Source organism: Dietzia lutea (genome assembly GCF_003096075.1).
In the GTDB taxonomy this organism is placed as follows: domain Bacteria; phylum Actinomycetota; class Actinomycetes; order Mycobacteriales; family Mycobacteriaceae; genus Dietzia; species Dietzia lutea.
In genome coordinates this window covers 1,717,528-1,832,870 of sequence record NZ_CP015449.1, presented here as the reverse complement: position 1 = coordinate 1,832,870, position 115,343 = coordinate 1,717,528, and the positions used below count along the sequence as shown (strand labels likewise).

Genomic DNA, 115,343 nt, shown 5'->3' with positions numbered 1-115,343 from the left:
TCGTCTCGGTCGCGAACCGGGACAAGCGCTCGATGGTGTTCCCCGCGCAGCGCCTCGCCGCTCTCGGGTTCACCGTGCTGGCCACCGAGGGGACGGCGCTGATGCTGCGGCGCTACGGGATCGCGTGCGAGACCGTGGCGAAGCTCTCCGAGTCGGGCACGGGTCCCGTGGACGCCGAGGGCAACGCGGTGCGGACGATCGTCGACCGCATCAACGCCGACGAGGTGGACCTCATCCTCAACATCGCCTCCTCGACGGGCGGGACCCGGGCGGACGGGCACGAGATCCGCTCCGCCGCCATCTCGCGTCGCGTCCCGTGCGTCACCACCGTCCAGGGCGCCACGGCCGCCGTCCACGGCATCGAGGCGACCCGCCGCGGCGACGTCGCCGTGAGCCCGCTGCAGGACCTGCACTCGGGGTTCGCCTCCTGATGAACGTCTCCGCCCCCCGGGCCCCCTTCGGCGAGCGGTTGCGCTCAGCGGTCTCCGTCCGCGGCAACCTCTGCGTGGGGATCGATCCGCACCCCGCACTGCTCGAGGCGTGGGGGCTCGGGGCGGACCCCGACGGGCTCGCCGAGTTCGCACACCGGTCGCTCGAGGCGTTCGCGGACCTCGTGCCGGCGGTCAAGCCGCAGGTCGCGTTCTTCGAGGAGCACGGCTCGGCCGGTATCGGCGTTCTCGAACAGGTCCTCGCCCGGATCGGCGAGGCCGGTGCGCTGTCCGTCGCGGACGCCAAACGCGGCGACATCGGCTCGACCATGGCCGGGTACGCCCGGGCGTGGCTGCGCGATTCCTCTCCGCTCGCGTGTGATGCGCTCACCGTCTCCCCGTACCTCGGGGTCGGATCGCTGGACGCCGCGTTCGAGGCGGCCTCGGAGACCGGGCGGGGGCTGTTCGTCCTCGCCCGTACCTCCAATCCCGAAGCGGGTCCGTTGCAGCGCTCGCTCGGGTCCTCGGGGTCGGTCGCGCAGGCGGTGGTCGACGAGGTGGGCCGCCGCAACGGCCCGGCCGACCCGGGGGTGCCCGGCCCCTTCGGTGTGGTCGTGGGGGCCACGGTCGCCGATCCGCCACGGTTGGACGCGCTGCACGGGCCAGTCCTCATGCCGGGCGTGGGGGAGCAGGGCGGCACCCTCGAGGACGTCAGGAGGATCGCCGGGCCGGCGCTGCCGCTCACCCTGGTCAACGTCTCGCGCCACGTCCTCCGAGCTGGCCCGGACGTCGACGCGATGCGGACCGTCGTGTGCGACCTGGCGGCACAGTACAGGTTCGGCGGCGGCTCCTGAGTCACCGCCGTCCTCTCCGGTGCACCCGCGTCACATGGCGACACGTCACCGGCGTCCCCGACGGGAGCCGGATCGGCGGCATTCGGGTGGTTCGACTCGCGGCGGCCGAGGCGCGCCGCTAGTCTTCTGTACAACCTCACCACGCCAATGCGCAGTTCAGACGGGGTACCGCTACGGGGCCCTGCGCTGGTACGGGGTCCCTCGGCCGCGTACTGTTGCTGAGGTCATCAGGCCCGGAACAGTGGACATCCCCTCGGGGGAGTCGGAACCGCCCGGGTACGGTGAGCACGAGGGAGCGCCCGCTCCCGGAGGCGATCCGCAGCCCGCGGACGCGCCGGGGACGGTCACCGCACACCAGGCGGGGGTGTCCTACGGTGGACACCCGCGTGAGTCATGAGACACACACGAACGAGACGGAGGAATTGTGGCCCTTCCCCAGTTGACCGATGAGCAGCGCGCTGCTGCTCTGGAGAAGGCGGCTGCCGCCCGTCGCGCCCGGGCTGAGCTCAAGGAGCGCCTGAAGCGCGGCGGCACCGACCTCAAGCAGGTGCTCAAGGATGCCGAGAGCGACGAGATCCTCGGCAAGATGAAGGTCTCGGCGCTGCTCGAGGCCCTGCCGAAGGTCGGCAAGGTCAAGGCTCAGGAGATCATGACCGAGCTGGAGATCGCGCCGACGCGCCGTCTGCGTGGTCTCGGTGACCGCCAGCGTCGCGCACTGCTCGAGCGGTTCGACTTCACGGTCGACTGATCGGCGAATGAACACACCGTCGTCCGGGGTTGCCCCGGAGGCGACGGCGAAGAGGGGCCGGCTGATCGTCTTGGCCGGCCCCTCCGCTGTCGGCAAGTCAACCGTCGTCGCCCGCCTGCGCGAGCGCCTGTCCGATCTCTACTTCAGCGTCTCCATGACCACCCGCGACCCCCGCCCCGGCGAGGTCGACGGTCGCGACTACTACTTCGTCACCACCGAGGAGTTCCGCGACGCGGTCGCGGGGGGCCGCATGCTGGAGTGGGCCGAGATCCACCGGGGACTCCAGCTCTCCGGCACCCCCGCCGAGCCGGTCCGCCGCGCCCTGGACGAGGGCCGGCCCGTCCTCATCGAGGTCGATCTGGCCGGGGTCCGTCAGATCCGCGAGTCCCTGCCCGAGGGCACGACCGTCTTCCTGGCACCTCCGTCATGGGAAGAGCTTGAGGTCCGCCTGCGGGGTAGGGGCACCGAACCCCACGACGTGGTCGCCCGCCGACTCGAGACCGCGAAGGTCGAGATGGAGGCCCGCGACGAGTTCGACGTGGTCGTCGTCAACGACGAACTCGAGGCCGCCGTCGACGAGTTGGTATCATTGCTGGTCGGCCGCGACTAGCGCCGGTCCCAGCGTCACCCGGGTGTCACCAGACACCGCCCGCAGTACCCAGAGGAGATCCCATAGTGGCCACCACCGAAGCCGCAGCGGCCACCCCGCTGTACGACACCCCGATCGGCATCACCAACCCCCCGATCGACGAGCTGCTCGAGCGGGCGTCCTCCAAGTACGCGCTCGTGATCTTCGCCGCCAAGCGCGCGCGGCAGATCAACTCGTACTACAACCAGATCGAGGAGGGCATCCTCGAGTACGTGGGCCCGCTGGTCGACCCGGGTCTGCACGAGAAGCCGCTGACCATCGCGCTGCGCGAGCTGCACTCCGACCTGCTCGACTGCGCCGAGGGCGAGTGAGCCCCTCCGGGGACGACATGCGCGGTAAACGGGTCGTCGTCGGCGTGGGCGGCGGGATCGCCGCGTACAAGGCCTGCGGCCTGATCCGGCTCCTCACCGAGTCCGGGTGCCACGTCGACGTCGTCCCCACCGAGGCGGCCCTGCACTTCGTCGGGTCCGCCACCTTCGAGGCCCTCTCCGGCAACCCGGTGTCGACCGGGGTGTTCTCGGACGTGCCGTCAGTCCGCCACGTCGCCCTCGGGCAGCGGGCGGACCTCGTCGTCGTCGCCCCCGCCACCGCCGACCTGCTCGCCCGCGCGGCGAGCGGCCGGGCGGACGACCTCCTCACCTCCACGCTGCTCACCGCGCGCTGTCCGGTCCTGCTCGCCCCGGCCATGCACACCGAGATGTGGGAGCACCCCGCCACCCGGCGGAACGTCGACACCCTCCGCGAGGACGGCGTGCGCGTCATGCCCCCGGCCTCCGGCCGCCTCACCGGCGCCGACACCGGCGCCGGGCGCCTGCCCGAACCGTCGGACATCGCCCGGCTGGCGTGGCTCCTCCTCGACGGCGGAACCCTGCCGTGGGATCTGGCGGGCCGGCACGTCGTGGTGACCTCCGGCGGTACCCGTGAGGAGATCGATCCGGTCCGGTTCCTCGGCAACCGGAGCTCCGGCAAGCAGGGTCACGCGATCGCCGCGGTGGCCGCGGCACGTGGCGCCCGGGTCACGTTGGTGACGTCCTCGGACCTCCCGGTCCCCGCGGCCGTCGAGGCCGTGCACATCGAGTCCGCACTGGAGTTGCGGGAGGAGACCCTGCGCGCCGCCGCCCACGCCGATGTCGTCGTCAAGGCCGCGGCCGTCGCCGACTTCCGGCCGGCGGACGTCTCCGAATCCAAACTCAAGAAGGGCAGCGAGTCGGAGCCGGCCGAGATCAGACTGCAGCGCAACCCGGACATCCTCGCCGACCTCGTCGCGGCCCGCTCCGCCGGCGACGTCCCCGCCCCGTGTGTGCTGGTCGGTTTCGCGGCCGAGACCGGGGACTCCTCCGGATCGGTCCTCGAGCACGGCCGGGCGAAGCTCTCCCGGAAGGGGTGCGACCTCCTCGTCGTCAACGAGGTCGGGCGGGACACCACCTTCGGCCAGGACGACAACGGGGGCTGGATACTCGGCGCCGACGGCGCCGAGACCACGCTGGACCGGGCGAGCAAGGACCTCCTGGCGGACCGGCTGCTCGACGCCGTCACGGCGCTCAGCCTCCGCCGGACCCGCCGGAGTGACGCGGACCGCACCGACTAGTCTGTTCCCACGCGATCGGCACCGATCACACGCGATCCCACCATGGAAGAGAGAAGCACTGTGACGCAGGCACGTCGGCTGTTCACCAGCGAGTCCGTGACCGAGGGGCATCCGGACAAGATCTGTGACGCCATCTCAGATTCGATTCTGGACGCGATGCTGGAACAGGACCCGGCGGCCCGCGTGGCCGTGGAGACCATGGTCACCACCGGTCAGGTTCACGTGGCCGGCGAGGTCAAGACCACCGGGTACGTGGAGATCCCGCAGCTCATCCGCGACAAGATCGTCGAGATCGGCTACGACTCCTCCGACAAGGGCTTCGACGGGGTCTCCTGTGGCGTGTCGATTTCCATCGGCCAGCAGTCCCCGGAGATCGCCCAGGGCGTGGACACCTCCCACGAGGCGCGCACCTCCACCGAGTCGGTCGAGGACGCCATCGCCCGCCAGGGCGCCGGCGACCAGGGCCTGATGTTCGGCTACGCCTGCTCGGACACCCCCGAGCTCATGCCGCTGCCGATCGCGCTGGCCCACCGCCTGTCCCGGCGGCTGACCGAGGTGCGCAAGGACGGCACCCTGGACTACCTGCGCCCGGACGGCAAGACCCAGGTCACCATCGAGTACGACGGTGACCGCGCGGTCCGTCTGGACACCATCGTCATCTCCACCCAGCACTCCGACGGCATCGACCTCGAGACCACGCTGCGCGACGACCTGACCGCTCACGTGATCGACCCGGTACTGGCCGATGCGGCCGGCGACATCGACACCTCCGACTTCCGCCTGCTGGTCAACCCGACCGGCCGGTTCGTGCTCGGCGGCCCGATGGGCGACGCGGGGCTGACCGGACGCAAGATCATCGTCGACACCTACGGCGGCATGGCCCGCCACGGCGGCGGCGCCTTCTCGGGCAAGGACCCGTCCAAGGTCGACCGCTCCGCCGCGTACGCCATGCGCTGGGTCGCCAAGAACATCGTCGCCGCCGGGCTGGCCGAGCGCGTCGAGGTCCAGGTCGCCTACGCCATCGGCAAGGCCGCCCCCGTCGGCCTCTTCGTCGAGGCCTTCGGCACCGAGAAGGTCGACATCGACCGTCTCCAGCAGGCCGTGACCGAGGTTTTCGACCTGCGTCCGGGCGCCATCATCCGCGACCTGGACCTCAAGCGGCCCATCTACGCCCCCACCGCGGCCTACGGCCACTTCGGACGCACCGACGTCGACCTGCCCTGGGAGCGCGCCGACCGCGTCGAGGACCTCAAGAAGGCCGCCGGACTGTAGAGCCGACGCACCCGGGTGTCGTAGCGGGGTGCGAGGATTCCCGACGTGACGACAACGCGCCCGGCGACCCGGGTCGCGGCGGCCGAGCGCCCCGTGGCCCGGGTCCTGCCGTTGCTCGGGGTACCTCACCTCGACCGCGAATTCGACTACCGGGTGCCCGAGTCGATGTCGGCCGAGGCTCTCCCCGGCGTACGCGTGCGGGTGCGCTTCGCCGGCCGACTGGTCGACGGCTTCCTCGTCGAACGCACGGCCCACACCGACCACCAGGGCGAGCTCGCCTGGCTCGAGCGCGTGGTCTCCCCGGAGCCCGTGCTCACCTCGTCGCTGCTGCGCCTGGTCGACCTCGTCGCGCGCCGGTGGGTGGGCACGCGGTCCGACGTGCTCCGACTGGCCATCCCGCCCCGGCACGCGGCGGCGGAGAAGTCCGTGCCCGAGCCCGGCGCGCCCGCGGGGGTGTCGATCGGTCCGGTCGAACTACCGACGGGCTGGGAGGACCACCCGATGGTCGCCAGGTTCCTCGAGGCGGTCACCGGCGGTGTGCCGGCCCGGGGGGTGTGGACGGTGCCCCCGGGCCGGGACTGGGCGCGGTCGTTGGCCGCCCTGGCCGACTCCGTCCGTCGACGGGGTCTGCAGGTGCTGCTCATCGTCCCGGACCAGCGCGACGTCGACCGCCTCGCCGCGGCGTGCCGCGAGGTGGTCGGGGGCGGCGCGGACGGCCGGGACCTCGTCGCGGATCTGTCCGCGGGAGTGGGTCCCTCCGCCAGGTACCGGCGCTGGCTGCGCGCGGTCCGCGGTCACGCACGGATCGTCGTGGGCACACGCAGCTCCGTGTTCGCTCCACTCCCCGAACCGGGGCTCATCGTGCTGCATGACGACGGTGACGACTCCTTCGTCGAACCCCGCGCCCCGTATCCGCACACGCGCGACGTCGCCGCTCAGCGTTCCGCGCTCGAGGGCACCCCACTGCTGCTGACGTCGGTGGACCGGACGCCCGAGGTCGCGGAGTACGTGAGGACCGGATGGGCGCACGAGATCCGGCCCCGGGCCGGCCTGATCCGTGAGCTGGCCCCACGGGTGGTGGCCGTGACGGACGCCGACCCGGTCCAGGCACGCGACGTGGCGGGCGGCCGTACGCGCCTCCCGGCCGTCGCGTTGACGATGGCCCGCGAGTCGATCGACGTGGACGCGCCGGTTCTGGTCCAGGTACCCCGGAAGGGGTTCATCCCCACTCTGCTGTGCGGTTCCTGCCGGACGCCCGCCCGGTGTCGACGCTGCAACGGCCCCCTGCGCGCCGGCCGCATGGACGAGGTCTACGGGCCGGTCGAGCTGGCGTGTGGGTGGTGCGGGGCGCCCGAGCCGGGATTCCGGTGTGTGGCCTGCGGATCGCGTGCGTTGCGCGCCGGGGTCGTCGGCGCGGGACGCACGGCCGAGGAGCTGGGCCGGATGTTCCCCGGGGTGCGGATCCGCACGAGCGGGGGAGGAGAGATCCTCGACTCCGTGCCCGCGAGTCCCGCGATCATCGTGTCCACCCCCGGGGCCGAGCCCGTCGCCGAAGGCGGATACGGTGCCGCGCTGCTGCTGGACTCGTGGGCCCTGCTCGGGCGGCCCGACCTGAGGGCCGTGCAGAACGCACTCCGGCTGTGGATAGGCGCCGCCGGGCTCGTCCGACCGGCCGACGAGGGCGGCAGGGTGTTCCTGTCAGCGGACTCCGAATCCGCGGTCGCGCAGGCGCTGGTGCGGTGGGACCCGCAAGGCTGGGCGGAGCGCGAGCTCGCCGACCGCGCAGAGGTCGGGTTCCCCCCGGCGGTCCACATGATGGCGGTCGACGGCCCCGCGGCGGCGCTGGCGGAGTTCCTCGAGGACTTCCGGTTCGCCGACAGCGTCGAGGTGCTCGGCCCCGTGGACCTCCCCCCTGGCGAGGAGCTGCCGGGCCATGACGAGGTGGAGGATCCGGAGCGGGTGCTCCTCCGCGTCCCCCCGGCGATGCTGAACGACGTCGCCGCTGAGCTGCGCGCCCTCATCGTCCGGCGGGCGGGCAGACGTTCCACCCATCCGCTGCGTGTCCGCCTGGATCCCGTGAACATCGGATGACCGACACAGCGCCTAGAATGGCTGTTCATCACCGACGCCCCGAGGAGACCCGATACGCATGACCGTCCACCCCGTCCGGCTCTTCGGCGATCCCGTCCTGAGGACCGCCGCCGATCCCGTCACCTCCTTCGACGACCGGCTGGCGCGGACGGTGACGGACCTCATGGACACGGTCGCCCACGAGGAGGGGGCCGGCCTCGCCGCCCCGCAGATCGGCCTGTCCACCCGCGTGTTCGTCTACACCTGTGGGGGTCGACGGGGCCACCTGGTCAATCCGGAATGGGAAGCCATCGGGGACGAGACCACCGAGGTCAACGAGGGCTGTCTGTCCATCCCGGGGGTATCGATGCCCACGGAGCGGTTCGCCAGGGTCCGCGCACGCGGGTTCGACATGAAGGGTGACCCCGTCAGCTTCGAGGCGGACGGCATCCTCGCCCGCGCGGTCCAGCACGAGATCGACCACCTCGACGGGGTGCTGTTCCTCCAGCGGCTCACCCCGGAGCGTCGCCGCGCCGCGATGGCCGAGATCCGCTCGTCCTCGTGGTTCGGGAGCGCCGCCGTCAGCGCCGGGGTCGTCTACGACCAGCTCTCCGACGCCATGGCGGTGAGGTGACCGATGCGCCTCGTCTTCGCCGGCACCCCCGACGTCGCCGTCCCGTCCCTGCGGGCCCTTCTCGACAGTGACCGCCACGAGGTGGTGGCCGTGGTCTCCCGCCCCGACGCCCGCACCGGACGGGGCCGCGGGCTGTCCCGCAGTCCCGTCGCGGCCGCCGCGGACGCGGCCGGGATCGAGGTCCTCACCCCGCCGAACGCCCGCGATGCCGGGTTCGCCGAGCGGCTGCGCGAGCTGGCACCCGACGCCGTCCCCGTGGTCGCCTACGGTCACCTCGTGCCGCGGCCCGTGCTGGAGATCCCGACCCACGGCTGGATCAACCTGCATTTCTCCCTCCTGCCCGCGTGGCGGGGGGCCGCCCCCGTCAACGCCGCCATCGCCGCCGGCGACGAGGTCACCGGGGCCACGACGTTCCGGCTCGACGAGGGGATGGACACCGGCCCCGTGCTGGGGACGATGACCGAGACGGTCCGGCCGCGCGACACGGCCGGCGACCTCCTCGGGCGACTGTCCGAGTCCGGGGCCGGCTTGCTGGTCGCGACCCTCGACGGCCTCGAGGCGGGGGACCTGCGTCCGGTGCCACAACCGACCGACGGTGTCTCCCACGCGGGGAAGCTCACCGTCGACGACGCGCGGGTGCGGTGGTCAGACCCCGCCCTGGCGGTGGACCGGCATATCCGGTCGGTCACGCCGGCGCCCGGTGCGTGGACGAAGCTCGGCGGCGAGCGGGTGAAAATCGGCTCGGCCCGCCCGGCCGAAGAGACCGCCCCCGACCTCGAGCCCGGCCGTATCGCGTGGGACAGGAAAATCGTGCACGTGGGCACGGCCTCGGCTCCGATGGTGCTCGAGACCATCCAGCCCCCGGGTAAGAGGATGATGGACGCGCTCAACTGGGTCCGCGGTGCACGCCTCGACGCCGAGGCGGCCTTCGAGTGAGCGCCGACGGCGGGCGGGGCCGCGGCGCCGGGAGCGGCGGCGGCAGGGGCGGCGACGGTGCCGGCCCGAAGCGTGGAGACGGCAGAGGCCGCCCCCGCGACGCCGGCGGAGACCGCCCGCGGTCGGGCGGCCACCATCGGACAGGGAGCCAGCAACGGTCAGGGGGCCAGCGTTCGGGCGGCCAGCAACGATCAGGTGACCGGCAGCGCTCGAGGGACCAGCAGCGACCGCAGCGACGGCCCGACGCGAGGTCGGTGGCCCTGACGGTCATGGCGGCGGTCCGGGAGCGCTCTGCCTACGCCAACCTCACGCTGCCGGCGGAGCTGCGCCGGGCGAAGCTCGACGCCCGCGACGCCGCCCTTGCGACCGAGCTGACCTACGGCACCCTCCGCGCGCAGGGCCTGCTCGACCGCATCATCACCCTCGCGTCATCGCGCCCCGTCGAGGAGATCGATCCGCCGGTGCTCGACCTGATCCGCCTGGGCGCCTACCAGCTGCTGTTCACGCGCATCGGCGCGCACGCGGCCGTCGACACCAGCGTGGAGGCGGCCCGCACCGCGGGGCTCGGCCGCGCAGGAGCGTTCGTCAACGCGGTCCTGCGCAAGATCTCGGCGCGCGACGCGGCCGCGTGGGTCGAGGCGCTGCGCGACGGCGTGACCGACCCGGTCGCGAGAATGGCCATCGGCACCGCCCACCCGGAGTGGATCGCCCGCGCGTTCGCCGACTCGCTCGGTGCGGCCGCCGGGGAGCTGCCCGAGCTGCTCGCCGCGGACGACGCGCGGCCCAGGGTCCACCTGGCCGCCCGCCCGGGCGCGATCTCCGCCGAGGAGCTGGCGTTGGTCACGGGGGGCCGCGAGGGCGAGCTGTCGCCGTACGCGGTGCACCTCGACTCCGGCGACCCGGGCACACTCGACGCCGTGCGGGAGGGGATGGCCGCGGTCCAGGACGAGGGCAGCCAGCTGGTCGCGTTGGCCGCCGCACGCGCGCCGTTGGACGGCCCGGACGGCGGACGCTGGCTCGATCTCGCCGCCGGACCCGGCGGGAAGGCGGTCATGCTGGGCGCACTCGCGGAGATCGAGGGCGGGACCCTCACCGGCGTCGAGGTGTCACCGCATCGCGCCGACCTGGTCCGCGAGGCAACTCGGGACCTGCCGGTGACGGTGCACACCGCCGACGGCCGCGACCCCGGCCTCGAGCCCGGTTTCGACCGTGTCCTCCTCGACGCGCCGTGCTCGGGCCTGGGCGCGCTGCGTCGACGCCCCGAGGCGCGGTGGCGCAAGACGACCGCGGACATCCCCGAGCTGGTCTCGCTGCAGCGCGAGCTGCTGGACTCGGCGATGCGGCTGGTGCGACCGGGGGGTGTGGTGCTGTACGCCACGTGCTCGCCGCACCTGTCGGAGACGGTGTCGGTGGTCCGCGAGGCAGCGCGCCGGGATGACGTGGAGACGCTCGACGTGCGCGAGATCCTCGCGGACATCGGCGGCGCGGTCGGCGGCCGGCCCGACGGGCTGGGGGAGGGGCCGTGGGTGCAGCTGTGGCCGCACCGGCACGGCACCGACGCGATGTTCATGGCGGCGCTGCGGCGGACCCGCTGACGCGGCCCGCCTAGACTGGGCGGCATGTCGTACCAGCCGCTCATCGCGCCGTCGATCCTGTCCGCCGACTTCGCCCGCCTGGATCGCGAGATCGAGCGCATCCCGTCCGCCGACTGGATCCACGTGGACGTCATGGACGGCCACTTCGTGCCCAACCTGTCGTTCGGCGCGCCGGTCGCCGCGGCAGTGGGCCGGGTGACCGACAAGCCGATGGACTGCCACCTCATGATCGAGGACCCGCTGCGCTGGGTCGGGGACTACGTCGAGGCGGGCGCCGCGAACGTGACCTTCCACCTCGAGGCCGCCGACGACCCGGTGGCGGTGGCCGACCTGCTGCACGTCAAGGGCAGCCGGGCCGGGGTCTCGATCAAGCCGGGCACGCCCGCCGAGATGTGCTTCGAGGTGCTCGACCACGTGGATCTGGTCCTCGTGATGAGCGTCGAACCGGGCTTTGGCGGTCAGAAGTTCATGCCCGGGTCGCTCGACAAGGTCCGCGCCCTGCGCGCCGAGATCGACCGTCGGGGCCTGGACGTCCTCATCCAGATCGACGGCGGGGTCGACGCCGACACGATCGGGGACTGCGCGGCCGCCGGCTGTGACGTCTTCGTGGCCGGTTCGGCCGTCTACGGCGCGCCGGACCCCGACGCGATGATCGGAACCCTGCGCGACCGGGCGCTCGCCGCGCGGGCGTGATCGTGCCCGACGAGACCGGCCCCGAGGCGGTCGCCTCCGCGACGACGCCGGCGCGCCGCCGGGAGCGCGCCGCTCTCGCCGAGGCCATCGCCCTCTCGCGGACCGCTCTCGGCGTGAGCACCCCCAACCCGCCGGTCGGCGCGGTGGTGCTCGACGCCGCCGGTGCGGTCGTCGGGCGCGGTGCCACCGAGGCGCCGGGCGGGCGGCACGCCGAGGTGGTGGCCCTCGACGAGGCCGGTGACCGGGCGAGGGGCGGCACGCTCGTGGTGACGTTGGAGCCGTGCGACCACCACGGCCGCACGGGCCCCTGTACCGCGCGGGCCCTGGCCGCCGGCGTCGCGCGCGTGGTGTACGCCGTGTCGGATCCCAACCCCGTGGCGGCCGGCGGAGCCGACACCCTGCGGCGTGCTGGGGTCGACGTGGCCGGGGGCGACGACGACGAGGTCCGCGCCGCCGGGGACGGCCCGCTCCGGGCGTGGCTCCACCGACAGGCCCACGGCCGACCGTTCGTCACCTGGAAGTACGCGGCCAGCCTGGACGGCAGGGTGGCCGCGTCCGACGGATCGAGCAAGTGGATCACCGGGCCCGTCTCGCGACACCACGCACACGCGAGGCGGCAGGAGATCGACGCCCTCGTCGTCGGCACCGGGACCCTCACCGCCGACGACCCCGCACTGACCGCCCGCCTCGAGGACGGACGCCCCGCCGCACGCCAGCCCCTCCGGGCGGTCATGGGCCTGTCCGCCGTGCCCACCGGCGCGGCCGTCCGAGGGGACGACGGCCGGTTCCGGCACCTCGCCACCCGGGACCCCTCCGAGGCGCTCGCGATGCTCGGTGACGTGTGTCACGTCCTCGTCGAGGGCGGCCCGCGGCTGGCCGGGGCGTTCCTGGCCGCCGGGCTCGTCGACGAGGTCGACGCCTACATCGCCCCGCTCGTGCTCGGCGGCGGATGGTCGGCCGTCGAGGGGGCCGGCGTCGCCACGCTCGCCGACGCGCACGGCTTCACCGTCCGCGAGACCACCGTCCTCGGCACCGACGTCCACGTGCGCATGACGGCGTCGACCACCCGACCCGCGCCCGCGGCCCCCGACCCGCAGGCGCCCGCGACCCCACCGACGAGAGGACCCCGCTGATGTTCACCGGAATCGTTGAGGAGCTCGGCACACTCGAATCGATCGACCGGCGCGGCGACTCGGCGCGGCTGCGGATCCGCGGCCCGCTGGTCACCTCCGACGCCGGCCACGGCGACTCGATCGCCGTCAACGGCGTCTGCCTCACCGTCACCGAGTGGGAGACCGGTGCCCACTTCGACGTGGACGTCATGGCCGAGACGCTCGACCGCACCGCGCTCGCCGCCCTCGCGCCCGGTGACCCCGTCAACCTGGAGCGCGCCATGCGCGCCGACGCCCGCTTCGGCGGCCACATCGTCCAGGGGCACGTCGACGGCACCGGCCGGGTCGTCAGCCGCGTCGAGCACGAGCACTGGCACGTCCTGCGGATCTCCCTGCCCGGCGACCTCGCCCGCTACGTCGTGGAGAAGGGCTCCATCACCGTCTCCGGCACCTCGCTCACCGTCTCGGCGGTCAGCGGGCCCGGCGAGGCCGACGCCTGGTTCGAGGTGTCGCTCATCCCCACCACCCTCGAGGCCACGATCCTCGGTGGCCTGGCCCACGGGGACCCTGTCAACCTCGAGGTGGACGTGCTGGCCAAGTACGTCGAGCGGCTGCTGGACGGACGCGGTGGCGGGTCCCGCTGACCGGATGCGCCATACTTGAGCCCGGACCCGCGGCCGACGCCCGGGCTCGTCAGACACTAGGAGACCCCGCAGCAGTGACCACCTTCGACGGCATCGAGCGAGCCATCGCCGACATCGCGGCGGGACGGGCCGTGGTGGTGGTGGACAGCGAGGACCGCGAGAACGAGGGCGACCTGATCTTCGCCGCCGAACTCGCCACCCCCGAACTCATGGGCTTCCTCGTGCGGTACTCCTCCGGATACGTGTGCGTCGCACTCGAGCCCGAGGACTGCCTCCGCCTGGACCTGCCGCCGATGCGGGCCATCAACGAGGACCGCCACGACACCGCCTACACCGTGACCGTGGACGCCCGCACCGGCGTGACCACCGGCATCTCCGCCGCCGACCGCGCCCGCACCGCGCGGCTGCTCGCCGCCGACGACACCGTGCCCGGCGACTTCACCCGCCCCGGCCACGTGGTGCCCCTGCGCGCCCGGCCCGGCGGCGTCCTCACCCGGCCCGGCCACACCGAGGCCGCGGTCGACCTGGCCCGCCTGGCCGGACTGCGTCCCGCCGGCGTGATCTGCGAGATCGTCTCCGAGGACGACCCCACGACCATGGCCCGCACCCCCGAGCTGCGGCGCTTCGCCGATGAGCACGGCCTGGCGATGGTGACCATCGAGGCCCTCCAGGCCTGGCGACGTGCGCACGAGGTGCAGGTGGTCCACGAGGCCGCGGCCCGCGTGCCCACCCCCGCCGGCACCCTCACCGCCCACGGCTACCGCGACACCCTCCAGGGCGTCGAGCACGTCGCCATGGTCGCCGGGGACGTCTCCGGTGAGGAGCCGGTCTCGGTCCGCATCCACTCCGAGTGCCTCACCGGCGACGTCTTCCACTCCCTGCGCTGTGACTGCGGCCCGCAGCTCGACGCCGCGGTCGCCGCCGTGTGCGAGGAGGGACGCGGGATCGTCCTCTACATGCGTGGCCACGAGGGCCGGGGCATCGGCCTGGTCCAGAAGCTCCGCGCCTACCAGCTCCAGGACTCGGGCCGCGACACCGTCGACGCCAACCTCGACCTGGGTCTGCCCGCCGACGCCCGCGACTTCAGCCTCGCCGCGCAGATGCTGCGCGACCTGGGGGTGACGCGCGTGCGGCTCATGACCAACAACCCCGCCAAGGCCGACGCCCTGCGCGCCGGTGGGGTAGAGGTGGTGGCCAGGGTGCCCATGCCCACCGCGGTGACCCCCGAGAACCTGAGGTACCTGCGCACGAAACGGGACCGTATGGGCCACCTGCTCGAAGGGCTCGACGAGGGGCCCGCCGGACCGGCCGGCGCCGACGTGGACGGAGAGGATCAGCGATGAGCGGCAGCGGAAGGCCTGAACTGGTCGTCCCCGACGCCCGCGGGCTGCGGCTCGGCGTGGTGGTCTCGACGTGGCACCAGGAGATCTGCACCCAGCTCGTCGACCGGGCACTGGCCGTCGCCGAGGCCTCCGGAGCGGCCGTCACCCTCGCCCGCGTCACCGGGGCCGTGGAGCTGCCCGTCGTGGCCCAGGAGCTCGCTCGCACCCACGACGCCGTGGTCGCGCTCGGCGTCGTCATCCGGGGCGGCACGCCCCACTTCGACTACGTCTGCCGCTCCGTGACCGACGGCCTCACCCGAGTCGCCCTCGACGAGGCCACCCCCGTCGCCCAGGGCGTGCTCACCACCGAGGACGAGGAGCAGGCCCGCGACCGCGACGGCCACGAGGGCGCCGCGGAGGACAAAGGCGGGGAGGCGGTCGCCGCCGCCCTCGGCGCCGCCATCGCGCTGCGCGAGCTGAGGACCATCCGATGAACGACACCTGGGAGTTCGAGCACACCCCGCGCCGGATGCGCACGACCGTCATCGCGCTGGCTGTGCTCATCGTCGTCATCCACGTCGTGTGGGCCGTCATCCTCGTCCGCGGGGACACCGGCGTGACCATCGGCGTCGCCGACCAGCTGGCCTTCGTCGTCACCGGCCTCATCTTCGCCGGCGTCCTGCTCACCCTCCTGCGCATCCGCGTCCGCGCCGGCGAGCAGGGCGTCGAGCTGCGCGGCCCCCTGCGGACCCGGGGCTGGGGCTGGGAGGACATCGTGGGCGTGACCTTCCCCCGCTCGAGCTACTGGCCCCGGCTGGAACTGCCGGCGTACGAGCACGCGGGCATCTGGGCCATCCAGTCCGTCGACGGCCGGCAGGGCGTCGAGGCCATGTCGCGGCTGCGCGAGGTCATCCGTGCCCACAAGCCCTCGGCCGCCGACCCCGAGACCGTCGCCGACCGCTGATCCGCCGTGGCCGACCCGCGTTCCTACCGTCCGGTCCCCGGCTCGATACCCACCGAGCCGGGGGTGTACCGCTTCCGCGACGAGCACGGACGCGTCATCTACGTGGGCAAGGCCAAGAACCTCCGCAGTCGGCTGAGCTCGTACTTCGCCGACCTGTCACTGCTGCACCCGCGCACCCGGCAGATGGTCACCTCCGCTGCCGGTGTGCAGTGGACCGTCGTCTCGACCGAGGTCGAGGCGCTGCAGCTCGAGTACACGTGGATCAAGAAGTACGACCCGCGGTTCAACGTCCGCTACCGCGACGACAAGACCTACCCGATGCTCGCCGTCACCGTCGGCGAGGAGGTGCCGCGCGCGTTCGTCTACCGCGGTCCCCGCCGACCCGGCACCCGCTACTTCGGCCCCTACTCCCACGCGTGGGCCATCCGCGACACCCTCGACACCCTGCAGCGGGTGTTCCCCGTGCGCTCGTGCTCGGCCGGCGTGTACAAGCGTCAGGCCCAGCTCGGGCGGCCCTGTCTGCTCGGCTACATCGACAAGTGTGCGGCCCCGTGCATCGGCCGGGTCACCCCGGACGAGCACCGGTTGATCGTCAACGAACTCATCGACTTCCTCGCCGGCCGGACCGACGCGATCATGCGGCGCATCGAGAAGCGGATGCTCGAGGCCTCCGCCGACCTGGACTTCGAGCGCGCCGCGCGACTGCGCGACGATCTCGGCGCGATGCGCCGGGCCATGGAGAAGCAGGCGGTCGTCCTGGGTGACGGGACCGACGCCGACGTGGTGGGCGTCGAGGTCGACGAGCTCCAGGTCTCGGTCCAGGTCTTCCACGTCCGCGGCGGGCGTATCCGTGGCCAGCGCGGCTGGGTGGTCGAGCACGCCCACGGGATCGGCGAGGACGGCGAGTTCGACGCGGCCCGGGCGATCCCGGGCGTGGTCTCCGATTACCTCGCGCAGTTCTACGGCGGGGAGGCCGACCTGGCCGAGGCGGCCGAGTCCGGCGACATCGCCTCCGCCGTCCCCCGTGAAGTGCTGGTGCCGGCCCTGCCCGAGGACTCCGAGGAGCTCGCCGACTGGCTCTCGGGCCTGCGCGGCTCCCGGGTCTCCCTGCGGGTGCCCCAGCGTGGGGACAAGCGGGCCCTGGCCGAGACGGTCCACCGCAACGCCGTCGAGGCCCTGACCCAGCACAAGCTGCGCCGCAGCGGCGACCTCACCGCGCGCTCCGCCGCCCTGCAGGAGATCCAGGAGAACCTCGAGCTCGATTCCGCGCCGCTGCGCATCGAGTGCGTGGACATCTCCCACACCCAGGGCACCGACGTCATGGCGTCCCTCGTGGCGTTCGAGGACGGCATCCCCCGCAAGAGCGACTACCGCCTGTACCGCATCCGCGACGCCGCGGGGGACGGCCACTCCGACGACGTGGCCAGCATCGCCGAGGTCACCCGCCGACGTTTCCGTCGTCATCACGAGGACCCGGCGCTCACCCCGGACGAGACGGACGGACCGGTCGACGACGAGGCGGGCGACTCCGAGGCGGCCCCGCCCGCCCGCCGGTTCGCCTACCCGCCGCAGCTGTTCGTCGTCGACGGCGGGCGACCGCAGGTCGAGGCGGCCGCCGAGGTGCTGTCCGAGCTCGGCGTGACCGACGTCCCGGTGATCGGCATCGCCAAGCGACTCGAGGAGATCTGGCTGCCGGGCGAGGAGTATCCCGTGATCTTCCCGCGTCACGGCGAGGGTCTGTTCCTCCTCCAGCGCCTGCGCGACGAGGCCCACCGGTTCGCCATCCGAGCGCACCGGGGCGCGCGCTCCAAGCGGATGACCGCCTCCGTACTCGACGACGTCCCAGGCCTCGGCCCCGCCCGCCGCGCGGCGCTGGTCGAGAAGTTCCCCACCGTCTCCGCGCTGCGCGCCGCTGCCGTCGAGGACCTGTGCACGGTCCCCGGCATCGGACCGGGCGTCGCGGCGTCGATCCTCGCGACGCTCGGCTCCGGTGGGACGGCCGATACCGGGCCCGGCGACGCGGCCGGGGCGGCGGGGGAGCCCGCGACCGACACCGGTTCCGGGGCCGGGGACGCGGACGGTACGGACGTGAAAGACTCGGCGGGGCGGCCCGGGCCGGGCGAGACGAACGACGCGAGGTGACACGATGGACGACGACGGCGACGACCGGGGGCGTGAGCTCCTGCTGATCAGCGGGATGTCGGGAGCCGGCAAGGGGACCGCATCGAAGGTCCTCGAGGAGTTCGGGTGGTACGTCGTGGACAACCTCCCGCTGCCCTTCGTGGGGGAGTTCCTCGGCCGCTTCGACGACTCCGACGACGAACCCCGCCGGCTCGCGATCGTCGCCGACACGCGCAGCCTCGGCTTCGACGAACACCTGGGCGAGCTGCTCGAGCTGTTCGCCGGCCGAACGCGGTCCCGCATCCTGTTCCTCGACGCCTCCGACGAGGCGCTGGTGAACCGGTTCAACAACGTGCGCCGCTCCCACCCCCTGCAGTCCGGCGGCGGGCTCATCGACGGCATCACCCGCGAACGCAGGACACTCGAGAGCCTGCGCGGACGCGCCGACGTCGTCGTGGACACCACCGCGCTCAGCGTCCACGATCTGCGCCACCGGCTGGAGACCCCGTTCGGCGACCTCGGGTTCGACTTCCACCTCACCGTCGAGTCGTTCGGCTTCAAGTACGGCGTCCCGGTGGACGTCGACATGCTCCTCGACATGCGCTTCCTGCCCAACCCGCACTGGATCCCCGAACTCCAGCCCCACACCGGGCGCGACAAGCCCGTGCAGGACTACGTCCTGGCGGACGAGTCGATCGAGGAGTATCTGCGCGCCGCCGTGACGATGATCCGGCTCGCGATGACCGGCTACCGACGCGAGGGCAAGCGGTACATGACCATCGCCGTGGGGTGCACCGGCGGCAAGCACCGCAGCGTGGCCATCTCCGAGTCCCTCGCGGGCCGGCTGACCGGCCTGGACGCGGTCGACGTACACGTCCGCCACCGCGACCTCGGACGGGAGTGACCCGGCGATGACGGACCCCACGAAGCGGATCCCCTCCCTCGTCGCACTCGGCGGCGGCCACGGCCTGTCTGCGACCCTGAAGGCCGGTCGGCTCGTCGCCGACCACGTCACCGCGGTGGTCACCGTCGCCGACGACGGGGGCTCCTCGGGACGCCTGCGCCGCGAGCTCGGCATCCTCCCGCCCGGCGACCTGCGCATGGCGCTGTGCGCCCTCGCCGGTGAGGACGACGAGCACGCCCGTCTCACGAGGCTCTTCCAGCACCGCTACGGCGGGAACGGGGCCCTGGCGGGCCACGCCGTCGGCAACCTCGTCTTCGCCGGACTGTGGGAACTGCTCGGCGACCCGATCGAGGCCCTCGACGCGGTCGGCTCGATCCTCGGCGTCACGGGGCGGGTCCTGCCCATGTCCCCGGTGGCCCTGGACATCGCCGCCGAGGTCGTCGGTCTCGAGGCCGATCCCAGGGTCGTGCGCACCATCATCGGCCAGGTGGCCGTGGCGACGACACCGGGCAGCGTCCGGCGCGTGCGCCTGATCCCCGACGCCCCGCCCGCCGCGGACGGGGTGGTCGGCGCGATCGAGCAGGCCGACCTCGTCGTGCTCGGCCCCGGCTCGTGGTTCACCAGCGTCATCCCGAACGTCCTCGTGCCGGAGATCGCGGAGGCCCTCACGCGGACCGCAGCCACGAAGGCCCTCGTGCTCAACCTCGCCCCGCAGCCGGGGGAGACGGCGGGCTTCTCCGCAGAGCAGCACCTGCACGTCCTGCGCCAGCACGCGCCACGGGTCGATGTCGACGTGTTGCTCGTGGACCCGCGGATGCCGCTCAGCGCGACCGAACGCGAGCACCTCGAGCGCGCGGCGGCCGGACTGGGCGCCCGCGTGGTGACCGCGGAGATAGCGAAGACCGGCTCGGATGGGACCATGAGGGCTGTCCACGACCCCGCCTCGCTGGCGACGGCACTCGCCGCCTCGCTGCCGGGGGGCGCGGGGTGACGACCGGAGAACGAAGGAGCAGGGCGTGTCGCTGACCGCACAGGTCAAGTCCGAACTGGTGAGGGTCCCCGTCGGGAACACCGAGACCAGGAGGGCCGAGGTCGCCGCGCTGTTGAGGTTCGCCGGGACGCTCCAGGTCCTTTCCGGCCGGCTCGTCATCGAGGCGGAGGTCGACTCCGGCGAGATCGCCGACCGGCTCGCCGCCGAGCTCGACGCCCTTTTCTCCGTGACCTGCCAGGTCCACCCGATCGGGGGCTCGGGCGGCCGCCCCGCCCGCAAGTTCGTCCTCCGGGTCATCGACCGCGGCGCCGACCTCGCCCGCCAGCTGGGGCTCGTCGACAACGCCGGGCGGGCCGTCCGCGGGCTCCCCGCGGCCGTGGTCGGCGGGTCCGTCGCGGCGGCCGAGGCCGCATGGCGGGGGGCGTTCCTCGCGCACGGGTCGCTCACCAAGCCCGGTCGCTCGTCGGCACTCGAGGTGACCGCGCCCGGCCCGGAGGCGGCGATGGCGCTCGTGGGTATCGCGCGCCGACTCGGCGTCACCGCCAAGGCCCGCGAGGTGCGAGGAGGGGACCGCGTCGTCATCCGCGACGCGGAGGCGATCGGCGTCCTGCTGGCCCGCCTCGGGGCCACGTCGACCAGGGACATCTGGGAGGAGCGTCGTTCGCGTGGCGAGGTCCGCGCCACCGCTAACCGGTTGGCCAACTTCGACGACGCCAACCTCCGCCGTTCCGCCCGCGCGGCCGTCGCGGCCGCCGCCCGCGTCCAGCGGGCGCTGGAGATCCTCGCCGAGGACGTGCCGGACCACCTGCTCGCGGCCGGCGAGCTCCGGGTCCAGCACCGCCAGTCCTCGTTGGAGGAACTCGGACAGCTCGCCGACCCGCCCATGACCAAGGACGCCGTCGCCGGACGCATCCGGCGGCTGCTGTCGATGGCGGACCGCAAGGCCGCCGAGCTCGGCATCCCGGACACCGAGTCCGTGGTGACCGAGGACATGCTCGACGACGCCTGATCGGCCCCCAGAACACCCTGCACGTGGCCGGGCACCGGCGGGTAGTCTGGGTCACGTCCCCGGGCCCCACCCGGCCCCGGTGACGTCCAGCGTTCTCGCACCACCAATAAGGAGACATCACGTGACCGTGCGCGTAGGCATCAACGGATTCGGACGTATCGGCCGCAACTTCTACCGCGCGGTGGAGGCTCTCAAGGCCGAGGGCAAGACGGACATGGAGATCGTGGCCGTCAACGACCTGACCACGAACGACATGCTCGCTCACCTGCTCAAGTACGACTCGATCCTCGGTCGCCTCGGCAAGGACGTCACCTACGACGACAACTCGATCACGGTCGGCGGGACCAAGATCGGCGCACTCGCCATCAAGGAGGGCCCCGCCTCCGTGCCGTGGGGTGACTACGGTGTCGACGTCGTCGTCGAGTCCACCGGCATCTTCACCTCGGCCGAGAAGGCCCGCGGCCACCTCGAGGGCGGCGCCAAGAAGGTCATCATCTCGGCCCCCGCGTCCGACGAGGACATCACCATCGTGATGGGCGTCAACGACGACAAGTACGACGGCTCGCAGACCATCATCTCGAACGCCTCCTGCACCACCAACTGCCTCGCGCCCGTGGCCAAGGTCCTCTCCGACGAGTTCGGCATCGTCAAGGGCCTCATGACCACGATCCACGCGTACACCCAGGACCAGAACCTGCAGGACGGGCCCCACAAGGACCCGCGTCGTGCCCGCGCCGCCGCGCTGAACATGGTCCCGACCTCCACCGGTGCCGCCAAGGCCGTCTCCCTCGTGCTGCCCGAACTCAAGGGCAAGTTCGACGGTTACGCCGTGCGCGTCCCGCTGCCCACCGGCTCCCTGACCGACCTCACCGTCGAGCTCGAGAAGAAGGCCTCGGTCGACGAGGTCAACGCCGCGGTCAAGGCCGCCGCCGAGGGCCCGATGAAGGGCATCCTCAAGTACACCGAGGACCCGATCGTCTCCTCCGACATCGTCACCGATCCGCACTCGTCGATCTTCGACGCGCCGCTGACCAAGGCGATCGACGGCCAGATCAAGATCGCCTCCTGGTACGACAACGAGTGGGGCTACTCCAACCGCCTGGCCGACCTCGTCGACCTGGTCGGCAAGTCGCTCTGAGAGCCTTTCGGGCCTGACGACCCGTACCACCACCGGGCCCGGTCCGGGGACGCCGCGAGCGTCCCGGCCGGGCCCGGAGCACATCGACCGGCTCCGCACGGTCAGCCCACCCACCCGGTGACCCACCCACAGTTCTTCCGACAGGAGTTCCACCACATGGCCGTGAGCACGCTCTCCGACCTGCTCGACGCCGGCGTAGAGGGCCGCAAGATCCTCGTCCGCTGCGACCTCAACGTCCCGCTCGACGGGACGACCATCACCGACGCCGGTCGCATCACCGCCTCGCTGCCCACGCTCAACGCGTTGCTCGACGCGGGCGCGGCACTCGTGATCACCGCCCATCTCGGCCGCCCCAAGGGCGAGGCCGACCCCGAGTTCTCCCTGGCGCCCGTGGCGGAGAAGCTGGGCGACGAGCTGGGGCGGTACGTCCAGCTCGCCGGTGACGTGGTGGGGCCGGACGCGCGTGAGCGGGCCAACGGCCTGACCGACGGCGACGTCCTGCTGGTGGAGAACGTCCGCTTCGATCCCCGAGAGACGAGCAAGGACGAGTCCGAGCGGGCCGCGTTCGCCGCGGAACTCGCGAGCCTGGTGGGCGAGGACGGCGCGTTCGTCTCCAACGGCTTCGGCGTGGTCCACCGCGCCCAGGCCTCGGTCTACGACGTCGCCAAGCTCCTGCCTGCCTACGCCGGCGACCTCGTGCAGAGCGAGGTCGACGTGCTCGCCGACCTCACCGGTGACCCGAAGCGCCCGTACGCCGTGGTCCTCGGAGGGTCCAAGGTCTCGGACAAGCTCGCCGTGATCGAGGCGCTGGCGCCGAAGGTCGACACCCTCGTCATCGGCGGCGGCATGTGCTTCACCTTCCTCGCCGCGCAGGGCCACGGCGTGGGCTCCTCACTGCTGCAGGAGGAGATGATCGACACCTGCAAGGATCTGCTGGCCAAGTACGGCGACGTCATCACGCTCCCGGTGGACGTCGTCGCCGCCGACGGCTTCGCCGCCGACGCCCCGCACACCACGGTCGCGTCCGACGCGATCCCCGAGGGCAAGATGGGCCTGGACATCGGCCCCGACTCGGTCGCCGCCTTCGCCGAGAAGCTCACCTCGGCCAAGACCGTGTTCTGGAACGGGCCGATGGGCGTGTTCGAGTTCGAGGCCTTCTCCGCCGGCACCCGCGGGGTCGCCGAGGCGATCATCACCGCGACCGGGGAAGGCGCGTTCTCCGTCGTCGGTGGTGGCGACTCGGCGGCCGCCGTGCGCACCCTGGGGCTCGGCGAGGAGAACTTCTCCCACATCTCCACCGGCGGCGGCGCCTCGCTGGAGTACCTGGAGGGCAAGGAACTGCCCGGCGTCACCGCCCTCGAGCGCGGAAACTGACCCGGACACCCAGGAACTAAAAGGAGAGAACATGGCACGCACCCCGCTCATCGCCGGCAACTGGAAGATGAACCTCAACCATCTCGAGGCGATCGCGCTCGTGCAGAAGGTCGCCTTCTCCCTCCCGGAGAAGTACCTCGAGAAGGTCGACGTGGCGTTCATCCCGCCGTTCACCGACATCCGCGGCGTCCAGATCGTCATCGAGGGCGACAAGCTGGGCTTCGCCTACGGTGCCCAGGACGTCTCGGTGCACGAGTCCGGCGCCTACACCGGTGAGATCTCGGCCTCCATGCTCGCGAAGCTCGGCTGCACCTACGTCGTCGTGGGCCACTCCGAGCGCCGCGACTACCACGCCGAGACCGACGAACTGGTGGCGGCCAAGGCCGCGGCCGGCCACCGTCACGGTCTGACCCCGATCGTGTGCGTGGGGGAGAAGCTCGAGGTTCGCGAGGCCGGCGACCACGTGGACTTCGTGGTGAACCAGCTCAAGGGCTCGCTGGCGGGCCTGACGACCGCACAGCTGGCCTCGACGGTCATCGCGTACGAGCCGGTGTGGGCCATCGGGACCGGCAAGACCGCCTCCGCCGCCGACGCGCAGGAGGTGTGTGCCGCCATCCGTTCCGCGCTGGCCGAGCTCGCCGACGCCGAGACGGCAGAGACGATGCGCGTGCTGTACGGCGGCAGCGTCAACGCGTCGAACGTCGGCGAGCTGCTCGAGCAGACCGACGTCGACGGCGGTCTGGTGGGCGGGGCGTCACTCAAGCCCGACGAGTTCGCCCAGCTGTGCGCGATCGCCGCCGGCGGCCCGCTGCCCTGATCCGATCCCGCCCTCGGCGCATCGGGCCCTCGTCGGCCAGGCACGCCGGGGTCAACCGAGGACGCCCGACCGGGTAGTCTGTAGCGGTCGCATCCGACCGCCCGACCTGACGTGAGGCACGATCCGTACATGAAGCTCGCCCTGGACATCTTCCTCATCATCACCAGCCTGCTGCTGATGCTGTTCATCCTGCTGCACCGCGGCAAGGGTGGCGGCCTGTCCTCGCTGTTCGGTGGCGGTGTCCAGTCGAGCCTGTCCGGCTCCAGCGTCGTCGAGCGCAACCTGGACCGGGTCACCGTGGTCGTCGCGGTCCTCTGGGTGATCGCGATCATCGCCGTCGGCCTGCTCGTCCGCTTCGGCTGATCCCACACGGTGCCCACACGCGCGAAACGGGGTGCGCGCTCTCCCGCGAGGGAGGACGCGCACCCCGTGTCGTCGTGCCGGGTGACCCGGGGCGGTGACGCCGGGCCGGCGCGGTGACGCCGGGCCGACGTGGTGGCGCAGGGCCGACGTGGTGGGGCTGGGCCGACGTGGTGGGGCTGGGCCCGTGTCAGCTCAGCATCGACGCGGCGGGCCCGTCGAGGTGGTAGGTCGTGGACTCGGTGCCGACGGCCCCGGCGACCGGCCAGTCCGCCGGATCGGCGCCACCCAGACCCTTCGCGACCGCCTCGGCCTTCCCGTCTCCGGTGGCCACGACGATGACGTGCCGCGACCGGCGCACCGCGGGCAGCGTGAAGGTGAGTCGCTCCGGCGGCGGCTTGGGGCAGTCGCGGACGCCGACCGCCAGCCGGTCGGTCTCGGCGACCGCCGGGGTGTGCGGGAAGAGGGAGTCGATGTGTCCCTCCGGCCCCATCCCGAGGAGCGTCACGTCGAACAGCGGCTCGTCGCCACCGGGCAGGTCAACCTCGGCGAGGAACGCCTCCGCAGCGGCGTCGACGTCGTCGAACTCGTCGCCGCGCGCCGGCCAGCGGTGGACGGTCGCCCGGTCACCGACGGCATCGAGCAGGACTTCGGCGAGCTGCCCGTCGTTGCGCTCGGGGTGATCGGCCGGGACGAAGCGCTCGTCCCCGAGGAAGATCGTGACCCTACTCCAGTCGACGTCGGTTCCGGCGAGGGCGACGGCCGTCTTCACGCCCACCGAACCACCGGTCAGGGACAGCGTCGCCCGGCCGGCTGTGGCGACGCGTTCGTTGAGATGGCCGGCCGCGGCGAGGGCGGCGGCCTCCGCGAGGGACTCCGCGTCCTCGTGGACGAGATGACGGCTGACTGACATCGACGCTCCTGTCGTGATGGTGGGGTGGGAACGGACGCGGGTGCCGACCTTCCGGACCCGGCTCAGCGAACCGACGCCGAGGTGTAGATGACGCGATCGTGGTTGGCCAACGCGTCCGCGTACACACCATCAGTGTCCATGCGGCGCAACTCCTCCGCCAGACAGTCGGCCACGCTCCGTCCCACGAGAGCGACCCGCGTGGGGGCCTGTCCGGTGACGCGCAGCTCGGCGGAGGTCGCGCTGACCTGCTCGATGACGATGGACCCGGAGGCCCGCTCCAGCACGACCATCCTCGGCCCGACCGCGCGCAGGACGTCGATCCCGAGACGGGACGCGAGCCACCCACCGGCGAGGTCGACCGACGCCGCACGCTCCGGCCCGCACACGGTGGCGCCGGTGATCGGCTCGTACGGGGGCCGGTCGAGGGTCGCGGCCAGCAGCGAACGCCAGTGGGTGATGCGCGCCCACGCCAGATCCGTGTCACCCGGGGAGTACCCGGCCGCACGCTTGGCGAGGGCGTCCGTCGGATGCCCCTCGGCGTCCGAGTCGACGATGCGGCGCCGGGCGAGCCGCCCCACGCGGTCTTCGGACAGCAGCGTCGGGGAGTGGCGGGGCCACCACACCGCGAGCGGGGTGTCGGGCAGCAGCAGCGGCGTCACGAGGGACGCCGACTGCGACGCCATCGCGCCGGACGTGCGCAACACGACCACCTCGGCCGCACCGGCGTCGCCACCGACGCGGATCTGGCCGTCCAGCCGATCGGCGTCGGCGCGCCGCCCGCGGATGACCACGATGACGCGGCACGGATGCTCCCGGCTGGCCTCGTTGGCCGCGTCGATCGCCGACTCGCTGCCACGGACGTGGTCGGTGATGACGATGAGCGTGAGGACGCGGCCGATCGTGCTCAGGCCCGCCTCCTCGCGGATCTGCACGAGCTTCTTGGCGATCGCGCGGGTCGAGGTGTCGGGTAGGTCGATGATCACGGTCGCCTCCATGCGCGGCCGCTGCGGGCCAGGATCTCGTCGGCGCCCCGGGGCCCCCAGGTGCCCGCCTGGTACTGCTCCGGCTGGCCCTCGGACTCCCAGTCGCGCAGGACGGGATCGAGAAGTTGCCAGCTCAGCTCCACCTCACGCGAGACGGGGAAGAGGGACGGCTCACCCAGCAGCACGTCGAGGATGAGCCGCTCGTACGCCTCGGGGGAGGATTCGGTGAACGCCTCGCCGTAGGCGAAGTCCATGTTGACGTCCCGGACCTCCATCGCGGTACCTGGCACCTTCGAGCCGAACCGCAGGGTGACCCCCTCGTCCGGCTGGACGCGGATCACCAGGGCGTTCTGCCCCAGCTCCTGCGTCATCGTGGCGTCGAACGGCAGGTGCGGGGCGCGCCGGAAGACGACCGCGATCTCGGTGACGCGGCGCCCCAGGCGCTTACCGGTCCGCAGGTAGAACGGGACGCCCGCCCACCGCCGGTTGTGGACCTCGAGGGTGATGGCCGCGTAGGTCTCGGTGGTCGAGGACGGGTCGTAGCCCTCCTCGTCCTTCAATCCCACGACCTGCTCGGAGCCCTGCCATCCGCCGGCGTACTGACCGCGGGCGGCGGTCTCGGAGATCGGCAACGCCAGCGAGGTGGACTCGAGGACCTTGGTCTTCTCCGCCCGCAGCGCCGCGGCGGAGAAATCGGTCGGCTCCTCCATCGCCACCAGCGCCATCAACTGGATGAGGTGGTTCTGGATGACATCGCGCGCGGCACCGATGCCGTCGTAGTACCCGGCCCGTCCGCCGAGACCGATGTCCTCGGCCATCGTGATCTGGACGTGGTCGACGTGGTTGGCGTTCCACACCGGCTCGAAGAGCTGGTTGGCGAAGCGCAGCGCCAGGATGTTCTGGACCGTCTCCTTGCCGAGGTAGTGGTCGATACGGAACACCGAGTCCTCGGGGAACACCGCGCCCACTACCGCGTTGAGCTCGCGAGCACTGGCCAGGTCATGACCGAAGGGCTTCTCGATGACCACCCGGCGCCAGGATCCCTCGGGACCCCGCGTGCACCCGGTGCGGTCGAGGTGCCGGCACACGGTCGGGAAGTCGTCCGGGGGGATCGACAGGTAGAACGCGTAGTTGCCGGCCGTGCCCCGCTCCGCCTCGAGCGCGACCAGCTGGTCCGCCAGTCGGTCGAAGCCCTCGTCGTCGTCGAAGGTTCCGGTCACGAACCTCAGCCCCGCGGCGAGCTGCTCCCACACGTCCTCACGGAACGGGGTCCGGCACCGCTCGCGGGCCTGTTCGCGGGCGAACGCCGCGAACTCCTCGTGCGCCCACCTGCGGCGACCGAACCCGATGAGGGAGAACCCGGGCGGGAGCAGACCCCGGTTGGCGAGGTCGTAGATCGCCGGGATGAGCTTCTTCTTGGACAGGTCTCCGGTGACGCCGAAGATCACGAGGCCGGACGGGCCCGCGATCCGCGGCAGCCGCCGGTCACGGGGGTCCCGGAGCGGGTTGACCCATCCCTCGGGGGCCCCGGTCGAGGTGTCGGCGCCGGACGTGTCCAGACGGTCGAGATCGGTCACGAATCCGACGGGATCTCGTCGATCCGCGCCCTCACCGTGTCCAGCAGGTCGTCCCAGGCGGTCACGAACTTCTCCACGCCCTGACGCTCGAGCAGCGCGAAGACCTCGTCCAGGTCGATGCCCTCGGCACGCAGCGCGTCGAGGGTGGCACGGGAGGCCTCGGCGGTGCCCCGCACCGTGTCGCCCTCGACCACGCCGTGGTCGGCGAACGCCTGCATCGTGGCGAAGGGCATCGTGTTGACGGTCCCGTGCGTCACCAGGCCGGTCACGTACAGCGTGTCGGGGTACGCCGGGTCCTTGACGCCCGTGGAGGCCCAGAGCAGTCGCTGCGGCCGGGCGCCGCGGTCCGCCAGCTCGCCGAAGCGGCCGGCCGGGTCGAAGACCTCCTCGTAGACCTCCTGGCACAAGCGGGCGTTGGCGAGCCCGGCCCGGCCGCGCAGCTCCGACGACTCCGGTAGGCGCGAGTCGATCTCGGTGTCCAGACGGGAGACGAACACCGACGCCACGGAGTGGATCGACGAGAGGTCGTGCCCGGCGGCCACGGCCTGCTCGAGGCCGGTGAGGTACGCCTCCGCGACCTCGCGGTACTGGTCCGCCGAGAAGATCAGGGTGACGTTGACGTCGATGCCCTTGCCGATGACGTCGGTGATCGCCGGCAGTCCCGCCGAGGTGGCGGGGATCTTGATCATGACGTTGGGCCGGTCGACCGCAGCGGACAGCTCGACCGCCTGCTGGACGGTCTCCGCCGTGTCGTGTGCCAGCCCCGGGTCCACCTCGAGCGAGACGCGGCCGTCCACGCCGTCGGTCGCCCGATAGGTCGGCGCCAGCAGGTCACAGGCGTCCCGGACGTCCGCGGTGGTGAGCGTCCGGATCACGGAGGCGAGATCGCGGTCGGCACGGACCGCCTCGGTGAGCGCGCCCTCGTACGCCGACGAGTCCGCGAGCGCCGACTGGAAGATCGCCGGGTTGGTGGTCACCCCCACGATCGAGTACTCCGCCATCCGCTTCTCGAGCTCACCGGAGGCGAGGAGCTGACGGGACAGGTCGTCGAGCCACACGGAGACTCCGGCGGCACTGAGAGCGGCGAGATTGGCGTTGGTCATCATGCCTCCCCGGCAACGGCCGCGAGCGACTCGCGGGCGGCGGAGACCACCGCGTCGGCGGTGATCCCGAATTCGGTGAACAGGGTCTCGTAGTGCGCGGAGGCGCCGAAGTGCTCGAGCGAGACGGCCCGGCCGGTGTCTCCGAGGAACCGATACCACGGCATGGCGATGCCGGCCTCGACCGAGACCCGGGCGCGCACGGCACGGGGGAGGACCGACTCGCGGTACTCGGCGTCCTGCTGGTCGAAGAACTCGACGCAGGGCATGGAGACCACCCGCGTGGGCACACCCTCGGCCTCGAGGGTCTCCCTCGCTGCCATGGCCAGCTGGACCTCGGATCCGGTGCCGATGAGGATCACCTCCGGGGTGCCCGTCGACGCCTCGGCGAGGACGTAACCGCCCCGCTCGACGCCCTCGCGGGCGAGCTGCGCGGTGCCCTCGAGCACGGGCACGTTCTGCCGGGTCAGGCACAGCCCCTTGGGTCCGTCGAGCGCTTCCAGCATCGCCCGCCAGGCAGCGGCGGTCTCGTTGGCGTCGGCCGGACGGAGGATCGCCAGTCCCGGGATGGCCCGCAGCGCCGCGAGCTGCTCGACCGGCTGGTGGGTCGGGCCGTCCTCGCCCAGTCCGATCGAGTCGTGGGTCCACACGTAGTAGGCGTTGCTGCCCTGGAGCGCGGCCAGCCGGACGGCCGGACGCATGTACTCGCTGAAGATGAGGAACGTTCCGCCGTACGGGCGGGTGGGGCCGTGCAGTGCGATGCCGTTGAGGATCGCGCCCATCGCGTGCTCGCGGACACCGAAGTGCAGGTTCCGCCCGTAGGGGGAGGCGGTCCACGTGTCGGTGGTGATCGTCGTGGGGCCGAACGAGTCCGCGCCCTTGATGGGAGTGTTGTTGGAGCCGGCGAGGTCGGCGGAACCGCCCCACAGCTCCGGAAGCGTGGCCGCGAGGGCCTGGATGGCCTCGGCGGAGGCCTTACGGGTGGCGACTCCCTTGGGATCGGCCTCCCAGGTGGGCAGGTGCGCGTCCCACCCCTCGGGGAGCTGGCCCGAGTACAGACGATCGAACAGCGCCTTGCGCTCCGGGTTCGCTTCCGCCCAGGCGTGGAACATGTCGCTCCACTGAGCGTGGACTCGGGCTCCGCGGTCGCGGGCCGCACGGGTGTGGGCGATCACCTCGTCCTCGACGGTGAACGGCTCGGTGCCGGCCATGCCGAGCGCCTCCTTGACGGCGTCGACCTCGTCCTGGCCGAGCGCGGCACCGTGCGCGGCGCCCGTGTTCATCGCGTTGGGCGCCGGGTAGGCGATGATCGTGCGCAGGACGATGATCGAGGGCTTATCCGTGACGGCGCGGGCGTCGGCGATGGCCTCCTCGATGGCGGCCACGTCCTCGCCGCCGTTCACCGTCTGGACGTGCCACCCGTAAGCCTCGTAGCGGGCCGCGACGTCCTCGTTGAACGCGATCTTGGTGTCGTCCTCGATCGAGATCTCGTTGTCGTCATAGATGGCGATGAGGTTGCCGAGTTGCTGCGTGCCCGCGAGTGAGGCGGCCTCGGCCGTCACACCCTCCTGGACGTCACCGTCGGAGGCGATCACGTAGATGAAGTGATCGAAAGGGCTCTTGCCCGCGGGGGTGTCCGGGTCGAACAGCCCGCGCTCGTAGCGCGCCGCCATCGCCATACCGACCGCGGAGGCCAGGCCCTGACCCAGCGGACCGGTGGTGATCTCCACCCCGTCGGTGTGCCGCCACTCGGGGTGGCCAGGGGTCTTGGAGCCCCAGGTACGCAGGGCCTTGAGATCGTCGAGCTCGAGGCCGAACCCGGCGAGGTACAGCTGGATGTACTGGGTGAGCGAGGTGTGCCCGCAGGACAGGATGAAACGGTCCCGTCCCACCCACGTCGGATCGGACGGGTCGTGCCGCATGATGCGCTGGTAGAGCGTGTACGCCAGCGGGGCGAGGCTCATCGCGGTGCCCGGGTGACCACTGCCGCACTTCTGCACGGCCTCGGCGGCGAGGACGCGCGCGGTGTCCACTGCGCGGGTGTCCAGTTCGGTCCAGTCGGATGGGTGGCGGGCGGTGGTGAGCTCGGTGATCTCCGACGCGCTGGTCACTTGTGGTTCTCCCGGGTCTGAGGGTGCGGCGCGGATCCGCGCGTATGTCGTGAACCACCTTAGTGGTCGTGGCCACGGCGGGGCGTACCGTCCCCGCCCCCGCTCTTTCGCGGACCGCGCAGGGGGGACGTAGTATCGGCTCAGTAGTGCGTTGACGTCTGCTGCGAGGAGTTCCGGTGCACGATTCCACCCCGACCCGGAGTGGGGGGCCAGCAGTCTCCCCTCCAGAGTCCACGGGGCGGCCGGCTCCGGCGAGCGGGCGAGCCCGCGTTGTCGACGTCGTGATGGCGTACATCGCCCTCACCAAGCCGCGCGTCATCGAGCTGCTCCTCGTCGCCGCGATCCCCGCCCTGCTGCAAGCGGATCGCGGGAACATCCACCTCTCCCTGGTCCTGCTCACCCTCGTCGGTGGCTGGATGGGCGCGGCGAGCGCGAACTCGCTCAACATGGTCGTCGACTACGACATCGACCAGGTGATGAAGCGCACCGAGCGCCGCCCGCTCGCGCGCCACGCGATCAGCCCGCGGGCCGCGCTGATCTTCGGCCTGGCGCTCGGCGTGGCCAGCATCCTCTGGCTGGGGCTCCTGGCAAACAGCTGGCTCGCGGCCTTCTTCATCCTCATCACGATCCTGTTCTACGTGATCGTGTACTCGATGATCCTCAAGCGCCGGACCGCTCAGAACGTCGTCTGGGGTGGGGCCGCGGGCTGCATGCCGGTCTTCGTCTCGTGGGCGGTCATCACCGACAACCTGCCGGACGGTCAGCCCCATAACTGGTGGCAGGCGGTCGTGCTGTTCCTCATCATCTTCTTCTGGACGCCACCGCATACGTGGGCCCTCGCCATGCGTTACAAGGAGGACTACAAGGCCGCCGGCGTGCCGATGCTGCCCGTGGTCATGGGCCCCGAGGGCGTGACCCGCCGCATCACCATCTACACGTGGGTCACCGTGCTGTGCACGTTCGCGCTCATCCCCGCGGCGGGCTGGGTCTACGCGGCCGGCGCGATCGGCTTCGGCGTGTGGTTCATCGTCATGGCGCACCGCCTCGAGGCGGGCGTGCGCCGCGGCGTCGAGGTCAAGCCGCTCAAGCTGTTCATCCTGTCGAACAACTACCTCGCCGGGGTTTTCGTGGCCCTGTCCATCGACGCGGTGCTCGGACTGCAGACCGTGGCGGAACTCCTGCCGCTGGTGTGACCGGGCCCGGCGAGTCCCGCTCAGCGCTCGGGGTCGAGCGTCACCGAACCGGTCGTCCGCCGCCCCTGCAGCGCCCGGTGCGCTTCCGCGGCCTCCGACAGGCCGAAGGTCGCCCCCACCGACAGCCGCAGCGTGCCGTCGACGACCCCCTCGAGTACCTCTCCGGCCCGGCCGCGGAACTCCTCCGTCGTCGCGATGTAATCGGCGAGGGTCGGGCGGGTGAGGAACACCGAACCGGCCGCGTTGAGTCGCTGCGGATCCACCGGCGGGACCGGACCGCTGGCCGCGCCGAACAGCACGAGCGTGCCACGCCGCGCGAGGGCCGCCAGACTGTCATCGAACGTGTCCCGGCCCACGCCGTCGAAGACGGCGGCGACGCCACCCTCGGCCAGCTCGCGCACCCTCTCCGGTGTGGCCTCCGGATAGAGCAGCACGTGGTGCGCCCCGAGTTCGCGGCAGAGGTCTGCCTTCTCCTCTGTGGAGGTCGTCGTGATCACCCGGAACCCGTGGGCCACCGCCAACTGGATGAGGAGCTGTCCGACGCCGCCCGCGCCGGCGGTGATCAGCACGTGCTCGCCGGCCGAGGCACGGTGGGTGTCGGTGATCAGGTAGTGCGCGGTGAGCCCCTGCAGCAACATCGAGGCCGCCACGTCGTCGTCGATCCCCTCCGGTACGGTGACCACCGACTCCGCGGGGGCGACGACGTACTGGGCGTAGGAACCGGGGACCTGGCACCAGGCCACCCGGTCGCCGGCGACCAGGTCGGGCGTGCCCTCGCCGACCGCCTCGATCACCCCCGAGCCCTCACTACCCGGGATGAACGGCAACTCCCGCTCGTAGACGCCCTCTCGGAAGTAGGTGTCGATGTAGTTGACGCCGACGGCGCGGGTACGGACGAGCACCTCGCCCGGGCCGGGCGACGGCACGTCGACCTCCACCGGTGTGAGCACCTCGGGTCCGCCGTGTCGGGAGATCTGAATGGCACGCATGGCGCCCAGTATCCGGGAGGGCGCGGCCCGCCGCAGCCGGAGCGCCGTCACCGGTTCGGGGCAACGCGGGAGTGCCGCCTGATCCGCGGCGGGGGAGGCGATAGGCTACGCCCCATGAGCCTGCAGATCCTTTCCCAGTACGCCGGGGGGCCGCGAGTCCGGGCGACCGGCCGGTCCGAGATCACCACGACGGGATCCGATACGGCGTCCGAACCCATCGCGTCGTCGACGACCGCTGAGGAGACGACGGCGGCTTCCGCGGCCGCGCAGACCGAGCCGTCCGGGGCCGGCGCGGACGAGCAGGCCGCCACCGCCCGGGAAGCCCCGGAGGCCGAGGAGCCGGCCGCCGAGGCCGGGACGCCGGACGAGCGGACCCCGGCTACCGCCCCAGCCGCAGGCGGCGCGGGCGGCGGAATCTCGCTCGGCCGTCGCGCCCCGCGCGCCCCGGGTGGCGGTGCGTCGACCCTGCACGGCTCGCGGATCACGGAGGTCGGTGGCGGCTCCGCCCCGGCGCCCTCAGCGTCCGAGCCCGCTCCAGCCGAGTCGGCACCGGCGGCGTCGGCCCCCACGCCCCCCGAGGCGGACGCTGCTCCATCGGCGCCCGACGCCGCGCCTCAGGGCGACGCCGCGCCTCAGGGCGACGCCGCGCCCGAGGCGGAGGACGCGGCACCGGCCTCGCCGAAGCCGACGACCGGCGCTCCCGCGTCCGGTGGCGGCCTCACGCTCGGCGGCGGCTCCAAGGCCAAGGCCCCCGGCGGCGGTTCGGCCGCCACGCTCGTGCTCGGGGGCGGCGCCGGCGCCGCCGCCGCGGCGGGAGCCGCCGGCGCCCAGGAGAAGGCCACCGCGGCTCCGGAGGCGGAGTCCGCCCCGGCCCCGGCGTCCGCGCCGGCCGAGGCGAAGGACGAGAACGCCTCGTCCGACGCGCCCGTCGCAGAGGAGAAGGCCGCCGACACCGCTGCGCCGACCGAGAAGAAGTCCGGCGGTCTCACCCTGGGCGGCGGCGCGTCCGGCGCCAAGGCGCCGGGCGGCGGCACGTCCGGCGGTCTGACCCTCGGCGGCGGGTCCAAGGCGAAGGCTCCCGGCGGCGGCAAGTCCGGTGGCCTCACGCTCGGTGGCGGTGCGGCCGCCGCGAAGCAGACCGCGGAGCCCGCCTCCGACACCGCGAAGACCGACGCACCGTCGGCCGCCGATCGCCCGGCGGACGCCCCCGCCGCGTCGCAGCCAGCTGCGGTGCCCCCGGCGGACGAACCCGCCGCGAAGCAGGACGCGCCCGCAGCAGCATCGGACAAGCCCGCCGACAAGGCCGAGAAGGCCCCGGCCGAGAAGATCGAGGCCGCGCCGGTTCCCGCGGGCCCGACGCCTCCGGCAAAGGCCGCGAAGTTCGTGGAGAAGTTCCTCGCCCGCCACGGCGGGTCGGCTGACGTCGTCCTCCAGCCGGTCGGTCGCAGCGGCGTCCGTATCACCCTCGTGGGCGCCGACGGCGTCCTCGGGGACACGATGGTGGACTCGCTGTCCGAGGCCGAGGCGGTCCGCGACGGGATCCCCGGCCTCACCGGGTCGGACTGGACCCGCGAGCTCGTATCGCGCACCGATGTCCCGGCCGGGCACTGGAAGCGCATGGCGGGATCGGGCGCCCTGGTCTGACCACCTCGGCGCCGGACCCGCTCCCGGGTCCGGCGCCCGGAACGCGGGAATCCGCTACTCCACCCACGGATTCGCTACTCGCACAGGGGTAGCGGATCCGGGATCGGAGTAGCGGATTCCCGCTTCCGAGGGGTTTCGAGGGGTTTCAGGACGCTGGCGCGCGCGCCGACCGACGCCCACTCTCGGTCAGCGTGCGGCGGCCGCCGGGATCCGGTCGCGGATGACCCCTGCGGCCCACAGAGCACCGGTCACGGCGGTGATCGCGCCGGCCAGGGTCACGTGCGCCACCACGAGGATCTCCGGGACGCCGAGCTGGTACTGGGTGATGCCGACGACCGCCTGCGCGGCGATGAGCCCGATGAGGATTGCACACCTCCGGATCGCCGGGCCCTCGGTACGCAGCGCGATGAGCCCGGCGAGCAGGCCGATGAGCAGGCAGACGTAGCCGACCATGAGCTCGGCGTGGAAGTGTACGAGCCACTGGATGGGCAGCTGCAGGCGATCGGCGGCCTCGATCCGGGCGTCCCCGGCGTGGGGTCCGGCGCCGGTCACCATGGTGCCGGTGGTGAGGACGCCGGCGAGGAGCACCGCGGACAGCACCGTGAGCCAGGCGAGCGGCCGGGGCACCACGCGCTTCGGCGGGGCGGTGTCGTCCTCGCCGATGCGCACGAACAGGACGGCGGCGAGCCACGCGAGGATCATCGACGGCAGCAGGTGGAGCGCGACGGTCCACCACACGAGGCCGGCGAGCACGGTGATGCCGCCGATGACGGCCTGGGCCAGGATACCCGCGGGCATCGCCCAGGCGAGCGCCTTGAGGCCGCGGCGCCGATCGGCGCGGTACACGGCGAGCAGCAGGGCCGCGGCGACCGCCACCAGGACGAACGTGAGGAGCCGGTTGCCGAACTCGATCGCCTGGTGGATGGCGGGCCCGGCGCCGGGGACGGGGACGAAGCTGTCCTGGTTGCAGCGCGGCCAGGTCTCGCACCCGAGTCCGGAGGCGGTCACGCGGACGGTCACGCCGGTGGTCATGATGCCGATCTGGGCGATCACGTTGGCCAGGGCGATGCCCTTCTGGGCCCGCAGGGACGGCATCGGCAGCCGGGAGAGCGGCCCGCCGGATCCCTTCGACGCGGGCGCGGCCGGGGCTCCGGAGGTCGGGGCGTGCGATGTCGAGGTCACGGCCCCGATTCTAGGCCGCGCGGCGCCGGCCTCTGCTATCAGGTGAACGAGAAGTGACGCACGGCAAAGCCGCCACAGACGGCGGTCCACAGGGCCAGGGACAGCGCGGCCAGTGCGGGGACGCCGCCGCCGGTCGCGGTGACCAGTGCGGTGGTCAACGCGTAGGAGGGGACGACGACGAGGAGGTCGTGAACCGCGGCGGGGAGATCGACCACCCCGATCGCGAGTCCGGCCCCGCCGATGAGGACGAACCAGATGAGGTTGGCCAACGCGAGGACGATCTCCGCGCGCAGGGTGCCCCCGAGGAGCAGCCCCATCGAGGAGAACGCCACCGAGCCGAGAGCGACCGCCACGGCACCGAGCGCGAGCCCGGGAAGGTCGGGACGCCATCCGAGTACGGCCGCGATGGCTCCGAGGATGACGGCCTGCCCGGCCACCAGCACCAGCGTGGCGAGCATCTTGCCCGCGATGATGACGGCCGGCGGCAGTGGGGTGCCCCCGAGGCGTTTGAGGGCGCCGTAGCGCCGGTCGAAGCCGACGGCGATCGCCTGCCCGGTGAACGCGGTCCCCATGACGGAGATGGTGAGCACCGCGGTGATCGCGTGGTCGATCCGCGGCTCGGGCACGGCGCCGAACTCGACGGCGGTGAGGGCGAACAGGATCGCGACCGGGATGACGAGCGCGACCAGCAGTTGCTCGCCGTTGCGCAGGAACAGCGCCAGTTCCATGCGGGTCTGTGCCGCGGTCATCCGGGCGACTGCCGCCGGGGCGGACGGCCGGGCGAAGGTGCCGGGGGGGAAGCGGTTTCCGTCTTCGGGGGCGTGGGTCATCGCAGTTCCCGTCCGGTCAGGTCGAGGAAGACCTCCTCGAGGCTCCTGGTGCGGGTGGCCAGGGAGGTGAGCTGCACGCCGGCCCGCTCGAGCGCGGCGCACATCGCTGTCATGAGGGCGGGGGAGACGGGGCCGTGGACCTCCAGGACGCCGGCCGCCGTCCCCGCGGCGACGGTGTGCTCGTCGCCGAGGACGTCCGCGAGCAGGGACGGGGACACCTCGCCGTCGACGACGAGGGTGACCCCCTCGGCGGTGCCGGCACGTTCGAGCTCCGCCGGGCTACCCGAGGCGACGCGCCGTCCGTGGTCGACGATCACCACCTCGTCGGCGAGCGACGCGGCCTCGTCCATGAGGTGGGTGGTGAGCAGGACGGCCGCGCCGTCGCGACGCAGCGCGTGGACGAGGTCCCACACGGCCCGCCGTGACTGGGCGTCGAGGCCGGCGGTGGGTTCGTCGAGGAACACCAGCTCCGGCCGTCCGATCACCGCGATCGCCAGCGACAGTCGCTGCTGTTGTCCGCCGGACAGGCGGCGGTAGGGGGTCCTCACGTGGTCGCTGAGGCCGAGCTCGCCCAGGAGCCAGTCCGGGTCGAGGGGGTCGGCGTAGTAGGAGGCCACCAGGTGGAGCATCTCGCCGACCCGCACGGCCGGGTAGGCGCCGCCGCCCTGCAGCATCATGCCGATGCGGCTGCGTACCCGCTGGCGGTCGGTCAGCGGGTCGAGGCCGAGGACGCGGACCGTTCCGGCATCGGGGCGCACGAAGCCCTCGCAGATCTCGACCGTGGTGGTCTTGCCGGCGCCGTTCGGTCCGAGCAGCGCCATGACCTGACCGCGGTCGAGCCGCAGGTCCAGACCCGCGACCGCGGTGGTGGCGCCGAACCTCTTGACGAGTCCCTCGACGTGCAGTGCGGGGGAGTCCGTCGATGAGGTCACGGGTGCCGATTGTAGGCCCGCCCGGCTAGCGGTACCGCAACAGCCCCGGCCACCGGAAGAGGGCGATCAGCAGCGCCGCGACGATCACCACCGTCGCCGCCCACGCCTGGACGGTGACGAACGGCGGCAGCCCCGCGCCGGGCGGCAGGGTGAAGCAGGCGAGGACGGCGCTGACCGCGACCACGGGGACGCGGAACTCCCACCGCGACGCCCACGCCGCGAGGGGGACGAGCGCCCACAGGATGTACCAGGGATGGACCACGGGGAAGCACAGCACGATCGCCGCCATCGAGACCCCGAGCCCGCCCACCGGATCGATCCGGCCGGCCTGGACCGCGAACAGCATGCGGACGGTGAATGCGCCGGCGATCACCAGGGCCGCGGTCTGGACCATCACGAGGATCTGCGCGGTGTGGTCGCCCAGCCCGAGGTACTGACCGATCCCGCCGACCAGCACGCCGAGGGCGGTCGGTGGGGAGAGCCAGCTCCGCAGCGACGTGGCGGCCCCGAGCTTGGTGACCCAGCCGAGGCCCGACCAAGTGGCGGCCATGGCCACACCGGTGGTGACGCCGGAGATCAGGACCATCACTGCCGCCGCCCGCACCGTGGCCCGCCAGTCGCCACCCCATCGGCGGGCGAGCGCCATGCCGACGAAGCCGAGGGCGACGATGGTCGGCAGCTTGACCAGGGCCGACCCGGTGATCAGGACGGTGCCCAGGACGAAGAGCGGGATCGCGCCGCGCCCGGGGCCCGTGTGGTCGACGGCCCGCAGGGCCAGCACCAGGCCGACGGCCAGGAGCCCCATCATCAGGGACTCGGAGTGGATCCCGGAGACCAGGTGGAAGAGCACGAGCGGGTTGGCGACCGCCAACCACAGCGCCGCCACGTCCGACACACCGCAGTACTCGGCCAGTCGCGGCACCGCCCAGCCCAGCATGAGGATCCCGATCACGGCCACGACGCGGTGCAGGACGGTCCCCGTCACCACGTCGTCGCCGGTGAGCGCGTGGACGGCCTTCTGCACGCCCAGGAAGAGCGGGCCGTACTGGTTGGGCGTGTCGCGCCAGATGTCGGGGACGTTGATCGTGAGCGCGTGGCCGGTCCCGAGCGCCGAGACCGGACCGCGCTCGTAGGGATCGTCCAGTGCGTTCCCGATGGCGCCCTGGGCGAGATAGCTGTAGACGTCCTTGCTGAACATCGGGGGGGCGAGGGCCAGCGGGAGCGCCCACGACGCGATCACCCTGTCGAGCGTCGCCCGGTCGATGCGCCCGCTCAGCCGGCCGCGGCGATCGCGCCCCAGCACGTAGGGGGCCAGGAGCAGCCAGCAGAGCGTCACCACGACCATCCCGGCCATGACCACCGTCATCGACGACTGCTGGAGGCGGAGCCAGAGCCCGAACAGGCGCTCACCGGCGATCGGGTTCTGCAGCACCGGCAGCGCGCCCGCGCCGAGGGCTCCGACCGCCATCGCGACGGACGCCGTGGTGCCGATACGCCGGATGCGCCACAGTCGCGCCATCTCCGCGGACGGCGGGGAGCCGGTGGACCGCTCGCGCGCGTGGAGCCGCGAGGTGACCGAGCCCGCGCCGCGTGTCGGGACGTCGCGTTCCATCGTCTCGTCCCTCCTCCACGGGGAGCTGTCGGGCATGTCGGCACCCCGTGGGGCGCGCCCGGGGGTGGGGGAATAATTCCGAAACGAAAGTGTTGCGTAATATCAGGAGGTGCGCCCCGCCCGGGCGCACAGAGCATATCCGGAAGGGAGTGGCGCATGAGCGTGCAGCACGCGATGGACAGCGGCACGCGCCCCGACACCCGCTCGACGATCCGGGAACTCCTGCTGGAACGCGGAGCGCTGACCGCGGCCGAGATCGGACAGGAACTGGGGCTCACCGCCGCAGGCGTCCGACGCCACCTGGACCACCTGGTCGAGGCCGGCGAGGTCGAGGCCGCGCGCACCCGTCCGGCGGGGACCCGCGGTCGCCCGGCCAGGGCGTTCCAGGTGACGGCCACGGGCCGGAGCACCGCACGGCACGGGTACGATCACCTGGCGGTCGAGGCCATGACGGCACTGCGGCGCATCGGCGGCGCGGAGGCGGTCTCGGAGTTCGCCCGCGAGCGGGTGCGCTCGGTCATCGGACACGTCCGACCGGCCGAGGGGGCCCATGACGTCGAGCGCGCCGCGACCGACATCGCCGTGGCCCTGTCGAAGGCGGGTTACGCGTCCTCCGTGGAGGACGCCGGGACGGGGCTGCAGATCTGTCAGCACCACTGCCCGGTGTGGAACGTCGCCTCCCGGTTCCCCGAACTCTGCGAGGCCGAGCAGGAGGTGGTGTCCGAGATAGTGGGCACCCACGTCCAGCGTCTCGCGACCATCGCGGGCGGTAACTGCGCCTGCACCACGAACATCCCGACCGGGACCGTGACCGCGGAAGATCTCGCGGCCACGATCCCCGCACCGGCCGGCGCATCCGCGTCGGCACCGACCGCCGAAAGGACAGTGCGATGACCATCACCCCCGATCAGGTGACGGCCGACGTCACCGAGCCGACCACCGATGAGGAGCGGATCGCCTCCATCGGCCAGTACAACTACGGCTGGCACGACTCGGACGATGCCGGTGCCGCCGCGCAGCGAGGCCTGTCCGAGGCGGTCGTGCGTGACATCTCCGCCAAGAAGAACGAGTCCGAGTGGATGCTCGACAAGCGACTCAAGGCTCTGAAGATCTTCGACAAGAAGCCGATGCCCAAGTGGGGCTCGGACCTGTCCGGGATCGACTTCGACAACATCAAGTACTTCGTGCGCTCCACGGAGAAGCAGGCCACCAGCTGGGAGGACCTGCCCGAGGACATCAAGAACACCTACGACAAGCTCGGCATCCCCGAGGCCGAGAAGCAGCGGCTCGTGGCCGGCGTGGCCGCGCAGTACGAGTCCGAGGTGGTCTACCACCAGATCCGCGAGGACCTGGAGAGCCAGGGTGTCATCTTCATGGACACCGACACCGCGCTCAAGGAGCACCCGGAGATCTTCGAGGAGTACTTCGGCTCGGTCATCCCCTCCGGGGACAACAAGTTCTCCGCCCTGAACACGGCGGTCTGGTCCGGCGGCTCGTTCATCTACGTCCCCAAGGGCGTCCACGTGGACATCCCGCTGCAGGCCTACTTCCGCATCAACACGGAGAACATGGGCCAGTTCGAGCGGACGCTGATCATCGTCGACGAGGACGCCTACGTCCACTACGTCGAGGGCTGCACGGCGCCGATCTACAAGTCGGACTCCCTCCACTCCGCGGTGGTCGAGATCATCGTCAAGAAGGGCGGCCGCTGCCGCTACACGACCATTCAGAACTGGTCGAACAACGTGTACAACCTCGTGACCAAGCGCGCCCGCGCCGAAGAGGGCGCGACCATGGAATGGATCGACGGTAACATCGGCTCCAAGGTCACCATGAAGTACCCGGCCGTGTGGCTGACCGGCGAGCACGCCAAGGGCGAGGTGCTCTCGGTGGCGTTCGCCGGCGAGGGCCAGCACCAGGACACCGGCTCCAAGATGCTGCACCTGGCGCCCAACACCTCGTCGAACATCGTCTCCAAGTCGGTGGCGCGTGGTGGCGGACGCTCGGCGTACCGCGGGCTGATCCAGATCAACCCCGGCGCCAAGGGCTCCAAGTCCAACGTCGAGTGCGACGCCCTGCTGGTGGACAACATCAGCCGGTCCGACACCTACCCCTACATCGACATCCGCGAGGACGACGTCACGCTGGGGCACGAGGCCACGGTCTCCAAGGTGAGCCAGGACCAGCTCTTCTACCTCATGAGCCGCGGCCTGGCCGAGGAGGAGGCGATGGCCATGATCGTGCGTGGCTTCGTCGAGCCGATCGCCAAGGAGCTCCCCATGGAGTACGCGCTCGAGCTCAACCGCCTGATCGAACTCCAGATGGAAGGATCGGTGGGCTGACCCCATGACCGACACGACCACCCCCGAGACCGGGTCCGCCCCGGCCCCCCTCACGGACCGCTACGGCGTCCCCGTCGACGCGACGAAGGGTGACCAGTTCACCTCGTACGACGTGGCCGCGTTCGAGGTCCCCAGCCACAAGGACGAGATCTGGCGGTTCACCCCGCTGCGTCGTCTGCGCGGTCTCCACGACGGCTCCAACGTGACCGCGACCGGTCGCCTGACGGCGTCCGTCGGCGAGCGCGAGGGCCTCACCGTCGAGACCGTCGCGATGGACGACAAGCGCGTCGGCGAGGCCGGGGCCCCCCGCGACCGTGTGGCCGCGCAGGCGTTCAGCTCGGCCACCGCGGCCTCGGTCATCACCGTGGCCAAGGAGGTCGTGCTCGACGAGCCCGTGTACGTCACCGTCGACGGGCCGGGCGCGGGCGAGCTGGCCTACGGCCACACCCAGGTCCGCCTCGAGCCGTTCGCCAACGCGACCTTCGTCGTGGACCAGCGCGGTGGCGGCACGATCGCCGAGAACGTCGAGTTCATCGTGGGCGACTCCGCCCACCTCGAGGTCGTCCTCATCCAGGACTGGGACGACGACGCCCTGCACCTGGCCGGACATCACCTGCAGGTCGGCCGCGACGCGACGCTGACCTACACCACGGTGACGTTCGGTGGCGAGGTCGTGCGCGTCTCCCCGTTCGCGCGGTTTACCGCGCCCGGCGGCACGGTGACGCTCAACGGCCTGTACTACGCCGACGACGGCCAGCACCTCGAGCACCGCCTGCTGGTCGACCACTCGGTGCCCAACTGCACCTCGCGCATCCTGTACAAGGGCGCGCTACAGGGCGACGCCTCGTCGGACCTCCCGGACGCGCACACCGTCTGGATCGGCGACGTCCTCATCCGGGCGGCGGCGCTGGGCACCGACACGTACGAGATGAACCGCAACCTCGTGCTCACCGACGGCGCCCGCGCCGACTCGGTGCCGAACCTCGAGATCGAGACCGGCGAGATCGCCGGCGCCGGCCACGCCAGCGCCGTCGGCCGGTTCGACGAGGAGCACCTGTTCTACCTCATGTCGCGGGGCCTCCCCGAGGACGTCGCCCGGCGCCTCGTCGTCCGCGGGTTTTTCGGCGAGGTGATCAACCGCATCGGCGTGCCCGAGGTGCGCGAGCGGGTCACCGAGGCCGTCGAGCTGGAGCTGCAGTCCTCCGGCATCTGACCGAGCCCGCAGGCCCCCGATCATCCCCCGAAGACTTCTCACACAGATTGCGAGCACACCAATGACCACTCTCGAGATCAAGGGCCTGACGGCCCGCGTCGCCGCGACCGAGGACTCACCCGAGACCGTCGAGATCCTCAAGGGCGTCGACCTGACGATCGAGTCCGGGCAGACCCACGCCATCATGGGCCCGAACGGCTCCGGCAAGTCGACCCTGGCCTACGTCATCGCCGGCCACCCCAAGTACGAGGTCACCGGCGGCACCGTGACGCTGGACGGCGAGGACGTCCTGTCCATGGAGGTCGACGAGCGGGCCCGCGCCGGCCTGTTCCTGGCCATGCAGTACCCCACCGAGATCCCCGGCGTCTCCACCGCCAACTTCCTGCGCACCGCGGCCACGGCCGTCCGTGGCGAGGCCCCCAAGCTCCGCCACTGGGTCAAGGAGGTCAAGGAGGCGATGTCCGACCTCGACTTCGACCCCGCGTTCTCCGAGCGCAGCGTCAACGAGGGCTTCTCGGGCGGCGAGAAGAAGCGCCACGAGATCCTCCAGCTCGACCTGCTCAAGCCGAAGATCGCCGTGCTCGACGAGACCGACTCCGGCCTCGACGTGGACGCGCTGCGCGTGGTCTCCGAGGGTGTCAACCGCTACAAGGCGGAGGAGAACGGCGGCATCCTCCTCATCACGCACTACACCCGGATCCTTCGGTACATCAAGCCCGACAACGTCCATGTGTTCGTCGACGGCCGCATCGCCGCCTCCGGTGGCGCCGAGCTGGCCGACGAGCTCGAGGCGAACGGGTACGAGAAGTACCTGACGCCCGCCACCGCCTGATCGGAACAGCTGGGAGAACATGACCTCGACCCTCGACCTGACAGCAGTCCGCGCGGATTTCCCGATCCTGTCGCGGACGGTCCGTGACGGAAAGCCCCTGGTCTACCTCGACTCCGGGGCGACGTCGCAACGCCCGATCCCGGTGCTCGACGCCGAGCGGGACTTCCTCCTGCACTCCAACGCCGCGGTCCACCGTGGCGCGCACCAACTCGCGGAGGAGGCCACGGACGCCTACGAGGGCGCCCGCGCCGACATCGCGCGGTTCGTCGGGGCCGACGTGGACGAGCTGGTCTTCACCAAGAACGCGACCGAGGGGCTCAACCTCGTGGCGTTCGCCCTGGGGGACCAGCGGTTCGGCGATCACGCCGTCGGCCCCGGCGACGAGGTCGTCATCAGCGAGCTCGAGCACCACGCGAACCTGGTGCCGTGGCAGGAGCTGTGCCGTCGCACCGGCGCGACCCTGCGCTGGTACGGCGTGACCGACGACGGACGCGTCGACCTCGACTCGCTCGAGCTCACTGACGCCGTCAAGGTCGTCGCCGTGACGCACCAGTCCAACGTGACCGGAGCGGTCACCGACGTGGCCCGCGTGGTCGAGGCCGCCCGGAAGGTCGGCGCGCTGGTCGTGCTGGACGCCTGCCAGTCCGTCCCGCACATGACCGTGGACTTCCACGATCTGGGCGTCGACTTCGCGGCCTTCTCCGGCCACAAGATGCTCGGCCCCACCGGCATCGGCGTCCTCTACGGTCGTCGCGAGCTGCTCCACGCGATGCCACCGGTGCTCACCGGGGGGTCGATGATCTCCACCGTCATGATGGAGGAGTCCACGTTCGCCGAGCCGCCACAGCGGTTCGAGGCCGGCGTCCCGATGGTGTCGCAGGCCGTCGGCCTGGCCGCGGCCGTGCGCTACCTCGAATCGGTGGGGATGGAGACCATCGCCCGCCACGAGGAGGCGCTCACCGTTGCCGCGCTCGAGGCGCTGCAGCAGATCCCGGGCGTCCGCATCGTCGGACCGACGGACATGGTCTCCCGCGGCGGCGCGGTCTCCTTCGTCGTCGACGGTATCCACGCCCATGACGTGAGCCAGGTGCTCGACGACGACGGCGTCGCCGTCCGGGTCGGCCACCACTGCGCGTGGCCGTTGCACCGGCGTCTCGGCGTCCAGTCCACGGTGCGGGCGTCGTTCGCCCTGTACAACACTCGCGACGAGGTCGAGACGTTGGCGCGGTCCCTGCGCCGTGCCCAGGAGTTCTTCGGAGTCGACGGGGGTGGTCTGTCGTGAAACTCGAGCAGATGTACCAGGAGGTCATCCTCGACCATTACCGCCACCCGCACCACAGCGGGCTGCGGGAGCCCTTCGGCGCCGAGGTGCACCACGTCAACCCGACGTGCGGTGACGAGCTGACCCTGCGGTTGCGCTTGTCCGAGGATCTGGCCACCGTGGAGGATGTGTCCTACGACGCACAGGGGTGCTCGATCAGCCAGGCGTCGACCTCGATGATGGCCGACCTCCTGGTGGGCCGACGGGTCGAGGAGTCACTGGAGGTCGTCGACGCCTTCCAGGCGATGATCTCCTCCCGCGGTCAGGACGAGGGCGACGAGGAGGTCCTCGATGACGCGGTGGCCCTGGCCGGGGTGTCGCGGTACCCCGCGCGCGTCAAGTGCGCCCTGCTGGGCTGGATGGCGTTCAAGGACGCCCTCGGCCGACAGACCGAACACCATCAGGAGTGATGTGACATGACCGAGCAGATGACACCTGCCAACGATCCGACGGTCGACGATCCGATGTCGGCCGACGAGAACGACACGCCCGCGGGCACCGCCTACAACGGCGAGTTCCGCCCGGACCCGAACCGGCCCGAGCAGTCGGAGGAGGACCTCGCGCTGGTCGCCGACATCGAGGAGGCCATGCGTGACGTGGTCGACCCCGAGCTCGGCATCAACGTCGTGGACCTGGGTCTGGTCTACGACATCTGGGTCCGCCCCGGCGAGACGGAGGGCTCCACGATCGCGCGCATCGACATGACGCTGACGTCGGCGGCCTGCCCGCTCACCGACGTGATCGAGGACCAGGCGCGCTCCGCGACCATCGGTTCCGACCTGGTCAACGAGCTCGAGCTCAACTGGGTCTGGATGCCGCCGTGGGGCCCCCAGATGATCACCGACGAGGGCCGCGAGCAGCTGAGGGCGATCGGCTTCACCGTGTAGTCCCGCCTCGCGGCGACCACCGCCGCACCGCCGCGAGCCGACGAGCGCCCGTTCCGGTCCCACGGGGCGGGCGTTCGTCGTCTCCGGCCACGCGACCGCGGATCGGGGGCGACCGATTGGCTGTCGTCCATGCCACCGGCCTACGCTGCGGACATGTCACCTTCCGCTGACCACCCGGCCGCGGGCCGACCGGACGACGGCGACGGGGCCGGCGGTCCCGCGACCGGGACGCGACTCACGCGGGCCGTCGCCTCAGCGGTCCTCCCGCCGTCGATCCTGCTCGCGCCGCTGTCAGGCTTCCTGCTGTACATGGTGCACCTCACGGGCAGCGATCAGCCCTGGCACGTGTGGAACCTTCTGTGGACCGCGTTCGACATCGGCGCCGAGGGCAACGCGGCGGTGTGGTTCGCCTCGACGGTCTGGCTCCTCGTGGGCGTCTTCGCGGCCCTCGCCGCCGTCACCGCCGACCGCTTCCGCGCATCGTGGTGGCTCTTCTCCGCGGTCGCCGTGACCGCCTCCGCCGATGAGGCGGGCGCACTCCACGAGCGGCTCTTCGTGGTGGGGGACCGGTTGGCCCCCTATCTGCCGTTCGACACCTTCTACAACTGGGTGATCCCCGGCGCCGTGATCGCGCTGATCGTCGGCGGTCTGCTCATCCGGCTCGTGCTCGCCCTCGAGCGCCGGGTCGCCATCTCGTTGATCGCGGCTGCCGCGATCTTCCTCACCGGCGCGCTGGTGATCGAGAGCCTGACCGGGCTCGTCCACCGCGAGACCGGCGCGACGTCGACTCTTTACCTCGTCCTGATGTACGTCGAGGAGACGTTCGAGCTCGTGGGCGTGGCGGGCGCGGCGGTCGCACTGTCGTCGATGTTCCGCGTCGCGCGCCGCCCGGGCGGGCTGTCACTGACCTTCGACGGATTCCGACCGCGCGCCGCCTGACGCCGCCGCGTGACCGCGGGAAGAGCGCCGTAGTACCGCGGCCACCATCCCGGCCTTGTCGCGCGCGGGCATGCTCACCCACATCCCCCACATCGCGGCGGCCACCTGGTACGACGGGCTCGCCGCGTCGAGGAACCACCGCTGGCGGCGACCGTCGAGGCGACCGAACGCCGCGAACAGCGCCCGGAGGGTCCGGTCGTCCGCACGGAGCAGAGCCCGCAGGCCCACCCCGTGGAGGGTCGTGCTCAGGGGTGAGCGGGGCTCGGGGAGCGGGTAACCGGCGCCGAGCGCGAGCACGGCCGCCGGGACGGCCGCGAGCATGGCCGCCACCGAATACCCCGTCGCCGCGTGTCCGTGCCCGCCCGCGGTGCCGAACGCCTCGACCAGCGGTGCGCCGGATCCGCCCGGCCTCGGCAGCAGCGGGATGCGCACCCGCTCGACCGACAGCGGGTCGTCGATCGCCGTGCGCGACACCCCCCGGCCCGCCAGGCGCGAGCGCAGCCTGCTCGCCAGGACGGCGGGATCCGGGGCGGGTAGTCCCGCCAGACACGTCTCTTCGAGAAGGACCCGGTCCGAGGACAGCGGGATGGCGTACAGGAAGCTGGGGCCGATCTCGTCGTCGTCGTCCCGGTCTCGCGCATAGTCGGTGCGCCAGTCCATGAACAGCGCTGCCTCGCCGCCCAGGGCCGGTGCCGCGTCCGCGGCGTCCACCACGATGCCGTAGGCCGTCTGCAGCGGACCCTGGTTGCGCCCGCCCCCGGCGCCACGACAGTCCACCACGCGGTGCGCCCGGGCGGTCAGGCCACGCAGGGCCGCGTCGTCGACCGACTCCCGCTCCACGGTGACCCCCGCACCGAGCGGCAGGGCGCGCCGCAAGGCGTCGTTGTCCAGCACCGCGTACTCACGGTGGAACACCGCGCGGCCGGGCGCGTACAGGGCTGGGGAGGAGACCCGGTGCGCCAACACGTCGATCCCGCACGCCTCCGGGCGCAGCCACGGCGGCACCTGGTCGGCCCACACCGACAGGGTTTGGCGCCATGGCGCGTCGGGCTGCGGGTCGAGTGCCAGGACCGTGAGACCGGCTGCGGCGCAGCGGGAGGCGAGCGCGCGGCCGGCGGGGCCGAGCCCGACGACGGCGACGTCGAACAACCCGCCACCCATAGCCTTCATACGGACCGACACTACCGTCGGGCGAGAGGAACCCATGTCCGACGCGTTCTACCAGCAGACGGGCCACGGAAGCTTCGAGTCGACGGCGCTCACCGCGGGCGGCTCGCAGCGCACCCGGGGTTCAGTGATCCCTCACCCAGCGCGTCCGGGGTTTAGTGAGCATGCACGCACGCACCCGGGGCTTAGTGAGCATGCACGCAGCGCACCCAGGGCTTAGTGAGCACTCACGCAGCGCACCCGCCCGCAGATCCGCTGCCTCTTCGCCCCGCGCTGGGAAAATGCACGCCCAAGAGGGGGTTGCGCTGGGAGAATGAACCATCACGGCAGCACAAGACGAAGTGGCAGCGCATCCCAGCGGAGTCACGCTGCCTGTCTGCCGGTCTCGCCGCACCAGTCGCAGCAGCGGCGTGAGCCGGCCGCCGGCCGGGCACTCCGACATGGCGGGCGTTGCCGGGCGGGCCGCCGAACACCGCAACGGACGCACGAGCCCGATCCGTCGAGCGCGCGGAGACCCACGTCACCGGACTCGTCGGCTCACTCGCGCCGCAGGTAGAGTGGCAGGTCGGCCCGATCCCGCCAGCGGGCGGGCCGCCGACTCTCCCCCGAAAGCTACAGCGAGGTACCCGCGCACGTGATCACCATCGACGACCTGGAGGTGCGCGCCGGCGTGCGCACCCTGCTCCACATGGACGGGTCCTCGTTGCGGGTCCAGCCCGGCGACCGGATCGGCCTGGTGGGGCGGAACGGCGCGGGTAAGACGACGACGATGAGGATCCTCGCCGGCGAGGGTGAGCCGTACGCCGGGAAAGTCACGCGCAGCGGGGAGCTGGGGTATCTGCCGCAGGACCCGCGCGAGGGCAACATGGACCAGCTGGCCCGGTCCCGCGTCCTCTCGGCCCGCGGGCTCGACGTCCTCATGGCCGATATGACCGCGGCCCAGCAGCAGATGGTCGACGCCCCGGACGACGCCGCGATGGACAAGGCCGTGCGCCGCTACGGCCGGCTCGAGGACGAGTTCTCCGCCCGCGGTGGGTACGAGGCCGAGAGCGAGGCCGCGCGCATCTGCAGCAGCCTGGGCCTCGAGGACCGGATCCTCACGCAGAACCTCGGCACGCTCTCGGGCGGTCAGCGCCGCCGCGTGGAGCTGGCCCGGATCCTCTTCGCCGCCTCCGACGGCGCCGGCAAGTCGCAGACCATGCTGCTGCTCGACGAGCCCACCAACCACCTCGACGCCGACTCCATCACGTGGCTGCGCCAGTTCCTGGAGAAGCACGAGGGCGGGCTGATCATTATCTCCCACGACGTCGAGCTGCTCGAGGCCGTGGTGAACAAGGTGTGGTTCCTCGACGCCGTCCGCGGCGAGATCGACGCCTACAACATGGGCTGGAAGAAGTACCTCGACGCCCGCGCCACCGACGAGGCGCGCCGCCGCCGCGAGCGCGCGAACGCCGAGAAGAAGGCCTCCGCGCTCAAGCAGCAGGCCGCCAAGCTCGGCGCCAAGGCCACCAAGGCCGCCGCCGCCAAGCAGATGATCCGGCGCGCCGAGACCATGATGAACGAGCTCGACGAGGTGCGCGTGGCCGACAAGGTCGCGCACATCAAGTTCCCCACGCCCGCCGCGTGCGGCAAGACACCGCTGTTCGCCAAGGGCCTGACCAAGATGTACGGCTCGCTCGAGGTGTTCGCCGGGGTCGACCTGGCGATCGACAAGGGCAGCCGCGTGGTGGTGCTGGGCTACAACGGCGCCGGCAAGACCACCCTGCTCAAGCTACTCGCCGGCGTGGAGCGCACCGACGGCGAGGGTGGCGTGGTCACCGGGCACGGGCTCAAGATCGGCTACTTCGCCCAGGAACACGACACCCTGGACATGGACGCGACCGTGTGGGAGAACATCCGCCACGCCGCGCCGGACGCGGGGGAGCAGGATCTGCGCGGCCTGCTGGGCGCCTTCATGTTCTCGGGACCGCAGCTCGAGCAGCCCACCGGCACGCTGTCCGGTGGTGAGCGGACCCGTCTCGCGCTGGCCGGGCTGGTGTCGTCGGCGGCCAACGTGCTGCTGCTGGACGAGCCCACCAACAACCTCGACCCCATCTCGCGCGAACAGGTCCTCGACGCCCTGCGCACGTACGAAGGCGCGGTCGTGCTGGTCACCCACGATCCGGGCGCCGTGGAGGCGCTGGAGCCGGAGCGGGTCATCATCCTGCCGGACGGCACGGAGGATCTGTGGAGCCAGGAGTACATGGAGATCGTCGAACTCGCGTGAGCGTGCGAACGCGATGTTCGCGCATGCGACCGTCGAACTCGCGTGAGCGTGCGAACGCAATGTTCGCGCATGCGACCGTCGAACTCGCGTGAGCGTGCGAACGCGATGTTCGCGCATGCGACCGTCGAACTCGCGCAACTGCGCACCGCCCGGGCATCCCGACTACGGTGGGAGGTGTCGTCGGTGCACGACATGTCCAGCGCCGTCGACGGTCTCGTCCAAGGAGGAGCGCTCATGGACACAGGACCAGTCGTCGTCGGGGTCGACGGGGGCCCGGATTCCCGGCGGGCTCTGACCTGGGCGGCCGACTACGCCCGCACGGTCGATGCGCCGCTGATCGCGCTGACCGCGTTCGACGTCGCACCGGTGTTCGGCCCGTACGCGATGTCCGGGTCGGAGTCGCCCAAGAAACTCGAGGAGCAGGCCCGGAAGGTTCTGGCCGACACCGTGCGTGACACGCTCGGGCCGGAGGCGGACGTGCAGCAATACGTCATACGCGGCCACCCGGCCGAGTCGATCGTCGCGGCGTCGAACGATGCTCGTCTCGTGGTCGTGGGCTGCCGCGGGCGCGGCGGCTTCGCGGGGATGCTGCTGGGGTCGGTGAGCCAGCACGTCGTTCCGCACGCGCATTGTCCGGTGGTGGTTCTGCCGCGGCAAGAGAACGCCTGACCCGGGACCACACCCGGCCGGCGCGGCCGAACGTCCGCCGACCCGAGGCGCGCCGACCCGAGGCGCGCCCGCCGAGTCGCCGGTCACATAGGCCACCCTTACCAGGCGTTATGTCCTCGCGGCCTGAGAGAATCGCCGCATGGACATCGTCTTCAACATCGTGCTCATCCTGCACTTCATCGGCCTGGCGGGCATCATCGGCGGCTGGCTGGCGACCATCAAGGCGCCCCACGTCAACAAGGCGATCCTGCACGGCGCCATCCTGCAGGTGGTCACCGGCCTGCTGCTGGTGGGTCTGCGGGAGATGGACGACGTGGACGTCAACCACATGAAGATCGGCATCAAGCTGGTCATCGCGATCGTCATCCTGGTGGTGGCCATCCTCGGCGTCCGCAAGGAGGCCCGCGCGCAGGGCAGCACCGCGACGCTGGCCCACGTCGCCGGCGTGCTCGGGATCGTCAACGTCGCGATCGCTGTCTTCGTCTGACGCACCCCGCACCACGCGCCGCCCCTCGACCTCGAGTCGGGGGGCGGCTCTCGTCGGGGCATAGTGGGTCGGGAGACGCACGACGCGGGATGAGGAGGCCGTTATGGACGAGGCGGGTTCCGATGTCCCGATTCCGGGCCCGACGCCGGGCGCACCCGGGTCCGAGGACAAGGCCGACGTTCTCGCGGACGTCGTCGCCGCGCTGGAAGCGGACGGGCTCAGCGAGGGGCGCCGTATCCTGCGCGAGCGGTACCCGTTCACCCCGGTCGATAAGGCATCGCGAAGCTACACCGAGCGCGCCTCGCTCCGGTTGTTCTACCGGGACGGTTTCACCGACCGGTACAGCGGAACCCGCCTCGTCAACCCGGGAGCGCTCCGGTTGCTGTCCGTGCTCCTGCCGGAGGATTTCCCCGCCGATCCGAACTGGGCGATGTCCAGGTCGCACTTCGCGTTCTGGGAACTGTTCCCGACAATTGACCACGTCCGACCGGTGTCGCGCGGCGGGCAGGACGCCGAGGAGAACTGGGTGACGACGTCCATGCTCCGCAACTCGGCCAAGGCCCATTGGGAGTTGAGCGAACTCGGCTGGGACCTCCACCCGCCGGGAGATCACACCGAGTGGGACGGCCTGACCGGGTGGTTCGTCCGCTACCTGAGTGCTGAGCCGGCGCCGTTGGCTGTCCCGTATGTGGGTCGGTGGTTCCGCGCGTCGGCGGAGATCCGCACCGAGTTCACCGGTCTCACTCCATGACGGCCGCGAGGTAGGCGCGGACGAGCCGGGCCCCGACGTCGGCGGGGAGGCGTTCGATCGCCGCCATGAGCGGGGCCATACCGCCGCCCGCTCCGTCGTCGGGCGCGTCCGAGAGGACTCCCGAGACCATGGCGTGCACGTCGTCCTCGGGCAGCGCGAGCAGATCGCCGGGGGAGAGGGCGCCGGAGTCCAGCGCGGCGAGGACGTCGCCGAACGCGGCCGGAGGCGTCGGCGCGCCCTGACCGCGTACCTCGTCGGCGGCCTCGCGCGCCACCAGGAGGATGTCGTCGACCAGCCGTTCGGTCACCGGCGTGACGGTGAGGTGGGACGACGACGACAAGGTGCCCCGCCCCTGGCGGTGGGCCGGCTGCGCCTGGACGGAGATGCCCCTCCGACCGCAGGCGTCGGCCCAGAGGTGGGGGTGAACGCGTCGGCCATCATCGACGGTGTCGTCCATGGCCACGGCGAGAAGGGGGCCGGGGTCGCGGTCGAGAACGCGCAGTCCCTCGATAGTGGACAGTCCCTCGACCAGGCGATCGGTGGCGCGGGCGGTGCGGGCGACGAGTTCCCGCTGCCCGTCGTCGCCCAGGGCCTCGAGGACCGTCCACGCGGCGGCGGCGGGTTCGAGGGGCTTCGACCCGGCGAGCGTGGGGTTGACCACGGGGTAGCCCGGCCAGTCGACGGTGGCGAACCACGCGGCGCGGTGGCGTTCCCGGCCGCGGCTGAGCAGAACCGAGCTGCCTTTGGGAGCGAAGCCGTACTTGTGCAGGTCCGCCGAGATACTCGTAACCCGCGGGACGCGCAGGGCCCACAGCGCCGCCGCCTCCGACCCGCCCGGCTCGGTCGGCCCGGTCGGTTCGGCCGACGGCCAGAACGGCAACACCAGGCCGCCGAGGCAGGCGTCGACGTGCAGCCCGATCCGCGGGTCGTGGCGTGCCTCGAGCCCGGCGGCGACCTCGGCCACGGGGTCGATCACCCCGGTGGGGTAGGCGGGCGCCGAACACACGACCAGCACGGTGCGCTCGTCGACCGCGGCGAGTAGCTCCTCCGCGGTGACCCGCCCCGTCGCCGGGTCCACCTCCACGCCCACGAAGCGCAGTCCCAGCAGGTGCGCGGCCTTGCGGAAGGCGGCGTGCGCGGTGACGGGCGCGACGATCGTCCCACCGCTGCCGGGCTCTCGGCCGGAGACCTCGCGGGCGGCGAGACAGGCCAGGATGCAGCTCTCGGTTCCACCGGAGGTGACGCTGCCGTAGACCTCAGCGCCGCCGGGTACAACGCCGCCGGCCGCATCGCCACCGGGCGCACCGGCATCGGTCACGCCCCCGAGGATCGTGCGGACGCGGTCGACGATCCCGCCGTGGATCTCGGCGACCGAGGCGAACACCGTGGGGTCGAGACCGTTGACCCCGTGCGCCAACCGGGCGGCGCGGGTCGCCAGCTCGTCGAGCTCCTCCAGCCCCGAGTCGTACACGTACGACAGGATCCTGCCGCCGGTCGTCGGCGGATCCAGCGACCGGAGCGCGGCCAACCGGGCCAGGGCGTGCTCCCCGCGATCGGCGATCTCGAGGGCCAGGGGATCGGGGGTCATGCGCGCTCCGTCCATCGGGGATAGGACCTGCCGAGGGCCCGGATCAGCAGCAGGCTCGCCGCCGCGAGAACGGCGGGGACCAGAGAGAACGCCAAGACGATCGCCCAGTGCGCCGACCCGGGCTGATCGGCCACCCCGCCGGACCGGAATCCACCGACCGCCAGCAGGGCGAGGACGACCACCGGCCCCAACGCCATCGCGCCCGTCTCGGAGGCCGTCCACAGGCCGCTCATGGCGCCACTTCGTCGTCGTCCCCCCAAGGTGCGGTCCAGGTCGGTGCAGTCGGGCAGCATCGACATCGGCAGCGCCTGCATCCCCGCGTACGCGACGCCCGCCAACGCCACCGGCACGTGCACCCACCCACCGGGCGCGACGCCGGCCGGGACGAGCAGGAGGGTGGCCACCGTGAACAGGGCCGTCGCCGCGGCGAGCGCCGGCACCTTGCCCCGCGCGTGCGCGAGCCGCGCCCACAGCGGCATCACCAGCAGCGCCGGACCCACCAGGGCCAGGAACAGGCCAGTCAGTGCGGTCTCGTCGCCCAGCACGTACGTCGCCACGTACTGACCGCCCGCGAGCATCACCGCCGTGGCCACCGCCTGTAGGCAGAACACCACCACCAGCAGCCGGAACGGCCGCGTGGTCCGCAGCGCGTCGAGGCCGTCGCGGTACTCGTGGGCGAGGCCGCCTGCGGGCGCGTCAGCGCGCATGATCGTGCGGCGACCGGCCACGAACGTGGACCACAACATCCCCATCAGCATGAGCGCCGCGACGCCCGCGGCCATCACCACGTACCCGGTCGCCCCGCCGCCGGCCGCGTCCCGCAGTGCCGGGCCGCCACCGCCGGTGAGCAGAATCGCCGCGGCGAGCACCGCCACCCGCCACGCCAACACCGTCACGCGGGCGGCGGCGTCCTCGGTGAGCTCGGCCGGCAGCGCGAGGTACGGCACCTGGAAGCACGAGTACGCGAGCGAGGCCAGCAGGAAGAAGCCCATCACCCACACGCCCGCCGCGCCGGTGCTCCAGCCCGTCGGCGCGGCGAACGTCGCCACGAACAGCACCGGCAGCGCCAGGGCGCCGGACAGCATCAGCCCCGTGCGGTAGCCGGTGCGGTGCGACGCGCGGTCGGAGATCGCCCCGATGAGCGGATAGGCGAGCACGTCGACGACCTTGGGCACCAACACGAGCACCGTCGCCACCGCCGCGGCGACCCCGATCGAGTCGGTGAGGTAGTACGCCAACACCAGGCCGGGCAGCGTGCCGAACGCGCCCGTGCCCAGGCTGCCCGCCGCGTACGAGGCCAGGACCGGAGCCGTGGTGGCGCGGTCGCGCTCCGCCCGGTCGGGCACATCGGTGGTGGTCATGGACCGACTCTAGGACCCGCCGCCCCCGTCCCGCCGACGAAAAGAGCGTTCCGCACACCCACCTCTCGGGATGGGTGTGCGGAACCGACTTCTCGATGGTGTGCGGGCTGACCTCCGCGCGGGATTCCCCGGCGGATCCGATGTGAGTTCAGCCGCGCCAGTCGAAGACGTCCGGGTCCGGGCCGGAACGCGTGCCGTTGTGCAGCGCCGAGACCGAGGCCATCTGCTCGTCGGTCAGCTCAAAGTCGAACAGCGCGAGGTTCTCCTGCATCCGCGCGGGGCTGGAGGACTTGGGGAACACGATGTCGCCGCGCTGCAGGACCCACCGCAGCACCACCTGGGAGACGGTGCGCCCGACCTGCTCGGCCAGCGCCGTGAGCTGCGGATCACCGAAGACCGAGCCCTGCGCGAGCGGGCTCCAGGCCTCGACCGCGATGCCGCGCTCGACACACGCGGCGCGGAGCTCGTCGTTGACGAAGTACGGGTTCGACTCGATCTGGTTGACCGTCGGGGTGCTCAGCCCGGCTTCGGCGAGACGGGCGAGGTTCGCCTCCGTGAAGTTGGAGACGCCGATCGAGTCGACGGCTAGGTCGGAGCGGACCTCCTCCATGGCCTCCCACACCCGCGCGACGTCGTCGTGCATGGCCAGCGGCCAGTGGACGAGGTACAGGTCGATCCGACCGCCGAGCGCCTCGAGCGACCGCTCGGTGGCCTCACGGGCGGCCGTGCGCTCGTGGAAGGTGTTGTTGAGCTTGGTCGTGATCCAGAACTCCTCGCGCGGGATCCCGGAGGCGGCCACCGCCCGGCCCACGCCCTCCTCGTTGCCGTACATCTGCGCGGTGTCGAGGTGCCGGTACCCGGCTTCGATGGCGTCGGAGACCACCTTCTCGGTGTCCGCGGGCGGGACCTGGAACGTGCCGAACCCGAGTTGCGGGATCGACCGCCCGTCGTTCAGTTCGATCGTCGGGATGTACGTCTGGGGTGTGCTCATGCGCTACAACGTACGCCGCGACGCCGAGAAGAGGATTTCGCGCACGTCCACTCGGCCGATACGCGCACTTTCCTCTGCTCGGCGGCGGGACTGTTCACCCCTGACCGGTGCGCAGGGACGCCTCCACGAGGTCCAGCATCTCGCTGACGTGCTCGGTGCCGCGGCCGGTGGCCAGGTGCGTGATGAGTCCGTCGAGGATGATGTCGAGGTAGACCCGCAGCACGTGGTCGGGCACATCGGTGCGCATCCTGCCCGAGGACTTCTGCTCGCGCAGGCGCGCGAGCACGGCGGCGTCGACCTCGTCCTGGCGGTCCGTCCACCGCTCGCGGAACGCGGGATCCGTGCGGATCCGCCGGGCGATCTCCAGGCGGGTACCGAACCAGGAGAACTCCTCGGGGTCCGCGAGGATCTCCCTCATCACCTGGACGAGGCCCTGCTCGGCGACGGTCGCGGCCATCGCCTCGGCGTCGTCGTGGGCCAGCGCGAGGAAGAGGGCGTCCTTGTCGTCGAAGTGGTGGAAGATGGCGCCGCGGCTCATGCCGGTGGCCTCCTCCAGCCGGCGCACGGTGGCCCCCTCGAACCCGTACTCGGCAAAGCACTCACGGGCGCCGGACAGGATCTGCCGGCGGCGGGCGTCCATGTGGTCCTGGCTGACCCTGGGCATCTCACAACCTTTCTCGCGGATACACCGCGGCGGTGCGCAGTTCCTCGCCCGATTCGGGGAGTACCGCGCACCGCCGACGATGTGTGAGGGGATCAGCCCTTGATCATGTTGCGCAGCACGTACTGCAGGATGCCGCCGTTGCGGTAGTAGTCCGCCTCACCGGGGGTGTCGATGCGCACGGTGGCGTCGAACTCGACGGTGGAGCCGTCCTCCTTGGTCGCGGTGACCTTGACCGTCTTGGGCGTGGTGCCGTTGTTCAGCTCCTCGATGCCCGAGATGTCGAAGGTCTCCGTGCCGTCCAGGCCGAGGGTCTCGTGGGACTCGCCCTCGGGGAACTGCAGCGGGATGACACCCATGCCGATGAGGTTGGAGCGGTGGATGCGCTCGAACGACTCGGTGATCACGGCGCGGACGCCGAGCAGGCGGGTGCCCTTGGCGGCCCAGTCACGCGAAGACCCGGTGCCGTACTCCTTGCCGCCGAGCACGACGAGCGGGATGTCCTGCTCGGCGTAGTTCTGCGCGGCGTCGTAGATGAACGCCTGCGGCGCACCCTCCTGGGTGAAGTCGCGGGTGTAGCCGCCCGTCACGCCGTCCAGCAGCTGGTTCTGCAGACGGATGTTGGCGAAGGTGCCGCGGATCATGACCTCGTGGTTACCGCGGCGGGAGCCGAAGGAGTTGTAGTCCTTGCGCTCCACACCGTTGGCGTCGAGGTACTGCGCCGCCGGGGTGCCCGGCTTGATGGTCGAGGCCGGCGAGATGTGGTCGGTGGTGACCGAGTCGCCGAGCTTGGCCAGGACGCGGGCGCCCTTGATGTCCTTGACGGGCTCCGGCTCCATCTCCATGCCGTCGAAGTACGGGGCCTTACGGACGTAGGTCGACTTCTCGTCCCACTCGAAGGTCTTGCCGGCGGGCGTGTCGAGGCCGCGCCAGCGCTCGTCACCGGCGAACACGTCGGCGTACTTGGACTTGTACTCGTTCGACGAGATGGAGGCCTTGATGGTCTCCTCGATCTCCTCGGAGGTGGGCCAGATGTCGGCGAGGAACACGTCGTTGCCGTCGTTGTCCTTGCCCAGGGAGTCGTTCTCGAAGTCGAAGTCCATCGAGCCCGCGATCGCGTACGCGATGACCAGCGGCGGGGACGCCAGGTAGTTCATCTTGACGTCCTGGTTGATCCGGCCCTCGAAGTTGCGGTTGCCGGACAGGACGGCGGTCGCGGTGAGGTCGTTCTCCTGGATCGCGTTGGAGATCTCCTCCGGCAGCGGACCGGAGTTACCGATGCAGGTGGTGCAGCCGTAGCCCACGAGGTGGAAGCCGAGGGCCTCCAGGTCCGGCCACAGGCCGGCGCGCTCGTAGTACTCGGTGACGACCTGCGAACCCGGCGCCATGGAGGTCTTGACCCACGGCTTGGCGGTCAGGCCCTTCTCGTGGGCCTTGCGCGCGAGCAGGCCCGCGCCGATCATGACCGACGGGTTGGAGGTGTTGGTGCACGAGGTGATCGACGCGATCGAGACGATGCCGTGGTCGAGCACCATCTCCTTGCCCTCGACGGTGACCTCGACCGGCTTGGAGGGCCGGCCCTCGGCCCCGGCGGAGGCGTCGGCGCGGACGGAGCCCTCCTCGGCGTGGACGAGCGTGGCACCCTCGGCCGGGGCGTCGCCGTACTGGGTGGAGCCCCTCTGGGTGTCCTCGAGCGTCGTGGCGTCGTCGCCGACGTAGTTGTGGATGTCCTTGCGGAACGCGCTCTTGGAGTCGGACAGCTCGATGCGGTCCTGCGGGCGCTTGGGGCCGGCGATCGACGGGACGACGTCGCCGAGGTCCAGCTCGAGGTACTCCGAGAAGACGGGCTCGGGGGCCTCGGGGTCGAGCCACATGCCCTGCTCCTTGGCGTAGGCCTCGACCAGAGCGAGCTGCTCATCGTCGCGACCCGTGAGGCGCAGGTAGTCGATGGTCTCACCGTCGATCGGGAACATGGCACAGGTGGAGCCGAACTCCGGGCTCATATTGCCGATCGTGGCGCGGTTGGCCAGCGGCACGGCGCCGACACCGGCACCATAGAACTCGACGAACTTGCCCACGACACCGTGCTTGCGCAGCATCTCGGTGATCGTCAGCACGACGTCGGTGGCGGTCACGCCCGGCTTGATCGAGCCGGTGAGCTTGAAGCCCACGACGCGGGGGATGAGCATGGAGATCGGCTGGCCGAGCATGGCCGCCTCGGCCTCGATGCCGCCGACGCCCCAGCCGAGGACGCCGAGGCCGTTCTCCATGGTCGTGTGGGAGTCGGTGCCCACGCAGGTGTCGGGGTAGGCGACGCCGTCGCGGACCATGACCGAGCGGGCCAGGTACTCGATGTTGACCTGGTGGACGATGCCGGTGCCCGGGGGGACGACCTTGAAATCGTCGAACGCGCCCTGGCCCCAGCGCAGGAACTGGTAGCGCTCCTCGTTGCGCTGGTACTCGATCTCGACGTTCTTGTCGAACGAGCTGTGGTCGCCGAAGGACTCGATGATCACGGAGTGGTCGATGACCATCTCGGCGGGGGCGAGGGGGTTGACCTTGTCCGGGTCGCCGCCGAGCTTCTCGACGGCCTCGCGCATCGTGGCGAGGTCGACGATGCAGGGCACGCCGGTGAAGTCCTGCATGATCACGCGGGCGGGCGTGAACTGGATCTCGGTGTCCGGGTCGGCGTTGGGATCCCAGTTCGCGAGGGCGTCGATGTGCGCCTTGGTGACGTTCTTGCCGTCCTCGGTGCGCAGGAGGTTCTCGGTGAGGACCTTGAGGGAGTAAGGGAGCTTCTCCGCTCCCGGGACCGCCGACAGGCGGTAGATGTCGTAGGCCTCGTCGCCGACCTCAAGGGTCCCCTTGGCGCCGAAGCTGTCAATGCTTGCTGTCACGTCAGCTCCACTCGTGGTGTCTATGTCGATTCGTCATCCCTCCCGGAGCCGTCACCTCGTGTGTGTCGGGCGGCGGCGCCGGGACGGACACACGGTCCATTGTGGACCCTGCCATCCGTCTGCGGCCCCCAATTTACCAGTACGGACGTTCTGTATAAACCCGGCACGCCCGAACGTGGGAACGGCACTGCGGTTATCGCGCCGTCGGCGCGTGGGTTCGGTGCGACGACGACGAGATGGCACCATATCGGGCGTGGACACCCCCGACGATGACGTGATGACGCTCGCCCGCGAGGCCGGGCCGATTACGTCGTTGGGCGAGGACGAGGTCCCGCAGTGGCTGGACTTCCCGGCGGTCGTGGCGGATCTCGCCGACGACGGGGTCTCGGCCCCGGAGCCCTTCGTCGAGGGCCTGCGGACGGTGGTCGAGGAGGCGGCGGATCGCGGTCTCGACCTCAAGGTGGTCTACACAGAGGCCCCGGCGGCGGTCTACACGGACGCACGCGACGTGGCGACGTTTCTCAACGAGGAGTACGAGGGCACGATCCTCGTCCGCACGCCCGCCTTCATCGGCAGCTCCAGCGACACGATCCCGCGGCACCGGCTCGAGGCGGGCCAGGACGACGCGTGGGAGGAGTTCGACCCCGTCGCCTCCGCCGCGGTCTTCGCGCACAAGGTCACGGCGCCGACCCCGCCATGGGGGGCCGTGACGGCGGTGACCCTTGTGTTGGCCGTGGTGGCAATCGTCGCCTTCGCGGTGGCGCTGCGCCGCCGCACTCGCTGATCGGCCACCGGGCGCGGAGCTGCCCGGCGACACGCCGCGTGCCAGTGCTGTGAAAATAGTTACAGCAGTGTATTTTGCCGCCCGATGTTTCACATGTGTTCGCTGTGACTTACGGTGCTTAAGGAACCATCGGTTCTTCCGAGGCGGTATCGAACTCCAGTGGCGCAGGGGAAGGCATCACCGGAGCCCGCGCCGCCCCGGTCACGCGTCCCGTCGTGCGGGGCGCGCGGTCAGCCGCACCCCGGTGCGGTCAGCGGAAGGTGAAACGTGGAGCCTGAGCATTCGTCCCGCCGTGCCCCGGTGGCACGGCCACCGAAGAGCCCGTCGAGGGCGGCAGGTCGAGCGGCCCTGGCCGCGGCGCTCGTGTTGGGAACGGCCTCCGGGCTGCTGCACCCCCCGGCCGCGGGTGCGCAGGGGGTCTCCGCCGTCGCCCCGGGCGACATCTCCGGTCTTATCCGGGCCGTCGCCGACGCCACGGCGAGGCTGGACGGCACCCGCGAGTCGATCGCGGTCAAGCGCGAGGGCGTGAACAAGACCCTCGTCGATCTCCAGATGGCCCGGATCGACCTCGATCGCGCGATCGTCGAGGCCGACCGCACGTCCGTCGAGCGCGCGCAGGCCGACTCCGGGGTCGAGTCCGCCCGCAGCACACTCGACGACTACTCGCGGCTGCTGCACCGCCAGGGCACGGCGCCCGGCACCGCGTCGGCGATCCTCGACCCGGGCGGGCCCGGCGAGGCCGGCCTGCGCCAGGAGTACCTCCGTCGCGCGGCGGCCGACCAGCGTCACGTGGTCGGCGAGATGGTCGCCGCCGCCGACGAGGCAGCCCGCCGGGAGGCCGAGGCGGTCACCGCCCGCGACGCGGCACAGCAGCGGTACTCCGACGCCGCCGCCCGTCGCGACGCCGCCGAGTCGGAGGTGTCCCGGGTCGCCGCCGAGGTCGCCGGACTCGAGGAGCGGATCGCGGAGCTGACCCGCGAATTCGAGAACCACCGCGCCGCACTCGCGGAGTCCGGGGCCACGCCGGCGGGGCCCCCGTCGGACCCCACCTCCGGGATCGACGCCGAGGCCGAGGCGATGCGCGCCGAGGCCCTGCAGGTCCTCGCCGTCGAGCCGGAGGCGGGCGAGCAAGCCGCCGACATCGCGTCCGCCCTACCTGCACACCTCGACCTGGGCGCCGTGCGCCAGTTCGCCGGCGGCTCGTCGGACCAGGCCACCCGCGCACTCGGCGGGGCGATGGGGGGCGCGGTCGACGCGGGCAGCGTGGGTGCCGCCGTCGACGCGGGCATCCGCGGCGACACGGAGGCGATCGTGCAGCAGGTCGCCGACGCGATCGGCCGCGCCGACCTCGGGTCGATCGCCCAGGCGCCCGCGTCCCCGGGCACCGGCCACGGCGGGGACCCGGGCACGCCCTCGGGCAACGCGAGGGTGGAGACCGTCGTCAACCGCGCGCTCTCCCAGCTCGGCGTCCCGTATGCCTGGGGTGGGGGAGACGCGAACGGGCCCACGCGCGGCATCCGCGACGGCGGCGTCGCCGACAGCCACGGCGACTACAACAAGATCGGGTTCGACTGCTCCGGCCTGATGATCTACGCGTTCGCGGGCATCGGGAAGGCCCTGCCCCACTACACGGGCTACCAGTACACCGCCGGCCCGCAGTACCCGGTGGCCACCCGCCAGCGCGGCGACATGCTGTTCTGGCCCGGCCACGTGGCGCTGTACCTCGGCGACGGCAAGATGGTCGAGGCCCCGCAGTCGGGGGACGTCGTGAAGATCTCGCCCGTCCGCATGGCCGGCATCTCCCCCATGGTGGTCCGGCTGGTCTGAGCCGCGCAGCGGTACTGTCGTCCCCAGCCCGTTCGGACGGCCCGGGCGGGGCGCCCGGAACACCCGACCACGCGAAGGAGCCCTCCGCGGTGAGCGATCCCCACCCCGACCATCCGACCCCGGCCGCCGCGCCCCCCGCCGTGAGCGCCTCGACCGCCGCCGAGGACGCCCGGCTCCTCGAGCGCGCGGTCTACGAGGTCAAGAAGGTCGTGGTGGGCCAGGACCGCCTGATCGAGATGATTCTGGTCGGCCTGCTCTCTCGCGGCCACATCCTGCTCGAGGGCGTACCGGGCGTCGCCAAGACGCTGACGGTCGAGACCTTCGCCGCCGTGGTGGGCGGGAGCTTCCGCCGTCTGCAGTTCACCCCGGACCTCGTCCCGGCGGACATCGTGGGCACCCGCATCTACCGCCAGGGCCGCGAGGAGTTCGAGGTCGAGCTCGGCCCGATCCTGGCGAACTTCGTCCTGGCGGACGAGATCAACCGCGCCCCGGCGAAGGTCCAGTCGGCTCTGCTCGAGGTGATGGCGGAGGGACATGTCTCCATCGGCGGGCAGACCTTCCCCATGCCGAGCCCGTTCCTCGTGATGGCCACGCAGAACCCCATCGAGAGCGAGGGCGTCTACCAGCTGCCGGAGGCCCAGCGAGACCGCTTCCTGTTCAAGCTCGTGGTGGACTACCCGAGCCCCGAGGAGGAGCGCGAGGTCGTCTACCGGATGGGTTCCACCCCGCCGACGCCCACGCAGGTCCTCGGCGTGGACGCGCTCGTGCGGCTGCAGAACGCGGTCCGCGAGGTGTTCGTCCACCACGCGCTGGTCGACTACGTCGTCCGCGTCACCGTCGCCACCCGCGAGCCCGCCAGGCACGGACTCGAGGACGTCGCCCGGTGGCTGTCCTATGGCGCCTCACCGCGCGCCACGCTCGGTGCCGTCACCGCCGCCCGCGCCCTCGCCCTGGTGCGGGGCCGCGACTATGTCGTCCCCCAGGACGTCGTGGACGTCCTGCCGGCCGTCCTGCGCCACCGACTCGTGCTCACCTACGACGCGCTGGCCGACGAGGTCTCCGCCGACACCGTCGTCCGCCGCGTGCTCGAGGCGGTTCCCCTCCCGCAGATCAGCGCGGTCCCCGCCCAGGCCGGCCCGCCGCCGTCACGGTGACCACCGCGGACGAGGGCAGGCGCGACGACCCGGTCGACGCGTCCTCCCGCGCGGCCCTGACCCAGCTCGAGCTGCTCGTCACCCGCCGCCTCGACGGCGTCCTCAACGGCGACCACCGGGGGCTGCTGCCGGGGCCGGGCACCGAACCGGGGGAGGCTCGCGCCTACGAACCGGGCGACGACGTCCGCACGATGGACTGGTCGGTCACCGCCAGGACCACCGTTCCCCACATCAGGCAGACCATCGCGGACCGCGAGCTCGAGACCTGGCTCGTCGTCGACCTCACGCCGAGTCTCGACGTGCAGGGCCGCCACGGCGTGAAGAGGCGCCTGGTCGAGGCGGCGGTCGCGACCGTCGGGTTCCTCTCCGCCGGCGGCGGCAGCCGCGTGGGGATGGTCCTCACCGGGGACGGGAGGCCGCGGGTCCTCCCGGCCGCCGGAGGGCGCGACCACGTCCGGCGGCTCCTCGAGGAGGTCTCGCGCTCCGCGACCCGGATCTCTCCCGGGGGCGCGCTCGACGACTGCCTCCACGCGGTCCGCAACGCGTCCCGTCGCCACGGTCTCGTGGTGTTGATGTCCGACTTCCTGTCCGAGGTGGACTGGGAGCGTTCCCTGCGCGTGCTCGGTACCCGCCACGAGTTCCTCGCGGTCCACGTGGCCGACCCACTCGACATCGCCCTGCCGGCCGTCGGTGCGGCCCTCCTCCAGGATCCCGCCACTGGCGAGGTCCTGGAACTGGACGTCGACGACGCCCTCGCGGCCGACTACCGCCGCGCGGCCGGCGAACACCGCGAGCGCGTCCATTCCGCCCTGCGACGGTGCGGTGCGCCGGTCCTCGCGCTGCGCACCGACCGCGACTGGATCCGCGACGTCATCGACTTCGTGGGCATCCGGCGCCGGGGAGGGCTGCCGACCGGCGACAGCGTGACCAGGGACCTGCCCGACGACCACCGCCCGGCGGGGGAGGTGACGAGTCGATGAGCCTGTCCGAGTTCCAGCACCCGCTGTGGCTGATCCTGCTGATCGTCCCGGTCGCCCTCGCCATCGGCTACGTCATAGCGCTGCGCTCCAAGAAACGACGCACCGTCCGCTTCGGCAACTTCGGCACCCTGCGTACCGTCGACCGCCGCGGTCGCCGCTGGTTCACGCACGTCCCGGCGGTGCTCCTCGTGCTCTCCCTGCTGGCGCTCGTCGTGGCACTGGCCGGCCCACAGAGGGAACAGAAGGTCCCACGGAACCGGGCCACGGTCATGCTCGTCGTCGACGTCTCCCTGTCCATGGAGTCCACCGACGTCTCACCCTCGCGCCTCGAGGCCGCGCAGCAGGCCGCCACGACCTTCGCCAACAACCTCACCCCGGGCGTCAACCTGGGCCTCGTCTCCTACGCCGGCACCGCCTCGATGCTCGTGGCCCCCACCACCGACCGGGGTCCGGTCGTCCGCGCCGTCGACCGGCTCAGCCTCGACGAGCGCACCGCCACCGGCGAGGCCATCTACACCGCAACCCAGGCGATCACCACCTTCACCGAGAGCCTCGGCGGCCCCGACCAGGCCCCGCCCGCCCGGATCGTCCTCCTCTCCGATGGCAAGGAGACCGTCCCCGCCGACCCCACCGAGGAGCGCGGCGCGTTCACCGCCGCCGAGCGCGCGGCCGAGGCCGGGATCCCCGTCTCCACGATCTCGTTCGGCACCCTGTACGGCACCGTCGACATCCAGGGCCGACCCCAGCCGGTCCCCGTCGACGACGCCTCCCTGCGCAACATCGCCGACCTGTCCGGCGGCGACTTCTTCACGGCGTCGACCCTCGAGGAACTGGACTCGGTGTACCGCACCCTCGAGGAGCAGATCGGCTACGAGTGGAAGAAGGCCGACGCCTCGCGGCCCTGGCTCATCATCGGCTCACTACTCGCCATGACGGCGGCGGCGGGATCGCTGACCGCACACCGCCGGATCCCGTGAGGTCCGGCGGGCCGGCGGAACGCACCAGCGCCGGACCCGCCGGCCCGGCTCGCTAGGGTGGGGGCATGGTTTCCGAGAGCACGCACGGCACCACCCCGCGGACAGTCCTCGTGACCGGGGGCAACCGCGGGATCGGGCGCGCCGTCGCCACCAGGCTCCACGCCGACGGCCACAGGGTGGCCGTCACCCACCGGGGCTCCGGCGCCCCCGACGGACTGTTCGGGGTGCAGTGCGACGTCACCGACCCCGACTCGGTCGACGCCGCGTTCACCGCGGTCGAGGCCGAGTACGGGCCCGTCGAGGTGGTCGTGGCCAACGCGGGCACCACCGAGGACACCCTGCTCATGCGCATGAAGGACGAGCAGTTCACCCGCGTGCTCGACGCCAACCTCGCGGGGGCGTTCCGCGTGGCCAAGCGCGCCTCGCGCGGGATGCTGCGCGCCCGGTTCGGTCGACTGATCTTCATCGGCTCCGTCGTGGGCCAGTCCGGCACCGCCGGCCAGGTCAACTACGCCTCGTCCAAGGCCGGGCTCATCGGTATGGCCCGTTCGCTCACCCGCGAGCTGGGCTCGCGGAACATCACGGCCAACGTCGTCGCGCCGGGCTTCATCGACACCGACATGACCGCGGGGCTGGACGACAAGACGCAGGAGATGGCCGTCGCGGCCATCCCGCTCGGACGCAAGGGCTCGGCCGACGACGTGGCCGGGATCGTGAGCTTTCTCGCCGGCGACGACGCCGGCTACATCTCCGGGGCCGTGATCCCGGTCGACGGCGGAATGGGAATGGGGCACTGACATGAGCCAGACCGAGACGGACGCCACGGTCGCCTCCGGCGAGACGACCACGACCGGCGGCGGGCTGCTGGCCGGCCGGACGATTCTCGTCACGGGCGTCATCACCGACGCCTCGATCGCCTTCCACATCGCCAAGCACTGCCAGCTGCACGGCGCGAAGGTCATCCTCACCGCGTACGGTCGGCCCTCCCTCGTCAAGGCGATCGCCAAGCGCCTGCCCGAGCGCCCGCCGGTGATCGAACTGGACGTGCAGAGCGAGGACGACCTCGCGGCGCTGGCCGACCGGGTCCGCGAACACGCCGATTCGCTCGACGGCGTCGTCCACTCGATCGGGTTCGCGCCGCCCAGCTGCCTCGGGGACCCGTTCCTCGACGCACCCTGGAAGGACGTGGCCGTCGCGCTCGAGGTCTCGGCCTACTCGTACTCCGTCCTGGCCAAGGCTACCCGGCCACTGCTCAACCGGGGCGCGTCGATCATCGGCCTCGACTTCGACCCGCGGTTCTCCATGCCCTTCTACAACTGGATGTCGGTCGCCAAGAACGCGCTCGAGGCCGTCAACAGGTACGTCGCCCGCGAACTCGGCCCCGACGGCGTGCGGTCCAACCTCATCGCCGCCGGCCCCGTCAAGACCCTCGCGGCCAAGGCGATCGCCGGCGAGGCCCTCGGCCCCGGCGGCGAGCTGGACAGGATGCAGGACGAGTGGGACCGGCGGGCGCCGCTCGGCTGGGACGTGGACGACCCCACCTCGGTGGCGACGACGGCCGTCGCCCTGCTCTCCGACCTCATGGCCGCCACGACCGGCACCGTCATCTACGCCGACGGCGGCGCCGGGACCGTTTCCTTCAGCGGACAGGAGTGATCTGAATGACCGCATCGACCGACGCCCCCTCCACCCCGGACGCCACCTCGGGGCAGGTGGACGCCCTGCTGGTGCTCTCGTTCGGCGGCCCCGAGGGCCAGGACGACGTCATCCCGTTCCTCGAGAACGTCACTCGCGGCCGTGGGATCCCGCGCGAGCGCCTCGAGGAGGTGGCCACGCACTACCGGCACCTTGGCGGTCGCAGCCCCATCAACGACCTCAACCGCGAGATCATCGCCAACGTCGAGGCCGAACTGGCGGACCGCGGCCGCGACCTGCCCGTGTACTTCGGCAACCGCAACTGGACGCCGATGGCCGAGGACACCGTCCGACAGATGGTCGCGGACGGGGTCCGCAAGTCCGCCGTCTTCGCCACCTCCGCGTGGGGCGGGTACTCCGGCTGCGCGCAGTACCAGGAGGACATCGCCCGCGCCCGCGAGCAGGTCGAGGGCGCGCCCACGATGGTGCGGCTCCGTCAGTTCTACGATCACCCGCTGTTCATCGAGCGGTTCGCCTCCGACCTGCGGGAGGCGATCGCCTCCGCCGCCCCGGGGGCCCGGGTGATCTTCACCGCCCACTCCGTGCCCACGTCCGCGGACGAGGCGGCCGGGCCGCCGTCCCTCGGGGGCCACCTCTACAGCCGTCAGGTCGCCGAGGCGTCGCGCCTCGTCGCCGAGGCGGCGGGCGTCGCCGACTACGACCTGGTCTGGCAGTCCCGCTCCGGCCCGCCGAGCGTGCCGTGGCTCGAGCCGGACGTCGTGGACCACGTGAGCGAGCTGGCCACCTCGCAGGGCGTCACCGACGTGGTGATCGTCCCGATCGGATTCATCTCCGATCACGTCGAGGTCGTCTGGGACCTGGACACCGAGCTCATCGACGAAGTCCGCGAGCTGGGGGTCACGGTCACGCGGTGCGCCACGCCGGGGCCGAGCCGTGAGTTCGCCCGGATGGTGCTCGAGCTCCTCGACGAGGTCGAGACGGGCTCCGCTCAGGACCGCCCCGGTTCCGTTCCCGCCCTCGGACGGAACCGCGACGGCGCCCGCTGCGCCCTCGGCTGCTGCGGGGGCTGACGGCCGCCGCACCCCGCCCTGCGGGGGCGCGCCCGGGTGCCGGCCCCCGCGGGGCTGACCGACTAGCGCGCCCGGAGGGCGGCGTCACCGGCCGCGGCCACTGCGGACCGTCGCGCCGCGTCCTTGACCGCGATCAGACGTCGCAGCACCGGCTCGCGCGCGGCCGGGTCAGCGCCGACGTCCGGCTGGGACAGGGCGACGGCGATGATGGCCTCGACCCGGTCGATCCGGTCGACCAGCTCCACCACCCGCGAGGGGAGCCCGGCGGGCAGCCGGGTGACGTGGCTATGGATGTCCACGCGCGCGCTCGGGCCGGTCCGCACCGCGGTCCGTTCGATGAGTTCGGCGGCGTCCATGACAGCGCTGCCGAGCTCGGCCAGCGCCTCGGACGGGCCCGCCGGCTGGGGTACCACCGGACAGTCGAGCACCCCGCGCGCCCGCCAGCGCAGCACGTCCGGATGGGGTTGCGCACAGGTCAGGCACACCGCCTCGCGTGAGGCGGGGTCGCGGACGAGCACGCCCCAGCCGGCGTCGGCCACATCCGCCCGGACCGAGGGGATCGGAGGCAGGCTCGACGAGTCGCCGGGCGCGGTCGTGAGCAGGGACAGGACCTCGGGCGCCGGGTGCTCACAGCCGGCGCGCCGCAGTGTGGTGACCAGGTCCGGCAGCAGACCCGTGGGTCCGCCGGCGGGGGAGAGCCCGTCCAGCATCCGCACCGACTCGCCGACGATGTCGAGCAGATGGGACCCGGCGAGGCCGGACACGTACCCGGTCAGGTCGTCAAAGGGTTGATCCGCCCACGCGGTCCGGAGCAGGTGGAGGGGCAGCGGCCACGCCGGGGACAGCACGGAGTCACGGGTGAGGGGTCGGGACATGACGATCGATCTTACCGACGGTGCGCCGCCGATACCCCCGGCGCGACTGCGGCTACGGTGTCTGGCCATGGCAGACATGTACGGCTCCGACATCCTGTCCGGGACGGCGCGGCGGCGCCGCCCGGAGGTCCCCGTCGTCGACGCCGAGCGGGACCTGGTGGTGGAGGACGCCGAGTCCGGGTTCTGCGGTGCGGTGGTGGGTTTCGACCGGAGTTACGACGGCGAGTTCGTCAAACTCGAGGACCGGCACGGTCGGGTCCGCCTCTTCGCGATGACGCCCTCGGCGTTTCTCATCGACGGCTCGCCGGTGACTCTGCGCAAGCCGGCTCCGGCCGCCCGGCGGGGGCCCGCGGTCACGGCCTCGGGGTCGCGGAAGGTCGAGGGCCTGCGCGCCCGCACGGCCCGGGCGGGCCGCATCTGGGTGGAGGGCATCCACGACGCCGCTCTGGTCGAAAAGATCTGGGGCCACGACCTGCGCGTCGAGGGCGTGGTCGTGGAGCCGCTCCACGGCATCGACGATCTGGCCGCGCTGGTCGCCGAGTTCGGACCCACGCCTTCGGCGCGCCTCGGTGTGCTCGTGGATCACCTGGTCGAGGGCAGCAAGGAGTCGAGGATCGTCGCCGGTCTGGGGCAGAACGTCCTGGTCACCGGCCACCCGTACGTCGACATCTGGCAGGCGGTGAAGCCGTCCGCGGTGGGTATCCGCGAGTGGCCCGTGGTGCCACGCGGCGAGGACTGGAAGACGGGGATCTGCCGGCGACTGGGCTGGGGCGAGCCCGCCGACGGGTTCCGTCGGGTGCTGGCGTCGGTGAGCTCCTACCGTGACATCGAGCCGGCGCTGCTCGGCGCGGTGGAGCGGCTGGTGGATTTCGTCACCGAGCCGACCTGACCGGCAACCGGGCGTCGAGGACCATCCCCACGAGTCCGACGGCGGCGAACCCGACCGTCGCCCACAGCGCGGCCGCACCGTCGCCGGACGTGAGCGAGTCGCCCAGCAGGATCGCGGCGACGGTCCCCGGGGCGCTGCCGATCACCGTGGCCGCGATGAACTGCGGGTAGGGGATCGAGGTGAGGGCGGCGGCATAGTTCACCACGGAGAACGGCGCGGCGGGCACCAGTCGCAGGCTCCCCACGGACAGCCATCCGCGTCGACGGAGTCGGGCGTCCACGGCGGCCACGCGGGGGTGCGCCCGAAGCGTGGCCGTCCGTTCGTGACCGAGCCGCCGTACCGCGACGAACGCCAGTGTCGCCGCGACGCCGGTGGCGACCAGGGACCACGGGATCGCCACGGCGGGCGCGAACAGCACGGCCGCCGAGTAGGTGAACGTCGAGCGGGGGATCGGCGCGACGGTGACGACGGCATAGGCGGCGAAGAACGCCACGGGGAACCACGGCCCGAGCTGCCCGGACCAGTCACGCAGCTGCTCCAGGCCCGGCGTCGGCACGAAGGTCGCGACCAGTACGACGAGTGCTACGGCCCCCACCCACCCGATCACCCGTCCCCGCACGCGGATGACTGTAGTCCCCGCGCACCGGCCGGCCCGTCCGGCGTGTAGACGTACCTCTTCACCTGCGTGCGGGCCTGCGGGTATGGCCGTATTCCCTCTGCGAACGGGGCTCGACTAGAGTCCGACGGTGACCCCCTTCACTCCACACGAGAACGAGGTACCGGTGACCAGTCCGACCACAGGTCCTGACCTTCACTCCTGGTACGCCTCTGTGGGAGCCGTCCTCGCGAAGGCCGCCCGCAAGGATCCCGCCGACATGCCGGAGGACGCGTGGCGCGCCCTCGTGGCCACCACCCGGGACGGCATCGAGATCAACCCGCTCTACACCCGGGTCGACGAGATCGCCGAGCGCCCCGCACCGGGGCAGTTCCCGTTCGTCCGCGGCGGGGACCGGTCGGGCCTGCCCGAGAGCGGCTGGCACGTCAGCGCCCGCGTCGAGGCGACGAGCGAGGCCTCCGAGGTCAACACCGAGGTCCTGGACCTGCTGAACCAGGGCGTCTCGGCACTCTGGCTGTCCGTGCCCGCCGCGGACCTCGCAGGGGTCCTCAAGGACGTCTACCTGGACCTGGCCCCGGTCACCTTCGACTCGGAAGCCGACCTCGAGGAGGTCGCCGGCGCGTTCCTGGGCCTGCTCGACCAGCGCCGTTCGGCCGGTGACGGGGTCGCCGACCGAGCCGCGGTCATCGCCGACCTGGGCGCCGCCCCGGTCACCGCCGGCTACGCCGGTACCGACTCGATCGGGCTCGAGGCCGCGGTCACGCTCGCCGCCCGGATGTCCGAGCGTGAGGAGACCATCCGGACCTTCGTTGCCGACGGCACGGTCTTCCACGACGACGGTGCCGGGGACGCCCAGGAGCTGGCCTACGCGGTGGCCGCGGGGCTCGAGTACGTGCGCGCGCTCGTCTCGGCGGGTGTGCCCACCGCGGCCGCGCTGCGCCAGGTCTCCTTCCGGCTGGCCGCGACCGACGACCAGTTCGCCTCGATCGCCAAGTTCCGCGCCGGCCGCCTCATGTGGGCCCGGGTCGCCGAGCTGCTGGACGCCCCGGAGGCCGGCGGCGCACCGCAGCACGCCGTGACCTCCGCCGCCATGATGTCGCGCCGCGACCCGTGGGTGAACATGCTGCGCACGACCCTCGCCGCGTTCGGCGCCGGCGTGGGCGGGGCTACCTCCGTGACGGTCCTGCCCTTCGACGCCTCCGTTCCCGGCGGGCTCGAGAGCACCTCCCGCTCGTTCGCCGGGCGCATGGCCCGCAACACCCAGCTTCTGCTCCTCGAGGAGTCCCACCTGGGCCACGTCGTCGACCCGGCGGGCGGCTCCTGGTACGTCGAGTCGCTCACCGACTCCCTCGCGGACGCCGCGTGGTCCGCCCTGCAGACCATCGAGGCCGAGGGCGGCCTGGTCGCGGCGATCGAGTCGGGGACCGTCCGCGAGGCGATCGCGCGGGTCCGCGAGGCCCGCGACAACGACATCGCGCACCGCACGGCGCCCGTCACGGGCGTGTCCGAGTTCCCGAACCTCGCGGAGCAGCCGCTCGACGCCTCCCGGCGAGGAGGCGACGCCTACCGGTACGGCCGCGCGTTCGAGGACCTGCGTGACCGCTCCGACGCGCACCTGGAGGCGACCGGGTCCCGGCCGACCGTCCTGCTGGCGGGTCTGGGCCCGCAGGCCGAGACGACGCCGCGCGTGACGTTCGTGGCCAACCTGCTCGCCGCCGGTGGTATCGAGGCCCGCAACCCGGGTGTCACCGAGGCCGGCCAGTACGCCGACGCCCGCGAGGGTGAGGACATCGCCGTGTTGTGCGGCGCCGACAAGCGCTACGCCACCGAGGGGGAGGCGCCGTGCGCGCACTCCGCGACGCGGGCGTGTCGACCGTCTACCTCGCCGGCGCGGAGAAGGGCTTCCCGGTGGACGCCACCGACCGCCCGGACGGCTACCTGGCGCTCGGCATCGACGCCGTCGCAGCCCTGACCACCCTCCTCGACCAGCTGGGAGTGAAGTGACATGACGACCTTCCCCGATTTCAGCACCGCCTCCCTCCGCGACACCGACGGCCCGGACGTCGAGGCGGCCGCCGTGGCGGTCGAGGACGGCATCGCCGCCGACGCGCACTGGGAGACGCCCGAGGGTATCGACGTCAAGCGCGTCTACACCAAGGCCGACCGTGACGCCGTCGAGGCCGGCACCGCCCCGACCGACGACGGCGAGGAGGTCACGCCCTTCCCGTTGGACACCGTGCCCGGTGCGGCTCCGTTCCTCCGCGGGCCGTACCCGTCGATGTACGTGAACCAGCCGTGGACCATCCGCCAGTACGCGGGCTTCTCCACCGCCGCCGAGTCCAACGCCTTCTACCGGCGCAACCTCGCCGCCGGGCAGAAGGGCCTGTCCGTGGCGTTCGACCTCGCCACCCACCGCGGTTACGACTCCGACCATCCGCGCGTGGCCGGTGACGTGGGCATGGCCGGCGTGGCGATCGACTCGATCCTCGACATGCGGGAGCTGTTCGACGGCATCGACCTCTCGTCGGTGTCGGTGTCGATGACCATGAACGGCGCGGTCCTGCCGATCCTGGCGTTCTACGTGGTCGCGGCCGAGGAGCAGGGGGTGACGCCGGAGCAGCTCGCGGGGACCATCCAGAACGACATCCTCAAGGAGTTCATGGTCCGCAACACCTACATCTATCCGCCCAAGCCGTCCATGCGGATCATCTCGGACATCTTCGCCTACACCTCGCAGAAGATGCCGCGATTCAACTCCATCTCGATCTCCGGGTACCACATCCAGGAGGCCGGTGCGACGGCCGATCTCGAGCTGGCGTACACGCTGGCCGACGGCGTCGAGTACCTGCGCGCCGGGCTGGACGCGGGCCTCGACATCGACAAGTTCGCCCCCCGGTTGTCGTTCTTCTGGGCTATCGGCATGAACTTCTCCATGGAGATCGCCAAGCTGCGCGCCGGTCGTCTGCTGTGGAGCGAGCTGGTCGAGAAGTTCGGGCCGAAGAACCCCAAGTCCAAGTCCCTGCGTACGCACTCGCAGACGTCGGGCTGGTCCCTGACGGCCCAGGACGTGTTCAACAACGTCGCCCGCACGTGCATCGAGGCCATGGCCTCCACGCAGGGCCACACGCAGTCGCTGCACACCAACGCCCTCGACGAGGCGCTCGCCCTGCCGACCGACTTCTCCGCGCGCATCGCCCGCAACACCCAGCTGCTGCTGCAGCAGGAGTCGGGCACGACCCGCCCGATCGACCCGTGGGCCGGCTCGTACTACATCGAGTGGCTCACGGCGCAGCTCGCCGACAAGGCCCGTCTCCACCTGCTGGAGATCGAGGAGGCCGGCGGCATGGCTCAGGCCATCGGCGAGGGCATCCCCAAGCTGCGCATCGAGGAGGCCGCGGCCCGCACGCAGGCGCGCATCGACTCCGGGCGCCAGCCGGTCATCGGCGTGAACAAGTACGTCGTCACCGAGGACCAGGAGATCGAGGTCCTCAAGGTCGACAACTCGCGCGTGCGCACCGAGCAGCTCGCCAAGCTGGAGAAGCTGCGGGCCGAGCGTGACGAGGACGCCTGCCAGGCCGCCCTCGCGCGGCTGACGGAGGCCGCCTCCGGTGGCCCCAGCAGCGACCCGGAGAACAACCTCCTCGCGCTGGCGATCGACGCCGCCCGGGCCCACGCCAGCATCGGCGAGATCTCCGACGCGCTGGAGAAGGTCTACGGTCGTCACAAGGCCGAGATCAAGACCCTGTCCGGTGTGTACCGGCAGGAGGTCACCAAGGAGGGCGCCGTGGACAACGTCACCCGGGCCATGCGGATGGCCGACGCGTTCGCCGAGCAGGACGGGCGCCGCCCGCGCATCCTGCTGGCCAAGATGGGCCAGGACGGCCACGACCGCGGCCAGAAGGTCGTCGGCACCGCGTTCGCCGACCTCGGCTTCGACGTGGACATGGGCCCGCTGTTCCAGACGCCGGAGGAGGTGGCCCAGCAGGCCGCCGACGCCGACGTCCACGTGGTGGGCGTGTCCTCGCTCGCGGCCGGGCACCTCACGCTCGTGCCGGCGCTGCGCTCGGCTCTGGCCGAGGTCGGCCGCGAGGACATCATGGTCACCGTCGGCGGCGTCATCCCGCCCGGTGACTTCCAGGAGCTCTACGACGCCGGCGCCGCCGCGATCTACCCGCCCGGCACGGTCATCGCCGAGGCCGCCATCGGGTTGCTCGAGACCCTCGCCGGTGAGCTCGGCTACGACCTCCCGTCGGCGGCCGCCGACGCCGCGGAGGCCTGATCGGACGTGGCGGGGCTCGGCTCAGGACCCGACCCCGCGGGGTCGGGCAATCTCTCGGGCAGTCTGTCGACGACGGCGGGCACCGGATCGGTACGCGGTCCGGTGCCCTCTGCGGCCGGTCCGCGCCCGCGTCGGGAGATCGACGTCGACGCGCTGCTCGAGGGGGTTCTGAAGGATCGCCGGCCCGTCCTCGCCCGGGCGATCACGCTGCTGGAGTCCACCAATCCGGCTCACCGTGAGAAGGCCCAGCAGCTGCTCCTGGGGGCCCTGCCGCACGCCGGCGGCGCCCTGAGGATCGGCATCACGGGCGTTCCCGGGGTCGGCAAGTCGACGTTCATCGAGTCCTTCGGCCTGTACCTGGTGGAGCAGGGTCACAAGGTGGCGGTCCTCGCCGTCGACCCGTCCTCCACCCGCACCGGGGGCTCGATCCTCGGCGACAAGACCCGCATGGCCACCCTCTCCACCGAGCCGCGGGCCTACATCCGGCCCTCTCCGACCTCCGGCACGCTCGGCGGCGTCGCGAAGGCGACGCGGGAGACGATGGTCCTGCTCGAGGCCGCCGGTTTCGACGTCATCCTCGTCGAGACGGTCGGCGTGGGCCAGTCCGAGGTGACCGTGTCCGGCATGGTCGACTGCTTCACCTTCCTCACGCTCGCGCGGACGGGTGACCAGCTGCAGGGCATCAAGAAGGGTGTCCTCGAACTCGCGGACGTGGTGGCCGTCAACAAGGCCGACGGGCCGCACGTCAAGGACGCCCAGCGGGCCGCACGCGAGCTGGGCGCCGCGCTGCGCCTGGTCAGGCCCGCTGATGCGGTGTGGAAGGTCCCCGTCCTGACGATGTCCGGCCTCGAGGGCGAGGGCCTCGACGGCTTCTGGGACACGGTCCGGAAGCACCAGGAGACGATGGCCGAGATCGGCGAGGTCGAGGCGCGCCGCGCTCGCCAGCAGGTCGACTGGACCTGGTCGATGGTGCACGAGACCCTCATGGCACGCCTGGCCGCCGACCCCGACGTCAAGAGGGTGGCGCCCGAGGTCGAGCAGCAGGTCCGCGACGGCACGCTCACGGCGGCGCTCGCCGCACAGGCGATCATCGACGCCTTCGACTCCTGACCGATCGCGGCGAGCCCGCGCCACGCGGCGTCGAACGGCGCGGTCAGACGTCCCACCACCGCTTCTCTAGATACCCGCGCTCGGCGTCGTTGAGGGCGAGCTCGTGGGCTCGTGACCACGCCTCGCGAGCCTCCTCGGACCTGCCGAGCATCTCGAGCGTGACCGCGCGGGCCTCGTGGAACGGGTGATGCCGCCGGAGCGCGGGGTCGGAGGACAGGGCGTCGAGTTCGGCGATCCCGACCGCCGGCCCGTCGCGGCGTCCGCGGGCCACCGCCCTGCCCAGACTAACAGTCGGACCTGGCGCGATGCCGGCCAGGACGTCGTACAACACGGCGATCTGGGCCCAGTCGGTGGTGTCGAAGGTCGTGGCCTCGGCATGCACGGCCGCGATGGCCGCCTGGACGGCGTACGGCCCCGGCCCGCCGGATGCGGCCTCGCGGGCCAGCGTCAGCCCCTCGGCGAGGAGGAGCGGGTCCCAGGTCGCACGATCCTGCTCTCCCAGCGGGACGGGCATCCCGCCGGAATCGGTGCGGGCGGGCGCCCGCGCCTGGGTCAGCAGCATCAGGGCCAGTAGACCCGTCACCTCTCCGACCCCCGGCAGGAGCCGGTGGACGATCCGGGCCAATCGGATGGCCTCCGCCGTCAGCTCCGACCTGATGTGGTCCGTGCCCTCGGTCGCCGCGTACCCCTCCGTGTAGATCAGGTAGACGACGGCCAGCACGCCGGGAAGGCGGCGGGGGAGTTCAGACGCCTCGGGGACGCGCACCGGGATGCGGGTGACCCGCATCCGCTTCTTAGCGCGCACCAGTCGCTGCTGCATCGTGGCGACCGGCACCAGGAACGCCTGGGCGATCTCCACCGTGGTCAACCCGGCCAGGTACCGCAGGCACAACACCACCTGCTCCTCGACTTTCAGGGTGGGGTGGCAGCAGGCGAAGAAGAGCTCGAGTCGGTCATCCGGGATCTCGTCGGGATCAGCGGGGGAGAGCGACGCGGCGGGCGGGCGCCGCCGGTCCTGCTCCACCTTGAGGCGTGCGAGCCTCTCGGTGAGGGCGCGCTCCCGACGTAGCCGGTCGATCGCCTTGCGCGTGGCCGTGGTCATGAGCCAGGCGAGCGGGCGGTCCGGTACGCCGGTCCGCGGCCAGGACTCCGCCGCGGCGACGAAGGCGTCCTGGGCGGCGTCCTCCGCGAGGTCCGGGTCGCCGAACCGAGACATCAGTGCCGCGAGCAGCCGCGCGCGCTCCTCATGTCTGATCCGAACCAGCGCGTCGGAGGCCGCCGGGCGCTCGACGGTCACGGCGGGGCCCCGGTTCCGCTCGCCGCCCGGCGGACCGGCATCAGAATTCCGCGATCGCGCGGATCTCGACCCGCCCACCGTGGACTCCCGGACATCTGGCCGCCCAGGCCAGCGCCTCGTCGATGTCCGCGACGTCGATGACGATGGTCCCGCCGACGAATTCTCGGCTCTCGGGGAGCGGGCCCGAGGTGACCACCGGCTCCCCGCCTCCGGGCGGGCACGCGACGCTCACACCCGTCTCCGGGTCCTCGAGGGCGAACCCGCCGGCGAGCACACCGGCCTTGTCGAGCTCCGCGTCGAACGCGATGAACGCCTCCGGGCCGGGGCCCTGCTCGGCGTCGTCGGTGGCGGGCTCCCCGCAGCGCGCGTCGTCGAGGTTTCCGAAGAGCAGCAGTACGTATTTCATTGGTATCACCTGGCCGTTCGTGGTGGACGCCGGTCGCCGAAGTGCGCCGACACCATGATGACGAACGGGAGCGACCGGGATCGACACCTCCGCAGAAGTTTCTTTTCGCGGGCGCGCCGGGACACGCGACTCCGTGGGGCTGCGGCGCCGGTGGTCAGCGTCGTTCGAGTGCCCTGCGCGCGGGCTCCTCCAGGAACCGGTGACTCGCGGCGCCGGCTGCCAGTGAACCCGCGACGGTGACCGGCCAGATGACCGCCATGCGCGGCGCCCACAGCGGCGTGCGGGTGAGGGGGAACGCGGCGTGCAGCACGAGCTGGTGCCACAGGAAGATTCCGTACGACCAGGTTCCGACCTTCTGCAGCGGAGCCGATTCCAGCACGGGGAACCGTGTGCCCTCCGGCGCCAGGACGACCGGGGCCAGGATGAGGAACGCCATCGTGCCCGCCAGCCCGGTGCGGGCGGCGAACTCGAGCGGTCCCGGATGGACGAATCCCTCGGAGAACCACGCCGGCACGGTGGTGACGACCAGCGCCGCCCCGCCGGCGATCCACCAGCCCCAGCGCGCGAGTCGGTCGCGACACGCCCGGACGAGCGTGCCGGGCGGGGCAGTCACCACCTCGGCCAGCAGCATCCCCGCGGCGAACCAGGCGGCGAACGACGGCGGGAGGATCTGCACGTTGACATCGGTCGGCAGAAGGCCGAGCGCGTGCCAGGGGATCATGGGGAACACCAGACCGGACGCGCCGAACGCGGCGATGGCCGGGATCCGCCACTTCGCGGCGTCGCCACGCAGGCCCCTCAGCGCGGTCCACAGCAGCGGGAACGCGAGGTAGTACGCCATCTCCACCGCCAGCGACCAGGCGTGGGTGAGCCCGGCGACGAGGAAGTTCGACGTGTAGATCTGCGTGAGGGTCAGGTTGGCGATCCACGAGGCGGGCCCGTTGACGTGGTTCTGCGTGAGCAGCAACATCGCGGCGGCGACCAGCACGGCGTAGGCCGGCATGATCCGCACGAGCCGCGAGCGCAGGTACTCGCGTGTGGGCCTCGCCGTCCCCGGCCTGTCTCGGCGGGCGTGATCGGCGTGCGCACGCCACAACAGGAACCCGGACTTGGCGAAGAACACCGCCACGGCCAGGTCGAGACGGCCGAAGAGGCGCTTGATCGGTGAGCCGGTGGACGAACGCGTGACGAACGCGACGTGCGTGGTGAGCACGCCGACCGCGGCGAGACCGCGGATCCCCTCGAGGGCCGGGACGAAGCCCTTGGCACCGGCCGGAGGGCGTACCGCGCCGCCCGGGCCCGGCGTTCGCGGGGAGTGTCCCGCACGCGCAGCGCCGGGACCCGCGGCCGGTGTCGCGGTGTCGGCCGGGTGGACGGAACCAGGGGTCGCGGCGCCCGGACCCGCCATCGTGAACACGGGCCTGCCCGCCCGACGACGCGCGGCCGCCCGCACCGCAGCACGGGCGGCGACCGCTCCACCCGCGACGACGATCAGGGCGGCGGCGACAGACCTCATGGACTCTCCCAGGGCGGTGACAGGGGACGACAGCGCGTGTCCGGGCCCCCACGGAGGCGTCGGACATCCGGTGGAGCCTAGCACCGGTTCTAGTTCCGTCACCCGCGTACACGGTGGCCTCCGGCCTATTCCGTAGGGTGAGAGCACCTGGTCCGCGAGAGGAGAGACATGAGCGACGCCCACGTCGGCCCCCTGCCCGAGTCCTCGGGAGAGCCGGTTCCCCAGTCGGTGGACGTCCTCGTCATCGGCGGGGGCCCGGCCGGGCTGTCCGCCGCGACGTGGGTCGGCCGGTACCAGCGCTCGACCCTGCTCGTCGACGCGGGCCACCAGCGCAACCTCGCCGCGACGGAGATCCACGGCATGCTCGGCACCGGGCCCACGACGCCCGCCGAGTTATATGCCGACATCCACGAGGGTCTCGAGCGCTATCCGACCGTCCGCCGGCTCGACGGCATCGTCGTCGACCTGGAGAAGGAGTCCGACGAGAGGTTCGTCGCCCGCATCACCCCGACGGAAGCCTCGAACGGTGGCGCGGACGACCCGATCACCGTCATCGCCAAACGGATCATCCTCGCCACCGGCGTACGCGACCGGCTGCCCGAGCTCGTCGGGATCGACGAGCACTTCGGGGTCGACGTCCACCACTGCCCGGCCTGCGACGGCCTCACCGCCGCGGGCCGACGGATCATCGTGTTGGGCGTCGGCGCGCACGTGCCGGCGTACGCCTCCGAGCTACTCGACTGGGCGTCCGAGGTCGTCATCGTCACCGAGAGCGACGCCGACCCGGCCTTCGACGACGACCAGCGCGCAGCCTGCGCCGAGCACAGCATCGAGGTGATCGACGGAGTCGCCCGCGAGCTGGTCGGCGCCCCCGGCGCGCTGGAGGGCGTGCAGCTCGAGGACGGGAGGGTGATCGAGGGGTCGAAGGTGTTCTTCTCCTACGCACACCACCCGACCAACGAACTGGCGACGTCGCTGGGGTGCGAGACCGATGACGAGGGCGGGGTCACCGTCAACTCGCTCCAGCTCACCAGCGTGGCCGGCGTGTACGCGGCCGGCGACATCGTCACCGGGCTGCAACTCGTGCCGATCGCCGTGGGGACCGGCGCGGCGGCCGGCGTCGCGTGCGCGACCTCGTTGCGCGGGCATCACACCGCGGAGTGCGTCCCGGACCCGGCGCCCCCGACGCGGAACTTCACGCGGCCCGATAACTGACGCCGGCGGGACGGCCAGCCGGCTCAGGCCGGCGGGCCGGCTCAGCCGGTTCACGCCGCCGGCGGGACGGCCCAGCCGGCTCAGGCCCGAGGGCCGGCCAGCGAGGCGATGGCCGCGCAGACCTCGTCGAGCACGGCGCCCGCCCCGCCCGGCAGGAGCAGGTCTGTGGCGACGCGTGCGTTGTCGACCCGCCCGCGCTGACCACGCACGTCCGCGACCGTCATCCCGCGCGTGTGCTCGCCGGTGCACTCGACCCGCACGTGCGCGGGCTCGGACACCTCGGACCCCGGGTGCAGCGCGATCCAGGCGACGAGCGGATCGTGCACCTGCGCCAGGTAGCCCTCGCCGACGGACTCGTGGAACTCGAAGTAGAAGCGCAGCGCGTCCACCAGGGCGCGGATCAGCGGTGTGTCGGCGGCGGCGAGCAGCGCCCGCGAGCGCTCGGGCGTCCACACCGCCCGCTCGGTGAGGTTCAGGCCGCACCACAGCGGGGCGGTGACAGCGGGATCGGCGGCCCGCGCGTCCTCCCACACCCGGCAGATCCGATCGGCGGCCTCCGGGTCCACGTCGACGTTCCACTCGCTGACCGGCGTGGTGTTGCCCGGGTGCCCGCGGAACGTCCCACCCATCACGACCAGGCGCGCCAACAGGCCGGGGAGCGCGGGGTCGAGCGCCACCGCCCGGGCCAGGCTGGACGAGGGACCGGTCACGATCCCCACCAACTCACCGGGATGTGCGCGCGCCAGCTCCACCCAGAGCCGGGCACCGTCGCGGGCGTCGACCGCCCTCGTCGTCGTCGCCAGTTCCGCGTGCCCCGCCCCGCGGGAGCCGTGCGTCTCGGGGGTCAGCACGTGGGGGACGGCGATCGGGCCGGGCGCCCCGGCCGCCACCGGTAGTACCGGGGCGCCCGCGAGGTCCAGCCACGCCAGCGCGTTGGCGACGGTGTCCTCGAGCCCGACGTTGCCCGCCGTGCACACGAGCCCCGCGAGGTCGATCCGGCCGGCGCGGTGCTCGGCCACCAGGTAGGCGATCGCCAGCGCGTCGTCGATGCCCGGGTCGCAGTCGAGCAGCACCGGGGTCCGGGTCACGGCCGGCGGCCCCGGTCCAGCAGCACGTCGCGGGAGAGCTCGAGGTGACCGGTGTGGGTCGCGAGGTCGTGGAGGATGTGGCCGAGCACCCACTCGACGGTGAGGGTACCGGCCCTGCGCGCGGCGTCGACGTCGAACGCCGTGCCGGTGGGATGGGCGAGGTCCCCGCGCGCGTCGGCCGCGGCGGCCCAGGCGGGCAGCCGGTCGACGAGCGCGGCGAGGCGGTCGAGCTCGGGGCCGACGGGGCCGGAGTAGTCGAACTCGGCGTCGCGGTCGCGCGTGATGTCCTCGCCGCCGAGGCACGCCGCGCCCCACGAGGCCACCACGCCGCACAGGTGGTGCACGGTCGCGGCTGCGGAGTTCGTGGGCCACGCGGAGCCGTCGGCCGTGGGGCGGGTGTGCACAAGGGTGCCGGGCCCGTCGCCGCCGAGATCGGCCACGGCGGCGCGCAGCGTCGGCAGCACCTGGTCGGCCAGGATACGGTGGACGGCGTCGGCGGTCACCACGGGCTCGGCTCGAAATCCTTGAGGAAGCAGCCGTAGAGGTCCTCACCCGCCTCGCCGCGCACGATCGGGTCCACCACGCGGGCGGCGCCGTCGACCAGGTCCAGCGGGGCGTGGAAGCCCTCCTCGTGGAGGCGGACCTTGGTCACGTGCGGGCGCTCGTCGGTGATCCACCCGGTGTCCACGGCGGTCATGAGGATGCCGTGCTCGGTGAACATCTCCTCGGCCGACGTGCGGGTGAGCATGTTGAGCCCCGCCTTGGCCATGTTGGTGTGCGGGTGGCCGGCGCCCTTGTAGCGGCGCGAGAACTGGCCCTCCATGGCCGAGACGTTGACGACGTACTTGCGGCGCGCCTTCGATGCCGCGAGCGCCGGGCGCAGGCGCGAGACCAGGATGAACGGCGCGACCGAGTTCGCGAGCTGCACCTCGAGCATCTCCATGGGCTCCACCTGCTCGACCGTGGCCACCCAGCTGTTGTGGTCCACCACGTCCGGCAGCAGCCCGCCGGCGTCGATCGCGGTGCCGGCGGCCATGCGCTCCAGCGACGCCGAGCCACCCTGCAGCGCGAGGGTCGCGATGTGGTCGGCCTCCCTCTCCGCCTCCTCGGACCCGATGAGCGCGGACTCGCCGCCCATGAGCGCGGCGGGGTGCAGCTCGGAGGTGCGGCCCATGGTGACCATCGGGATGTTCGCGGCGCGACCGGTGATCGGCGCGGACTCGCCCTCCACGAGGCCCGAGTACGAGCCGGGGGAGCGGCGCACCGTCTGGGCGGCGTTGTTGATGAGGATGTCGAGCGGCCCGCCGGCGGCGACCTCGTCGGCCAGCGCCACCACCTGCGCGGGGTCACGGAGGTCCACGCCGATCACGTGGACGCGGTCCGCCCAGTCGGTGTAGTCGTCCATCGACGCGAAGCGGCGCACGGCGTCGCGCGGGAAGCGGGTGGTGATGGTGACGTCGGCGCCCGCGCGCAGCAGCATGAGCGCGATGTACATGCCGATCTTGGCGCGGCCGCCGGTGAGCAGGGCCCGCCGGCCGGTGAGGTCCATGTCCGGGTCGCGCTTGGCGCGGTTGACCGCCGCGCAGGCCGGGCACAGCTGGTGGTAGAAGGCGTCGACCTGGGTGTAGAGCTGCTTGCACACGTAGCAGGCCACCGCGCGCTGCAGGTGGCCGGCGACGGCGCCCGGCGTGTTGGAGACGAGCCGGATCCCGGCGGTCTCGTCGTCGATGCGCGTGGGGGAGCCGGTGGCGGTGGCCTCGATGACGGCCTTGTCGGCCTCCTGGCGCGCGCGGCGCACCTCGGCGCGCCGCGCCTTCTTGAGGAGCTTGAACATGTGGCCCACCGACCGCTGCACCCGGATCGAGTCGGGGTGGTCCTCGCCGAGCGCGGCGGCCCGGTCGAGCACGCGCAGGCACGTCTCGAGGTCGTCGGGGTCGATACCGTCTGCGGGGATACCGTCTGGGTTGGTGCCGGTCACGACAGATACGGTACGACGACGAGGTGGTCAGCCCCTAAACCGTCCGCCCCCGCAGGGTGCACGCGTCACCGGCGCGCAGACCGGTCAGCACGTCCTCCACCGCCCGCAGGTGCTCGTCCCGCCCGGAGGGGGCCGGCTGCCGGGGCGGGCCGTAGCGGGCGGCGTAGGCGTCGGACACGAGCTGGGCGTGGGCCTCCACGGGCAGGGCGGCCCGCCGCGCCGTGGGGGCGTCTCCACCGGGCGCGCCGGCCGGCGTGATGCCGAGCGCGGCACGCCGGTCGAGGGCGGCCCGCCAGTCGTATGCCCGGCGCCCGAGCCGGATCTGCTCACCCAGGGCCCGCACGACGTACCGCGGGCCGAGGAAACGCCCCTGCCAGATGTGGACGAGCTCGTGGACCAGGGTCGGGGTCGCCCGTGGGCGGACGGAGCCGGCGAGGCCCCCGATGCCGACGACGCCGGGGTCGGCGCCGAGAAAGATGAGCCCGGGCAGGGCGAACGCACGCGTGTGCGGTACGCCGGGGACGTGGCCCCGCCGGATCGTCACGGCCGTGGGGTCGACCGTTCCGGCGAAGAACGCGCGGAGGTCGTCGCGGACCTCGGGCGGCAGGTCGAGCGGCGGTGGAGCCAGGCCGAGGGCGTCGAGCCGGCGGTCGGCCGCACGGGCGACCGCGCCCAGCGCACGGCCCAGCGCGTCGGCGATCCCGCTCACCCTTCACCGCCTCCGGCGACGGCGCGGTTGTACCGCAGCGCCGCGGTGAGCTACGTGGACAGCGCCTCGTCGTCCACGATCGCGTCGGCCGCGACCGTGATCCAGCCGGGGCCCATGTCGCGGCCGGCGCCCATCTCGGCCTGTGCGGCACCGGGCCGGGAGAGGAGTTCCGCGTGACGGTTCGGGTCCACCGGCACGAGGAGGCCACCGTCCCTGCCGGCGCTCACCGCGATCTTTCCGGAGACCATGAAGCAGCGGCCGCCGAACATGGACACCTCCCGCGAGACGGGAGCGTCCGCGAGGTGCTCGCGGAGTCGGTCGATGAGTTCCTGCTGGGCGGCGGGTACCGGCGTCCGGGTCATCTGTCGGAACCTTCCCGTGAGACGAGAGTGGGCCCCGGTTCCTCGCGGATCCGGGGCCCTTCTACTGTCTCGACACAGTGTGCGCGAGGGGGGACTTGAACCCCCACGTCCGTTAATAGGACACTAGCACCTCAAGCTAGCGCGTCTGCCATTCCGCCACTCGCGCTCGCACACTGGCTGCCTTCGCCGGATCTCGTCCGCCTTGGCCGTGCGAGGAATGACATTAGCCGATGCCCGGACCCGGGACCAAATCGCGGTCCCGCCACGGCACGCGCGGGGCGGTCATCGCTGGTAGACAGGGACGTGACCGGCTGGAGGATTACTCCACACCGTCCGATCGCAGGAGGAGAACGATGACCCAGTTCCGCGTGCCCGACCCGTATGCCGCCCTTCCGGATCTGCCCGCCCTGGAGGTGACCAGCGAGTCGTTCGGCGAGGGCGCCACGCTGTCGGCCGCGCAGCTCGGCGGGAAGATGGGCGTCGAGGGCGGTCAGGACAAGTCGCCCCAGGTGAGCTGGAGCGCCGGCCCGGAGGGCACCAAGACGTACGTGGTGACGGTGTTCGATCCGGATGCGCCCACGGCGTCGGGTTTCTGGCACTGGTCGGTGGCCAACATCCCCGCGGACGTCACGTCGCTGCCCGAGGGAGCGTGCACGGGTGACGACACCTCGGGGCTGCCGGGGGGCGCCGTCGTGGTTCGCAACGACGCGGGCTTCAAGGGCTTCGTGGGCGCGGCGCCGCCGGCGGGTCACGGCCCGCACCGCTACATTCTCGCCGTCCACGCGGTGGGCGACGAGATCGAGCTGGGCGACGACGCCTCGTGTGCGTTCGTCGGTTTCAACCTGTTCGGTCAGGGACTGGCCCGCGGCACAGTGACGGGCATCTACGAGCAGTAGCGCTACGGCGCTCAAGCGCTGCGGCGCTCAGCGCACCGCCGAGCCGACCGCCTCCGCCAGCGAGCGGAACCCGCCCTGGCGGAGGCGTCTGGCCACCAGGCGGTTGGTGCCGCGCACGAGCGAGGGGCCGGTGAAGATGAACCCGGTGTAGGTCTGCACGAGGTCCGCCCCGTGGGTGATGCGGTCCCACACGTCCTCGGGGGTCTCGATGCCGCCGACGGAGATGATCACCAGACGTCCCCCCGCGCGCGCGTGGATCCGCGCGAGGACCTCGCGGGAGCGCGCCGCCACCGGGGCACCGGAGATGCCACCCGACCCCAGGGCCTCGACGTGCGCGGCGGGAGTACGCAGACCGTCCCGCGAGATGGTGGTGTTGGTGGCGACGATGCCCGCCAGGTCCAGTTCGAGCACCAGATCGGTGACCGCGTCGATGTCGGCGTCGTCCAGGTCGGGCGCGATCTTGACGAGCACGGGGATCGTCGCCACGTCCCGGACCGCGGCGAGGATCGGCCGCAGTGACTCGACGGCCTGCAGATCACGCAGGCCGGGGGTGTTGGGGGAGCTGACGTTGACGACGAGGTAGTCGGCCAGGCCGGTGAGCATCGTCGCCGAGGCCACGTAGTCGCGGACCGCGTCTTCGGCGGGCACCACCTTGGTCTTGCCGATGTTGATCCCCACCGGATCGCTGCTGCGGCGCCGGCGGAGGTTGTTGGCCGCATTGCCGGCGCCGTGGTTGTTGAAGCCCATCCGGTTGAGGATCGCCCGGTCCTCGACGAGCCGGAACAGACGCGGGGCCGGATTGCCCGGCTGGGGCGACGCGGTCACGGTGCCGACCTCACTGAAACCGAACCCGATGGCGCCCCACGAGTCGACGGCGGCGGCGTTCTTGTCGAACCCGGCCGCGAGCCCGAGCGGGCCGGGGAAGGTGCGACCGAGAACCTCCTGGGCGAGCACGGGGTCGCGCACGCCCAGGACCCGCCGCACGACGCCGCCCAGTGGCGGCACCAGGGTCAGCAGCTTGAGCAGGCCGAATACCAGGTGGTGGATCCGCTCCGCGGGAAAGCGGAACAGCACCTTCTTGAGCAGTGCGTACACGGTCCTCCTCGATGGGACGTGGGTCGTCGGTGCGATCAGCTCGCCGGCTCGGTGAGGGTCGGACGGAGGAGGTGCAGCCCTGCGCCGTCGGCGGACCCGACCACCACGGTGCCGGACTTCGTGACCGCCAGGGAATCCGGCTGGCGGACCGTCGGGATGTCCGCCCGCAGCATCCCCACGCCGTCGCCGAGATCGTACGCCTGGATGGTGTTCGTTCCCGTCGAGGCGACCCACACGACCTGCCGGGTCGGGTCCTCGGCCACCGCCCACGGGGCCGACGCGACGGGGAATTGCTGGTGCAGCCGCACGGGCGAGGTTGAGTAGACGAGCAGCGTCCCGCCGACGGTGTCACTGGCGATCACGGAGCCCTCGCCCAGCTCGTCGAGGAGCCCCGCGCCCCTGCCCGCGCGCAGGAGCGGCCCGGCGTGGTCCGCCTCGAGGTCGACGCTGGCGATCACGGTGTCCGGTCGACTCAGGGCGGTGACGGACCCGTCACCGGAGACGCTGATCTCGTCGACCGACGTCAGCCCGTCGATGCGATGGTGTTCCGCACCGTCGGCGTCGCGCACGACGATCTCGCCGCCGGGGGTTCCGGTCAGCAGGCGGCCGTCGAGGGTGAGGGCGGCGGCCGAGACGGGCCCGAGACCCGAGAGTTCACGGGCCCCGCCGTCGGGGGAGACCAGCACGACCCCGTCGCCGTGGGGGACCAGCACGGTCCCGTCGTGCGCGGTCGAGGCGGTCCCGGCCCCGGCCGGCAGGGGCACGGAGTCCTCCGCGCTCCAGCTGGTGCCGTCGACCCGGCCCAGCTCGAGCGACGGTGGGTTCTCGACCTGCGCGGCCACCCGGTCCCCCGTGGCGACCACGGCGCGGACCGACCCGGGCACCGGGATGATCTCGCCCCCGATCGGGTCGGAGACCTGTGGGGATTCGGCGGGGGCCGCGTTGCCCTGCGCGACACGGTCCTGCTCCTCGAGCTCGCTCGTGGACGAGGAGCAGGCGGTCAGGCCGATCGCGAGAGCGATGAGGGCGGCGGGCACGCCGGAACGGCGGAGGACACGTCGGTGCACGATGTTCCTTTCGACTGCCCGCCATTGTCCACCACGCGGGTCCGGGGTCCCCGTCCAGGTCCGGGCGACTACTCTCGCGGCGTGCCGTGACGCGACCGCGTCCGAGCCGCAGGCAGCCGAGAGGAAACCGCACACGTGAACACATCGGTCCTCGCCCAGGGCGTGGAGGGGATGTCCTGGCTCCAGGTCGTCGTCCTGTCCGCGCTCCAGGGGCTCACCGAATTCCTCCCCGTGTCCTCATCCGGGCACCTGAGGATCTTCTCGACGTGGTTCTTCGGCGAGGACGCCGGCGCCTCGTTCACCGCCGTCGTCCAGCTCGGCACCGAGCTGGCCGTCCTCGTGTTCTTCTTCAAGGACATCGTCCGCATCCTCGTGGCGTGGCTCCGGGGCGTGGTCGACTCCGCCCGGCGGGACGATCCGGACTACCGGCTCGGATGGTTCGTCATCGTGGGGTCGATCCCGATCGCGATCATCGGGTTCGTCGGCAAGGACTTCATCCGGGACGCCGCCCGCAACCTCTGGATCACCGCGATCGTGCTCATCGTGTTCTCCTTCGTGTTCCTGGCCGCCGAGAGGTTCGGCAGGCAGGACCGGCCGGTCGACGCCAAGTCGCTCGAGGGACTGTCGATGAAGGACGCGATCATCATGGGCCTGGCCCAGTGCCTGGCCCTCATCCCCGGCGTCAGCCGCTCGGGGGGCACCATCTCGGCCGGCCTCTTCCTCAACATGTCGCGTGAGGCCGCGGCCCGGTTCTCCTTCCTCCTGGCGATCCCCGCCGTGCTGGCCTCCGGGCTCTTCAGCCTCCCCGACGCGTTCGACCCCGGCGCCGGCCAGGCCGCGACCGGGTGGCAGCTCCTCGTCGGCACGGCCATCGCGTTCGTCATCGGCTACGCCGCGATCGCCTGGTTCCTGAAGTTCGTCCAGAACCACTCACTGGGCTGGTTCGCCGGCTACCGGATCCTGCTCGGCGCCCTGGTGATGATCCTGCTCGGCACCGGGACCATCCCCGCGACCTGACCGCTCCGGGCAGGGCGTCGGTAACCTGCCGGTATGACCGTCATCCTGCTCCGGCACGGCCGCTCCACCGCCAACACCGCGCTCACCCTGGCCGGCCGCACCCCGGGTGTCGGGCTCGACGACACGGGTCACGCCCAGGCGCAGGAACTCCGCCGGCGACTGGAGGGTCTGCCCGTCGAGGCCGTCGTCCGCTCGCCACTGATGCGGTGCCGGCAGACCGTCGAGCCGCTCGCCGAGCAGTTCGGGGTGGAACCGGAGGTCGAGGAGGACCTCGTGGAGGTGGACTACGGCACCTGGACCGGCCGCCCCCTCAAGGACCTCGCCTCCGAGCACATGTGGTCGGTGGTGCAGCAGCACCCGTCATCCGCGGTCTTCCCGGAGGGGGAGTCGCTCGCCGGGATGGCCGGCAGGTCGGTGACGGCCATCAGGAAGCACGATCGGCGGCTCGCCGAACAGGCCGGCCGGGACGTGCTGTGGGTCGCGTGCAGTCACGGTGACGTCATCAAGGCCGTGCTCGCCGACGCGTACGGCATGCACCTGGACCAGTTCCAGCGGATCGTCGTCGAACCCGCCTCGATGTCGGTCGTGCGCTACACCCCCCATCGGCCGTTCGTCTTACGGGTCAACGACACCGGCGGCGACCTCGCCAGCCTGCGGGGGGAGCCGGCCGGCCAGGTCGGTGAGCCGACGCCCGGCCACTCCAGCTCGGACGCGGTGCCCGGCGGGAACGTACCCTGATGATCCGCACCACCATCGAGCACACGAGGAGACGACCGGCATGAGCAGGGCAGTGCACGAGTTCCGCGATCCGGCCCGGTTCGTGGTGGGCACGGTCGGCCAGCCCGGCGAGCGCGTCTTCTTCGTCCAGGCGACCGAAGCCGGCCGGACGATCTCCGTCCGCTGCGAGAAGCAGCAGGCGCAGATCCTGTCCGAGCGGATGGGCGATCTGCTCGACGAGATCGCGGCCAAGTCCGACATCCCCGTGCCCCCGGCCGGAGGGGTCGTCGACGATCTCGATCCGCTCGAGATGCCTGTCGACGCGGAATTCCAGGTCGGCACCATGGGCCTCGGCTGGGACGGCGAGCGCAATCAGATCGTCGTGGAGCTGCTGGCGATGGACCCGTCGGCCACGGACGAGTCGGTGGTGCTGTCGGACGCCGAGGACGCCCCGGACGCGTTGCGGGTGTTCCTCACCCCGCAGCGAGCCCGCCAGTTCGTCCTGCGCAGCGAGCGCGTGGTCTCCGCGGGCCGGGCGCCGTGCCCGCTCTGCGGGGAGCCGATCGACACCACGGGTCACCTGTGTGTCCGCCTCAACGGGTACCTCCCGCGGTCGGGGGAGGCGCTCACCGACCTCATCGACCCGTGACCGACCGCCCGGCAGGCCCCGAGCTCACCGTCCTGTCCCGGATCCCGTCCGGCAGCAACGCGGTCTACCACTGTGTCGACGAGCGGGGCGACAGCTGGGTCTACAAGCCGTCGGCGGGCGAGCGCCCGCTGATGGACTTCCCCGACGGCAGTCTCGCGACGCGCGAGATCGCCGCCTACGCCGTGTCCGAGGCGTCGGGGTGGGGCCTGGTGCCCGAGACGGTCGCGGCTCACGGCCCGGGCGGGCCGGGCATGGCGCAGCGGTGGATCGAGGAGGTCGACCGGGAGCACGCATCCGGTCACGACCCGGTCGACGTCCACCCGGCCGACGCGGTGCCGCACGGCCGTGCCGTGGTTCTGCGCGGCGAGGGCTCCCGCGGTGAGGACGTGGTGGTGGCCCACGTCACCGACGGCCGGCTGCGCCGGATCGCGGTGTTCGACCACGTGGTGAACAACGCCGACCGCAAGGGCGGGCACGTCCTGGTCGACGCCGCGGGGGTGGTGTGGGCGATCGATCACGGTCTGTCGTTCCACACCGATCCCAAGTTGCGCACCGTCCTGTGGGGGTGGGCGGGCCAGCCCCTGGACGGTGACGACGTCGAGGGCCTCGAGCACGTCCGCCGCGGACTGGAGGCGGGTGGGGGACTCCGTGGCACCCTGTCCGACCTGCTGTCCGACGCCGAGATCGCGGCGCTGGGCGAGCGTGTCGCCACCTTGCTGGCGAGTCGGACGTTCCCCGTCCCCGGGCCGGGCTACCCGTTACCCTGGCCGCTCTTCTGACCGGGCGGTCTCTAGACTCGGCCCCATGCACTCGTGGTCCTCGCCTGTCGTCCGCTCGGTTCCCGGCGACGGCGTCCCCCTGAAGTTGTTCGACACGGCCGGGAGCGAGGTCCGCGAGGTGGCGCCCGGCCCGGTCGCGGGCATGTACGTCTGCGGGATCACCCCCTACGACACCACCCACCTGGGTCACGCGGCGACCTACCTGACGTTCGACCTCGTCTACCGGCAGCTGCTGGACGCGGGCCATGAGGTCCACTACGTCCAGAACACCACGGACGTCGACGACCCGCTGTTCGAGCGCGCGGACCGCGACGGGGTCGACTGGCGTGAGCTGGGGGATCGGGAGACCGACCTGTTCCGCGAGGACATGGAGGCGCTGCGGGTGCTGCCGCCTCGCGACTACGTGGCGGCCACCGAGACCATCGACGAGGTGGTGGAGATGGTCGGCGAGCTGCTCGACCGCGGCCACGCCTACCGGATCGACCCGGACGTCGACGGCTACTCCGACGTGTACTACCGGCATAGAGCCACCGCCGACTTCGGATACGAGTCGGGGTACGACGACGACGAGATGGCGGTCGCGTTCGCCGAGCGCGGTGGCGACCCGGACCGGTCAGGCAAGGAACACCCGCTGGATGCCCTGCTGTGGCGGGTCGAACGGCCCGGCGAGCCGTCGTGGCCGTCCCCCTGGGGGGCGGGCCGACCGGGATGGCACATCGAGTGTTCGGCGATCGCCCGGAACCGGCTCGGGATGGAGTTCGACATCCAGGGCGGCGGCAGCGACCTGGCGTTCCCGCACCACGAGTTCTCCGCCGCGCACGCGGAGGCCGCCGCGGGCCGGCGACCGTTCGCGCGGTTCTACGTGCACGCCGCGATGATCGGCCTGGACGGCGTCAAGATGAGCAAGTCGCTCGGCAACCTCGTGCGCGTGCAGGCGCTACGCGAGCAGGGCGTGGATCCCGCCCTCATCCGGCTCGGGCTGTTCGCCGGGCACTACCGCGTCGACCGCTCGTGGTCCGACGACCTCCTCGAGCGGGCCCGCGCCAGGTACGACCTCTGGTGCCGGGCCATCGCCCGGGGGGTCGGCGCGGACGCGGCGGCCGCGATCGCGGAGCTGCGCGAGCGCCTCGCGGACGACCTCGACACGCCGGGCGCGCTCGCGGTGATCGACGCGTGGGCGTCCGCCACGCTGGACGGCGACGACTCCGACCCGTCCGCCGGCGCCGGCATCGCGACCGCGCTGGATGCCCTGATGGGCATCCCGACGCTCGCCGTCTGACGACTCCGGCCCGACGCGAGCGACCCGGCCCCGGGCCCGGCCTGCGGGTCGTGCCCGGCGCGCCGGCGACGGGCTCATCCGGCGTCGGGCTCGTCCCGGTCGCCCCGCAGGAAGCGCTCGAACTCGGCGGCGATCGCCTCGCCGTCGACCAGCGGCATCGCCTCCCCTCCGGACGCGCGGCCACGGTCGGGCTCGGGGTCCGGGCCCGGCGTGACCCCCGACTCCTCGTCCAGCCGGTCCTCCAGGGACTGGATGTAGTCGCGCAGGTCCTCGTCCTCGCTCGCCGCGGCGTCGACGCGTTCGGCCCACGTCCGGGCCTGGACGCGGAGCGCGTCCATCGGCACGGCCATCCCGAGGTTCTCGGCGAGCCACGACAGCATCGCCTCGGTCCCGCGCGGGTTGGGCGGGGAGGCCACATAGTGGGGCACGCCCGCGAACAGGCTCAGGGTGGGCACGCCGGCCTCGGTGAGCAGCTGCTGCAACACGCCGGACATCCCGGTCGGCCCCTCGTAGTCCGAGGGGGCGACGCCCATGGTCGTCATCCGCTGACGGCTGAACGCCGCGCCGGTGAGGGGCACCGGGCGGGTGTGCGGCACGTCGGCGAGGTAGGCGCCCAGCAGCACGACCTGGGAGACGCCCAGGGTGTCGACGAGGTCGACGAACTCGGAGGCGAACCGCCGCCACTTCAGGGCGGGTTCGGGCCCGCGCACCAGCAGGACGTCGTTGGCGACGCCGTCCGGCCGGCACGCCGAGACCACGATGCGCGGCCACTCGACCGAGCGCGAGACCCCGCCGGCGAACCGGACGACGGGCCGCTGCTCGAGGTAGTCGAAGAACTCGTCACCGCCGACCTCGGCGATCTGGCGGGCCTCCCAGTTGAGCGCGAGGTGTTCGATGGTGCCGGTCGCCACGTCCGCCGCGTCGTTCCAGCCCTCGAAGGCCACGATCATCACCGGGCTCTCCAGATCGAGATGCCCGTCGGGACTCCATTCGACAGTCATCAGTACAGCCTACGTACCTCCGATCCGGAGGCACCCATACACTGGGGCCCATGTCTGTCGATTTCGATTCGCCCTTGTTGGACGCCGCCCGTCGGCGAGTACTGATCGGTGACGGGGCGATGGGCACGATGCTGCAGGCTGTCGACCTCGACGTGGATGAGGACTTCCTGGGTCTCGAGGGCTGTAACGAGATCCTCAACGCGACCCGGCCGGACGTGGTGGAGGGGATCCACCGTGCGTTCTTCGAGGCCGGAGCCGACCTGGTCGAGACCAACACCTTCGGGTGCAATCTGTCCAACCTGGGTGACTACGACATCGTCGACCGGATCGGCGAGCTCGCCGAGAAGGGTGCGGCGATCGCGCGCAGGGTCGCCGACGAGATGGGCCCGTCCGAGGACGGGACCCCGCGGATGGTGCTGGGTTCGCTCGGGCCCGGGACCAAACTGCCCTCGCTGGGGCAGACCACTTTCGAGGACATCCGTGACGCGTACTCCAGGGCCGCCGAGGGGCTGGCCCGCGGGGGAGCGGACGCGTACCTGATCGAGACGAGCCAGGATCTGCTGCAGGTCAAGGCCGCGGTCCTCGGCTGCCAGGACGGCATGGCGGCCGCGGGACGGCGGCTGCCGATCATCTCGCACGTCACCATCGAGACGACCGGCACGATGCTGCTCGGTTCGGACATCGGCGCGGCACTGACCGCGCTGCAGCCGCTGGGCATCGACATGATCGGCCTGAACTGCGCCACGGGGCCGGCCGAGATGGTCGAGCACCTGCGCTACCTGTCGCGGCACGCCGGGATACCGGTGTCGGTCATGCCCAACGCCGGCCTGCCGGAGTTGGGGGAGCACGGCGCCGTCTACCCGCTGGGCGCCGAGGAGTTCGGGCCCCAGGTGGCCGACTTCGTCTCCGAGTTCGGACTGTCGATGGTCGGCGGGTGCTGCGGCACCACGCCCGAGCACATCACCCGGCTCAAGGAGCAGGTGAGCACGCGGGCCAGGGCCGAGCGCACGATCGAGCCCGTCAACGCGGTCGCCTCGCTGTACAGCTCCACGCCGCTGCGCGCAGACGCCGGCATCATCATGATCGGTGAGCGCACCAACGCCAACGGTTCCAAGCGGTTCCGCGAGGCGATGCTGGCCTCCGACTGGGACACCTGCATGGACATCGCCAAGGAGCAGATGCGCGACGGTGCTCAGATGGTCGACCTCTGCGTCGACTACGTCGGCCGTGACGGCTCCGGGGACATGACCGAGCTGGCCGGCCGGATGGCCACGTCCTCGACCCTGCCGATCATGCTGGACTCGACCGAGCCCGACGTCATCAGGGCGGGTCTGGAGAAGCTGGGCGGTCGCTGCGCGGTCAACTCGGTCAACTACGAGGACGGCGCGGGACCGGACTCGCGGTTCCAGCGGATCATGCGGCTGGTGTCCCGGCACGGCGCGGCCGTCGTCGGCCTGACGATCGACGAGGAGGGCCAGGCCCGCACCGCCGACCGGAAGGTCGAGATCGCCGAGCGGCTCATAGCCGACCTCACCGGGAACTGGGGGATGGCGGAGGAGGACATCATCATCGACTGTCTGACCTTCCCCATCTCGACCGGGCAGGAGGAGGTCCGCCGCGACGGCATCGAGACCATCGAGGCGATCCGTCGGCTCACCGAGGCCCACCCGCGGATCCACACCACGCTGGGTCTGTCGAACATCTCGTTCGGCCTCAACCCGGCCGCCCGCCAGGTGCTCAACTCGGTGTTCCTGCACGAGTGCGTCCAGGCCGGGCTGGATTCGGCGATCGCGCACAGCTCGAAGATCCTGCCCATGAGCAAGATCGACGACCGCCAGCGGGAGGTGGCCCTGGACCTGGTCTACGACCGTCGCCGCGAGGGCTACGACCCGCTGCAGGTGTTCATGGAGCTCTTCGAGGGCGTCTCCGCGGCCGGGGCCAAGGACGCCCGCGCGGCCGAGCTCGCGGCAATGCCGCTCATGGAGCGGCTGGCGGCGCGGATCGTCGACGGCGAGCGCAAGGGGCTCGAGGAGGATCTCGACGCCGCGATGGCGGAGATCCCCCCGTTGGAGATCATCAACCAGCACCTGCTCGGTGGGATGAAGACGGTCGGTGAGCTGTTCGGCTCCGGCCAGATGCAGCTGCCGTTCGTCCTGCAGTCGGCCGAGACGATGAAGGCGGCGGTCGCCCATCTCGAGCCCCACATGGAGGCGAGCGACGAGGACGGCAAGGGACGGATCGTCCTGGCCACGGTCAAGGGCGACGTGCACGACATCGGTAAGAACCTCGTGGACATCATCCTGTCCAACAACGGCTACGACGTGGTCAACATCGGCATCAAACAGCCGATCTCGGAGATCATCTCCGCCGCCCGCGAGCACAAGGCCGACGTGATCGGCATGTCCGGCCTGCTGGTGAAGTCCACCGTGGTGATGAAGGACAACCTCGCCGAGCTCAACTCCGAGGGCATCGCCGGTGAGTTCCCCGTCCTGCTCGGCGGCGCGGCTCTGACCCGCTCCTATGTCGAGGTCGACCTCGCCGGGATGTACCAGGGTGACGTGTTCTACGCCCGCGACGCGTTCGAGGGCCTGCGGCTGATGGACGAGGTGATGACGGCCAAGCGGACCGGCGTGCCGATGGCACAGTCCTCGGAGGCCGCGGCCAAGGCGGCCGAGCGTCGCCAGCGCCGTGCCCGAAGTGAGCGGATCGCGGCCAAGCGCGCGGCCGAGGCCGAGCCCGTGGTCATCCCCGAGCGCTCGGACGTCGCCGCGGACCAGCCGATCGCGACCCCGCCGTTCTGGGGGACCCGCATCGCCAAGGGCATCCCGGTGGCCGACTACCTCGGGCACCTGGACGAGCGCGCGCTGTACTTCGGGCAGTGGGGCCTGCGCGGCACCCGCAGCGGGGAGGGGCCGGACTACGACGAACTGGTGGAGACCGAGGGCAGGCCGCGCATGCGCGCCTGGATCGACCGCCTCACCACCGAGGGCATCCTGTCGCACTCGGCCGTGGTCTACGGATACTTCCCGGCGTACTCGGTCGGCGACGAGATCTGGGTGCTCGCCGAGCCCCGCCCCGACGCCGAGGTGCTGCACAAGATCGCCTTCCCGCGCCAGCAGCGCTCCCGCTTCCTGGCGATCCCCGACTTTGTGGCCTCCCGTGAGCGCTGCGAGGCGGAGGGGACCGTGGACGTCCTGCCGTTCCAGCTGGTGACGATGGGGTCGCCGATCGCGGACTTCGCCAACGAGCTGTTCGCCGGGGACAACTACCGGGACTACCTCGAGGTGCACGGGCTGTCGGTGCAACTCACGGAGGCGCTGGCGGAGTTCTGGCACCGGCGCGTGCGTGACGAGCTCACGCTGCCCGAGGGGTCGGTCTCCGACGAGGACCCCGACAGCATCCAGGACTACTTCAACCTGAAGTACCGCGGAGCGCGCTACAGCTTCGGCTACGGCGCCTGCCCGGATCTGGAGTCGCGCAAGGTGGTCGTGGACCTGCTCGAGCCCGAGCGCATCGGGGTGGTCCTGTCCGAGGAGCTGCAGCTGCACCCGGAGCAGTCGACGGACGCGTTCGTGCTGTACCACCCGGAGGCGAAGTACTTCAACGTCTGAGCCGTCCGACGGAGGGCCGGCCGGGCCGCGGCGCGACGGGGGTTCCGGTCGGCACCCGGGTGAGTAAGATCACCCTTACCCGGCTGAAGGAGACCGTCATGCCCAGCATCCGAAAGCCCGCCGCCCTCGCCGTGGCGGGTGCTGTCCTCGCCGGGGGAGCGGCCGTCGCCGCCGCCCCGGCGGCCTCCGCACAGGTGTGGCACGACTCGCCCGCGTGGGACGTCCGCATGCCCTATCCGCTGGGAGGCGAGCACACGATCCGATTCGGTGTCTTCCCCAGCTGCCTGCGCGGAGGCGATGACAGATTCAACCAGGCGATCGCCGCCAACGCGAGGGATCTCGACCAACCGATCGGATCCTTCGACTTCTCCGCGACCCTCTTCCCGTTCAACTCGGCGACGGTCGAGTGGCACAACATCGACACCGGCGCGCGGGGTTCTCAGACCGTGCAGTCGACGGGACCCGAGGTGGGGATCGGTGCCACGCCCACCGGCCGGGGGTGGGTCGCGGTCACCATCACCGCCAGCAAGTCCGCCCTGCCCACGGCGGCGCCCAGCTCGGTGGCGCCGTTCGCCTCCGCCACGCACACGGAACGGTTCATCGTCCCGCCGCAGGACTGCTGACGGGAGCGGGGCCGCCGGCGGCTGCCGCGTGTCACCACCGGTCGGGGCCACCGGCGGGCTGCCGCGCGTCACCCCCGATTCACCTGGTTCGGGTAGACAGTAGGCCGTGACCAGCACCTCTCCCGCCCGCCTCCCGGCCGCCGTGTGTCTCGACATGGACGGCACCCTCGTCGACACCGAACGACTGTGGGACATCGCCGTCTTCGAGCTCGCCGAGCACATGGGGCGGCCGTTGGACGAGGCGACCCGCGAGCGGACACTGGGCAACTCCCTGCACGGGTTCTTCGAGATCCTCGGCGAATACACCGGACGCCGAATCGAGGGGGAGGAGTTCGACCGTCTCGCGCACCGCCTCAACTCGCGGGTCACGCAGCTCATGCGGACCGACATGCGGTGGCGCCCGGGCGCCGAGGTACTGCTGGCCGACATCGCCGCGACCGGGGTCCCCGTCGCACTGGTGACCAACACGACAGCCGATGTCGCCGTTGTGCCGCTCGAGTTCATCGACCGGTCCCGGTTCGACGTGGTCGTCACCGGCTGCATGGTGGCCGAGGGGAAACCAGCGCCGGACCCGTACCTGCTCGCCTGCGCTGAGCTGGACGTCGAGCCCGGGTCGGCGGTCGCGGTCGAGGACTCGGTCGCCGGCGCGACCGCGGCGGTCGCGGCCGGATGCCGCGTCCTCTACATCCCGTCCACCGACGGTCAGCCCGACGTCGCCGGGGCCCACACGCACTCGACGCTCGAGGGGGTCGACGTCGCGGCGCTCCACGCGCTCACCTCGGGGTCACCCCTGGGCGCGGCTGTGGGACAATAGGCCGCGTGAAGACCTTCGACTCCCTGTTCGCCGAGCTCTCCGAGCGCATCACCGCGCGCCCCGAGGGGTCCGGCACCGTCGCCGCGTTCGACAAGGGCGTCCACCATCTGGGCAAGAAGGTCATCGAGGAGGCCGGAGAGGTCTGGATCGCGGCCGAGTACCAGTCGGACGAGGAGTTGGCGGAGGAGATCTCCCAGCTCATGTACTGGACTCAGGTCATGATGCTCAAGCGCGGACTGACTCTCGAGGACGTCTACCGACATCTGTAGGCGCCGCCCCGCCCCACCACCCGCACGCACCGAACCTCCGGAGCCGCCATCATGCTGCGCGTCGCAGTGCCCAACAAGGGCGCCCTGTCCGAATCCGCCTCCGAGATGCTCTCCGAGGCCGGCTACCGCCGCCGCCCCGAGGGGAGCAAGGACCTCTCGCTCATCGACCGTGAGAACGACGTCGAATTCTTCTTCCTCCGCCCCAAGGACATCGCCGTCTACGTCGGCTCGGGCCGCCTCGAGCTGGGGATCACCGGCCGCGACCTGGCGGCCGACTCGATGGCCGAGGTCGATGAACTGCTCGACCTGGGCTTCGGCCACTCCACGTTCCGTTACGCCGGTCCGGCGGGTGCCGGATGGACCACCGAGCGGCTCGCCGGCGCCCGGATCGCCACCTCCTATCCCAACATCGTCCGGCGCGATCTGCGCGAGCGCGGGATCGAGGCCGAGGTGATCCGCCTCGACGGGGCGGTGGAGATCTCGATCCAGCTCGGTGTGGCCGACTGTATCGCCGACGTCGTCGGATCGGGTCGGACGCTCAAGGTGCACGACCTGGAGGCGTTCGGGGACGTGCTGTGCGACTCGGCGGGTGTGCTCATCGGTCGCGCGGACGCCGCGTCATCCCCGACTGTGGCGCGTATGCGGGCCCGGCTCCAGGGCGTCGTCTTCGCCCAGCAGTACATGATGCTGGACTACGACTGTCCCAAGGACATCTTCGACTCCGTCTCGGCGATCACGCCGGGGATCGAGTCGCCGACCGTGTCCCCGATGGCCGACCCGGCCTGGGTGGCGGTGCGCTCGATGGTCCCCCGGAAGAAGGTCAACGCGATCATGGACGAGTTGGCGGAGGCCGGGGCGAAGGCGATCATCGCCACCGACATCCGCTCCTGCCGGATGGGCTGATCCGCCCGGCGTTCCCGAGAACCGGTTCGGCCGGCCCCGCGCTGCGTGCGCGGGGCCGGCCGGCGGCGTTCAGACCCGCTCGACGAGCAGTGCCTGCAGCGTGTCGCCGATCGCGCCCTTCTCGTCGAACAGCGTCCCGGAGGTCGCGCCGATCCCGTCCGGCCCGATCGACGCCCGGGCGGACACGCCGATCCAGCGGCCGACGGGCGGCCGGTGCAGGTGCGTGACGAGGTCGGTGTTGAGGAACCGCCACTCGGCGGGCTCGAGGACCGCGCCGACCCCGTTGGCGATGTCGGCCACGCACATCACGTGCTGGACGGGGGTCGGCTCCTCCCCGGCCACCAGCGGCAACGTGGGCCGGGCCCAGACGGTGCCGTCCTCGGCGCCGCGGATCTCGAGCGAGTCGATGTAGCCGCTGGTCCAGCGGTTGAAGAAGTCGCCGTTGTGATCGGTGCCCGGAAGTTCGCGGGGCGACTCGGCCGCCTGCTCGACGTCGGTGGTGTCGCCGGTGGCCAGCCGCCACGCGCTCGCCCGCGCGACGGTCCGACCGCCGGCGACGAGCTCGGACTCGAGGAGCTGGATCCGGCGGCCCGGTCTGGCCACGCGGGCGCGCGTACGGAGCTCACCGAGCGGGACGGGCCCCAGCAGGTCGACGGCCACGCGGGCGATGCGGGCGTCGCCGCCGGCGTCGAGGCGCTCCATGGCGCGGGTGAGGATGGCCGAGGGCGGGGCTCCGTGCTGTAGGTCCGGGCCCCAGGCGCTGACGGTGTGCGGGGTCGCGCGGAAGACCTCCCAGCCGTCGTCGGATCCCAGCGGCTCGAAGTAGGCCTCCGTCATCATGAACTCCTCGGTTCTCCTCGCCCGGTCAGCAGGTTGTCCGCGCCGGCGGGGACCACGCGGGTCCCCGGCCACCCCGGGTACTCGGGCGGGGTGCCCCCGAACGCCGGACACAGCGCCTGATGATTGCACCAGTCGCACAGGCGGGACGTGCGGGGGCGGAAGTCGCCGGTCTGCCCGGCCCGCTCGATCTCCGACCACAGCGCGTCCAGGGACGCCTCGGTCTCGACGAGCGACGCGTGGTCCGGGGTGAAGGTCAGCCAGCTGCCGTTCTTGAGGTAGATCAGTTTGAGCTGGGCGGGCAGCACCCCGTGGATGCGCTGGTACATCAGGGCGTAGAACCGCATCTGGAACATCGCCTGGTCCTGGAACCGCGGGTGCGGGGGTTTGCCCGTCTTGTAGTCGACCACCCGGACCTCCCCGGTGGGCGCGACGTCGACCCGGTCGAGGAAGCCGTGCAGCGGGGTGCCGGCCGCGGTGGCGGTGACCAGGTACTGCTCGCAGGAGGCGGGCGAGAAGCGCTGCGGGTCCTCGACGCCGTAGAGTGCCGCGACCAGCGCAGCCACCTGCGCCTGGAAGTCGGCGCGGTCGGAGAGCGGCACCACCGTCGCGCCGTCCTCCTCGGCGTAGAAGCGCTCGACGGCGGCGGGCACGAGTTCCGCGGCACGCTGCGGCGCACGCTCGGCCTGCTGGAGGCCGTACAGCTCCTCGAGCACGGAGTGGACGACCGTGCCGAGCACCTGGGCCCGCGTCCTGGGCTCCGGGATGCGGTCCACGGCGCGCAGCCGGTACAGCAGCGGGCACTGCCGGTAATCGGATGCGCGAGAGGCCGACAGGGCGAGGGGCTTGCGCTCCGGCAGGGGTGCGTCGCCCGCTGCCGGGATGCCACCGATTTCGAGGGGATCCGTCACACCTGGCAGGGTAGACAACCGGTCGGACAACCGACCCCCCGTCCTCTGGAGGTCCCGTGCAGCGATCCGGCCCGTTCGTCGTGGGTGACCGCGTCCAGCTCACCGACACCAAGGGGCGCAAGTACACCGTCGTGCTGGTCGAGGGTGCGGAGTTCTTCACCCACCACGGCGCGGTGCGCCACGACGATCTCATCGGCGCGCCCGAGGGCTCGATCATCACCTCGACCAAGGACGCGCAGTACCTCGCGCTGCGCCCCCTGCTCACGGACTACGTGCTGTCGATGCCGCGCGGCGCGCAGGTGATCTACCCCAAGGACGCCGCGCAGATCGTCCACGAGGGCGACGTCTTCCCCGGCGCCCGGGTCCTTGAGGCCGGCGCGGGGTCGGGGGCGCTGACGTGCTCGTTGCTCCGGGCGGTCGGCCCGGAGGGGAGGGTGTTCTCCTACGAGATCCGCGAAGACCACGCCGAGCACGCCGAGCGCAACGTCCGCACGTTCTACGGCGAGCACCCCGAGAACTGGGACCTGCGGGTCGCGGATCTGGCGGAGACGTCGGTCGAGGCGCTGGGCGGTCAGGTCGACCGCGTGGTGCTGGACATGCTCGCGCCGTGGGAGTGCCTGCCGACGGTGAGCGAGGTGCTGGTGCCCGGCGGCGTGCTGGTGGCCTACGTGGCCACGACGACGCAGCTGTCGGACGTCGTCGAGGCGCTGCGGCGCCAGCAGTGCTGGACCGAGCCCCGCGCGTGGGAATCGATCAACCGTGGGTGGCACGTGGTGGGCCTGGCGGTGCGCCCCGAGCACCGCATGCAGGGCCACACCGCGTTCCTGGTGACCGCGCGTCGCCTCGCTGAAGGAGTGACGACCCTCAAGCCCAAGCGTCGCAGCGGCAAGGGCTGAGGAGACGCGCGCCGGCCCGTGCCTCGCCCCGGCGGCGGGCGTGCCCATCCGCGTGTCACCCGGCGTTAGGCGCGCCCACCCGCGTGGCGCCCCGGCGATAGGGTGGAGGGGACGACGACGAGGAGACCCGTCGACGACCAGGAGGGCAGGTGATCGCGTGACCGAGGGACGTTCCCCGGCCGGCCAGGGCGAGGACAGGGTGGCGGTCGACCGCGCCGAACTCGCGCGGCTGCGCAAGGCCGTGGACGAGGGGGCCCGATCGGACCGCGAGAAGGCGATCAAGATCGACGCCCTCGGCGCCCGCAACGTCCGGCTCGCGGAACTGCTCAAGGACTCACGCGACCAGCTCGAGGCCCTCAAGGGCGAGGTCGAGCGGCTCGGCACCCCGCCCAGCACCTACGGGGTGGTCCTCACCCGTCCCACCGGCGCGGACACCGTCGAGGTCATGGCCGCCGGCCGGCGCATGCGCCTGGCGATCGCGCCCGGCGTGGACGCCGCGGACCTGACCCCGGGCGTGACCGTGCGCCTCAACGAGGCCATGACGGTCCTGGAGGTCTCGAGCGAGCTCCCGGTCACCGGCGTGACCGCCGTCCTGCGGGACGTGCTCGCCGACGGCGTGCGCGCGCGGGTGGTCATGGGCAACGACGAGGAGCACATCGTGGTCCTCGCCGCCGCCCTGCGCGGTGCGCGCGCGGCGGACCACCCGGCTCCGGTGCGGCCGGGTGACGCGGTTCTCGTCGATCCCAAGGCCGGCGTGGCCTACGAGGTGGTGCCCAAGGCGGAGGTCGACGAGCTCCTCCTCGAGGAGATCCCGACGGTCGACTACTCGGACATCGGCGGTCTGGGTCCGCAGATCGAGCAGATCCGCGACGCGATCGAGCTGCCGTTCGTCCACCACGACCTGTACCGCGAGTTCCACCTGGCCCCGCCGAAGGGCGTCCTGCTCTACGGCCCGCCCGGGTGCGGCAAGACCCTCATCGCCAAGGCCGTGGCGCACTCGCTGGCGCGTGCGGCCGCGGTGGCCCGGGGCGACGACGTCAGCGACGGCCGGTACCCGAACTCGTACTTCCTCTCGATCAAGGGCCCCGAGCTGCTCAACAAGTACGTCGGCGAGACCGAGCGGCACATCCGGTCGATCTTCGAACGGGCGCGGGAGAAGGCCACCGAGGGCAACCCGGTGATCGTCTTCTTCGACGAGATGGACTCCATCTTCCGCACCCGCGGGTCCGGCGTGTCCTCGGACATGGAGACGACGATCGTCCCGCAGCTGCTCGCGGAGATCGACGGCGTGGAGGACCTGCGCAACGTCATCGTGATCGGTGCCTCCAACCGCGAGGACATGATCGATCCCGCCATCCTCCGGCCCGGCCGCCTGGATCTGAAGATCCGCATCGACCGGCCCGACCGGGACGCGGCCGCTGACATCCTCGCCAAGTACATCACCCCGGACCTGCGCTTCGACCCGGTCGAGGTCGGCGACGCGGACGGTGAGACCCACGTCCGCGACCTCATCGAGCGCATCGTCGACCGGCTCTACACCCGTGACGCCTCCACGACCTACGTGCACCTCGTGTACGCCTCCGGCCGCCGGTCGTCGCTGTACCTGGCCGACCTGACCTCCGGGGCGATGCTGCGCAATATCGTCGACCGGGCCAAGAAGCTGGCGATCAAGGACATCGTCCACGGCACCGGCCGGGGCCTGACCACCGACGACTTCCTCGACGCGGTCGACGCCGAGTTCGCCGAGAACACGGACCTGCCCAACACGTCCAACCCGCAGGAATGGGCACGCCTGACGGGTGTCCGCGGTGAGCGTGTCATCGAGGTCTCCGTCCCCAACCGGGGAGCGGGGCAGTGAACCCGCGCGGGCGCGTCATCGGCACGGAGATCGAGTTCGGCATCGTCGCCGTGGGGCAGCCGCTGCTCAGCTCGGTGGTCACCTCGACCCAGGTGATCAAGGCCTACACCGACCCGGGCGAGAATGCCGGAGGAGCCGACGAGGCCCGCTGGGGCTACGGGTCGGAGTCACCCCTGCGCGACGCCCGCGGCTTCGACCTCGGCGCGGCCCGTGCCTACGACCCCAGCGAGTTCGGGGTGACCAACCGGGTGCTGACCAACGGGGCCCGCTTCTACGTCGACCACGCCCACCCGGAGTACTCGGCCCCCGAGGTCGACTCCCCACGGGACGCGGTGATCTGGGACAAGGCCGGCGAGGTGATCATGCACCGCGCAGGCGTCGAGTCGACGGCCACCGAGGGCAACGCCGAGCTCAAGCTCTACAAGAACAACGTCGACGGCAAGGGCGCCTCCTACGGCGCCCACGAGAACTACCTCGTGCGCCGCGACGTCGACTTCGACGGGCTCACCGTGAGCCTGGCCCCGCACCTGCTGTCCCGCCAGGTGTTCAGCGGCGCCGGCCGCGTCGGGATCGGGCAGTCCGGGGAGACGGCCGGATACCAGCTCTCCCAGCGCGCCGACTACATCGAGGTCCTCACCGGGCTCGAGACCACCCTGCGCCGCGGCATCATCAACACACGCGACGAGCCCCACGCCCCGGACGAGACGTGGCGCCGCCTGCACGTCATCATCGGCGACGCGAACATGTCCGAGCTGGCCACCTACCTCAAGATCGGCACCACCTGCCTCGTGCTGGACGCGATCGAGGCGGGGGTCGACTTCTCCGACCTCCTGCCCGTCGACCCCGTCGAGGCGGTCCACACCATCAGCCACGACCCGACGCTCCGCGCGACCGTGCCCCTGCCCGACGGCCGGAACCTCACCGGCCTCGCCCTCCAGCGCGAGATCGTCGAACGGGTCGCGGGCGTCATCGGCGACGGCACGGGCCACCCGGGCTGGGCGCTCGAGGTCCTGGGCGAGTGGCGCGCGATCCTCGACGCGCTCGAGGAGAACCCGATGTCGTGCGCCGACCGACTGGACTGGCCCGCCAAGCTCCGGCTGCTCGAGGGCTTCCGCGCCCGCGACGGCCTGGACTGGGACCACGCCCGGCTCGCCCTCATCGACGTCCAGTACCACGACATCGACCCGCAGCGCGGGCTCTACAACCGCCTGGTCGCCAAGGGCGCCATGCGCCGACTGGTCACCGACGACGAGGTCGAGGCCGCGGTCACGACCCCGCCCGCACGAACGCGGGCCTGGGCCAGGGGACGCTTCCTCGCCGAACTCGGCGACCGCATCCGCGCCGCCGGGTGGGACCACGTCGTCGTCGTCGACTCCCGCGGCCACGAACGCCACGTCGACCTCACCGACCCCTACCTCGGGTCCCGCGAGTACTGCGAGGCCCATCCCGACTTCCTCGGGCCCGACGGGCCCGACCCGTTCTGACGGCCCGCACACACCCGTCCCGCTCAGACACACGAGGAGACACCATGTCCCAGATCCAGAAGAACGCCGGCGGCCCCACCGACCCCGACGACGAGGCCGGCCGGGTCGTCAAGGCCGCCGACACCGGCTCCGCCGACTCGCTGCTCGACGAGATCGACGACATCCTCGAGACCAACGCCGAGGAGTTCGTGAAGTCCTACGTCCAGAAGGGCGGGCAGTAGACCCCCATGATCCGTCGCATCGTCGGGATCGAGACCGAGTTCGGGATCACCAGCGTCAGCGGTGAGGGCGCCCGCGGGCTCGGCGCCGACGAGATCGCCCGCTATCTGTTCCGCCCCGTCGTGGAGCGCTGGCGCAGTTCCAACGTTTTCCTCGACAACGGCGCGCGCCTCTACCTCGACGTGGGCTCCCACCCCGAGTACGCGACCGCCGAATGCGACGGGCTGCGACAGATCGTCGCGCACGACAGGGCGGGGGAGCGGATCGTCGACGACCTCGCCCTGGCCGCCGAGCAGTCCCTCGCGGACGAGGGCATCGACGCCCGCGTCTACCTGTTCAAGAACAACACCGACTCCGTGGGCAACTCCTACGGATGCCACGAGAACTACCTGCTCGACCGCAGCACCCAGGTGCGGGGCATCGCCAACACCCTGCTGCCGTTCCTCGTCAGCCGGCAGCTCATCTGCGGCGCCGGCAAGATCCTGCCCGGCACCCCCGCCGGAGTGGGGCTGGGAGAGACCTCCGAGCCGGTGTACTGCTTCTCCCAGCGCGCCGAGCACATGTGGGACGGGGTGTCCTCGGCCACCACCCGCTCGCGGCCGCTCATCAACACCCGCGACGAGCCGCACGCCGACTCGACGCGGTTCCGGCGCATGCACGTGATCGTCGGCGACTCCAACATGATCGAGACCACGACGCTGCTCAAGGTCGCCAGCACCCGGCTCGTGCTGGAGATGATCGAGGCCGGCGTCGAGCTGCGGCCGATGGCCGTCGCGCACCCCGTGCGCGCGATTCGTGAGATCAGCCGCGACCTCACCGGCACCCGCCCGGTCGCCCTCACCGACGGCACCACCATGTCCGCGCTCGAGATCCAGCGCGAGTTCCTCGGCGCGGTGCGGCGCTACCTCGACGCCGGCGGATGGGAGCGCGACGACCGTCCCGACGTCGAACACTGCGTGGCCCTGTGGGAGCGCATCCTCGACGCCGTGGAGTCCGGGGACCACGACTCGATCGCCGCCGACGTCGACTGGGCCGCCAAGCTGCGCCTCATCCGGCAGGTGCAGGCCAAGACGGGCGCCGACCTCGACCACCCGCGCCTCGCGCAGATCGACCTCACCTACCACGACATCCGGCCCGGACGGGGGCTGCACTCCGTGCTCGAACGCCGGGGGATGGTCTCGCGCGTCGTCGACGACGCCGCGGTCGAACGCGCCCGCGGCGTCGCCCCCGAGACCACCCGCGCCGCGCTGCGCGGCCGGTTCATCACCGCCGCACGAGAGGCCGGGCGCGACTTCACCGTGGACTGGGTGCACCTCAAGGTCTCCGACGGCACCGTGCCCACCGTCGCGCTGACCGACCCGTTCGCCGAGGTCGACCCGCGTGTCGACGATCTCATCGCCGCGCTCGGACGATAGCGTTCCAGCAGTGTCCACCTCGAAGTCACAACGCCTGGTCAACCTCGTCATCTGCCTGAGGTCGACCAACGCCTTCCTGTCGGCCGACGAGATCCGCCGGATGGTCCAGGGTTACGACGACTGCGAGTCCGAGAACGCCTTCCTGCGGATGTTCGAGCGCGACAAGCGGGAGCTGCGCGACGTCGGCGTGCCGCTCGAACAGGGCGCGTCGCTCGCGCCCGGCTCGCCCGCCGGGTACCGCATTCCCGACCACGGGTACGAGCTGCCCGAGATCACGCTGACGCCCGAGCAGGCCGGCGTTCTCGCCGTGGCCGCCGAGGTGTGGCGCGAGGGGGAGCGGGCCGCCCGCGCCGGCGGGGCGCTGGCCAAGCTCACTGCCGCCGGGATCGACCCGGTCCACGACGCCGGCGCCACCGTCTCCGTGGCCGACCCCGCCGAACTCGCCACCGCCGCCCTGGTGGCCGAGGCGGTCGCCGAGGGCACCGGCCTCACCTTCTCGCACACCCCGGCCGGCGCCTCCGATCCGACGACCCGGCGGGTGGAGCCGTGGTGGACCGGCTCCCGCCACGGGCACTGGTACCTCGTCGGCCACGACCTCGACCGTGGCGAGCCCCGCACCTTCCGGCTCGTCCGCATCTCAGACGTCAAGGCCACGCGCGCCGCCCGGACCGCCCCCGTGCCGCCCACCGAGCAGGTCCTGGCGCTGCTCGACGACGCCGTCTCCCGCCTCAACCCGCTGCTCGAGGCCACCGTGTGGGCGGCCGACGGGCGCGCCGCCGAGCTGCGAGCGATGGCCCGGTCCGCCACGCCCGCGCAGCGCTTCGGCAGATCGGGCGCCGACCTCGACCTCGCCGCGCCGCTGGGCGAACTGTCCGCGCTGGTGGCCGCCCAGGGCGCCGACGCCGTCGCCCTGCGCCCGGCGGAGCTGCGGGTGCGCGTGGTGTCGATCCTCAGCGCCGCAGAGGAGGCCGTCCGATGAGTCCCCGCACCGTCCCGCTCGCCACGCTGCTCAGCGTTGTCCCGTATTTCCACACCCGCGGGCCCGTCCGCGTGGCCGACGCCGCCCGCGACCTCGGCATGGCCGAGAAGCAGCTCCGCGACGCCCTGTGGCAGCTGTGGTCCTGCGGCCTGCCCGGCTACGGCCCCGGTGACCTCATCGACCTGGCCTTCTCCTCCGAGGACCTCGACGACGCCGAGATGGTCGAGGTGACCTTCACCGCCGGCATCGACCGCCCCGTGCGCCTCACCGCCGCCGAGGCGGTCACCCTGGAGACCGGCCTGGCCGTGTTCCTCGGCCAGCCCGAGGTGATCGACCAGACCGCCCTGCGCGACCTGCTCACGACTCTGCGCGCGGCCACCGGGTCCGACGCCCGCGTCACCGCCGACGACGCACGCCGCGAGTCGGCGGACTCCGACGCCGACGTGGTGCGGACCGCGGTGCACGACGGGCGGGCCCTGCGCTTCGTCTACCACTCGGCCAGCTCCGACACCTCCACCACACGCGTCGTCGACCCTGCCCGCCTGTCCGTCGCCGACGGTCACTCCTACGTCCACGGCGTGGACCGCTCGTCCGGGCAGTGGCGGACCTTCCGCACGGACCGGATGAGTGGGGTCGAAGAGGTGGGACCGCGCCGCGCGCTCGGCCCGGAACCACAGGACGACGGTGAGGGGGACGTCCGCCTGGAGGCCGCCCGTGTCCCGGCCGCCGCGGCGTGGTTCCTCGACGAGTTCCGCTTCCACACGGTCGTCCGCCGCCCCGACGGCGATCTGGACGTCGAGATCGCCTATCACGACCGGGCGTGGCTGCTGCGTTTCCTGCTCGGGCACGCCGACGTGGTGCGTCCCGCGGACCCCGGGTTCGCCGCCGAGGTCGCCCGTCGGGCCGCCGAGGGCCTGGCCGTCTACGAGACCGGCGACGACCCTGGCGACCAGCGCGTGAATTCCCGGTGAACGACGAGGTCACGGGGCGTTTCCTGTGTCTGCGAGGTGTCGTAGTCGGCGGCGGGTGCGCTAGCATGGACACGTTGCAGACAAACGGAGGTTGACATGGGTGCGTTGAGCATCTGGCACTGGCTCATCGTCCTCGCGGTGGTGCTCCTGCTCTTCGGTTCGAAGAAGCTCCCGGACGCCGCCCGCGGCCTCGGACGGTCGATGCGCATCTTCAAGTCCGAGATCAAGGAGATGCAGAACGACGACAAGCCGGCCGAGGACCAGGAGCCGCAGGCGCTCACCCAGGGTCAGCCGGACGCCGCCCGGTACGGGCAGCCGCAGGCGAACCAGTACCAGCCGCAGGCTCCGCAGCAGTACCAGGCGCAGGGACAGCAGCAGGGGCAGTCCCCGGCCCAGGGGTACCCGCAGGCTCCGCAGCAGCCCTACCAGCAGCCGGCCCCCCAGCAGGGTCAGCAGCAGTTCACCGACCCCACCGCCCCGTACCACGGTGGCCAGGGCCGGCAGGGTCAGTAGGCCGCCTCGTCCATGACACAGACCGGGACCACGGACACCGGCGCCACCCGTCAGGGCGGCGCCGGTCGCCTGCTGTCCAAGCGACGCCGCAGGCCGCGTAACCCCGACGGCACCATGCCGCTCATCGAGCACATCTACGAGCTGCGGACCCGCCTGCTCATCTCGGTGGCCGCGATCGTGGTGACCCTCGGCTTCGGCTTCTACTGGTACGGCACCGGGTTCTTCGGCGTGCCGTCGCTCGGCGGCATCCTCACCGGCCCCTACTGCGACATCCCGCCCGGCGCCCGCCTCCAGCTGGGCGACGCCGGTGACGAGTGCCGCCTGCTCGCCACGGGGCCGTTCGAGCAGTTCATGCTCCGCCTCAAGGTCGCCGCCACCGCCGGCATCGTCCTGGCCAGCCCGGTCTGGCTGTACCAGCTGTGGGCGTTCATCACGCCCGGCCTGCACAAGAACGAGAAGCGCTACGGCATCGTCTTCACGATCCTGGCCGCCGTCCTGTTCATCGGCGGCGCGGTCCTGGCGTACGTCGTGATCGTCCACGCGTTGGAGTTCCTGCTCTCGATCGGTGACAACGTCCAGACCACGGCCCTGTCCGGCTCGCAGTACTTCGCGTTCCTCATCCAGCTCATCCTCATCTTCGGCGTGAGCTTCGAGATCCCGTTGCTCATCGCCATGCTCAACGTGGCGGGCGTCGTGAGCTACGAGGCGCTCGCCCGATCGCGTCGCGGCATCATCATGGGCATCTTCGTGTTCGCCGCCGTCGCCTCACCCGGCCAGGACCCGTTCTCCATGCTCGCGCTCGCGGTGGCCGTGTGCATCCTGGTGGAGGCGGCCATCCAGTTCACCCGACTCCACGACAAGCGCAAGAAGAAGTCCCGCGAGGACTGGCTCGAGGTGGACGACGAGTCCGCCTCTCCGCTCGCCCCCGCCGACGGCCTCGGGGGCTCCGGCCCACTCGAGCGACCCCAACCACTGACCCGACCCACCCCCTCCGCCGGTGCCGGCGCCGGCGTATCCGCTACCCGCGCGCCCGGCGACACCCGACCGCTCCAGGCCCCGGCCGGCGGCGGTTCGATCTATGACGACATCACCTGACGAGACCCATCCCGACGACCTGCTGGAGGGCTTCCTCTCCGGCGAGGGCTTCGCGCCCGATCCATTCCAACTCGAGGCCTTCGCGGCCCTGGATGCCGGCCGGAACCTGCTGGTGTCCGCACCGACGGGGTCCGGCAAGACCCTCGTCGGTGAGTACGCGGCGTACCGCGCCCTCGCCGGCGGCGGACGTTGCTTCTACACCACACCGGTCAAGGCGCTGAGCAACCAGAAGTTCCGCCAGTTCCGCGAGCGCTTCGGCCCAGAGAACGTCGGCCTGCTCACCGGTGACCACTCGATCGACGCCGACGCGCCCATCGTGGTGATGACGACCGAGGTGCTGCGCAACATGATCTACAGCGCCTCCTCGGCACTGCACGACCTCGACTGCGTGGTGATGGACGAGATCCACTACCTCGGCGACCGCTCGCGGGGCGTCGTGTGGGAGGAGATCATCCTCACCCTCGACCCGGCCGTCCTGCTGGTCGGGCTGTCCGCGACGCTGAGCAACACCGACGAGCTGGGCGACTGGATCACCGAGATCCGCGGCGACACAGCCGTCGTGCTCTCCGAGCACCGGCCCGTGCCGCTGGCCCACATGCTGTACACGGACGGCGATCTCGTCCCCGTCCGCGCCGCCGCCGAGCAACGCCGGCGGGCCCGGTCCGGCTACCACGACGAGCGGATGGCCTCCCGCCCGCGCGCGCAGTGGGCCCGCCGTCAGGACGTCATCGAGCGGCTCGACGACGAGCATCTCCTGCCCGCCATCTACTTCGTGTTCTCCCGCGCGGGCTGCGACGGCGCGGTCGCGCAGATGCGCAGGGCCCGGCTGCGTCTCACGACCGGCGAGGAGGCCCGACGCATCGCCTCGCACGTCGACTCCGCGGTCGCGCAGGTCCCGCGGCCCGACCTCGACGCCCTCGACTTCGCGGCGTTCCGCGCCGGGCTGGTCAACGGGCTCGCCGCCCACCACGCGGGGATGCTGCCGCTGTTCCGCACGATCGTCGAGGAACTGTTCTCCGCCGGGCTGATCAAGGTCGTGTTCGCCACCGAGACGCTGGCTCTGGGGATCCACATGCCGGCCCGCGCCGTGGTCCTGGAGAAGACGACCAAGTTCAACGGCGACACGCACATGATGCTCACGTCCGCCGAGTACTCACAGATCACCGGGCGCGCGGGCAGACGCGGCATCGACACCAAGGGCACGGCGGTGGTGCTGGATCAGCCCGACCTCGACCTGGACGCGCTGGCGGCGCTCGTCGACACCCCGCGGTTCCCGCTGTACAGCGCCTTCACGCCCGACTACTCGATGGCCGTGAATCTCGTCGAGCAGCTAGGCGTGGAGGAGGCCACGACCCTCATCGGTCGGTCGTTCGCCCAGTTCCAGACCGACCGCACGCTGGTGTCGCGGTCGCGCGCCATCGAGCGCCGCTCCGACGAGCGCGACCGGATGCGCGCCTCGCTCGAGGAGGCCGGGGGAGACGCGGACCTCGACGAGTACATGGGCCTGCGCGCCGAGCTGAGCAGGCTCGAGCGTAAGGCCGAGAAGGCCACGCGCGACGACCGACTCGACTCCGTGCGGTCGGCCATGCTCAAGCAGACGGCGGGCTCCGTCATCACCATCGGTCGCAAGCGGTTCGGCATGGTCGCGACCGTGCTGCAGGTGCGGACCGACATCCCCTCGGACCCCGCGTTGCTCTGCCTCACCGACACCGGGTGGACCGGCTGGCTGCGCCAACACGACTTCGCCGCGCCGCCCGTGCCGGTGGGCCGCGTGGACCTGCCCAAGGGCCGCCGCAAGCTGGACGGTCGGGCCAAGCGCGCGCTGGTCCAGCGCATGGAGCACCTGCGGGGCAAGGCCAAGGGCCGCATGAAGAACGCCGGTGGCAAGCCAGTCCGCAAGGACCCGCGGATCTCGGCGGCTCGCCGGGCCCTGCGCCAACATCCCCTGCACGACGACCCCCGGATCGACAAGCTCGCCCGCCTGCACGAGCGGTGGGCCCGCGCCGACGCCGAGGTGGCCGCCCTCACCGCCGAGGTCGACGCCGACGCGGACTCGTTGGCCAGGCGCTTCCGGCGGATCGTCGACCTGCTCCGCCACCTCGGTTACCTCGAGAAGGTCGACGGCGTCCTGCGTGCCACGGACGCGGGCCGCCTGCTGGCCGGGGTGCACACCGAGCAGGACCTCTTCGTGGCCGAGTGCCTGCGCCGCGGCGTGTGGCAGGGTCTCGACGCGGCCGGCCTCGCCGCCGTGGTCACGACCATCGTCGCGCACCCGCGCACCGACTCGGCGATCCGCGAGCCCTCGGACGAGATCCTGCGGTCCGCCCTCGCCGAGACCGAGCGGGTCGCGGTGGACGTCGCCGAGATGGAGCGTGCCCACCGGCTGCCCACGACCCCGGATCTGGACGCCGGGCTCGCGCCGGTCCTGCACCACTGGGTCTCGGGGGGCGCGCTCGCCTCGATCCTCGCCGCGTCATGGCAGGAGGGCGTCGAGCTCACCGCCGGCGACTTCGTCCGGTCCGCGCGGCTCGTGGTGGACGTGCTCGCACAGGTCGGTCAGGTCGCCGAGCCGGACCTCGCCCGGACCGCTCGCTCGGCGGTGGGTTCGCTGCGCCGCGGTGTCGTGCTCGACCACATGGCCTGAGCCCACCCGCTGGCCGCATCCGTCGCGCTGAACCGCGCGGGTCGCCACCATGGTGACGACAGTCGCTCGGAGGCGGGTCAGACCTCGTCGAGGACGGCCGTCGCCTCCACCAGCCGGCCGATCGCGCGCGCCTGGCCCGTCGACTCACCCAGCGACTCGATCCGCCCGGAGTCCGCCGGCCCGCGACGGCCGTCCACGTCGCCGTCGAACCGCACATCGAACGCGCGCCCGCCCAGCCGGACCACCCCGCGCGCCGCGGTCAGGTAGTCAGCTCCCTCCGTGATCGCCTTACGCTGGCGGGCGCTCAACGCCGAACCGGGGTCGCCCGCGGCGGCGATGATCCCGTCCAGGTCGCCGTACTCGCGCAGCAGCGTGGCAGCGGTCTTCGCGCCGATCCCGGCGACACCCGGCAGGCCGTCCGAGGCGTCCCCGACGAGCACGGCATAGTCCGCGTAGACCCGCGCGTCGTCGCCCGCGGGCAGGTCGAAGCGCTCGGCCACGACCTGCGGGCTGTATGCGAGTCGCTTCTTCATCCCCGCCCCCACGTACACGACGGTGGTCGTCGCCGAGGCCAGCTGGAACAGGTCGCGGTCGCCCGTGACGACCAGCACCTCGCGATCCCGAGCGGACAGCGCTGCCAGCACGTCATCGGCCTCCGCGTCCTCCGCCCAGGCCTGGGCGAGGCCAGCGGCGCCGAGGACCTCGCGGATCGCGCCGACCTGCGGGCCCAGGGATTCGGGGGCGTCCTCCTCGCCGTCGTCACCCACCCGGTGCGCCTTGTACGACGGTAACAACTCCACCCGCCAGGCCGGGCGCCACTCGCGGTCCAGGGCGGCCACCAGGCCCGTCGGCGAGTACTCCTCCACCAGCACGGCGACCATGTCGCAGAACCCGCGCACCGCGTTGGCCGGGGCGCCGTCGGGCCCGGTGATCTTCTCGGGCACGGAGTGGAACGCGCGGAACCACAGGCCGGCGCTGTCGAGAACCATGAGCGGGCCCTGGGACACCGCGCCTCCTTATGGGTCGGGGATCACGCCGGTCAGGGGTCACGCCGGCCGGGAGTCATGCAGTTCGCGGGTCACGAGCGTCCGCTGCCCGCCAGGTTAGTCTCCCGCGGCCCCGCACGCCGCGCGCCTAGTGTGGAGGCATGCCGACTCCCGACCCGCAGCTGCACTCCGCCCGCCTGGCCGCCGTCCGTGACCGCGCCGGCGCACTCGGGATCGACCACGTGGTGGTGTACTCCGGCGAGGACATGTCCTACCTCACGGGCGAGCGCATGGACTCCCACGAGCGACTCACCGCGCTGGTCGTGCCCGTCGCCGGCGGGGAGCCGCTGCTCGTGCTGCCCGCGCTCGAGCTCACCGACTTCTCCCGTCGCGCCGCGGAGCGCGTGGGCGCGGCGATCCACCCGTGGTCCGACGGGACCGACCCCGTGCCGCTCGTGGCGGGGAAGGTCGCCGGGCGGGTGGCGGTCTCCAGCGCGCTGCCGGCACTGCACCTGGTGCCGCTCCGTGACGGCGTCGACGGCGAGGTGGTGCTCGCCTCCGAGGTGATCGACCACGTGCGGGCCGTGAAGACCCCGGACGAGGTGGAGCAGCTCGCCGAGGCGGCCCGCCGTATCGACGCCGTGCACGCCCGCATGGGGGAGTTCCTCCGGGTGGGCCGGACGGAGGAGCAGGCGGGCGAACTCATCACGGCGGCGATCGAGGCCGAGGGGCTCACGCACGCGGAGTTCGTGATCGTTGGCTCGGGCCCGCACGGCGCCGACCCGCACCACGGCGTATCTGACCGGGTGATCGAGTCCGGCGACATCGTGGTGGTGGACATCGGCGGCCCGCTGCCCAGCGGGTACCACTCGGACTGCACGCGGACGTACTCGATGGGGGAGCCCTCCGCCGAGGTCGCCGAGAGCTACGAGGTCCTGCAGGAGGCGCAGCGGTTGGCGCGCGAGGCCGTGCGTCCGGGCGTCGCGATCGGCGAGGTCGACGCAGCGGCCCGCGAGCACCTCGCCGCCGCCGGCCTGGGAGAGCTGTTCATCCACCGCACCGGCCACGGGATCGGACTGGGGCTGCACGAGCCGCCGTTCGCTATGCCCGGGGCCGACACCGTGCTCGAGGAGGGGATGACGTTCTCCGTGGAGCCGGGCATCTATCGGTCCGGGCAGTGGGGCGCGCGGCTGGAGGACATCGTCGCGGTGACCGCCGACGGCCGTCGCGACCTCAACACCGGCGAGCGCGGCCTGCGGGTGCTCTGACCGCCGGCGTGGCCCGGCGCCCGAGCCGCCGCGGGTTCGGCATCAGGGCCGCCCGCGAACGCGCCAGCGGCCGCGTTCGCGCAGCCGCTCCCGGACCT

105 protein-coding genes, 1 tRNA gene and 1 pseudogene (1 of these 107 running past the window's edge) are annotated in these 115,343 nt (G+C 71.9%); 74 read left to right on the top strand and 33 right to left on the bottom strand.

The window, feature by feature from the left end:
• From carB to secG, 25 genes are all read left to right on the top strand, one after another.
• Positions 1-431: the 3' portion of a carbamoyl-phosphate synthase large subunit gene (gene carB, locus A6035_RS08335; RefSeq protein WP_108847400.1), read on the top strand. The gene continues 2,929 nt to the left of window position 1, outside the view; 431 of the gene's 3,360 nt are visible here — the last part of the coding sequence; the start codon falls outside the window, past its left edge; its stop codon occupies positions 429-431.
• Positions 431-1,282 carry an orotidine-5'-phosphate decarboxylase gene (gene pyrF / locus A6035_RS08330; protein WP_108847399.1) on the top strand — a complete coding sequence of 284 codons (852 nt, stop codon included), beginning with the start codon at positions 431-433 and terminating at the stop codon, positions 1,280-1,282. Before carB ends, pyrF begins: the two co-directional genes overlap by 1 nt.
• 424 nt (positions 1,283-1,706) lie before the next feature.
• The gene (mihF, locus tag A6035_RS08325; protein ID WP_007631925.1) at positions 1,707-2,030 is read left to right on the top strand and encodes an integration host factor, actinobacterial type; all 324 of its coding nucleotides are present in this window, start codon (positions 1,707-1,709) and stop codon (positions 2,028-2,030) included.
• Positions 2,031-2,037: 7 nt separating this feature from the next.
• Complete coding sequence (gene gmk / locus A6035_RS08320) at positions 2,038-2,640, top strand: guanylate kinase (protein ID WP_108847398.1); 603 nt, start codon at positions 2,038-2,040, stop codon at positions 2,638-2,640.
• 65 nt (positions 2,641-2,705) lie between these two features.
• Complete coding sequence (gene rpoZ / locus A6035_RS08315) at positions 2,706-2,990, top strand: DNA-directed RNA polymerase subunit omega (protein WP_061228655.1); 285 nt, start codon at positions 2,706-2,708, stop codon at positions 2,988-2,990.
• Entirely contained in the window at positions 2,987-4,267 is a 1,281-nt protein-coding gene (gene coaBC, locus A6035_RS08310; RefSeq protein WP_200836428.1) for a bifunctional phosphopantothenoylcysteine decarboxylase/phosphopantothenate--cysteine ligase CoaBC, read from the top strand. Before rpoZ ends, coaBC begins: the two co-directional genes overlap by 4 nt.
• A gap of 60 nt (positions 4,268-4,327) precedes the next feature.
• The gene (metK, locus tag A6035_RS08305; protein ID WP_200836429.1) at positions 4,328-5,539 is read left to right on the top strand and encodes a methionine adenosyltransferase; all 1,212 of its coding nucleotides are present in this window, start codon (positions 4,328-4,330) and stop codon (positions 5,537-5,539) included.
• Between the two features lie 45 nt (positions 5,540-5,584).
• Positions 5,585-7,630, top strand: coding sequence for a primosomal protein N' (locus A6035_RS08300; protein ID WP_108847396.1), 2,046 nt, complete (start codon positions 5,585-5,587; stop codon positions 7,628-7,630).
• Positions 7,631-7,688: 58 nt separating this feature from the next.
• Positions 7,689-8,243 carry a peptide deformylase gene (gene def, locus A6035_RS08295; protein WP_108847395.1) on the top strand — a complete coding sequence of 185 codons (555 nt, stop codon included), beginning with the start codon at positions 7,689-7,691 and terminating at the stop codon, positions 8,241-8,243.
• A 3-nt stretch (positions 8,244-8,246) separates the two neighbouring features.
• Positions 8,247-9,179: a methionyl-tRNA formyltransferase gene (fmt, locus tag A6035_RS08290; protein ID WP_108847394.1), complete on the top strand. Its 933-nt coding sequence runs from the start codon at positions 8,247-8,249 to the stop codon at positions 9,177-9,179.
• Positions 9,180-9,433: 254 nt separating this feature from the next.
• Positions 9,434-10,774, top strand: a complete 1,341-nt coding sequence (locus A6035_RS08285; protein ID WP_108847393.1) for an RsmB/NOP family class I SAM-dependent RNA methyltransferase — start codon at positions 9,434-9,436, stop codon at positions 10,772-10,774.
• Positions 10,775-10,798: 24 nt separating this feature from the next.
• Entirely contained in the window at positions 10,799-11,467 is a 669-nt protein-coding gene (gene rpe, locus A6035_RS08280) for a ribulose-phosphate 3-epimerase (RefSeq protein ID WP_108847392.1), read from the top strand.
• A 2-nt stretch (positions 11,468-11,469) separates the two neighbouring features.
• Complete coding sequence (ribD, locus tag A6035_RS08275) at positions 11,470-12,600, top strand: bifunctional diaminohydroxyphosphoribosylaminopyrimidine deaminase/5-amino-6-(5-phosphoribosylamino)uracil reductase RibD (RefSeq protein ID WP_108849157.1); 1,131 nt, start codon at positions 11,470-11,472, stop codon at positions 12,598-12,600.
• Positions 12,600-13,223 carry a riboflavin synthase gene (locus A6035_RS08270; protein ID WP_108847391.1) on the top strand — a complete coding sequence of 208 codons (624 nt, stop codon included), beginning with the start codon at positions 12,600-12,602 and terminating at the stop codon, positions 13,221-13,223. The genes ribD and A6035_RS08270 overlap by 1 nt, the downstream gene beginning before the upstream one ends.
• 74 nt (positions 13,224-13,297) lie before the next feature.
• Complete coding sequence (locus A6035_RS08265) at positions 13,298-14,566, top strand: bifunctional 3,4-dihydroxy-2-butanone-4-phosphate synthase/GTP cyclohydrolase II (RefSeq protein WP_108847390.1); 1,269 nt, start codon at positions 13,298-13,300, stop codon at positions 14,564-14,566.
• Entirely contained in the window at positions 14,563-15,039 is a 477-nt protein-coding gene (ribH, locus tag A6035_RS08260) for a 6,7-dimethyl-8-ribityllumazine synthase (protein WP_108847389.1), read from the top strand. The genes A6035_RS08265 and ribH overlap by 4 nt, the downstream gene beginning before the upstream one ends.
• Complete coding sequence (locus A6035_RS08255; RefSeq protein WP_108847388.1) at positions 15,036-15,509, top strand: PH domain-containing protein; 474 nt, start codon at positions 15,036-15,038, stop codon at positions 15,507-15,509. The genes ribH and A6035_RS08255 overlap by 4 nt, the downstream gene beginning before the upstream one ends.
• Before the next feature lie 6 nt (positions 15,510-15,515).
• Entirely contained in the window at positions 15,516-17,651 is a 2,136-nt protein-coding gene (gene uvrC, locus A6035_RS08250; protein WP_108847387.1) for an excinuclease ABC subunit UvrC, read from the top strand.
• 4 nt (positions 17,652-17,655) lie between these two features.
• Positions 17,656-18,534 carry an RNase adapter RapZ gene (gene rapZ / locus A6035_RS08245; RefSeq protein WP_108847386.1) on the top strand — a complete coding sequence of 293 codons (879 nt, stop codon included), beginning with the start codon at positions 17,656-17,658 and terminating at the stop codon, positions 18,532-18,534.
• Positions 18,535-18,541: 7 nt separating this feature from the next.
• Positions 18,542-19,525, top strand: coding sequence for a gluconeogenesis factor YvcK family protein (locus tag A6035_RS08240; protein ID WP_108847385.1), 984 nt, complete (start codon positions 18,542-18,544; stop codon positions 19,523-19,525).
• Between the two features lie 25 nt (positions 19,526-19,550).
• Positions 19,551-20,534 carry a DNA-binding protein WhiA gene (gene whiA, locus A6035_RS08235; RefSeq protein ID WP_108847384.1) on the top strand — a complete coding sequence of 328 codons (984 nt, stop codon included), beginning with the start codon at positions 19,551-19,553 and terminating at the stop codon, positions 20,532-20,534.
• Between the two features lie 121 nt (positions 20,535-20,655).
• Positions 20,656-21,672 (top strand): type I glyceraldehyde-3-phosphate dehydrogenase, encoded by a 1,017-nt coding sequence (gap, locus tag A6035_RS08230; protein WP_108847383.1) that lies wholly within the window; start codon positions 20,656-20,658, stop codon positions 21,670-21,672.
• A 156-nt stretch (positions 21,673-21,828) separates the two neighbouring features.
• Positions 21,829-23,046, top strand: a complete 1,218-nt coding sequence (locus A6035_RS08225; protein ID WP_108849156.1) for a phosphoglycerate kinase — start codon at positions 21,829-21,831, stop codon at positions 23,044-23,046.
• Positions 23,047-23,077: 31 nt separating this feature from the next.
• A complete protein-coding gene (gene tpiA / locus A6035_RS08220) occupies positions 23,078-23,863 on the top strand; it encodes a triose-phosphate isomerase (RefSeq protein ID WP_108847382.1) in 786 nt (261 codons plus the stop codon).
• 129 nt (positions 23,864-23,992) lie between these two features.
• Positions 23,993-24,226: a preprotein translocase subunit SecG gene (gene secG / locus A6035_RS08215; RefSeq protein WP_007628575.1), complete on the top strand. Its 234-nt coding sequence runs from the start codon at positions 23,993-23,995 to the stop codon at positions 24,224-24,226.
• 187 nt (positions 24,227-24,413) lie between these two features.
• Here the strand turns inward: secG and pgl are convergent, their stop codons facing one another.
• The 5 genes from pgl to tkt form a co-directional block, all read right to left on the bottom strand.
• Positions 24,414-25,136, bottom strand: coding sequence for a 6-phosphogluconolactonase (gene pgl, locus A6035_RS08210; protein ID WP_108847381.1), 723 nt, complete (start codon positions 25,134-25,136; stop codon positions 24,414-24,416).
• A gap of 62 nt (positions 25,137-25,198) precedes the next feature.
• Entirely contained in the window at positions 25,199-26,119 is a 921-nt protein-coding gene (locus A6035_RS08205; RefSeq protein ID WP_327513040.1) for a glucose-6-phosphate dehydrogenase assembly protein OpcA, read from the bottom strand.
• Positions 26,116-27,696, bottom strand: a complete 1,581-nt coding sequence (gene zwf / locus A6035_RS08200; protein ID WP_412523650.1) for a glucose-6-phosphate dehydrogenase — start codon at positions 27,694-27,696, stop codon at positions 26,116-26,118. Before zwf ends, A6035_RS08205 begins: the two co-directional genes overlap by 4 nt.
• Positions 27,693-28,802: a transaldolase gene (tal, locus tag A6035_RS08195; RefSeq protein WP_108847379.1), complete on the bottom strand. Its 1,110-nt coding sequence runs from the start codon at positions 28,800-28,802 to the stop codon at positions 27,693-27,695. The genes zwf and tal overlap by 4 nt, the downstream gene beginning before the upstream one ends.
• On the bottom strand, positions 28,799-30,907 hold the full coding sequence (gene tkt, locus A6035_RS08190; protein WP_108847378.1) for a transketolase: 2,109 nt from the start codon (positions 30,905-30,907) through the stop codon (positions 28,799-28,801). The genes tal and tkt overlap by 4 nt, the downstream gene beginning before the upstream one ends.
• Positions 30,908-31,191: 284 nt before the next feature.
• Between tkt and A6035_RS08185 the strand changes: the two genes are divergently transcribed.
• Positions 31,192-32,100 carry a heme o synthase gene (locus tag A6035_RS08185; protein ID WP_108847377.1) on the top strand — a complete coding sequence of 303 codons (909 nt, stop codon included), beginning with the start codon at positions 31,192-31,194 and terminating at the stop codon, positions 32,098-32,100.
• A 20-nt stretch (positions 32,101-32,120) separates the two neighbouring features.
• Here the strand turns inward: A6035_RS08185 and A6035_RS08180 are convergent, their stop codons facing one another.
• On the bottom strand, positions 32,121-33,089 hold the full coding sequence (locus A6035_RS08180; RefSeq protein WP_108849154.1) for a quinone oxidoreductase family protein: 969 nt from the start codon (positions 33,087-33,089) through the stop codon (positions 32,121-32,123).
• Positions 33,090-33,203: 114 nt separating this feature from the next.
• On the opposite strand from A6035_RS08180, the gene A6035_RS18665 reads away from it, so the two are divergent.
• A complete protein-coding gene (locus A6035_RS18665) occupies positions 33,204-34,733 on the top strand; it encodes a hypothetical protein (RefSeq protein ID WP_244192578.1) in 1,530 nt (509 codons plus the stop codon).
• Between the two features lie 186 nt (positions 34,734-34,919).
• On the opposite strand, the gene A6035_RS08170 is transcribed toward A6035_RS18665, so the two are convergent.
• Genes A6035_RS08170 through mptB form a run of 4 tightly spaced genes read right to left on the bottom strand, consistent with a single transcriptional unit; the run spans position 34,920 to position 39,325 of the window.
• Positions 34,920-35,915 (bottom strand): COX15/CtaA family protein, encoded by a 996-nt coding sequence (locus tag A6035_RS08170; RefSeq protein WP_200836300.1) that lies wholly within the window; start codon positions 35,913-35,915, stop codon positions 34,920-34,922.
• Between the two features lie 38 nt (positions 35,916-35,953).
• A complete protein-coding gene (locus A6035_RS08165) occupies positions 35,954-36,745 on the bottom strand; it encodes an ABC transporter permease (protein ID WP_108847375.1) in 792 nt (263 codons plus the stop codon).
• Positions 36,742-37,677, bottom strand: coding sequence for an ABC transporter ATP-binding protein (locus A6035_RS08160; RefSeq protein WP_108847374.1), 936 nt, complete (start codon positions 37,675-37,677; stop codon positions 36,742-36,744). The genes A6035_RS08165 and A6035_RS08160 overlap by 4 nt, the downstream gene beginning before the upstream one ends.
• A gap of 25 nt (positions 37,678-37,702) precedes the next feature.
• On the bottom strand, positions 37,703-39,325 hold the full coding sequence (gene mptB / locus A6035_RS08155) for a polyprenol phosphomannose-dependent alpha 1,6 mannosyltransferase MptB (RefSeq protein ID WP_235026554.1): 1,623 nt from the start codon (positions 39,323-39,325) through the stop codon (positions 37,703-37,705).
• A gap of 120 nt (positions 39,326-39,445) precedes the next feature.
• On the opposite strand from mptB, the gene A6035_RS08150 reads away from it, so the two are divergent.
• From A6035_RS08150 to A6035_RS08115, 8 genes are all read left to right on the top strand, one after another.
• Positions 39,446-40,183, top strand: coding sequence for a helix-turn-helix transcriptional regulator (locus A6035_RS08150; RefSeq protein WP_108847372.1), 738 nt, complete (start codon positions 39,446-39,448; stop codon positions 40,181-40,183).
• Positions 40,180-41,631 carry a Fe-S cluster assembly protein SufB gene (sufB, locus tag A6035_RS08145; RefSeq protein WP_108847371.1) on the top strand — a complete coding sequence of 484 codons (1,452 nt, stop codon included), beginning with the start codon at positions 40,180-40,182 and terminating at the stop codon, positions 41,629-41,631. The genes A6035_RS08150 and sufB overlap by 4 nt, the downstream gene beginning before the upstream one ends.
• Positions 41,632-41,635: 4 nt before the next feature.
• Positions 41,636-42,844, top strand: a complete 1,209-nt coding sequence (sufD, locus tag A6035_RS08140) for a Fe-S cluster assembly protein SufD (RefSeq protein WP_108847370.1) — start codon at positions 41,636-41,638, stop codon at positions 42,842-42,844.
• Between the two features lie 61 nt (positions 42,845-42,905).
• A complete protein-coding gene (sufC, locus tag A6035_RS08135) occupies positions 42,906-43,676 on the top strand; it encodes a Fe-S cluster assembly ATPase SufC (RefSeq protein WP_108847369.1) in 771 nt (256 codons plus the stop codon).
• Between the two features lie 19 nt (positions 43,677-43,695).
• Positions 43,696-44,958, top strand: a complete 1,263-nt coding sequence (locus A6035_RS08130; protein WP_108847368.1) for a cysteine desulfurase — start codon at positions 43,696-43,698, stop codon at positions 44,956-44,958.
• Entirely contained in the window at positions 44,955-45,407 is a 453-nt protein-coding gene (gene sufU / locus A6035_RS08125; RefSeq protein ID WP_063935169.1) for a Fe-S cluster assembly sulfur transfer protein SufU, read from the top strand. The genes A6035_RS08130 and sufU overlap by 4 nt, the downstream gene beginning before the upstream one ends.
• Positions 45,408-45,413: 6 nt before the next feature.
• Positions 45,414-45,884: a metal-sulfur cluster assembly factor gene (locus A6035_RS08120; RefSeq protein ID WP_108847367.1), complete on the top strand. Its 471-nt coding sequence runs from the start codon at positions 45,414-45,416 to the stop codon at positions 45,882-45,884.
• 153 nt (positions 45,885-46,037) lie between these two features.
• Entirely contained in the window at positions 46,038-46,823 is a 786-nt protein-coding gene (locus A6035_RS08115) for a hypothetical protein (protein WP_235026555.1), read from the top strand.
• On the opposite strand, the gene A6035_RS08110 is transcribed toward A6035_RS08115, so the two are convergent.
• The gene (locus A6035_RS08110) at positions 46,785-47,993 is read right to left on the bottom strand and encodes a lycopene cyclase family protein (RefSeq protein ID WP_244192577.1); all 1,209 of its coding nucleotides are present in this window, start codon (positions 47,991-47,993) and stop codon (positions 46,785-46,787) included. The genes A6035_RS08115 and A6035_RS08110 overlap by 39 nt on opposite strands.
• A 631-nt stretch (positions 47,994-48,624) precedes the next feature.
• Here A6035_RS08110 and A6035_RS08105 point away from each other — a divergent pair.
• From A6035_RS08105 to A6035_RS08090, 4 genes are all read left to right on the top strand, one after another.
• Complete coding sequence (locus A6035_RS08105; protein ID WP_108847365.1) at positions 48,625-50,256, top strand: ABC-F family ATP-binding cassette domain-containing protein; 1,632 nt, start codon at positions 48,625-48,627, stop codon at positions 50,254-50,256.
• 234 nt (positions 50,257-50,490) lie between these two features.
• Positions 50,491-50,925, top strand: coding sequence for a universal stress protein (locus A6035_RS08100; RefSeq protein ID WP_108849151.1), 435 nt, complete (start codon positions 50,491-50,493; stop codon positions 50,923-50,925).
• 139 nt (positions 50,926-51,064) lie between these two features.
• A complete protein-coding gene (locus A6035_RS08095) occupies positions 51,065-51,412 on the top strand; it encodes a hypothetical protein (RefSeq protein WP_108847364.1) in 348 nt (115 codons plus the stop codon).
• A 103-nt stretch (positions 51,413-51,515) separates the two neighbouring features.
• Positions 51,516-52,163, top strand: coding sequence for an HNH endonuclease (locus A6035_RS08090; RefSeq protein ID WP_235026683.1), 648 nt, complete (start codon positions 51,516-51,518; stop codon positions 52,161-52,163).
• Here A6035_RS08090 and A6035_RS08085 read toward each other — a convergent pair.
• The 5 genes from A6035_RS08085 to acnA all read right to left on the bottom strand — a co-directional run bounded on the left by A6035_RS08085 (position 52,153) and on the right by acnA (position 59,661).
• Entirely contained in the window at positions 52,153-53,751 is a 1,599-nt protein-coding gene (locus A6035_RS08085; protein ID WP_108849149.1) for a pyridoxal phosphate-dependent decarboxylase family protein, read from the bottom strand. The genes A6035_RS08090 and A6035_RS08085 overlap by 11 nt on opposite strands.
• Positions 53,748-55,112, bottom strand: coding sequence for an MFS transporter (locus A6035_RS08080; RefSeq protein ID WP_108847363.1), 1,365 nt, complete (start codon positions 55,110-55,112; stop codon positions 53,748-53,750). Before A6035_RS08080 ends, A6035_RS08085 begins: the two co-directional genes overlap by 4 nt.
• Positions 55,113-55,260: 148 nt before the next feature.
• Entirely contained in the window at positions 55,261-56,103 is an 843-nt protein-coding gene (locus A6035_RS08075; protein ID WP_108847362.1) for an aldo/keto reductase, read from the bottom strand.
• A gap of 94 nt (positions 56,104-56,197) precedes the next feature.
• Positions 56,198-56,767, bottom strand: coding sequence for a TetR/AcrR family transcriptional regulator (locus A6035_RS08070; protein WP_108847361.1), 570 nt, complete (start codon positions 56,765-56,767; stop codon positions 56,198-56,200).
• A 92-nt stretch (positions 56,768-56,859) separates the two neighbouring features.
• Positions 56,860-59,661: an aconitate hydratase AcnA gene (acnA, locus tag A6035_RS08065; RefSeq protein WP_108847360.1), complete on the bottom strand. Its 2,802-nt coding sequence runs from the start codon at positions 59,659-59,661 to the stop codon at positions 56,860-56,862.
• Positions 59,662-59,914: 253 nt separating this feature from the next.
• Between acnA and A6035_RS08060 the strand changes: the two genes are divergently transcribed.
• The 8 genes from A6035_RS08060 (at position 59,915) to A6035_RS08025 (ending at position 68,109) form a co-directional block, all read left to right on the top strand.
• Positions 59,915-60,445 carry an Rv1476 family membrane protein gene (locus A6035_RS08060; RefSeq protein WP_108847359.1) on the top strand — a complete coding sequence of 177 codons (531 nt, stop codon included), beginning with the start codon at positions 59,915-59,917 and terminating at the stop codon, positions 60,443-60,445.
• A 300-nt stretch (positions 60,446-60,745) separates the two neighbouring features.
• Complete coding sequence (locus A6035_RS18660) at positions 60,746-62,272, top strand: NlpC/P60 family protein (RefSeq protein WP_244192576.1); 1,527 nt, start codon at positions 60,746-60,748, stop codon at positions 62,270-62,272.
• 89 nt (positions 62,273-62,361) lie between these two features.
• Positions 62,362-63,426 (top strand): AAA family ATPase, encoded by a 1,065-nt coding sequence (locus A6035_RS08050; RefSeq protein WP_200836414.1) that lies wholly within the window; start codon positions 62,362-62,364, stop codon positions 63,424-63,426.
• Complete coding sequence (locus tag A6035_RS08045; protein WP_108847358.1) at positions 63,423-64,406, top strand: DUF58 domain-containing protein; 984 nt, start codon at positions 63,423-63,425, stop codon at positions 64,404-64,406. Before A6035_RS08050 ends, A6035_RS08045 begins: the two co-directional genes overlap by 4 nt.
• The gene (locus A6035_RS08040; RefSeq protein WP_108847357.1) at positions 64,403-65,383 is read left to right on the top strand and encodes a VWA domain-containing protein; all 981 of its coding nucleotides are present in this window, start codon (positions 64,403-64,405) and stop codon (positions 65,381-65,383) included. Before A6035_RS08045 ends, A6035_RS08040 begins: the two co-directional genes overlap by 4 nt.
• Positions 65,384-65,448: 65 nt before the next feature.
• Entirely contained in the window at positions 65,449-66,180 is a 732-nt protein-coding gene (gene fabG1, locus A6035_RS08035; protein ID WP_108847356.1) for a 3-oxoacyl-ACP reductase FabG1, read from the top strand.
• Position 66,181: 1 nt separating this feature from the next.
• Entirely contained in the window at positions 66,182-67,039 is an 858-nt protein-coding gene (gene inhA / locus A6035_RS08030; RefSeq protein ID WP_108847355.1) for an NADH-dependent enoyl-ACP reductase InhA, read from the top strand.
• A gap of 5 nt (positions 67,040-67,044) precedes the next feature.
• Complete coding sequence (locus tag A6035_RS08025) at positions 67,045-68,109, top strand: ferrochelatase (protein WP_108847354.1); 1,065 nt, start codon at positions 67,045-67,047, stop codon at positions 68,107-68,109.
• Positions 68,110-68,171: 62 nt separating this feature from the next.
• Here A6035_RS08025 and A6035_RS08020 read toward each other — a convergent pair whose 3' ends face one another.
• A complete protein-coding gene (locus tag A6035_RS08020) occupies positions 68,172-68,984 on the bottom strand; it encodes a hypothetical protein (protein ID WP_108847353.1) in 813 nt (270 codons plus the stop codon).
• A 76-nt stretch (positions 68,985-69,060) separates the two neighbouring features.
• On the opposite strand from A6035_RS08020, the gene A6035_RS08015 reads away from it, so the two are divergent.
• Positions 69,061-69,873 (top strand): DUF3097 domain-containing protein, encoded by an 813-nt coding sequence (locus tag A6035_RS08015; protein WP_108849146.1) that lies wholly within the window; start codon positions 69,061-69,063, stop codon positions 69,871-69,873.
• Here A6035_RS08015 and A6035_RS08010 read toward each other — a convergent pair.
• Positions 69,857-70,492: a TVP38/TMEM64 family protein gene (locus A6035_RS08010; RefSeq protein ID WP_235026620.1), complete on the bottom strand. Its 636-nt coding sequence runs from the start codon at positions 70,490-70,492 to the stop codon at positions 69,857-69,859. The two genes, A6035_RS08015 and A6035_RS08010, sit on opposite strands and share 17 nt — an antisense overlap.
• 163 nt (positions 70,493-70,655) lie before the next feature.
• Between A6035_RS08010 and A6035_RS08005 the strand changes: the two are divergent.
• From A6035_RS08005 to meaB, 3 genes and pseudogenes are all read left to right on the top strand, one after another.
• Positions 70,656-72,493 (top strand): annotated as a pseudogene (locus A6035_RS08005) (methylmalonyl-CoA mutase family protein).
• Position 72,494: 1 nt separating this feature from the next.
• A complete protein-coding gene (scpA, locus tag A6035_RS08000) occupies positions 72,495-74,768 on the top strand; it encodes a methylmalonyl-CoA mutase (RefSeq protein ID WP_108847351.1) in 2,274 nt (757 codons plus the stop codon).
• Between the two features lie 102 nt (positions 74,769-74,870).
• On the top strand, positions 74,871-75,878 hold the full coding sequence (gene meaB / locus A6035_RS07995) for a methylmalonyl Co-A mutase-associated GTPase MeaB (RefSeq protein WP_108847350.1): 1,008 nt from the start codon (positions 74,871-74,873) through the stop codon (positions 75,876-75,878).
• A gap of 43 nt (positions 75,879-75,921) precedes the next feature.
• On the opposite strand, the gene A6035_RS07990 is transcribed toward meaB, so the two are convergent.
• The 3 genes from A6035_RS07990 to A6035_RS07980 form a co-directional block, all read right to left on the bottom strand.
• Positions 75,922-77,175: an RNA polymerase sigma factor gene (locus A6035_RS07990; protein ID WP_108847349.1), complete on the bottom strand. Its 1,254-nt coding sequence runs from the start codon at positions 77,173-77,175 to the stop codon at positions 75,922-75,924.
• Between the two features lie 40 nt (positions 77,176-77,215).
• Positions 77,216-77,581 (bottom strand): YciI family protein, encoded by a 366-nt coding sequence (locus A6035_RS07985; RefSeq protein WP_108847348.1) that lies wholly within the window; start codon positions 77,579-77,581, stop codon positions 77,216-77,218.
• Positions 77,582-77,735: 154 nt separating this feature from the next.
• A complete protein-coding gene (locus A6035_RS07980) occupies positions 77,736-79,097 on the bottom strand; it encodes an acyltransferase family protein (protein WP_108847347.1) in 1,362 nt (453 codons plus the stop codon).
• Between the two features lie 168 nt (positions 79,098-79,265).
• On the opposite strand from A6035_RS07980, the gene A6035_RS07975 reads away from it, so the two are divergent.
• The gene (locus A6035_RS07975) at positions 79,266-80,312 is read left to right on the top strand and encodes an NAD(P)/FAD-dependent oxidoreductase (protein ID WP_108847346.1); all 1,047 of its coding nucleotides are present in this window, start codon (positions 79,266-79,268) and stop codon (positions 80,310-80,312) included.
• Positions 80,313-80,392: 80 nt separating this feature from the next.
• On the opposite strand, the gene A6035_RS07970 is transcribed toward A6035_RS07975, so the two are convergent.
• From A6035_RS07970 to A6035_RS07945, 6 genes are all read right to left on the bottom strand, one after another.
• A complete protein-coding gene (locus tag A6035_RS07970) occupies positions 80,393-81,400 on the bottom strand; it encodes a nucleoside hydrolase (RefSeq protein WP_108847345.1) in 1,008 nt (335 codons plus the stop codon).
• Positions 81,397-81,906: a mycothiol transferase gene (locus tag A6035_RS07965; RefSeq protein WP_162533991.1), complete on the bottom strand. Its 510-nt coding sequence runs from the start codon at positions 81,904-81,906 to the stop codon at positions 81,397-81,399. Before A6035_RS07965 ends, A6035_RS07970 begins: the two co-directional genes overlap by 4 nt.
• A complete protein-coding gene (locus A6035_RS07960; RefSeq protein ID WP_208635571.1) occupies positions 81,900-83,378 on the bottom strand; it encodes an SDR family NAD(P)-dependent oxidoreductase in 1,479 nt (492 codons plus the stop codon). The genes A6035_RS07965 and A6035_RS07960 overlap by 7 nt, the downstream gene beginning before the upstream one ends.
• 34 nt (positions 83,379-83,412) lie before the next feature.
• A complete protein-coding gene (locus A6035_RS07955) occupies positions 83,413-84,087 on the bottom strand; it encodes a hypothetical protein (RefSeq protein ID WP_108847343.1) in 675 nt (224 codons plus the stop codon).
• A gap of 50 nt (positions 84,088-84,137) precedes the next feature.
• Positions 84,138-84,449 carry a TfoX/Sxy family protein gene (locus tag A6035_RS07950; protein WP_108847342.1) on the bottom strand — a complete coding sequence of 104 codons (312 nt, stop codon included), beginning with the start codon at positions 84,447-84,449 and terminating at the stop codon, positions 84,138-84,140.
• 80 nt (positions 84,450-84,529) lie between these two features.
• Positions 84,530-84,615 (bottom strand) — tRNA-Leu (locus tag A6035_RS07945).
• A 187-nt stretch (positions 84,616-84,802) separates the two neighbouring features.
• On the opposite strand from A6035_RS07945, the gene A6035_RS07940 reads away from it, so the two are divergent.
• Positions 84,803-85,345: a YbhB/YbcL family Raf kinase inhibitor-like protein gene (locus A6035_RS07940; RefSeq protein ID WP_108847341.1), complete on the top strand. Its 543-nt coding sequence runs from the start codon at positions 84,803-84,805 to the stop codon at positions 85,343-85,345.
• 27 nt (positions 85,346-85,372) lie between these two features.
• Here the strand turns inward: A6035_RS07940 and A6035_RS07935 are convergent, their stop codons facing one another.
• Together A6035_RS07935 and A6035_RS07930 are read right to left on the bottom strand one after the other, a co-directional pair.
• The gene (locus tag A6035_RS07935) at positions 85,373-86,440 is read right to left on the bottom strand and encodes a quinone-dependent dihydroorotate dehydrogenase (protein WP_108847340.1); all 1,068 of its coding nucleotides are present in this window, start codon (positions 86,438-86,440) and stop codon (positions 85,373-85,375) included.
• A 35-nt stretch (positions 86,441-86,475) separates the two neighbouring features.
• Complete coding sequence (locus A6035_RS07930) at positions 86,476-87,507, bottom strand: YncE family protein (protein ID WP_108847339.1); 1,032 nt, start codon at positions 87,505-87,507, stop codon at positions 86,476-86,478.
• A gap of 171 nt (positions 87,508-87,678) precedes the next feature.
• On the opposite strand from A6035_RS07930, the gene A6035_RS07925 reads away from it, so the two are divergent.
• Genes A6035_RS07925 through mshC form a run of 5 tightly spaced genes read left to right on the top strand, consistent with a single transcriptional unit; the run spans position 87,679 to position 91,948 of the window.
• Positions 87,679-88,524 carry an undecaprenyl-diphosphate phosphatase gene (locus A6035_RS07925; RefSeq protein ID WP_108849144.1) on the top strand — a complete coding sequence of 282 codons (846 nt, stop codon included), beginning with the start codon at positions 87,679-87,681 and terminating at the stop codon, positions 88,522-88,524.
• Positions 88,525-88,557: 33 nt separating this feature from the next.
• Positions 88,558-89,262: a histidine phosphatase family protein gene (locus tag A6035_RS07920; protein ID WP_108847338.1), complete on the top strand. Its 705-nt coding sequence runs from the start codon at positions 88,558-88,560 to the stop codon at positions 89,260-89,262.
• 40 nt (positions 89,263-89,302) lie between these two features.
• A complete protein-coding gene (locus A6035_RS07915) occupies positions 89,303-89,890 on the top strand; it encodes a DUF3090 domain-containing protein (protein WP_043567251.1) in 588 nt (195 codons plus the stop codon).
• Positions 89,887-90,669 carry an SCO1664 family protein gene (locus tag A6035_RS07910; protein WP_108847337.1) on the top strand — a complete coding sequence of 261 codons (783 nt, stop codon included), beginning with the start codon at positions 89,887-89,889 and terminating at the stop codon, positions 90,667-90,669. The genes A6035_RS07915 and A6035_RS07910 overlap by 4 nt, the downstream gene beginning before the upstream one ends.
• 25 nt (positions 90,670-90,694) lie before the next feature.
• Positions 90,695-91,948 carry a cysteine--1-D-myo-inosityl 2-amino-2-deoxy-alpha-D-glucopyranoside ligase gene (gene mshC, locus A6035_RS07905; protein ID WP_108847336.1) on the top strand — a complete coding sequence of 418 codons (1,254 nt, stop codon included), beginning with the start codon at positions 90,695-90,697 and terminating at the stop codon, positions 91,946-91,948.
• A 74-nt stretch (positions 91,949-92,022) separates the two neighbouring features.
• Here mshC and A6035_RS07900 read toward each other — a convergent pair whose 3' ends face one another.
• Positions 92,023-92,949: a PAC2 family protein gene (locus tag A6035_RS07900; RefSeq protein WP_108847335.1), complete on the bottom strand. Its 927-nt coding sequence runs from the start codon at positions 92,947-92,949 to the stop codon at positions 92,023-92,025.
• 50 nt (positions 92,950-92,999) lie between these two features.
• Here A6035_RS07900 and metH point away from each other — a divergent pair, with 50 nt between their 5' ends.
• The 5 genes from metH to hisG all read left to right on the top strand — a co-directional run bounded on the left by metH (position 93,000) and on the right by hisG (position 99,169).
• Complete coding sequence (gene metH, locus A6035_RS07895) at positions 93,000-96,560, top strand: methionine synthase (RefSeq protein WP_108847334.1); 3,561 nt, start codon at positions 93,000-93,002, stop codon at positions 96,558-96,560.
• 98 nt (positions 96,561-96,658) lie between these two features.
• Complete coding sequence (locus A6035_RS07890) at positions 96,659-97,183, top strand: hypothetical protein (RefSeq protein WP_235026624.1); 525 nt, start codon at positions 96,659-96,661, stop codon at positions 97,181-97,183.
• A 106-nt stretch (positions 97,184-97,289) separates the two neighbouring features.
• On the top strand, positions 97,290-97,997 hold the full coding sequence (locus A6035_RS07885) for an HAD family hydrolase (protein ID WP_108847332.1): 708 nt from the start codon (positions 97,290-97,292) through the stop codon (positions 97,995-97,997).
• Positions 97,998-98,002: 5 nt separating this feature from the next.
• Complete coding sequence (locus A6035_RS07880) at positions 98,003-98,266, top strand: phosphoribosyl-ATP diphosphatase (RefSeq protein WP_007629271.1); 264 nt, start codon at positions 98,003-98,005, stop codon at positions 98,264-98,266.
• 51 nt (positions 98,267-98,317) lie between these two features.
• Positions 98,318-99,169: an ATP phosphoribosyltransferase gene (gene hisG / locus A6035_RS07875; protein ID WP_108847331.1), complete on the top strand. Its 852-nt coding sequence runs from the start codon at positions 98,318-98,320 to the stop codon at positions 99,167-99,169.
• A 69-nt stretch (positions 99,170-99,238) separates the two neighbouring features.
• On the opposite strand, the gene A6035_RS07870 is transcribed toward hisG, so the two are convergent.
• Both A6035_RS07870 and A6035_RS07865 read right to left on the bottom strand, forming a co-directional pair.
• Positions 99,239-100,006: a thioesterase family protein gene (locus A6035_RS07870; RefSeq protein WP_425267521.1), complete on the bottom strand. Its 768-nt coding sequence runs from the start codon at positions 100,004-100,006 to the stop codon at positions 99,239-99,241.
• Positions 100,006-100,917: a RecB family exonuclease gene (locus A6035_RS07865; protein ID WP_108847329.1), complete on the bottom strand. Its 912-nt coding sequence runs from the start codon at positions 100,915-100,917 to the stop codon at positions 100,006-100,008. The genes A6035_RS07870 and A6035_RS07865 overlap by 1 nt, the downstream gene beginning before the upstream one ends.
• A 56-nt stretch (positions 100,918-100,973) precedes the next feature.
• Here A6035_RS07865 and A6035_RS07860 point away from each other — a divergent pair, with 56 nt between their 5' ends.
• The 10 genes from A6035_RS07860 (at position 100,974) to A6035_RS07815 (ending at position 112,991) form a co-directional block, all read left to right on the top strand.
• Positions 100,974-101,813, top strand: a complete 840-nt coding sequence (locus A6035_RS07860; RefSeq protein WP_108847328.1) for a tRNA (adenine-N1)-methyltransferase — start codon at positions 100,974-100,976, stop codon at positions 101,811-101,813.
• Positions 101,814-101,970: 157 nt separating this feature from the next.
• Entirely contained in the window at positions 101,971-103,671 is a 1,701-nt protein-coding gene (gene arc, locus A6035_RS07855) for a proteasome ATPase (RefSeq protein WP_108847327.1), read from the top strand.
• Positions 103,668-105,155 (top strand): depupylase/deamidase Dop, encoded by a 1,488-nt coding sequence (dop, locus tag A6035_RS07850; RefSeq protein ID WP_108847326.1) that lies wholly within the window; start codon positions 103,668-103,670, stop codon positions 105,153-105,155. Before arc ends, dop begins: the two co-directional genes overlap by 4 nt.
• A 44-nt stretch (positions 105,156-105,199) precedes the next feature.
• Positions 105,200-105,376 (top strand): ubiquitin-like protein Pup, encoded by a 177-nt coding sequence (locus tag A6035_RS07845; RefSeq protein ID WP_108847325.1) that lies wholly within the window; start codon positions 105,200-105,202, stop codon positions 105,374-105,376.
• 6 nt (positions 105,377-105,382) lie between these two features.
• The gene (gene pafA / locus A6035_RS07840) at positions 105,383-106,789 is read left to right on the top strand and encodes a Pup--protein ligase (RefSeq protein ID WP_108847324.1); all 1,407 of its coding nucleotides are present in this window, start codon (positions 105,383-105,385) and stop codon (positions 106,787-106,789) included.
• Between the two features lie 10 nt (positions 106,790-106,799).
• Positions 106,800-107,768 carry a helix-turn-helix transcriptional regulator gene (locus A6035_RS07835; protein ID WP_108847323.1) on the top strand — a complete coding sequence of 323 codons (969 nt, stop codon included), beginning with the start codon at positions 106,800-106,802 and terminating at the stop codon, positions 107,766-107,768.
• Positions 107,765-108,739: a helix-turn-helix transcriptional regulator gene (locus A6035_RS07830; RefSeq protein WP_108847322.1), complete on the top strand. Its 975-nt coding sequence runs from the start codon at positions 107,765-107,767 to the stop codon at positions 108,737-108,739. Before A6035_RS07835 ends, A6035_RS07830 begins: the two co-directional genes overlap by 4 nt.
• Positions 108,740-108,835: 96 nt before the next feature.
• A complete protein-coding gene (gene tatA, locus A6035_RS07825; protein WP_108847321.1) occupies positions 108,836-109,252 on the top strand; it encodes a Sec-independent protein translocase subunit TatA in 417 nt (138 codons plus the stop codon).
• Positions 109,253-109,366: 114 nt separating this feature from the next.
• Positions 109,367-110,347 (top strand): twin-arginine translocase subunit TatC, encoded by a 981-nt coding sequence (tatC, locus tag A6035_RS07820; RefSeq protein ID WP_108849143.1) that lies wholly within the window; start codon positions 109,367-109,369, stop codon positions 110,345-110,347.
• Positions 110,331-112,991, top strand: coding sequence for a DEAD/DEAH box helicase (locus tag A6035_RS07815; RefSeq protein ID WP_108847320.1), 2,661 nt, complete (start codon positions 110,331-110,333; stop codon positions 112,989-112,991). Before tatC ends, A6035_RS07815 begins: the two co-directional genes overlap by 17 nt.
• A gap of 77 nt (positions 112,992-113,068) precedes the next feature.
• Here A6035_RS07815 and A6035_RS07810 read toward each other — a convergent pair whose 3' ends face one another.
• Entirely contained in the window at positions 113,069-113,998 is a 930-nt protein-coding gene (locus A6035_RS07810; protein WP_108847319.1) for a 5'-3' exonuclease, read from the bottom strand.
• A gap of 140 nt (positions 113,999-114,138) precedes the next feature.
• On the opposite strand from A6035_RS07810, the gene A6035_RS07805 reads away from it, so the two are divergent.
• Positions 114,139-115,245 (top strand): M24 family metallopeptidase, encoded by a 1,107-nt coding sequence (locus A6035_RS07805; RefSeq protein ID WP_108847318.1) that lies wholly within the window; start codon positions 114,139-114,141, stop codon positions 115,243-115,245.
• The last annotated feature ends 98 nt before the right edge of the window (positions 115,246-115,343 follow it).

Excerpts from the sequence above, each read along its gene's own strand:
- pyrF (WP_108847399.1), top strand. The coding sequence starts at position 431 with ATGAACGTCTCCGCCCCCCGGGCCCCCTTCGGCGAGCGGTTGCGCTCA.
- gmk (WP_108847398.1), top strand. The coding sequence starts at position 2,038 with ATGAACACACCGTCGTCCGGGGTTGCCCCGGAGGCGACGGCGAAGAGG.
- def (WP_108847395.1), top strand. The coding sequence starts at position 7,689 with ATGACCGTCCACCCCGTCCGGCTCTTCGGCGATCCCGTCCTGAGGACC.
- fmt (WP_108847394.1), top strand. The coding sequence starts at position 8,247 with ATGCGCCTCGTCTTCGCCGGCACCCCCGACGTCGCCGTCCCGTCCCTG.
- rpe (WP_108847392.1), top strand. The coding sequence starts at position 10,799 with ATGTCGTACCAGCCGCTCATCGCGCCGTCGATCCTGTCCGCCGACTTC.
- A6035_RS08270 (WP_108847391.1), top strand. The coding sequence starts at position 12,600 with ATGTTCACCGGAATCGTTGAGGAGCTCGGCACACTCGAATCGATCGAC.
- ribH (WP_108847389.1), top strand. The coding sequence starts at position 14,563 with ATGAGCGGCAGCGGAAGGCCTGAACTGGTCGTCCCCGACGCCCGCGGG.
- A6035_RS08255 (WP_108847388.1), top strand. The coding sequence starts at position 15,036 with ATGAACGACACCTGGGAGTTCGAGCACACCCCGCGCCGGATGCGCACG.
- rapZ (WP_108847386.1), top strand. The coding sequence starts at position 17,656 with ATGGACGACGACGGCGACGACCGGGGGCGTGAGCTCCTGCTGATCAGC.
- A6035_RS08240 (WP_108847385.1), top strand. The coding sequence starts at position 18,542 with ATGACGGACCCCACGAAGCGGATCCCCTCCCTCGTCGCACTCGGCGGC.
- A6035_RS08225 (WP_108849156.1), top strand. The coding sequence starts at position 21,829 with ATGGCCGTGAGCACGCTCTCCGACCTGCTCGACGCCGGCGTAGAGGGC.
- tpiA (WP_108847382.1), top strand. The coding sequence starts at position 23,078 with ATGGCACGCACCCCGCTCATCGCCGGCAACTGGAAGATGAACCTCAAC.
- secG (WP_007628575.1), top strand. The coding sequence starts at position 23,993 with ATGAAGCTCGCCCTGGACATCTTCCTCATCATCACCAGCCTGCTGCTG.
- pgl (WP_108847381.1), bottom strand. The coding sequence starts at position 25,136 with ATGTCAGTCAGCCGTCATCTCGTCCACGAGGACGCGGAGTCCCTCGCG.
- tal (WP_108847379.1), bottom strand. The coding sequence starts at position 28,802 with ATGATGACCAACGCCAATCTCGCCGCTCTCAGTGCCGCCGGAGTCTCC.
- A6035_RS08185 (WP_108847377.1), top strand. The coding sequence starts at position 31,192 with ATGGCGTACATCGCCCTCACCAAGCCGCGCGTCATCGAGCTGCTCCTC.
- A6035_RS08180 (WP_108849154.1), bottom strand. The coding sequence starts at position 33,089 with ATGCGTGCCATTCAGATCTCCCGACACGGCGGACCCGAGGTGCTCACA.
- A6035_RS18665 (WP_244192578.1), top strand. The coding sequence starts at position 33,204 with ATGAGCCTGCAGATCCTTTCCCAGTACGCCGGGGGGCCGCGAGTCCGG.
- A6035_RS08165 (WP_108847375.1), bottom strand. The coding sequence starts at position 36,745 with ATGACCCACGCCCCCGAAGACGGAAACCGCTTCCCCCCCGGCACCTTC.
- mptB (WP_235026554.1), bottom strand. The coding sequence starts at position 39,325 with ATGCCCGACAGCTCCCCGTGGAGGAGGGACGAGACGATGGAACGCGAC.
- A6035_RS08150 (WP_108847372.1), top strand. The coding sequence starts at position 39,446 with ATGAGCGTGCAGCACGCGATGGACAGCGGCACGCGCCCCGACACCCGC.
- sufB (WP_108847371.1), top strand. The coding sequence starts at position 40,180 with ATGACCATCACCCCCGATCAGGTGACGGCCGACGTCACCGAGCCGACC.
- sufD (WP_108847370.1), top strand. The coding sequence starts at position 41,636 with ATGACCGACACGACCACCCCCGAGACCGGGTCCGCCCCGGCCCCCCTC.
- sufC (WP_108847369.1), top strand. The coding sequence starts at position 42,906 with ATGACCACTCTCGAGATCAAGGGCCTGACGGCCCGCGTCGCCGCGACC.
- A6035_RS08130 (WP_108847368.1), top strand. The coding sequence starts at position 43,696 with ATGACCTCGACCCTCGACCTGACAGCAGTCCGCGCGGATTTCCCGATC.
- A6035_RS08120 (WP_108847367.1), top strand. The coding sequence starts at position 45,414 with ATGACCGAGCAGATGACACCTGCCAACGATCCGACGGTCGACGATCCG.
- A6035_RS08115 (WP_235026555.1), top strand. The coding sequence starts at position 46,038 with ATGTCACCTTCCGCTGACCACCCGGCCGCGGGCCGACCGGACGACGGC.
- A6035_RS08110 (WP_244192577.1), bottom strand. The coding sequence starts at position 47,993 with ATGAAGGCTATGGGTGGCGGGTTGTTCGACGTCGCCGTCGTCGGGCTC.
- A6035_RS08100 (WP_108849151.1), top strand. The coding sequence starts at position 50,491 with ATGGACACAGGACCAGTCGTCGTCGGGGTCGACGGGGGCCCGGATTCC.
- A6035_RS08095 (WP_108847364.1), top strand. The coding sequence starts at position 51,065 with ATGGACATCGTCTTCAACATCGTGCTCATCCTGCACTTCATCGGCCTG.
- A6035_RS08090 (WP_235026683.1), top strand. The coding sequence starts at position 51,516 with ATGGACGAGGCGGGTTCCGATGTCCCGATTCCGGGCCCGACGCCGGGC.
- A6035_RS08085 (WP_108849149.1), bottom strand. The coding sequence starts at position 53,751 with ATGACCCCCGATCCCCTGGCCCTCGAGATCGCCGATCGCGGGGAGCAC.
- A6035_RS08080 (WP_108847363.1), bottom strand. The coding sequence starts at position 55,112 with ATGACCACCACCGATGTGCCCGACCGGGCGGAGCGCGACCGCGCCACC.
- A6035_RS08075 (WP_108847362.1), bottom strand. The coding sequence starts at position 56,103 with ATGAGCACACCCCAGACGTACATCCCGACGATCGAACTGAACGACGGG.
- A6035_RS08070 (WP_108847361.1), bottom strand. The coding sequence starts at position 56,767 with ATGCCCAGGGTCAGCCAGGACCACATGGACGCCCGCCGCCGGCAGATC.
- A6035_RS08040 (WP_108847357.1), top strand. The coding sequence starts at position 64,403 with ATGAGCCTGTCCGAGTTCCAGCACCCGCTGTGGCTGATCCTGCTGATC.
- fabG1 (WP_108847356.1), top strand. The coding sequence starts at position 65,449 with ATGGTTTCCGAGAGCACGCACGGCACCACCCCGCGGACAGTCCTCGTG.
- inhA (WP_108847355.1), top strand. The coding sequence starts at position 66,182 with ATGAGCCAGACCGAGACGGACGCCACGGTCGCCTCCGGCGAGACGACC.
- A6035_RS08025 (WP_108847354.1), top strand. The coding sequence starts at position 67,045 with ATGACCGCATCGACCGACGCCCCCTCCACCCCGGACGCCACCTCGGGG.
- A6035_RS08020 (WP_108847353.1), bottom strand. The coding sequence starts at position 68,984 with ATGTCCCGACCCCTCACCCGTGACTCCGTGCTGTCCCCGGCGTGGCCG.
- A6035_RS08015 (WP_108849146.1), top strand. The coding sequence starts at position 69,061 with ATGTACGGCTCCGACATCCTGTCCGGGACGGCGCGGCGGCGCCGCCCG.
- scpA (WP_108847351.1), top strand. The coding sequence starts at position 72,495 with ATGACGACCTTCCCCGATTTCAGCACCGCCTCCCTCCGCGACACCGAC.
- A6035_RS07985 (WP_108847348.1), bottom strand. The coding sequence starts at position 77,581 with ATGAAATACGTACTGCTGCTCTTCGGAAACCTCGACGACGCGCGCTGC.
- A6035_RS07980 (WP_108847347.1), bottom strand. The coding sequence starts at position 79,097 with ATGAGGTCTGTCGCCGCCGCCCTGATCGTCGTCGCGGGTGGAGCGGTC.
- A6035_RS07975 (WP_108847346.1), top strand. The coding sequence starts at position 79,266 with ATGAGCGACGCCCACGTCGGCCCCCTGCCCGAGTCCTCGGGAGAGCCG.
- A6035_RS07950 (WP_108847342.1), bottom strand. The coding sequence starts at position 84,449 with ATGACCCGGACGCCGGTACCCGCCGCCCAGCAGGAACTCATCGACCGA.
- A6035_RS07940 (WP_108847341.1), top strand. The coding sequence starts at position 84,803 with ATGACCCAGTTCCGCGTGCCCGACCCGTATGCCGCCCTTCCGGATCTG.
- A6035_RS07925 (WP_108849144.1), top strand. The coding sequence starts at position 87,679 with ATGTCCTGGCTCCAGGTCGTCGTCCTGTCCGCGCTCCAGGGGCTCACC.
- A6035_RS07920 (WP_108847338.1), top strand. The coding sequence starts at position 88,558 with ATGACCGTCATCCTGCTCCGGCACGGCCGCTCCACCGCCAACACCGCG.
- A6035_RS07915 (WP_043567251.1), top strand. The coding sequence starts at position 89,303 with ATGAGCAGGGCAGTGCACGAGTTCCGCGATCCGGCCCGGTTCGTGGTG.
- mshC (WP_108847336.1), top strand. The coding sequence starts at position 90,695 with ATGCACTCGTGGTCCTCGCCTGTCGTCCGCTCGGTTCCCGGCGACGGC.
- A6035_RS07900 (WP_108847335.1), bottom strand. The coding sequence starts at position 92,949 with ATGACTGTCGAATGGAGTCCCGACGGGCATCTCGATCTGGAGAGCCCG.
- metH (WP_108847334.1), top strand. The coding sequence starts at position 93,000 with ATGTCTGTCGATTTCGATTCGCCCTTGTTGGACGCCGCCCGTCGGCGA.
- A6035_RS07890 (WP_235026624.1), top strand. The coding sequence starts at position 96,659 with ATGCCCAGCATCCGAAAGCCCGCCGCCCTCGCCGTGGCGGGTGCTGTC.
- hisG (WP_108847331.1), top strand. The coding sequence starts at position 98,318 with ATGCTGCGCGTCGCAGTGCCCAACAAGGGCGCCCTGTCCGAATCCGCC.
- A6035_RS07870 (WP_425267521.1), bottom strand. The coding sequence starts at position 100,006 with ATGACGGAGGCCTACTTCGAGCCGCTGGGATCCGACGACGGCTGGGAG.
- A6035_RS07845 (WP_108847325.1), top strand. The coding sequence starts at position 105,200 with ATGTCCCAGATCCAGAAGAACGCCGGCGGCCCCACCGACCCCGACGAC.
- pafA (WP_108847324.1), top strand. The coding sequence starts at position 105,383 with ATGATCCGTCGCATCGTCGGGATCGAGACCGAGTTCGGGATCACCAGC.
- A6035_RS07830 (WP_108847322.1), top strand. The coding sequence starts at position 107,765 with ATGAGTCCCCGCACCGTCCCGCTCGCCACGCTGCTCAGCGTTGTCCCG.
- tatA (WP_108847321.1), top strand. The coding sequence starts at position 108,836 with ATGGGTGCGTTGAGCATCTGGCACTGGCTCATCGTCCTCGCGGTGGTG.
- tatC (WP_108849143.1), top strand. The coding sequence starts at position 109,367 with ATGCCGCTCATCGAGCACATCTACGAGCTGCGGACCCGCCTGCTCATC.
- A6035_RS07815 (WP_108847320.1), top strand. The coding sequence starts at position 110,331 with ATGACGACATCACCTGACGAGACCCATCCCGACGACCTGCTGGAGGGC.
- A6035_RS07805 (WP_108847318.1), top strand. The coding sequence starts at position 114,139 with ATGCCGACTCCCGACCCGCAGCTGCACTCCGCCCGCCTGGCCGCCGTC.